The sequence below is a fragment of the Acidocella sp. genome, from assembly GCF_035535915.1.
Taxonomy (GTDB): Bacteria; Pseudomonadota; Alphaproteobacteria; order Acetobacterales; family Acetobacteraceae; genus Acidocella.
This window is the reverse complement of record NZ_DATLPB010000024.1, coordinates 1-114,469: the sequence shown is the minus strand read 5'-3', so window position 1 is coordinate 114,469 and position 114,469 is coordinate 1. Positions and strand designations below refer to the sequence as shown.

The following is a 114,469-nucleotide window of genomic DNA, read 5'->3' as shown; positions in this document are numbered from 1 at the left end:
GCCACGCCGGAAGAACGCGCCATCACTTTGTGCAATGCCGGTGGGCTGATCGCGGCGGCCGACGACATGCGCCGCTGGCTGGGCGCGGTGCGGCCGGACAATGCCAAAGGTGAGTTCTACCTCACCGACATCGTCGCCATCGCCCGCGCCGAGGGCGTGAAGGTGGCGGCCTATGACGCGCCTTATGAGGAATGCATGGGCGTGAATTCGCGCGCCGAGCTGGCGGACGCCGAGGCCGCGCTGCAACGGCGCCTGCGCCGTGCCGCGCTGGAGGCCGGCGTGGCCATGCTCGCCCCTGACACCGTGTTCTTCTCGGCTGACACCGAGTTGGGGCCTGATGTGAGCATCGGCCCTTACGTGGTGTTCGGGCCGGGCGTGAAAATCGCCGCGGGCGTGGAGATCAAGGCGTTCTCGCATCTTGAGGATTGCGTGGTCGGCGAGGGCGCGGTGCTCGGGCCCTATGCGCGGCTGCGGCCGGGCGCGGAGATCGGGCCGCAGGCGCATGTCGGCAATTTCGTGGAAATCAAGGCCGCGAAGCTGGGGGCGGGGGCCAAGGCCAACCATCTCACCTATATCGGCGATGCCGAGATCGGACCGGGCACGAATATCGGCGCCGGCACCATCACCTGCAATTACGATGGCAAGCACAAACACCGCACCATCATCGGCGCGAAAGCGTTCGTCGGGTCGAATACCGCCCTGGTGGCGCCGGTGAACGTGGGAGACGGCGCGCTGATCGCCGCCGGCTCGGTGATTACCGAGGATGTTCCGCCTGAAAACCTGGCTATCGGCCGGGCGCGGCAGACGAACAAGGAAAAGCGGAAGAATTAAGGAAGGGAGCGCTACTTTTTGTGAACAAAAAGTAGCAAAAAAACTTTGTTATGCTGGGCCATAGGCGTTGTCGCCGACGCAGCCCATGCCCTCCGGGGCTATTCCAACGGTGCTACGCACCGCCGGAACCTTCAGCCCCTCCGCCCAGCGTAAACAAAAGTTTTTGCGGCGCTTTTTTCAAAAAGCGCCTGCTTTCTTCCTTAACCGACGATGTCGATGCCGGCGAAGAAGAACGCGATTTCCTGCACCGCGGCTTCCGGGGCGTCGGAGCCGTGCACGGAGTTGGCTTCGATCGATTCAGCGAATTCGGCGCGGATGGTGCCGGCGGCGGCCTTCTTCGGGTCGGTGGCGCCCATGATGTCGCGGTTCTTCAGCACGGCGTTCTCGCCCTGCAGCACCTGCGCGACGACCGGGCCGGAGATCATGAACTCGACCAGGTCCTTGAAGAAGGGGCGGGCGGCGTGCACGGCGTAGAACGCCTCGGCCTGGGCCCGGCTCAACTGCACGCGGCGCGCGGCGACGATGGTCAGCCCGGCCTCTTCGAACTTGGCGTTGATCTTGCCTGTGAGGTTGCGGCGCGTGGCGTCGGGCTTGATGATGGAGAGGGTGCGTTCAATGGCCATGATTGTCTCGCTTTTTGTGAAATCAGTCGTGAAACTGCGCGGGCAATAGCGGGACGCGCCGGGGCGGGCAAGGGTGCGGCGGCGCAAAGAGAGGAAAGCAGCCGCTTTTTGAAAAAAGCGGCGCAAAAACTTTTGTTATGCTGGGCCGTGGGTGTTGGCGCTGACACAGCCCATGGCCCAGAGTCATAAAGTTTTTTTGCTACTTTTTGTTCACAAAAAATAGCCTTCCCCTTCGTTTTCCTTGCCCGTTTGCTCTAAGGATCGGCGCATGAGCGTTTTGATCCTCGATAATCTCTCCTACAGCATTGCCGGCCGTTCTTTGCTGAATCAGGCCAGTTTGATGGTCGATCCCGGCCGGCGGATCGGCCTGATCGGCCGCAACGGCGCGGGCAAGTCCACGTTGTTGAAGCTGATCGGCGGGGAATTGCAGCCCGATGGCGGCACGATCCGCTTAGGCAACCGGGTGCGGATGGGCTATGTGGCGCAGGAGGCGCCGGCCGGTTCGATCACGCCGCTGGAGGTGGTTCTGGCCGCGGACGCCGAGCGCACCGCTTTGCTGGCGGCGCTGGAAGACCCGGAGGTGGCGCCGGAGCGGCTGGCGGAAATCCATGACCGGCTGCTGACGATCGGCGCCGAGGCCGCGCCGTCCCGCGCCGCCGCGATCCTTTCCGGCCTGGGTTTCTCGAGCGAGTGGCAAAGCCGGCCGATGAGCAGCTTTTCCGGCGGCTGGCGTATGCGCGTGGCGCTTGCCGCCGTGCTGTTCTCGGAGCCCGACCTGCTGCTCCTCGACGAGCCGACCAACCATCTCGATCTCGAAGCGACGCTTTGGCTGGAAAATTATTTACAGAAATTTCCCGGCGCGGTGCTGCTCGTGAGCCATGACCGCCAGTTGCTCGACCGCGCGGTGGAGGCGATCGTGCATCTCGACGGCGGCCGGCTCACCCTCACCCCCGGCGGTTTCGCGGAGTTCGTCCGCATCAAGACGGAGCGGGCGTTGCAGCAAGGCCGGGCGGCGGAAAAAGCCGCGGAGCAGCGCGCGCATATGCAGAAATTCGTTGACCGTTTCCGCGCCAAGGCCTCCAAGGCTAGGCAGGCGCAGAGCCGGATCAAGGCGCTGGAGCGGATGCCGCAGATCGAGGCGGTGGTGGAGGACAAGGCGACGCATTTCTCCTTCCCCTCCGCCGAGCCCGTGGCGCCGCCGATGCTGAGCCTGGACGGCGTGGATATCGGCTATGACGGCAAGCCGATCCTCACCGGCGTGTCGCTGCGGCTGGACATGGAAGACCGCATCGCGCTGCTTGGCACCAACGGCAACGGCAAATCGACTCTGGCCAAGCTGCTGGCCGGTCGGTTGGCGGCGCTGCGCGGGCGGGAATTCCGCACCGGCAATCTGCGCGTCGGCTATTTTGCCCAGCACCAGGAAGATGATCTGGTGATGGACGACACGCCCTACGACCATCTCTCCCGCGCGCTGCCGAAAGCCACACCGCCGCAGGTGCGGGCGCAGGCGGCGCGGTTCGGGCTGGATGCGGACCGGGTGAACACCAAAGTGGGCGCCATGTCCGGCGGCGAGAAGGCGCGGCTCCTGCTGGCGCTGGCGACGCGCGACGCGCCGCATCTGCTGATCCTCGACGAGCCGACCAACCATCTGGACATCGACGCGCGCGACGCGCTCGTGAAGGCGCTGGCGGAATTCGAAGGCGCGGTGGTGCTGATCTCCCACGACCCGTATCTGGTCGATCTGGTGGCGGACCGGCTGCTGCTGGTGGCGGGCGGCAAAGTGACGGCGCTGGAAGGCGACCTCGCGGCCTATGCCTCGAGCGTGACGGAAGGCAGCGCCAGCAATGGCGGCGGCAGCCGTGACAATTCCCGCAAGGCCGAGCGCAGTGACAGCAACAATAACGGCAAGGCGGCACGCGCCGAGGCGCGGAGCAAAATGGCGCCGCTGCGCCAGGCGGTGAAGGCGGCGGAACAGAAGCTGGCGAAGCTGGCGGCCGAGGCCGCGCTGCTTGAGAAGCAGCTTGCCGATCCCGGCATGTACACCCAAGCCAAGACCAAGGACCTTGCTTACATCAACAAACGGCTCGCCGCGATCAAGCGCGAGACCGAGGCCGCGGAGCAGGACTGGCTGACGGCGGAAGCGGCACTGGAAGAAGCCGGTTGAAATACCTCTTTTCGGGCCTATTGGCTTCCGAAGAAGGCTTAAGATGCATTGAATTAATCGTTGCCGTTCGACTGGCTTGCCAACTGGACGATCGCTTTCATCGCTGGCGTCAGCGAGAAGTCCAAGCTGACCGCCGAGATATTGGCGGCGTTAAACTTGTCCCAATTAATTTTGGTATATATCGCTCGAGTAAATTTGTACGAGAACAGAAGCTGGCTCTGATCGTTGCCATAATCATCCGTGTAACCGAGATATTGTTCAAATTTGCAAGACTGTGCTGTTTGGTGGGCGCCGAAAAATCCGTCGGTCGCTGCGGCGGCGCTTTGAAAAGCCATCACCGTGATTAGAACTCCCGGATTATTTTCAAAATAGTCATCACTGAAACTGCTGTTCAAAATGCCCAGCGTTCGGAGCTTATCCACATCTTGCACTAAGCTATTTTTGTTGCTTGTTACTTTTACAAGGCAAATTTTCTTGTCGCCAATGACGGTTTGAGTGGCATCAATGACATTCAATGTTGCTTCGGTTGAGGCATCCGAATTGCTCATGTTCGTTTCTTGAGCTCTTGCAGGGGAAAGCCAGAGTGTGCTTCCCGCAATCATGAGCGCAAGGACTGGAAAAGAGGACTTCATCACTGGCAACCTTTAGGTGAAGACGTTAAAAATTATTGGTTGCCGTAAGTTAAGAGTTTCTAAAATTTTATCAATGCTTCGCTAAAGCACTGAAACGATGAATGTTCTGGCGATTTTTTAGGAATTTCAGGCGTTTAGGCGGAGTTTTCCGGATTTCAGCCAGACGCATATTGCTCTAATTTTGGGGTCTGGGGCCTTTCGGCCGCAGTGGGGTCCCAAGGGGCAAGGCCCCTTGGCCGGCACCGAATACCTAGCTCTGCGTGATGATCGAGCGGTGCCGCAATTCATCCCGCAACTGCTGCGATTCCAGCTCCACGCGGCGTTCGACGATGATGTTGCTGATCACCCGATCCGGCGGCAGCTGCTCGGCCTCGGTGGTACGGTTGCAAACCATCACCACCGAGGCGCCGTCGCTTTCGACCAGAGGCCGGCTCGCCTGGCCGATCGGCAATTGGGAGAGCAGCATCTGGAATGCCGGCGGGGTGACGGTGGCGAGGTTCACCGGGCCCGGATCGCCGGGGCGAGCATTGCCGAGCGAGGTGTTGAGCGCGGCGATATCGGCGCAGGAGTGCGCGGCGCTGGCACTGTGCACCAGCTTCTCGATGACGGCAGTCTGGGCGGGCCCGACCTGGCCGTCGGTGATTGGGGTGGGGAAGCGGGCGAACGCCTGGCGGACCGACAACATGTTCTGCTGTTCGGCGCCGACTTTATGGGTGTCGTGCAACTGCACGATATCGTAGCCGCCCGGCACGCGCACCGGGTTGCTGATGGCGCCGATCGGCATCGTCGTGACGAGCGAGGCCACGGCGGGGTCGAGTTGGCTGAGCTGTACGAAGCCGAGGTCACCGCCCTGCAGCGCCGACGGTGCCTGGCTGAACTGCGCGGCGACGATGGGGAAGGCGGCGCCGGCACGCAGCTGACTGATCACGGTGTTGGCGAAGTTGCGGGCGTTGGAATCGTTCGCCGGATTGGTCACCGGTACGAAGATTTCCGAGATATGGTACTGGGTGCTGCCAAGTTCGGCCTTCAACGCGGCTTTTTCCGCATCCATGTCGCCTTGGGTCGGTTCCAGGCCGGGCCCGAGAATCTGATGCAGCACGGTCTGCCAGCCGAGTTCGGTGCGCAGTTGCGCGACCAGCGTGCTGAACGGGATGCCGGCGGCGGTGAGGCGCGCGTGCAGCCCGCCGGGCGGCAGGCCGTTGGTCTGCTCGATATGCGCGATGGCCGCTTCGACATCCGTATCCGACACCGTCACGTTGCGTTGCTCGATCTCCTGCAGTTCCAGCGTCTGGTCGATCAACTGCGACGTGACTTGCGGCCGCAGCCGGGCCAGTACCTCGGCCGAGGGCGTAATGCCGATGGAGACCGCGAGCAGGGCGGCGCGGTTGGTGACGTCCTGATTGGTGATCACCTGGCCGTTGACCACAGCGGCGATGCTGGCGTCGTAGGGGCTCCCGGCGCCGGGTGACGTGCCCGGCATCGCCTTCTGGGCCATGGCCGGTGCGGCGCCGAACGCGGTGAGCGCCAGGGCGGCGCACAGGATCTGCATCTGCTTCATAAGGCGTTCATTCCGAAGGTTCCGAGGGTTTTGAAGGTGAACTGGACGATGGCGGTGGTGCCGCCATTCCCCCCCTGAGAGAAGTAGGAGGTGAAGTATTGGTAGTAGAGCAGATTGATGCCGAAGCAATCGTTCTGCCAGCCGAGATTGAAACTTGCATCATCGAACGTGCCGGTTTGCAGGTTGCGCGCGACACCGGTGCTGAACGACCACTTGCCGACATTCGTGGCGACGCTGGCGGTGATTTCGTGTCGCGGTATGAAATACGCGGGTGGCGGGGTCAGCGGCGGTCCACCATTGCCCGGCGTGTTGTAGAGCACATAAGGGTTGGTGTTTTCGTAGAAATACCCAATGGAGCCATTGAGCAGATGCGTGCCGGCATTGGCGGTGGCATCGATCATGCGCGCGCCCAGATCGTCATGGCTGAGGCGGGTACGGTAGGTCAGGTTGAAATATGGCGTAGGGGCGACGATGAAACGACCGACAATGTCGGAGACATTGTCGGTCAGGCCGGAGTCGGGGAGATAGTCGTTGTCCTTGTGGAAACGGTAGGATTGCCCGAGCAGCCCGTCCAGTGTCGCGCCGTTCGGCAGGTACCAGGCGGCGTGCATCGCGTAATCCACGCGCGAACCGCCTTCCAGCCGGTCGATGCCGGGATAGCGGTTGAGGGAGAACAGGTTGGCGTCGGAGAATTCGAGGTCGAGGCTGTCCTCGTTGGGGATGCGGTTATTTTGTGACGTGCCGATATTCGGCGACGCCACGAACTGCACTTCCGGCTCGATCAGTTGGTTGCCCCACCGCCCGGCCTGGCGGATCAGCGGCAAGCGCATGAAAACCGCGCCGTAAGGCTGGGCGCGGGCGGTCTCGGCGTTGTTGAGGTTGCTGAAATTCGGCTGCTCGAAGAGGTGGCTGGCGTCGTAGGCGGCGGTGACGAGCTCCACCCGCGCGGTGCCGACAACGCCGCCGGGGAGGCTGAACGGCACCGAATAGCCGGGGATGGCGGAGATGCGCCGCGTATCCGTGCCGACATTGCGGGTCACGTTGAACATGTCGGCATGCACCGAATATTGGCCGCCGAGTGCATCCTGGTCGGAAAGGAAATCATACTCGCCATGCGGCATCACCACCGGCAAGTTGCTGTTGTTGATGGAAGTGACCAGGCCTTGATACGTGTCGGCGTCCAGCCGCGCATAGGAGGAGGAGGTGAAGCCTTCCAGATACACGTTGCTGGTGAGGAAGGCATAGACCGGATAGAGGCTGTAGGCGTCAAGATAATTGGCGTTCGAGGCGCGCTGGATATTGAAGCCGGCGCGCCAATCCTGATTCAGATCGAATGTGCCGGTGGAGAACAGCGAGTAGCCGTAGGTGCTGCCCAAACGGCCGACCGAACCGGTGGCCGTCAGCTGGCCGAAATTGAAGGCCTGGCGGTAATCGAAGCGCAGAGCCGGCCCTTCTTTCGTGGCGAAGACCGGCTCCAGCGTGATGTCGGCGGAGGGACCGAGCGTGAAATAGTAAGGAATTTCCACGAACGTACCGAGGCGGGAGTTTACGCCGATATCCGGGATCAGCAGCCCGGTCTGGCGCCGCACCGAGGGGTCGGGCTCGGTCAGATAGGGGAAGTAGAAAACCGGGAAGCCGTTGAATTCCATCCGCGCGTCGTGGAACTCGATCATCTTGTGCTGAAGGTCGCGGGTGACGCCGCTGGCAACGAGCTGCCAGAGCGGCGGCGCGGTGGGATTGGTCTTGCACAAATCGCAGGCGGAATAGACGACTTTGGCCAGCTGGTCGATCTGGCCATTATAGCGCCGGGCGCCGTTGGCGATGAGCCGCGCATTCATCGCCAGCCGGGCGGAGACGCCTTGCATCACCGCATCCTTCATGCCCTGGCTCAGCGTCGCCTGGTCGGCGAACACGGTGTTGCCGTCGGGCTGCACGAGAATCACGTGGCCGGTGGCGACCGCGACATTGGTGGTGCGGTTCAGCACCACCTTGTCGGCATACAGGGTCTGGCCACTTTGCACCGCCCGCACATGGCCCGTGGCGGTGACGATGTTCCCGGAATGGTCGTAGGTGATCTTGTCGGCCGTGAAACTCACCGGCGCGCGGTTGTCCACATGGGCCGACGGTCCCAGGAGGGAGAGCTGGGCATGAGCCGGGCCGACGAGGCAGGTGGTGGTGGCGAGGCCAAGCAGGAAGGTCCTGGTGCGGTTCATAGGTCAGCCATCTTCCAGATGCAGCAACAAGGCAAGCGCCAGGCATAATCCGGCGGCGGCCGGCGCCCAGGCGGCAAGCACCACCGGGATCGCCCCGGACGTGCCGAACTGGTTGGCCACCTCGGACACCATGAACAGCGCGAAGCCGCAGCCGACGCCGCTGGCGAGCATGCGCGTGGCGCCGCCGCGCCGCGACGGGCGCATGGAAAACCCGGCGGCCACCAGCGCCATGGTCGCGCAGAGCAAAGGCAGGGCCGCCAAAGCCTGGAAGGCCAGCTCATGCTGGGTGGCCGAGAAGCCGGAGCGCTTCAGCAGCGCGATGAAGCCGGGCAGGGCCCAGAAGGACAACGCGTTGGGAGAGGCAAAACTCTCCTGCACGCGGCTCACGGTCAGGTCGGTGGGAAAGCGCAGCGCCGGCAAAGGCTGCGGCATCGCATCGGGCTTCAATATGTCGACATTGGCGAAGTCCCAGGTGCCGGCATTGAGGGTGGCGTGCGCGGCCTCGAGCCGCTGCAGCAGCATGGTCTGCTGGTTGAGCCGCAGCACGCTGACATGATCGGCGTTCAGCACGTTTTTGTGCAATGTCACGTTGTCGGCGTGGAGAATCGCGACGCCATTCGGCGTCAGGCCGGAATCGGCCTGGCGCACCCAGAGCTGACCGCCATTGAGCGAGAGCGGACCGCCGCCAGCCTGAAGATAGGCGTTGTAGAGGCTCTCGGCGCGGCCGAACATGACGGCGGAGAGCGGGCTGATCGCGCCGGTGCCGAAGACCCCGAGCAGTGTGGCCAGCAACACCGGCATGGCCAGGAACTGCCAGGCGGAAATGCCCGCGGCGCGCGCCACCACCAGTTCCGACGAGCGCGACAGCCGCCAGAAGGCGAAAATGCCGCCGAGCAGGACCGCGAAGGGCAGGATCTGCAGCATGATCCATGGCACGCGGAAAAATTCGATCTCGACGACGATGCTGAAACCCGCATGCGGCGCGGTCGCGGATTCGCGCAGCAATTCGAGGAAGTCGAACAGCGACACCAGCGCCGACAAGGCGGCGAGCATGGCCAGCACCGCGAAGGCGAACTGACGGCCGATATAGCAGGCGAGCGTGAGCGGGATGGTCATGAGCGCACGGTCTGACGCGAAAACAGGAGAATGGCCGCGACCAGGCCCGGCGCCACCGCGGTCGCCCAGATCAGCGGCAGCAAAGCGAGGTTGCGTGCCGCGAGGTTGTTCACGCCAAGCCCCAGCGCGACGAGCAAAGTCACGGCCAGGACGGCGGAGACCGGGCGCACGATCCCGCCATGGCGGCGGAACATCCCCCGCAGCGCGGCGAACAGGCCGATCAGCGTGAAGCTGATCACCGCCAGCGGCGCGGTCAGGCGCCGATGTGCCTCCACCACCCATTTGGCGCGGTCCGGTCCGGTGATGGTGCGGGGCGGGTGCAGCAATTGCCGGAGCGGGGCCTCGGCGGAATCCGTCAGTTCCGGCGTGTAGCCCTGGGACGCCTGGGCCAGGGAGACGGTGTAGGTGTGGAAATCGAGAACATCGAGGCGGCCGGTCCGCGGGTCCACCTCCTCGCGCGACCCGTGCTGGAGCAGCACTTCCGGCCCTTGCGGGGTGACCGCCAATTGCCCGCTCTGCGCCAGAATGGTGGCCGGATTCCGCGGATCGCGGCCGTCCTCGATCAGGATGCCGCGCAGGCTGTCATCCGGGTTGCGCGCCTGCACATAGACCGTGACATTGGCCGCCACCGGCGTGAACACGCCTGGCTGCAGCAGGAAGGCGGCGATCTGGTTGCGGATCTCGAATTCGTAAGCGCGGAAGGCGGTGAGCGAAGCCGGCACCAGCACGAGATTCAGCAGATAGCAGAACAGCATGGTTCCGGTGGCGATCAGCAGGGCCGGCCGGGCGAGGGTGACGTCCGACATGCCGGCGGCGCGCATCACCGTCAGCTCGCGGTCGCCGGCCAGCCGCGTATAGACGAACAGTACGACGATGAAGCACGTGATCGGCAGGATGGTGGCGACAAAACTGGGCACGAGCAGCATGGTCAGCCGCAGGAAAACGAACGGCGAAAGCCCATGGCTGACGATGATCTGGATGAAGCGCAGGGACTGGGTGAGCCAGATCAGGGCGACCAGCCCGGTGGTGACCAGGAGCAGCGCCACCAGGAGTTGGCTGAAAATATAGTGGTCGATCCGGCTAAGGCGGGGGCGGCGCTCCATATCCGCAGGTTCTGGCTGGGAGCCGCCGTAAACGCAAGGGCGCCGAGGTGGCGTTACCAGCGCCGGGCGTTGCTCCGGCTGAGGCTGTACAGCACCGCGATGACGACCGCGACCAGCACGATGGCTTCGCCGAGCGAGAGGTGGCCGAGCAGGCGGAAGATCACCGAATAGATCAGCCCATGGACGATCGAGGAGACGATGATATGCGTGAGCCACCCGCCGCTGAACGCGTGCGCGTAACCATAGCCGTAATGCGCGGAATAGGCCGGATGATAGCCTGCGCTGAAGCCGGAGTGGTAGCCATACCCATAACGGGAGAGATGGATGAGGGGGGACATGGCGATCCTTCTACCGCTTTGCGCCGGGCCGCTCCAGGCCTGCCGCCCGGCTCAGCGGGTTTCGGCGCGCAGCGGCCTTGGATATCGTGCCCAGCCGGGCACCACCCGGCTCATGGCGGCGGCGGAAATCACCGCGGCAAGCGTGAAAGGCAAGACGACATCAATGGCAAATAACAGGCCGGCATGCAGCAGGGCCGGACACATCGCCAAGGCGATGCCGGGCGGGTGGACGATTCGCAGCAGCGGAAGAAGGATCGCCGCGCTCAGTGCCGCCAGCATCGCCACGCCGGGACCGAAGCCGAGGACCAGGCTGGCCACGGTGCCGATCGCCGCGCCGGCCACCGAGCCGCACACGACGGCGAGCGGCTGGGCAATCGAGACCTCCGGCAGATAGGCCAGGATCGCCAACGTCGCGGCGAAGGGCGGGATCAGAAAAACCCCGCCGTCGGCGTGATCGAGCCTTGCCAGGGCGCCAAGCAATAGCGCCATCCATAAGCAGGCCAACATGTTGGGGCGAAGCGCAGTGCCCCAACACGCGACCATACGGGCCGGCAACGGGCCGCCGTGGCTCATGATCGGACCGCTACCTTAAGCGTTCTCAAGGGCCGCGTCGAACGCGTCCATGGCGCGGGTGGTATAGACCAAGGCCGCGCCTGCATTCACAGCGATGGCGGTCCCCAGCGCCTCGGCGATCTCTTCCTTGGAGGCGCCGAGCTTCCGGGCGGCTTCGGTATGAACCGCAATACAACCGTCGCAACGCAAGGAGATGGCCACCGCCAGCGCGATCAGCTCTCGGGTCTTGGCATCGAGATGGCCGGTCTTTACTCCGGCGCCGGAGAGGGCGGCATAGGCTTTAACCGTGTCGGGCGCCAATTTGGCGACGCCGCCGACACCGGCTACGACCTGTTGACGATAAATGTTCCAATCCATCATGTGCATGACCGACATCCTTGTGTTTGAAGCGTCCCCAACACTAGGCTTTCCGCCCCCTTCCGCGAATGCCGGCGCGGCGCGAAGACATGGCCGCGCGGATCAAAGCGGAACGCCGTGACAGCGGTCGCGCCACGGGATGGGGATATGTTGAGCGGTCTGGCGCCGTTGCTGCATGTCCGCCCGGAGCTCGAGGATTTCTGCCGTTTCGGCGGCGATTGGCGGTCGCCGCACGACCAGATGCATGGCGGGGCCCATTTCCATATCGTCACCCAGGGGCAATGCGTGCTGGAGCGCTCGCACCGCGACGTCCTGACGCTGCAAGCCGGCGATGTGCTGCTCTTGCCGCATGGAGACCGGCATGTGCTGCGCGCGCCGAACGCGGGGCCGGCCGGCGGCCCGCCGGTCAGCGTTACTTACAGCAATGCCATCCGCATCAAGACCAGCGTGGGCGTCGGCATCGGCGCCGAGCTGATCTGTGGAAGCCTGCATTTTGAGGTGGCGCCGGATAATCTGGTGATTGCCGCTCTGCCGGACGTGATCGTCCTGCGTGCCGGCCAGGAAGCGTTGGCCGAGCGGTTCGTTGCCCTTATGGCGTCGATTCGAGATGAGCTGGACGGCGCCCGGCCGGGGGCAGCCTCCATTGCCGCCGATCTGGCCCGCGCCATGTTCGTCATGATGCTGCGGCGCCATCTCGAGGACCATCCGCCGCCCGCGGGGCTCCTGGCGCTGCTGGCCCATGGAATGACGGCGCCGGCGGCGCTCGCCATGTTGCGCGATCCGGCGCGCGACTGGTCGCTCGACGCGCTGGCGGACATCGCCGCCGCGTCGCGCGCGACATTGGTGCGGGCCTTCCGCAAAACCGCCGGCGTGCCCCCACTGACCTTCCTGATGGGGCTGCGCCTCGGCCTGGCGCGCCAGCTTCTGCTCGCCGGCCATGAGTCCGTCGGCCAAATCGCCGACGCTGTCGGCTATCAATCAGAGGCCGCTTTCAGCCGCGCGTTCCTGCGCCAGTTCGGCGTGCGGCCGGGGCGGTTGCGCGGCCGGAAAGCAGCCGCTTTTTGAAAAAAGCGGCGCAAAAGCTTTTTGTTATGCTGGGCCATGGGCTGTGTCGCCGACAACGCCCATGGCCCAGAGTAAATAAAGTTTTTTTGCTACTTTTTGTTCACAAAAAGTAGTCTTTTGCTTTTTCCTTCCTCCTTGTCTTCCCGCCTGGCCAAGGCGGCGAGCACGGTGCGTTCGGACTGCTGGAGGTAAGCATCCAGCGCCGCGGCGGCCTCTTGCGGGCGGCCTTGCTCGAGCAAGGCGAGGATACCGGCATTCATGTCGACATAAGGCGCGTGCAGCAGTTCGGGGTTGTCGAGCAGGAAGAAGCTCAGGCGCAGCTCCGCCGCCACCTGGGCGTAGAATTCGCTGAGGCGCGTGCTGTCGGCCAGCGCCACGATCGCCGCGTGGAACAGCATGTTGGCGCTGCCGACCGCGTGCCAGTCCTGCTGCTCGCGGGCTGCCTTCGCGTGATCGACGGCTTCATGCATGCGGGCCGTTGCCGGGTGTTTCGGATATGATTGGGCCAGAGCGCGGTGTTCGATCATCCGCCGCACGCGGTAGATATCGATCACCGAAGAAATGGTCGGCGTCGTAACGAACACGCCGCGATTGGCCTTGTGTTCCAGCAAGCCTTCCTTGGTCAGCAGCCGGAAGGCTTCGCGCAGCGTGTTGCGCGAGACGCCGAGTTGCGTGCAAAGCGCCTGCTCCGAGAGGCGTTGTCCTGGCTTGAAGTCTCCGTCGATCAGGCAGTTTCTCAGCGTATCAGCCAATTTTTGGGGGAGCGGAAGCGCTGGGGCTTGGTGCATTTCTCTTCGTTTGTCCTGCCGGGTGCGGCCATTTTGACGGGGCCTGGGGGCGTTCCTTATCTGAAGCCCGCGCCAGCGGCTATCCCTGGTGACGGGCCGGGATGCAGGGCGGTGGGCGGGGTGGGCCGCCGGATTCGGCAGAAAAAGCGCTGAAAAAGCAGCGTGCGGCTAATAATTGACCAAATGTTGGTTATGAATTTGGCTTTATTGTAGGAAGAGTTGAATCTTATTGTTCAACAAGATTGACGGGGACGTATTTGTGCCGCAATTGGCGTCAGTCGTCGTGAATGTGGGGCGGCAGCCATAAAGCGGAGGGATTAGGTGGAGCAGGCAACAACCATTACGGCGACGGCGGGCATGATGCCCCGGGCGGCGCGGCGCAAGGATTTTCTCGCGGCAATCATGATCATGGCCATGGCCGCTGTCGGGCCTGGCTTCATCACGCAGACCGCGACGTTCACGGCCAAGCTCGGCGCGGCCTTCGCCTTCGCGATTTTGGCCTCGGTGGTCATCGATTTCGTCGTGCAGCTCAATATCTGGCGCGTCGTCACGATCACCAAGATGCGCGCCTCGGATATCGCCAATGCCGCGATCCCCGGTTCGGGCTACCTGCTCGCGGTACTGGTGATCGTTGGCGGCCTGTTCTTCAATATCGGCAACATTGCCGGCGCGGGGCTGGGCCTGAACGCGTTGCTGGGTACCGATCCGAAAATCGGCGGCGCCCTCGCGGCGCTGGTCGCCATCGGCATCTTCATCTCCAAGCGCGCCGGCATCGCCATGGACCGCGTGGTGCTGGGCGCGGGCATCGTCAAGCTGATCCTGGTCGTCTATGCCTGCATTGCGGCGGCGCCCCCGGTCGGCGCGGCGTTCCACCAGACCTTCGCGCCGAGTCATATCGATTTCGCAACCATCACCACCATCGTCGGCGGCACGGTCGGCGGCTATATCACCTATGCCGGCGCGCATCGCCTGTTGGATAAGGGCGCGGTCGGGCCGGAGAATCTGGCGGCGGCGAATCGCGCCGCTCTCACCGGCATTCTCGTCACCGGCGTGATGCGTTACATCCTCTTCCTTGCCGTTCTCGGCGTGGTTGCCGCCGGCACGGTGATCCACATTTCCGGCAAGGCGGCGAATCCTGCCGGCCAGGCCTTCCTCGCTTCGACCGGCGCCATCGGTTACCGCCTGTTCGGGGCGGTGTTCCTGGCCTCGGCCATGACCAGCATCATCGGCGCGGGTTACACCTCCGTCTCCTTCCTGACCGCGTTCAAGAAGGGCATGACCGAGCGCAACCGCAACATCGCAACGGTCGGCTTCATCGCCTTTTCATTGGTCTGCTTTATCCTTTTGAAGACCACGCCCGCGGCCATGCTGGTGTTCGTCGGCGGCCTTAACGGGCTGGTGTTGCCGATCGGCCTGTCGATCTTCCTGTATGCCGCTTACGCGTGCAAGCATCTCATGGGTGGGTACCGCTATCCGCGCTGGCTGCTGGTGGCGGGGGTGCTAGTCTGCCTGGTGACCTGGTATATGGCGTATAAATCCATCGGGCCGATTTTCGCGTTCTTGAGCATGTAAGGGAGACCAGGCGCATGGTTAACGTAGATCTGAACAGTGACCTTGGCGAAAGCTATGGCGCCTGGAAAATGGGTGATGATTCCACGCTGCTCGGCGTGGTTTCCAGCGCCAACATCGCCTGCGGCTTTCATGCGGGCGATCCGGCGGGGCTGCTGAAATCGGTGCGCGATGCCGCGGCGCGCGGCGTCGCGATCGGCGCGCATGTGTCCTATCCAGACCGCGTCGGCTTCGGCCGGCGCGACATGGATGTGACGAGCGAAGAACTGATCGGCGACGTGATCTATCAGATCGGCGCGCTGCAAGGCATCGCCCGGGCGGCGGGCACTGCCGTGCGCTATGTGAAGCCGCATGGCGCGCTGTACAACCATATCGCCAAGAATGAACGCCAGGGCCGCGCAGTGATCGAGGCGATCAAGCTGGTCGATCCCGATCTGGTGCTGATGGGGCTGGCCGGCACGCCGATTCTGCAGCTTGCCCGGGGGGAAGGGTTGAAGGTGGTGGCTGAGGTGTTCGCCGACCGTGGCTACACGCCGGAGGGGCTGCTTGTCTCCCGCCGGGAGCCCAATGCCGTGTTGCACGATGCGGATTTCGTGGCCGCGCGGATGCTCAACTTCGTGCGCACCGGCACGGTGGCGGCGGTCGACGGTACGGAAATCCGCATCGAAGCCGAATCGATCTGCGTGCATGGCGACAGCCCCGGCGCGGTGACGATGGCGCAAACCATCCGGCGCGTGTTCGAGAGCAATGGGGTCGCGGTGAAATCCTTCCTGCCGGCGGCCGCGTAAGCAAAGTTTTCTTTTCATGCGCTTTCTGCCTTTGAATTTGACGAGCTTTCTGGTCGAGTTGAACGATCTCGACGAGACGCTGGCGTTGCTGGCCGCCTTGCAGGCGAATCCCTTGCCCGGCATCCGGGAGATGGTGCCGGCGGCGCGGACTTTGATGATCGGCTTTGCCGCTGAAACGACCAGCGCCGAGGCGCTGGCGGCAAGCCTCTCGCAGCTGGATCTGGTGGCGCCGGTCCGCCAGGATGACAGGATCGTCGAGGTGCCGGTCGATTATCAGGGCGAGGATCTCGCGGAAGTTGCCGAACTCACCGGTCTGAGCGTCGAAGACGTGATCCGGCGCCATGCGGCGGGCGAATACAAGGTGGCGTTTTGCGGCTTTGCGCCCGGCTTCGGCTATCTCGTCGGCGGCGATCCGGCGCTGCACGTGCCGCGCCGCAAATCGCCGCGCTTGCGCATTCCCGCTGGCACTGTGGCTTTGGCGGGGCATTTCACCGGCGTCTATCCGCAAGCCAGCCCGGGCGGCTGGCAATTGATCGGCACCACGCCGGTGAAGATGTGGGACATCGCCCGCAATCCTCCGGCTTATTTCCAGCCGGGCTACCGCGTGCGGTTCATCGATCTCGCCACGGTCAAAACGCAGATTTCCGTCTCCGCGCCAACGGCAAGCACGGACGCGCCGCCCGCCACAGCGGCCGGGGACGATGAAGTTCAATTCTCCGTCACCGCCGCGCCGCTGCCGGCCTTGTTCCAGGATCTCGGGCGCTTCGGCCAGACCGGGCAGGGCGTGTCAGCTTCCGGCGCGCTGGATCGCGGCGCTTTCAAGGCGGCCAACCGGATGGCTGGCAATGACGAAAGCGAGCCCTGCCTGGAACTGATGGGCGGTGGCTTCTCCTTCCGCAGCAGCGGGCGCGCGGTGATCGGCGTTGCCGGCGCACCGTGCGGCATCACGATCCGCACCGCGCAAGGCAAAATTTTCACGGCGCAGACCGGCACGCCTTTGGCGCTGGAGGCCGGCGACGAGGTGAGCTTCGCCGCGCCGGCCAGCGGGGTGCGTTCCTATCTGGCGGTGCGCGGCGGCTTCAAGGTGGCGAAAATTCTCGGCAGCGCCGCCACCGATACGCTGGCGATGGTCGGTCCCGCGCCGGTGCAGGCGGGCAGCGCGCTCACCGTCAATGACGCCAAAACGGTTTCCGCCAGCGTCGCGCTCGAAGAAATCCCGGCCTTCGCGTTTCCCAAAGCGGGGGAAATCGTCACGCTCGACCTCATCCTGGGGCCGCGCCCGGACTGGTTTACGGCGCAGGCTGTGGAAACGCTGACCGGTACCGATTGGGTGGTGACGCCGCAATCCAACCGTGTCGGCATCCGGTTGGATGGCGACGGGGTTCTGGAACGCAGCCGCTCCGATGAGCTGCCCAGCGAAGGCACGGTGACCGGCGCGGTCGAGGTGCCGCCGAACGGCAAGCCCCTGCTGTTCCTGGCGGACCATCCGCTCACCGGCGGTTATCCGGTCATCGGCGCTGTCGCCGAGTATCATCTGGACCTGGCGGGGCAGATTCCGGTGGGCGCGAAAATCCGCTTCAGGTCCGTGGCGCCGTTCGCGGAAATCAGGCCAAGCAAAGGAAGAGCTACTTTTTGTGAACAAAAAGTAGCAAAAAAACTTTGTTAACTTTGGGCCGTGCTGGTTTCACTGCCACCGGCCCAGCGTAACCAAAAATTTTTTGCGCCGCTTTTTTTAAAAAGCGGCCACTTTCTTTCTATCAATTCCATCGAAACGCCTATGTCTTTAGGAATACCCATGAAGAAAATCCTGATCGCAAATCGCGGGGAAATTGCCGTCCGCATCATCCGGGCCTGCCGGGATTACGGCGTGCGGTCGGTCGCCGTTTATGCGGATCCGGACGCCGAGGCGCCGTTCGTGGCGCTCGCGGACGAGGCCTATGCCTTGTCCGGTGTGAAGCCGGCGGAGACCTATCTCGACATCGGCAAGCTGCTGGAGGTGGCGCGCCGCGCGCAGGTGGATGCGGTGCATCCCGGCTACGGTTTTCTCTCCGAGCGCGCGGAATTCGCCCGCGCCGTCGCCGATGCCGGGCTGATCTGGATCGGCCCGGATGCGGATGTAATCGACGCGCTGGGCGACAAGGTTTCGGCGCGGCGGATCGCGCAGTCGGTCGGGGCGCCGCTGGTGGCCGGCAGCAATGGGCCGGTGGCGTCCGGCGAGGAAGCGTTGGCCTTCGCCAAGCAGCATGGCCTGCCCATGGCCATCAAGGCGGCTTATGGCGGCGGCGGCAGGGGCATGAAGGTTGCCCGCGCGCTTGGCGAGGTCAAGGAACTTTACGAATCGGCGGTGCGCGAGGCGGTAACGGCGTTCGGGCGCGGCGAATGTTTCCTGGAGCGGTTCCTGGACCGGCCACGGCATATCGAGGCGCAAATCATCGCCGACAAGCATGGCAAGGTGGTGGTGCTGGGCACGCGCGATTGCTCGCTGCAGCGCCGCAACCAGAAGTTGGTGGAAGAGGCGCCGGCGCCCTTCATCACCGATGAGCAGCGCCGGATTATTGAAGAGTCCGCCAAGAAAATTTGCGCGGCGGCGGGATATTCGAGCGCCGGCACGGTGGAATTCCTGCTCGGGCAGGATGGCACGATCTCCTTCCTCGAGGTGAACACGCGGCTGCAGGTCGAGCATCCGGTTACCGAGGAAACCACGGGCGTGGATCTGGTCATCGAGCAGTTCCGCGTTGCCGAAGGCAAGGCGCTGTCGATTTCCGAAACGAATCTGAGCCGCGGTCACGCGTTCGAATTCCGCATCAATGCCGAGGATCCGGCCCAGGGCTTCCTGCCCACGCCCGGTCGGGTCGTGCTGTTCGAGCCGCCTTCGGGGCCCGGCGTGCGGCTGGATAGCGGCGTGGTCGCCGGGTCGGTCATTCCCGGCCAGTATGATTCGCTCATCGCCAAGCTGATCGTCACCGGCAGCACCCGTGAGGAGGCGCTGAAGCGCGCGCGCCGGGCCTTAAGCGAGTTCAGGATCGAAGGGCTGGCGACGGTGCTGCCCTTCCACAAGGCCGTGCTGGAGCATCCGGATTTCATCGGGGAGGGCGGCATTGCCGTTCACACGCGCTGGATCGAGACGGATTTCCGGGCTGATTTGGCGCCCGCGGCGCGGCCCGAGCCGGTGGAAACGCCGGAACTCGTGCGCCTGCCGATAGAAATCGACGGCAAGCGCCATCAGATCGGCCTGCCGCGCAGCTTTCTCGCGGGCATGTCGCACGCGCCGCAGCCTGACACGGCCCCGGCGGCGGGCGTTGATGACGCCGCCATCCGCGCGCCCATCGCAGGCAGCATCCAGGTTTGGAAAATCGAGGACAAGGCCGAGGTCCAGGCCGGCGACCTGCTGGCGGTGATGGAGGCGATGAAAATGGAAGTGCAGGTCACCGCCGCCCGCGCCGGCACCATCCGGCTGGTGGCCCAGCCGGGGGCGTTTGTGAATGCCGGCGATGCGATCGGGCATTATGAGTAAGGGAAAGTAAGCGGCCGCTTTTAAAAAAAAGCGGCGCAAAAATTTTTGTTATGCTGGGCCTGAGGCTGTGTCGGCGCCAACGCCCATGACCCAGCATAACAAAGTTTTTTTGCTACTTTTTGTTCACAAAAAGTAGCCTTACTAAACTATAGTTTCAGCCGCAGCCCGGCGAAAACGCCGACGGGCGCGGCGATGCTGTAGCTGCGTGGATTGTCGAAATTCGGGGCTTGCGCCACGAAGACGCCGCCGGTCGGTGAGAAAGTCCCGTAATTGTAGTAGGTCGTGTCGGTGACGTTATCGATTTCTCCGAAGAATTGCAGCTTCGGCGTCACCTGGTACGTGGTTGTCAAATTCAGCACGAAATAGCCGGGCAGGGGCTTGGTCTGGTTCGATTCGTCGCCGAACAAAAAGCTCGAGGTCTGCGCGTACGCGTTGAACCCGAGGGTCCATTTTGGCGTGACCTTGTAACCGGCGCCGAATTTAACGAGATTTTGTGGAATGCCGGGCAGATGGTCGCCGGGCATGATGGCGATGTTGCCGTTGGCGTCCGCCGCCGGACTGTTGGATTGTTCGATGAAGGGGCTTTGAAAGGTCGCCTCCGTCAGGGAGTAGGTAAGATAGGCGTTCCACCGGTCGGCATCGAGCCGGGTCTGGAAATCGGCGCCCTGCCGCAGCACGTTCCCGACATTGCTGAAAAAGCCCATGCCGATCGGATTGAACGGCGATTGCAGAAACTCGATGTCATCATTGGCGACAGAGTGATAGTAATCGACGTTGTAGCTGAAGATTGCATCGGCCGGGCCCGGGATGGCGCCGCGAAACCCCGCTTCGAAGGTCCGCACCACAATCTGCTTGAGGTCGGGGTCGCCGGAAATGAAATTCGCCAGATCGCAGGAATCCTCGGGGCTGGCGCAGGAAAGTTCCGCCGGTGTCGGCGCGGCGTTGGCTTCCGAATAGCTGCCATACAACGTCATGGCGGGCATCACATTGTAGGTCGCGCCGATGGTTGGGTTGGCATGCATGTAGTAATGCCCGCCATTCAGGCCGCCGGGGGGCGAATTCGGGTCCGGCGGGTTCTGGTCATGCAGGACGAGGTCGGCGATGTTGAGCCGGCCGCCCATGGTCAGCGCCAGCCTGTCCGTGAGGTTGAGCGTGTCGGTCAGATAGGCGCCGTAATAGGCGTTGCGGATGACGATGTCGGCCGGCACGGTGCCAGGCTCGTCCACCAGGAAACCGGGATTGGGAATGCCCGGCGGCGTGAAAAAGACGCGGTTATCGGTAATCCCGCCATCAAAGGCGCCGGCATCGTACTTGGTGAACCCGCCATCATAGCTCACCCCGCCGACAAGATTGTTGTGGAGGCCAAAAACCGGTGCGGTGTTAGTGAGCTGGACCGAGCCGCCATAGCCGTTGGTGTTGGTCGTGCTCAAATCGAGCTGGGCGTAGGGAAAGAAGCCGGCTTCATTGGGCGTTGGCAGAAAATTAGGAATCGGCGCCCCGCCGGTGGTTGTGCTCACGGGATTGCCGGGGCCGCCCTGGCATAGAAACGCCTCATTCGGGCCAGGGCCGCAGGGCAGATCGAACGGGCCGTTGCCGTTGGTCAGGCGCTCCAGCAGATATTGATAATAGGCCACGACCTGCAGTGAGGTGTCTGCTGTTAACTGGTCGTTAAAGGATGTGCCCAGCTTCAGATATTTGTCGGCGATCTGGTTGGGGCCGGTGAATTGCGCTGAGCGGTCGACACTGAGGATCTGCACCGGGACCGTGCCGGGGCCATCGAGCACCGAATTGGCCAGCGTCAGGTTGAGGTGCAGCGACGCATGGTCGTTGCGCCAGCCGAAATCTCCATAGAAATTCTGAATGTCGGACGATTGCAGGTCGCGCCACCCGCCTTCGTGGGTCTCGCCGAGATCGACATAGGCGGCGACGTCACCGGCCTGCTTGCCATATTCGAGATTGCCGGTGATCTTGTCGAAGGAGCCGCCGGAAACCTCCAGCTCGCCGCCGTGATAATTAAAGCCGTCCTTCATCTGGACATTGAGCGCGCCGCCCAACGCATTCAGCCCGAACACAGGGTTGCCGTCTTCCAGGGTGGTTGAGGCAATCGCCTCATCGGGCAGCAGGCTCCAGATCACGACATCGCCGAAGGGCTGATTGAAGCGGACGCCGTTGACATAGACGCTCAAGCCCTGCGGCGTCCCCTGAATCGGCGAGGCCTGGAAGCCATGGTACATGATCGACGGCTGGTAGGGATTCGCCTGGCTGTTGACGGCGTTCACGCCGGCCGCCGTCAGATTCAGGGTGTCGGTCAGAGAGGCGGTGCCGTTCACGCGCAAATCTTTCGACGTGAAAACCTGCACCGGATGCGGCCATTTCGCGATGTTGACCCCCGAACTCCGGATGGGCGACGTCGAGATCGTGACCTCGGGCGTCGTGTAGCTGCCTGCAGATGCCGGGGGCGCTGGTGTGGCCGTGCCAGTGGTCGTGCCCGTCGGGGTCGGTTGGCCGGCCGTTTGCCCCCAGGCGGGGAGCCCGGTGGCGCCCGCCGTCACGGTAACGGCCAGAATCAGGAGCCCGCGCCCATACCGGCCTGCATGTTCCCGCGTCATTTAATTCTCATCTCCCCTTACGTGAACATTCTTCGGTTCACCGGGGAAGTCATATCAGCTCATAGGCCTTTCGTATCGGGAGGTTTTCCCGAAATCGCCGGGAGTTTTTCCTGATCCGCCGGCGGGAGCCATTTCGCCCTTGCTCTCGGGCGCGACCCTGGGCAGTTTTTCCTGTTAGATGGGGCGTGGCCGCTTAGGAGGCTGCGCTTTCGGGAGGATAAAAAATGTCGCTTCGGGCGCGATTGATCCTGTCTATCATGGCCGTGATGCTGGCGGCGATCGCACTCAGCGCCGGATCCGTGGTTTTGAACGGCCGGCGCCAGGTTCGCACCGAGCTCAGCACCGCGTTGATCGTCTCTCAGGCTTCGGTCGCCAGCAATCTGGCTTTGATCGACGAGTCGGGTGGTGAGCCGGGGGGAGTGGATCGGCTGGTGCGGATCTTCAACGGCTCACGCAATGTCGAGGCGTTGCTTGCCGCGGCCGATGGCCGCATCCTGGCGCGGTCGGTTCCGTACCGGGCGAAGGCGCCGGCGCCGGCCTGGCTCGTCCGGCTCTTGAATCCCGCCCTGGCGCCGGTCTCTTTCCCGCTTCGGGGGCAGGGCCACCCGACTTTGGTGCTGCGCGCGACTGCCTTGAATGAAAGCTCTGAGGTCTGGGCGAACATCACCAATGACGGCCTCTTCGTGCTTCTGTTCCTGGTGCCGGCGATTTTCCTGATCTGGCGGACCGCCGGTTGGATCCTGTCCCCGTTGTCGGGGCTGGCGGCCGGCATGGCCGGGCTGCGCGCCGGGGAGAAAGAGGCGCTGGTCGCGGAGCAGGGGCCGCTTGAATTGCGCGCGCTGACCGCGACGTTCAACCGCCTTGTTGAGGAGCTCGCCGCGCGCGCGGCACAGGCTGCGCGTCTCGAAGCGCAAATGGCGCGCATCCAGGCCGAAGAACGCGCCGATCTTGCACGCGACCTCCATGATGATATCGGGCCGCTGCTTTTCCTGGCGAAAATTGATCTCGCGTCACTCGCACGCCATCCGTTCCTTGAGTCCCGAAAGGAGCTTCGCGAGACCGCGTCGGGCGTTATCGAACATCTCAGCCAGATCCAGGCGAGTCTGCGGGACATTCTGAACCGGCTTCAGCCGCGCCGCGACTCTGAGTTCTCGCTTGCCGAGGCCGCCGAGACATCGTTGGCGCATTGGCAGGCGCGTTACCCGGACATCGCCTTTCAGCTGGACGCCGTCCAGGCCCCGTCCCGGCTGTCGCCGCCCATTCTCGACGCCGCGTGCCGTGTCATCACCGAATCCATCAGCAACGCCGTCCAGCACGCCGAACTCTCCTATCTTTCGATCACGCTGACGGGGAGCGCCGCGGACGAAGTGGGGATCGTCGTAAGAAATGACGGTCTCATCCAGTCCCCCGCAAAGGAGCGCGGATTTGGCCTGCGCAACATGCGCGACCGGGTGGAGGCCTGCGGCGGGCGGTTTACGGCCTTTCATGATGCTGCGGCATCCGCCTGGACCGTGCACGCCGTGATGCCGCTTGGCGCGCCGGCCGGCAACCATCGGGCTGATGCGGCATGAAGATCCTCGTCGTCGACGATCACGCGGTGGTCCGTTCCGGATTCGCCCGGCTCTTCTCCGAGCGCCCTGAAGCCACGGTGCATTACGCGACCACCGGCCAGGAGGCGCTGCGGTTGGCGCGGGAGATGCGCCCCGAAATCATCATTCTGGACCTCGACATGCCTGATGTCAGCGGCTTCGCCTTGCTCAAAAGGCTTCGGCTCGAGGCCCAGGATGCCCGTATCCTGATCGTCACGATGTATGCCGACATCGCCTATGTCGACCGGGCCATCGAAATGGGCGCCACCGGCTACGTCACAAAAAGTGCCGCGCCGGAAGAGTTGCTGACGGCGGTCGACCATGCCGGCGCCGGGAAACGTTATATCGAAGCCTCGATCTGCCGGGCGATGGTCCAGCGCGCCCAGAACATGAAAGACCACGGCGCCGAACTGACGCCGCGCGACATCGACGTGATTCGTCTTCTCGCCGAGGGCAGAAGCGTCGGGGAGATCGCTGGGAGCATCGGCGTCAGTTACAAGACGATCGCCAATAACTGCTCGATGCTGAAGGCAAAGCTCGGCCTTGAGGATATCAAGGACCTCATTCGCTACGCGGTCGCATGGAAATTGAACGGCCGCGACCTCGGTTGAGGCAGGCGTGCCGGCTTGTTGAGCGCGCGGCGGCAATGGTAGGGCAGGAACACAAGATGCGGCCGCGCACGGTTTCGGTCGCCGGGTGTTGGGAAAGGAAGTTGATCATGCGCGTCGCGGTTCTTGATGATTGGCAGGGCGTTGCCGAATCGGCGGCCGATTGGTCCGCCTTGCGCGCCCGTGCGGAAGTGGTGTTTTTCCACGAGGCCTTCGCCAGCGAAGATGACGCCGCGGCGCAACTGGCGGATTTCGACATTCTGATGCCGATGCGCGAACGCACGCCGTTTCCGGAATCGCTGATCGCGCGGCTGCCGAAGCTCAAATTTTTCGCGATGACCGGCAAGCGTGCGGGCGCGATCGATTTCGCGGCGCTGGCCAAACGCCAGGTCGTGACCTCTTACAGCCTGGATGGCGGCAATGGCGAGGCCACCGCCGAGTTGACGCTGGGGCTGATGCTGGCGGCGGCGCGCGCCATTCCGGCGGCGGATGCCGCGATCCGGGCCGGCGGCTTCCAGGCCGGCGTGCCCGCGGGCACCCAGCTCGCGGGCAAGACGCTCGGGCTGATCGGGCTCGGCCGGCTCGGCAGCCTGATGGCGCGCTATGCGGCGGCTTTGAACATGAACGTGCTGGCGTGGAGCCCGAACCTGACCGCGGAACGCGCCGCTGCCGCCGGCGCGCGCTTCGTGCCGCGTGACGAATTGCTCGCGCAGGCCGATGTCGTAAGCCTGCATATCGTGCTCGCGCCGACCACCAAGGGCATGATCGGCGCGCGTGAACTAGGGCTGATGAAGACCGGCGCGATCCTGATCAACACCTCGCGCGCCCCCCTGGTCGACGAGGCGGCTTTGATCGCGGAACTGCGCGCGGGACGGCTGGTCGCAGCGCTCGACGTCTACGACCGTGAGCCGTTGCCGGCGGACCATCCGCTGCGGCATCTGCCGAACACGGTGCTGACGCCGCATCTGGGCTATGGCGCCATCGAGGCGTTCCGCTCGTTCTACAGCCAGGGCATCGAAAACGTGCTGGCGTTTCTGGATGGCGCGCCGATCCGGCTGCTGACGTAAGAAAAAAGAAGCCGCTTTTTGAAAAAAGCGGCACCAAAAACTTTTGTTTACGCTGGGCCTGAGGCTGTGTCGCTGCCAACGCCCATGGCCCAGCATAACAAAGTTTTTTTGCTACTTTTTGTTCACAAAAAGTAGCCTTCCTTTTTGTTTCCTTCCTGCCTTCACCCGGCGGCTTCGTCGTAAGCCCGGTGCGGCAGATCCGTCACCAGCATGCAGCCTGGCGCATGCGCCAGGAAGAAGGGCAGCTTCGCGTGCTGGAGCGCCGCCTGGCTGGTCACGCCGCAGGCCCAGAACAGCGGTACTTCGCCGGGTTCCACCGGCACCGCGTCGCCGTAATCGGGGCGGGAAAGATCGGAAATGCCGATCGCGGCCGGATCGCCCGCATGCACCGGCGCGCCATGCATCTGCACGAAACGGCCGGAGATTTTTGCCGCGCGGTCCGCGTTATCCGCGGAGAACGGCCGCATCGAGACCACCATCGGGCCACCGAACGGGCCAACGGCTTTCGTTTGGATCGAGGTGCGGTACATCGCCACATTGCGGCCGAGGCGGACATGGCGCATCTCCAGCCCTTCCTCCATCAGCGCGTGCTCGAAGGTAAAGGAGCAGCCGATGGCGAACGTCACCAGATCGTCGCGCCAGAGATGGGCCACGTCCGTCGGTTCATCGGTGAACACGCCGTCGCGGTAGACGCGGTAGCGCGGCAGGTCGTGGCGAATGTCGATGCCCTGGCCGAGCGCCGGCAAGGACGGATCGCCCGGCTCGCTCATTGCCAGCACCGGGCAGGCCTGGGCGTTCAGCGCGCAGAATTCGGCGAAGAGCTTGGCCTGCTCGGCCGGCAGGATGGCGATGTTGGCCTGCACGAAGCCGGGCGCCGCGCCGCTGGTTTGGCCGTCATGTTGCCCGGCCCGCGCGGCCAGGCGCACTGCGGCGGCTTCGGTGGGGGTCAATCTTTCAAGCATCGTCCAGCCCTTCGTTTCAGGCGGCCAGACTACACAGATCGGCTGATCCTGCAATGCGAAAGAAAGTGGGCGCTTTTTGAAAAAAAGCGCCGCAAAAACTTTTATCGACTCTGGGCCATGGGCATTGTCGCCGACACAGCCCATGCCCTCCGGGGCTATTCCAACGGTGCTACGCACCGCCGGAACCTTCAGCCCCTCCGCCCAGCATAACAAAGTTTTTTTGCTACTTTTTGTTCACAAAAAGTAGCGCTTACTTTCTTCACCTGCATCGGATAGGTTCGCGGAAATCCTCCCGGACGGGGGGAGAACGAACGGAGGTAACGGAAAGAATGTCTAACCCGCGCTGGAAGCGGCGTCCCGAAGGCTCGACCTGGGGCGATTTCGGTCCTGACGATCAGGTCGGCCGGCTCAATCTGCTCACCCCGCAGAAAATCCGCGAGGGCATTGCCGAGGTGAAGGAGGCGCGTGCTTTCTGCCTCAGCCTGCCGCTGGATTTTCCCGGCGACAACGCGCTGAACCCGCGCCGCTACCCGCCGCAACTGCGCCCGACCTATCGCAGCGGCCTGCCGAACATGAATTACCTGATGCAGCGCGGCGACCCGCAGCTGACCGACGTGATGAATGACGACGCGGTGCTGCTGCACCTGCAATATTCCACGCAATGGGACAGTCTGGCGCATGTCGGCCAGTTGTTCGACGCCGATGGCGATGGCGTGCCCGAGCAGGTCTATTACAATGGGTTCCGCGCGCACGAGCATGTGGTCGGCCCGGTGCGCTATGAAGGCCAGGAGGTCGTGCCGACCCATGTCGAGCAGACCGGGGCTTATCGCCTTGGCATCGAGACCATGGCGGCGACCTGCGTGCAGGGCCGTGGCGTGATGATCGACCTCGAGGCCCATCTCGGCCGCGATTTCACCCGAGTCGGCTACGACACGCTGATGCGCATCCTCGAAGCCGATAAGGTTGAGGTGACGACGGGCGACCTGGTGTGCCTGCGTACCGGCTATGACCGGGTGTTGCTGGGCATGAACAAGCACCCGACGCAGCAGGGGCTGGACAGTTGTGCGGCTTTGGATGGCCGCGACCGGAAGCTTCTCGATTGGATCACCGATACCGGCCTCGCCGCGCTGATTTCGGACAATGCCGCAGTCGAGGCGCTGCCGCCCGGCGAGAGCCATGACCATCAATGCTCGGCGTTGCCGCTGCATGCGCATTGCCTGTTCAAGCTCGGCGTGCCGCTGGGCGAAATGTGGCTGCTTTCCGACCTTGCCGACTGGCTGCGCGCGAATGGCCGTTATCGCTTTTTCCTGACCGCCCCGCCGCTGCGCCTGCCCGGCGCGATCGGCTCGCCCGTCACGCCGGTCGGCACCGTGTAGTACAAGCCACAAAACTCCGAGGAAACGTCAAAAAATGTCGAAACGCTGGACCCGCATGATCCCGATCATGATGGTGACTTACATGGTCGCTTTCATGGACCGCACGAACATCTCCTTCGCCATTCCCACCATGGCGAAGGAGCTGCATCTCACCGCCACGCAACTTGGCTTCGCCTCCGGCGTGCTGTTCCTGTTCTACGCCGCCTCGCAGCCGCTCGGCGGCATGATCGCCGACCGTGGCTACGGTAAGCCGATGGTGGCGACGCTGATGATCCTCTGGGGTCTTTCCGAAGTGGCGCAGGGGTTCATTCAAACCCCGGCGGAGCTCATCATCGTGCGCTGCCTGCTCGGCCTGTTTGAAGGCGGGCTGATGGTCACGTTCCTGCTGATCGTGTGCAACTGGTTCACGGTGCGCGAGCGCGGCCGCGCCAACGGGCTCTGGTTCCTCTCTTTTCCCGTGGCGGCGATGGTGAGCGGGCCGATTGCCGGCTATATCCTGCATCTTTCCTCCTGGCGGATTCTGTTCATCGCCGAAGGCATCTTGCCGATCATCTGGTCGCTGGTCTGGATCTGGGGCGTCGCCGCGACGCCGCGTGAGGCGAAATGGCTCACCGAGGGCGAGCGGCGCGACCTGCAGGCCAAACTCGAGGCGGACCGAAAGGAAAATGCACCGCATCTGGACGAGGCGGCGCCGCGTTTGTGGCAGCAGATGTTCCGCGTGCCGGTGCTGATCTACACGCTGGCGCTGTTCCTGTGGAATTTCAGCTTTGTCGGGTTCATCATCTGGCTGCCCAGCATCCTGCACCAGGATAAGAGCCTGAGCGCGGTCACGGTCGGCTGGCTGGCCTCCTTGCCCTTCCTGGTGGCGGTGTTCGTCATGCTGTTCCTGGCCTGGGGCTCGGACAAATTCCACAGCCGCCGCCTGTTCGCCGCGGTGCCGATCGGCTTGTCCGGCGTGGTCTTCGTCATCGCCGCGCATTCCTATGCCGGCAACAGCCTGGCCGCCAATCTCGGCCTGCTGATCGTCGCCGGTTCCTTGCTCTACGGGGCACAGCCGATGATCTATGCGATTCCCGGCGATCTGGTTCCCACCCGCGTGGTCGCTACGGTCATCGGCATCGCCAATGGCATCGGCGTGGTCGGGGATTTCCTCGGCCCTTACGTGCTCGGCTTCGTGCGCCAGGCCACGGGGGATTTTGCCTCGGGCCTGTTCCTGCTCGGCGCCGCGTTGGTGGTTTCCGGCCTGCTGCTGGTGCTGGTGCGCGACCGCGCCCAGACCGCCGCGCTGCCGGAGGCAAAGCTTGTGACGGCCAACTAGGAAGGCAGAAAGTGGCCGCTTTTTGAAAAAAGCGGCACCAAAAACTTCTTTTATGCTGGGCGGAGGGGCTGAAGGTTCCGGCGGTGCGTAGCACCGTTGGAATAGCCCCGGAGGGCGTGGGCGTTGTTACTGACAAAGCCCACGGCCCAGCCATTTCGGCTTCTTCGGCTTCCCCATTGACCGGACTAACGCGGTCCTGTATCTCACGAAGGCATAATGATGCGAATAATTCTTATTTGCATCTAAGGTGAGGTATGGGAAGGAGTGGCGGGAGATGGCAGGTAGTCGTCCTGGACGCGTTTGGTTCGGTGCTTCGGTGGCGGTCGCCGCCTCATGGTTCGCCTTCGGGCCGCGTCCCGCGGCGGCGGACTCGATCACGCTCTACAGCGCGCAGCACGAACAGGTCGTCGACATGCTGACGGCGCAATTCACCAAGGAAACCGGCATTGCCGTGCGCGTGCATGAGGGGGAAGGGCCGGAGCTTGCAAGCCAGTTGCTCGCCGAAGGTTCGCATTCGCCGGCCGACGTGTTTTTCACCGAGAATTCGCCCGAGCTCGTGCTGCTCGATGAGCACAAGCTGCTGGCGCCGGTCGCCCCCGCCACGCTCGCCCGCGTGCCGGCTTCCGACAGCGCGCCGGACGGGCACTGGATCGGCCTGCTCGCCCGTGAAAACGTGCTGGCCTACAATACGAATTTGATCAGCGCCGGGGCGCTGCCCGCCTCGCTGCTGGACCTCGCGCAGCCTGCCTGGAAGGGCAAAATCGCGATCGCGCCGGCGGATGCGGATTTCCTGCCGCTGGTGAGCGCGGTGGTCAGGCTGAAGGGCAAGGCGGCCGCGCTCGCCTGGCTGCAGGGGCTGAAGGCGAATGCCGCGATCTATGATGATGACGAGGGCGTGGTGGCCGCGGTGAATCGCGGCTCGGTGCCGGCCGGCGTGATCAATTCCTATTACTGGGAACGGCTCACGACCGAGCTTGGCCCCAACGGCACCCATAGCGCCGTGTATCATTTCGGCAATCACGATGTCGGCGCGCTGGTGAACGTCTCGGGCGCCGCCGTGCTGAAATCGTCCAAAAACCCCGAAGGCGCCCAGAAATTCCTGGCCTTCCTGGCGACCGGCGAGGCCCAGACCATGCTGGCGCAATCCAGCGTCGATTTCGAATATCCCCTGGTGCCGGGGATCGCGGCGAACTCCGCGCTGAAGCCGCTGGACCAGCTTTCGCCGCCCGCCATCGGCCCGGCCGCGCTCGGCGACGATCATGAGGCCGCCATGCTGCTGCGCGAGGCAGGATTGATCTGATGTCGCAGGCCGCCGCCCCCCATGGAGATCTGAAGCCATCGCGCCGCTTCCCCGCGATGCAAGGCCTCCTGGTCGCGGCGGCGTGCGTGGCCCCGCTGCTCGTCCTGCTGCCGATCGGCGCGACACTGGCCCAGGCGACGGCGGAAGGCATCGGACCCTTCCTGCGCGAACTGGCGCGGCCGCTCGTGGGGGCGCTGCTCGGCAACACCGCCGGGCTGATCGAATCGACCATGGCAAGCTGCGCGCTTCTCGGCGTCGGCGTCGCCTGGCTCGTCGAACGGACGGACCTGCCCGGGCGCCGGGTTTTCGCGGCCCTCGCGGCCTGCCCGCTCGCGGTGCCGCCGTTCGTGACGAGCTATGCCTGGCTCTCGATGAGCCCGCATTTCGAGGGTTTTGGCGGCGCGCTGCTGGTGGTCGCCTCGGCCTATTTCCCGCTGGTCTATCTGCCGGTCGCGGCCTCACTGCGCGGCATGGATCCGGCGTTGGAGGAAAGCGCGCGCACGCTCGGCCTCTCCCCCTTTGCCTGTTTTCGCCGCGTGGTGCTGCCGCAATTGCGCCCGGCCCTGATGGGCGGCCTGCTGCTGGTGGCGCTCAACACGCTCACCGAGTTCGGCGCCTTCGCGCTGCTGCGTTTCCGCACCTTCACCACGGAAATCTACGCGGCGTACCGGACCGGATTTTCCGGCCCCGAGACGGCCTCCCTCGGCCTCGTCCTGCTCGTGCTCTGCCTCGCCTGCCTCGCCGCGGATTTCATCCTGCGCGGGCGGCGGCATTATGCCCGCATCGGGCGCGGCACGAAGCGCGCAGCACTCCGCTACGAGCTGGGCCGTGCGAAGCCATTTTGTGTGGCGTTGCTCGTCGGCTTGAACGCGGCCACGCTCGGCGTGCCGCTCGGCATGATCCTGTATTGGCTGACGCAACGCGGCTCTGCGGCGATCACGCCGGCCGAGGTCGCGCCGGCCCGGATCATCGACGCCACGCTGAACTCGGTCGGGCTCGGAATCGCCGGGACGGCGCTGACCATGCTGCTCGCGCTGCCGCTGGCCACGCTCGCCACGCGCCATCGCGGCTGGCTCACGGCCGGCCTGGAGCGGGTCGGCTTTCTTGCCCAGGGCCTGCCGGGCATCGTCCTCGCGCTCGCCCTCGTGTCGGTGGTGATCGGGACCGTGCCGATCCTTTATCAAAGCTACGCGCTGCTGCTGGTGGCCTATGCGATCCTGTTCGTCCCGCTCGCGCTGGTCGGCATCCGGAGCGCCCTGGTGCAGGCGGAGCAGCGGCTGGAGGAGGCGGGGCGCAGCCTGGGCCTCACCCGGTTCGCGGTGCTGCGGCGGATCACCTGGCCGCTCGCCGCCCCCGGCCTCGGCGCCGCCGCGGCGCTCGTCTTCATCGCGATTGCCACCGAGCTCACCAGCACGCTGCTGCTCGCGCCGATAGGCACCGACACGCTGGCGACCGAACTCTGGGCCAACGGGTCGACCCTGGCCTTCGCGGCGGCGGCCCCCTATGCCGCGATCATGACGCTGATTTCGATGGCCGCCAGTTGGCTGTTCGTGCAGCGCTTCGGCGCCGCGCCGCTGCTGGCGCGGCAGGAAGGGTGAGATGGCAACGCTGCAGATCGAAAACCTGTGCAAATCCTTTCGCGATGTCCCCGTTCTCGAGGGGGTCGATCTCGACGTCGCCGCCGGCAGCCTCGTCGCCGTCCTTGGCGCGTCGGGCAGCGGCAAAACGACCTTGCTGCGCCTGATCGCGGGATTCGAGCGGCTGGATCGCGGCCGCATCGCGATCGGCGGCCAGGTTGTTGCGGCGCCCGGCCTGCATGTGGCGCCTGAGCGCCGTGGCGTCGGCTATGTGATGCAGGAAGGCGCGCTGTTCCCGCATCTGTCGGTCGCGGACAATATCCTGTTCGGCGTCGCGTCCAAGGCGCAGCGCAGCGCCGGGCGCGTGGCGGCCTTGCTCGACCTCGTCGGGTTGCCGCAGCGCTACGCGCAATTTCAGCCGCACCTTCTTTCCGGTGGCGAGCAGCAGCGCGTCGCCCTCGCGCGGGCCCTGGCGCCCGAGCCGAAGCTGGTTCTGCTCGACGAACCGTTTTCGGCGCTCGACGCCGCGCTGCGCGGCGACACGCGCCGCGCCGTGGCCGAGGCGCTGCGCGCGGTCGGCGCGACAGGAATTCTCGTCACGCACGACCAGAGCGAGGCGCTGTCGATGGGCAGCAAGGTCGCGGTGTTGCGGCGCGGCCGGCTCGTTCAGGTGGCGACGCCGATGGAGCTTTACCGCCGCCCGGTCGATGCCGAGCTCGCGCGCTTCATCGGCGAGGCGGTTCTGGTTCCCGGCACCGCCGCTGGCCATGTCGCGCGCTGCGGGCTCGGCGCGCTCCCCATCGGCGCCGGCCCGGGCGAGGGGCCGGTCGAAATCATGGTGCGGCCCGAGCAGATCCGGCTGTTGCCGCCGGACACCGAAGGCTGCGCGCGCGGCGAGGTGCTGGGCGTGACCTTCTACGGCCACGACGCGGTGGCGGAAATCGCGCTCGCCGGCGCGGCGGACACGACGATCTCCGCGCGGCTGTTCAGCAACGATTTGCCGGCACCGGGCGAGGCCATCGGTGTCGCCGTGCAAGGCGCGGTGGTTGCCTACCCGCTGCCGGGGGAATGCGCCGCGCCGGCTCCGGCGCAGGACGAAATTCCGGGAGTGGAAAATATTTTGCCACGCGAATGCGCCTGACATGCATTTGCGGATTGATAAGGAGACGCATGGGATGCGGTGTGGCTATGACGGGAAGGACGGCGTGAACATGTCCGTGTGCGCGCGATGACGTCGCGGCGCGGTTTTCTCGGGGGGGCCGGCGTCGCCGCGGGAGCGATCGCCGCGCTCGGCGCGCCTTCCATGGCGCACGCCAATGCGGAACCGTTTTTCGCGCCGCATCAGGGCGGGATCGCGACGCCGCACGCGCAACAGACCAACATCTATTTCGCGGTGTTCGATCTCGCGACCGACCGGCGTGACGATGTGATCGGCATGATGCGGGCCTGGACCGCGGCTGCGGCCCGGCTGCAGGCCGGCTTGCCGGTGGAGCGGCTCGACGACGACCCCGCGGTGCCGGCGCCCGATAGCGGCGATGCGGTCGGGCTCGATCCGGCACGGCTGACATTGACCTTCGGCTTCGGCCCGGACCTCTTCACCTATCAGGGCAAGGACCGTTACGGCCTGGCGGCGCGCCGCCCGGCCGCCCTGGTCGATTTGCCGATCTTCCCCGGCGACCAGCTCGAGGCGGAAAAGACCGGCGGCGCGATCATGGTTCAGGCCTGCGCCGACGACCCGCAAGTGGCCTTCCATGCCGTGCGCCAGCTCGCCCGAATCGCCGGCAACACCGTCTCGCTCAAATGGACCCAGACCGGCTATTGCGCGGCGCCCGTGAACGGGGGCACGCCGCGCAACCTGATGGGATTCAAGGACGGGACGATGAACCCGAAGGTCGCCGATCCGAAGGCGATGGCGGCCGTTGTGTGGGTCGGCCCCGAAGGGCCGGCCTGGATGCAGGGCGGCAGTTATATGGTGGCGCGGCGCATCCGTATCGCGCTGCAGCACTGGGACCAGGTGCGGCTCGGCTTCCAGGAGCAGGTGTTCGGCCGGCACAAATATTCCGGCGCGCCGCTCGGCCAGAAGGACGAGTTCGCGCCGCTCGACCTCGACGCCACCGATGCCGACGGCAACCCGGTCATTCCCGCCAATGCCCATGCGCGGCTCGGCGCGCCGGCCGTGAATGGTGGCGCCCAGATCCTGCGCCGCGCCTACTCCTATAGCGACGGCGCCAGCTTCGTCGCCGAGCGCTGGCCTCCCTGGAAGCAGGCCATGGAATATGATGCCGGGCTGCTGTTCATCTGTTACCAGAAAGATCCCCGCACCGGCTTCATCCGGATCTTCGAGCCGATGTCCAGGATCGATGCGCTCAACCAGTTTACGACGTCCGTCGGGAGCGGCATTTTCGCCTGCCCGCCGGGGGCGGCGAAGGGCGGGTATATCGGCCGGGCATTGTTCGAGGCGTGAGGCAAGAAAAGCGAAAGCAAGGGCTACTTTTTGTGAACAAAAAGTAGCAAAAAAACTTTGATTTATGCTGGGCCATGGGCGTTATCGCCGACAACGCCCATGGCCCAGTGTAAACAAAAGTTTTTGGTGCCGCTTTTTTCAAAAAGCGGCTTCTTCCTGCCAGGGCAACGCGCATGCACGAACATGAGACCCCCAATTTCGGACTGCGCAGGTTCGCGAGCCGGACGAGCCTTGTGGTGGCCGTGACGCTCGTCGCCTTGAAGCTCGCTGCCTGGGTGGTGACCGGGTCTGTGGTCCTCCTGACGTCGGCGGTCGATGCGCTGGTGGATACCGGGGCCAGTTTCGTGACCTATTTCGGTGTCCGCTACGCGGAGCGGCCGCCCGATCGCGATCATCGTTTCGGCCACGGGAAAGGCGAAGCGGTGGCGGGGTTCACCCAGGCGGTGTTTCTGGCGGGCGCGGCCTTGACCCTGGTTTTCCAGTCCGTCGATCGCCTCATTTCTCCTGAATTGATCACGTCCATCGATCTCGGCCTGTGGGTCATCGTCGTCAGCCTGATCGCGGCGGCCGGCCTGGTGGTGATGCAGACCTGGGTGGTCAGGCGCACCGGCTCCACGGCGATCGCCGCCGATCGCGCCCATTACCTCACGGATGTCGCGGTGAACGGCGCGGCGCTTTTCGCGTTGGGCGTGACGAAGCTGACCGGCTGGACGCGCGCGGACCCGGCGTTCGCGCTGGCGATTTCCGTCTACATGATCTGGAACGCCTATGGGATTTCGCAGCAGGTCTTGACCCAGCTGCTGGACCGGGAATTGCCGGTGCCGGACCGGCAACGCATCCGGGCCGCCGTGCTGGGCTGCGCCGGCGTGCGGGACGTTCACGATCTGCGGACGCGCTATGCCGGGGACCGGACCTTTGTGGAGTTCCACCTGGAAGTCGACGGCGACCTGACCGTGGATCGCGGGCACGAGATCGGCGATGTGGCGGAGCGCGCCGTGGCGGCGCTGCTGCCCGGCACCGTGGAGGTGACCGCTCATCTGGAGCCGGCCGGCATTGAAGATGACCGGCTCGACACCCGGGTCAGGCGGAGCGGCGAGAAACGCGGTTCGCCTGCGTGAGGCGGCTTGCTCCCGGAAGCGGCTTTGTTAAGCTGCCTTCATGATGCGGCCCGGCTTATTGCAGGATTTTATCGACCGTCACCGGCGCCTCTTCGTGCTGACCGGCGCGGGCTGCAGCACGAATTCGGGGCTGCCCGACTATCGCGATGCCGATGGCCAGTGGAAGCGCGCGCAGCCGATGACCTATCAGGCGTTCATGGGCGACCCGGTGGCGCGCCGGCGTTACTGGGCGCGCAGCATGGTCGGGTGGCGGCGCTTTGGCCGCGCCCAGCCGAACGGCGCCCATCGCGCGCTCGCCTGCCTGGAGGCGCGCGGGGGGAGCGAAATGTTGCTGACCCAGAATGTCGACCGGCTGCATCAGACCGCCGGCAGCGCCCGCGTGATCGACCTCCACGGAAGGCTCGACCAGGTCCGCTGCATGGGGTGCGAGCGGCTGATGCCGCGCGCCGCGCTCCAGGGCGAGCTCGAACGGCGCAATCCGTCATGGGCCGGCCTGGAGGCGGCCGACGCGCCGGACGGCGACGCCGATCTCGCAATGGCCGACTTCGCGTCCTTCATCGTCCCGCCTTGCCCGCATTGTGGCGAGGTGCTCAAGCCGGATGTGGTGTTCTACGGCGAGAACGTGCCGCGCGAACGGGTGGACGCCGCAACGCGGCATCTCGCGCAATCCGACGCAATGCTGATCGTGGGCTCGTCCCTCATGGTTTATTCCGGCTTCCGCTTCGTCCAGGCGGCCGCGCGCGCGGGAAAGCCGATCGCCGCGATCAATCTCGGGCGGACACGCGGCGATGAATTGCTTTCATTCAAGGTCGAGCAGGCTTGCGAAGATGCGCTGGCTTTTTTGCTCGGACAGAAGGAAGTAGGCGCTTTTTGAAAAAAGCGCCGCAAAAACTTTTACTATGCTGGGCTGTGGGCTGTGTCTGGGCCAATGCCCATGGCCCAGAGTCATAAAGTTTTTTTGCTACTTTTTGTTCACAAAAAGTAGCGCTTGCTTCCTTGCTGTTCGAGGAAGTTCGTTGCCTATTTATAACGTACGGCGCTAAATGGCGGAACATTCCAAACGGGAAGAAACGCCATGTGGATCTTGCGTTCGTGGCTCGCCGCCTTGTGCGTGGCGTTCGTCGTCGCCGTTCCGGCCGAGGCGCAGACCTGCCGATCCTTTCCGCCGCCGGGCGTGGCGCCGATGCCGCTTGAACTCACGCCTGTCACCTTGCAAGTTTTGCAGCCGAGCCTGATTCCGGTGCCGGGCACTGACGGTTTCATCCACCTCGCTTTCGCGGCCCAGGTGACCAATCTCGACCGTGGCACCGCCGCTTTTATGGGGATCCGCCCGGTGGATCCGCTGCATGATTTTGCCGAGGTCGGCGAGAGCCGTGTGGTGGACATGGACGGTAACGATGTCACCGGCATGGTGCGCCCGTTCGCGCCGTCATCGAACGGGATCGATCCTGTGCGCAGCCCCGATGCGCGGCAGCTTGCGGGCGGCGCGGCGGGCATCGCCTTCTTCGATGTGCGCGTGAGAACGATGCAGGCGGTTCCAGCCTTCCTCTCGGAGCAATTCGTCGTGCGCCTGCCGGGCGGCAAGCCGCCCGTCGAGGAGCGCACCGAGCCGATCCCGGTCGGCTGCTCATCTCCGGTGGTCATTTCCCCGCCGCTGGTCGGGCCGCGCTGGTGGGACGGCAATGGCTGCTGCCAGGTGATCAGCCCGCACCGCGGCGCGACCTTGCCGATCAACGGCCGCATCCGGGTGCCCGAGCAATTCGCCATCGACTTCATTCAGCTCACCGCCACGGGCGGATGCTGCACCGGCCCGGTCAAGGACCTTAAATCCTGGCCGTTTTTCGGCGCTCCGGTCCTCGCGGTCGCTAACGGCGTGGTCGTTGAAAAGGTCGACGGCATGCCGGAACAAATTCCGGGCGAGGTGAAGGGCATCACCGCGCAGAACGCGGCCGGCAACCATATCGTCGAGGATATCGGCCAGGGCCGCTACGTGCTCTACGCCCATCTTGGCACCAACAGCATTCCGCGCGGCATCGTCGTCGGCGCCGCGCTCACGCGAGGGGAGGAAATCGGCACGGTCGGCAACACCGGCAGCTCGACCGCGCCGCATCTGCATTTCCAGGTGATGGACAGCCTCTCCGTGCTGGATGCGACCGGCCTGCCCTTCGTCTTCGACCGCCAGCTCCTGGAAGGCACAGTCGGCGGAACAGCCAATCAGGCGGACAACGCCTATGAGAGCGGGGCCGAGGTCAGAATCGTGTCGATGCCACCGACCCAGCAGACCGACCGGATGCCGATCGAAGGGCAGGTCTTTGATTACGGCAGCAAGTAAGAAAGTAGCCGCTTTTTAAAAAAAGCGGCGCAAAAATTTTTGTTTATGCTGGGCCATGGGCGTTGTCCCCGACACAGCCCACAGCCCAAAGTTAACAAAGTTTTTTTGCTACTTTTTGTTCACAAAAAGTAGTGCTTCCTTTACTTAACTTTCTGCCTTGCGAACGAGGACGAATGACCCAGACAACAACGCCAGGTCCGGACGGCAAGTTACGTTGCCGCTGGTGCGTCGGAACGCCGGACTATCTACACTACCACGACACCGAGTGGGGGTTTCCGGTCGATAACGACCGGCGGCTGTTTGAAAAACTGTGTCTGGAAGGCTTCCAGGCAGGTTTGAGCTGGCGCACGATCCTGACCAAGCGCGAGAATTTCCGTGCGGCATTCAAGGGATTCGACTTCGATGAAGTGGCGCGCTTCGATGAAGCGGATGTCGCGCGCCTGCTGCAGGATAGCGGCATTGTGCGCCACCGCGGCAAGATCGAGGCCACAATCAATAACGCGCGGCGGGCGCGGGACCTGATTGCCGAGGCCGGCTCTCTGGCCGCCTTCGTTTGGAGCTTTGAGCCCAGCGCCGGAGAGCCGGCGAAACCGCAGACCGTCCCTCCGGCCGCCATCGCTCTGTCCAAGGCGCTCAAAAAACGTGGCTGGGCGTTTGTCGGCCCCACTACGATGTATGCCCTCATGCAGGCCATGGGGCTGGTCAACGACCATGCGGAGGATTGCATGATTCGCGAAGAGGTGGAGCGCGCGCGGACGGCGTTCCGTCGGCCGGAAGAAGGAAGGCAGCAAGTAGCCGCTTTTTGAAAAATGCGGCGCAAAAACTTTTGTTACGCTGGGCCTTAGCCTGTGTCAGCGCCAACGCCCATGGCCCAGCATAACAAAGTTTTTTTGCTACTTTTTGTTCACAAAAAGTAGCGCTTCCTTAGCTTAGCCAGGTACCCCCGCCCAGAACTCGCAATGATGCTCGGCGGCGAAGGTGCTGTCCGTCATTGTGGTCGAGGCGGGAAGTTTTTCGTCGAGATAGAGGCCGGGCTTGCCGGGGGCCGGTGTGAAGGCCGGCCAGTTGGGGGCGCCGAGGCCGTTGGGGTTGCCGGTGCGGGCGAAGTTGGTCCACGCGGCGATGAGGGCGTTAGAGAGCTGTTGCTGTTGCGCGTTCAAAGCGTGGGGTTGGCCCTTGGGGCCGCCGTGCCAGAGGGGGAACAGATATTGGATGTCGGCGGTGTGGTAGGCGAGGGGCACGAAGCCGGGCATGCGCGGAAAGAAGAAGGGCGCGGTGGTGTCGTCGAATTCGTAGCCGTAGACCGGCACTTGTGCGGCGAGCGAGCGGTTGAGTGCGAGCTGCGGGCACACGAGGCTGTCGGTGCCGGCCGCGTTCCAGGCGAGCTGCGGCGTGCGATAAAGCGCGAGCGGGTACTCCGCGAACACGCGCTTCGCCGTGGCGGGCGGGAAGCTGGTGGTGACGAAGTTACGGTATTGCGCGGCGGTGACCGGGTGGCGCGGCGGGCCGGAGAAATATTCCGCGATCGCGGCGAGGAAATTATATTCGTCATGCACGGTGCCGCTCATGATCGGCATGTGCGTGAAGTCGCCGTTGCGGAACGCTGCGAAGAGGCCGCCGGCGGGGACGATCCGGCCGTCCGCAATCAGGATGTCGATATACGGGCCCTGCGTGGATTCGGTGCCTTCAAGCTGCAGGATGCGGTTTGCGGGCAGCTGGCGCAGGCACGCGGCGACGGCGGGCGATGCGCCACGGCCGCAGCCGGCGGCTTTCGTGAAATCGGCGCCGGTCTTCTCGGCTGCGGGGAGCGGGGTGCCGTCGAGCACCACGCTCTCGAAAATCGCGCGCTGGAACAGGCCGGCGGCGAGCGGCGAGGCGACGTTGGCTTCGGTATCGATCGAGCCGGCGGACTGGCCGCCGAGGGTGACGTTGGCGGGGTCGCCGCCGAAGGCGGCGATGTTCTGCTTTACCCAGCGCAGCGCCAGCTGCTGGTCGAGCAGACCGTAATTGCCGAACGGATGGCCTTCGGCGTCGAGCGCGGGATCGGCGAGAAAGCCGAACAGGCCGAGGCGGTAATTGATCGAGACGACCACGGCGTGGCCCCGGGCGGCGAGGCGGCTGCCGTCATAGCCGGCGCTGGAGCCGTCCATATTGCCGCCGCCATGGATCCACACCAGCACGGGCAGCTTGGCGCCGGCCTTCTGCGTGGGGGTGAAGACGTTGAGGGTGAGGCAATCCTCGTTTGCGGTCGGCGGGCCGGCGAAGGCGCCGAGCGTGGTGATCTGCGCGCAGGCCGGGCCGAATGCGGTGGCCTGGCGTACGCCCGCCCAGGGCTTCGCCGCGACCGGCGGCTGCCAGCGCAGCTCGCCCACGGGCGGCAGCGCATAGGGAATGCCCCGGAACTCGCTGACGCCGCCGACGCGAAGGCCGGCGACCGCGCCGTCGGCCGTGGTCACTTCAGGCGGTGATTGCGCGAACGCCGCGCCCGCGGTGGCAAGCAAGGCAAACAATGCGCCGGCCACGGGCCGGAGACAGGAAGAACGATTCATTAACGACCCCACGAGGAAAATTAACGAGGCTATTGCCGGGACGGCGGCGCGCGGGGAAGCGATGCCGGCGGCGGGGCAGGGTTGCAGCCGGCGCCAGATCCGGGACGCGCGGTCGTTATGGTTTCAAAAAACGCGCTGAGCTGGCAGCGAGGCCCGCACCCAAGCCATCGGCTGTTCATCCCGAACCGTGATCGCGCGAACGCCGTACGAGATATTGATCCGGCGCCGGGATGGGCGGCTTAACTCTCTAACGAAACGTCTATAAAAATAACAGCCGTGAGCCCCGGACGGTTTTCCCGCAGCGCGATGCCGCCGCCGTGCAACGCGGCGATCGCCGCGGCGAGCGACAGGCCGAGCCCGTAGCCGGGGTGTCGGCGGGCCGCGTCGAGCCGGACGAAACGCTGAAAGACCCGCGTGCTTTGCTCGGGCGGGATGCCGGGTCCGTCATCGGCGATTTCGAGGCTGATCCGCTGGCCCGTCCGCGTCGCGCGGATGGTGGCGAAGCTGGCTCCCGCGGCATGCAGCATGACATTGTCGAGGAGGTTGGCGATCATCTGCTGGAGCAGATCCTTGTCGCCGCGCAGCGTGAGCCCGGCCTGGATGTCCGCCGTCAAAGCGATACCGGCTGTCGCGAAGGCGGGTTCGTAGGTCTCCGCCAGCGCCTCGAGAAGGTCTGATAAGGAAACCGGCGCGAAATGGCTGCGTCGTGTGCCGGCCTCCACTTCAGCGATGCGCAGCATGGCGGCGAAGATGTCCAGGGCCTGGTCGATCTGCGCCAGCGCCTCGTCGAACATCTGCGGCAGGCCGGGCCCGGTGAAGCGGCGGCGCGACAGCTCCAGATGCTCGCGCAGGCGGGCCAGTGGCGAGCGCAGGTCGTGCGCGATGTCGGCGGTGACCTGGCGGAGATTTTCCATGAGTTCCTGCAGGCGCTGCAACATGGCGTTCAGCCCTGCGGCGAGCCGGTCGAACTCGTCGCCGGCCGGGCCGACCGGCACCCGGCGGGACAGATCGCCATTCATGATCTCGCGCAGCGTGGTGGCGATGGCGTCGACGCGGCGCGATTCCGTGCGGGCGGCGAGGTAGCCGCTGAGCAGCCCGAGCGCCAGAATGGTGCCGAACACGGCAACGAAAGACCGCGCGATCAGCGCGTTCGTGGCCAGCAGCGGGTCCGCATTTTCGGCGATGAGCAAAGTGTCGCCGTCGGTAAAGCGGTGAGCGATGCCGCGCACCGCCTTAACCCGCGGCGGCAGCATCAGCCCCTCGCGGCGGCGAAAGGTGCGCGCGCCGGTCCAGCGCGCCAGAACGGCAGGCGGCGCGCTGAAATTGCCGGCCTGCAACGTGCCGTCCGGTCCGATATCGGCATAGAACAGGCCGCCCCCTTCGGCCATCGTGTCCCGCACGTTCTGCGCCAGGCCCTGCTGGTTGCGCTGAATGTCGGAGAGAATGTCGGTGAGTGCGCCGCCCACGGTGGCGTCGATCTGTTCGCGCCAGATCGACTCCGCCGCGTGATGGATGATGACGAACACCAAAGCGGCGCCGCCGAGCGAGAGGGCGAGGCTGCGCAACGCCAGGCGGAAGCCGGCGGTGCGCAGCAGCGGCCGGGCCGGGCCTTCAAGCCACATCGATCTTGTACCCCGCGCCGCGATAGGTGTGGATGAGCTCGGGCGCGAAACCATGGTCGATCTTGCCGCGCAGCCGGCTGATATGCGCCTCGACGATGGCGGTCTGCGGCACGAAGCGGAAGCCCCAGACATCTTCCAGCAGCATGATGCGGGTCACCACCTGGCCTTGGCGCAGCATGAGATATTCGAGCAGCTCATATTCCCGGGGTTTTAGTTCGATTTTGCGGCCCGCGCGCCAGACCGTGCGGCTCAGCCGGTCGAGTTCGAGATCGGCGATCCGCAGCCGCGTGGTTTGCGGCGGCAGCGCGTTGCGGCGGGCGAGCGCCACCACGCGCGCGGCGAGTTCTTCGAGCGCAAACGGCTTCACCAGATAATCGTCGCCGCCGGCGCGCAGGCCCTCGAGCCGGTCGCCCAAACTGTCCAGCGCCGTGAGGAACAAAGCCGGCGTATGGATGTTCGCGCCGCGCAGCGTCCGCAGCACGGCGAGCCCGTCCAGATGCGGCAGCATCCGGTCGATGATCAAGATGTCGAACCCGCCGGCGGCCGCCATCAGCAGCCCCTCCCGTCCATCCGGCGCGACCGTCACGTCATGCCCCTCCGGTGCCAGCCCGTCGCACAGATGGGTCGCCGCCTTGAGGTCATCTTCGATCAACAGGATGCGCATGGGTTCTGGTTAGCCCATCTCGGCGGTGCGGCCATAGAGCTAGTGATCCGCTCTATAATCATCCGGCTCTAGGGCGGCGTTCAGCACTGGCCAAGATTAAAATTCGGCAAAGTTGGCGAAGCGTTCCGGTCAACTTCATTCGGGCAAGCCGCCGGGCATGAGGTTGAATCTGCTAAGCGCCACACCGTGGCTTCTGGCATGCTGCGCGCTGGCCGCCTGCGCTTCCTACCGTCCCGCGCCGCTTGTCACGGCGCCGCCGCTGCAGGACCGGCCGGGCGCCTTGGCCCATGTGCTGCCGGATGGACGTGTCCTCTCCGTGGCCGGCCCGCTCTCTTTGGCGGATGTGGCGGCGCTGGCGGTGCTCAACGACCCGGACCTGGCCGCCGCGCGCGCCCGGCACGACGTCGCTGCTGCCGAATTGCTGAACGCGGGCCTGCCGCCGGACCCCTCCATCAGCGGCGGCTTCGCGGCCCTGCTCGGTGGCCCCGCCTCGATGTCCTCCCTCTCGGCCGGGTTCATGGAGGATGTCGGCGCGCTGGTCACCTATAAGGCGGCGCGGCAGGCGGCGCGGGCCGGATTGGCGCAAATCGATGCCGGCATTCTGTGGCAGGAATGGCAGGTCGTCGCGCAGGCGGAGCAGCTCGACGTGGCGCTGGCGACCGATCGGGCGACGATCGCCAGCCTGCGCCAGGACGCGGCCGCGCTCGAGCCAGTGGACGCGGCGGTCCGCCGGCAGATCGCGCAATCCAACCAGACCCTGGCGGATGGCGCGCTCGCCCAGGCGGCGTTGGCCACGGTGCAGGCATCGCTCGACACGGAAGCGCAGAAAATGGCCGGGGATCGTGACCAGCTCGACGCGCTGCTCGGGCTTGTGCCCGGCACGGATGTGCCGCTTGCCCCGCCCGTGCCGGCGCCGCTGGCCCCGGCGGTCATCGCGCCCGCCATCGCCACGCTCGCGCAGCGCCGGCCGGATCTGATCGCGCTGCGTTACGGCTACGCCCAGGCGGACGCAAGGCTGCGCGCGTCCATCCTCGGCCAGTTCCTGCCGATCAGCCTGGGGGCTTCCGGCGGGCGCGACACGTCAGGCGTCTACTCGGCCGGGCCGCAAGTCACGCTGACCTTGCCGCTGTTCAACCGCAACCGAGGCGTGACCGCCGTGGCGTCGGCCAGCCGGGCCGAGCTTGCCGCGCAATACCAGGCAAGCCTGGCGGGCGCGGTCGGCGGCGCGCGGGCGCTCAGCGCCAGCATCGCCCTGCTGCAAACCCAGGCCGGTGCAGCCGCCGTGGCGGCGACCCGCGCCGCGGCCGCCGCCACGGCGGCGCGCCGGTCGTTCGACGAAGGCCAGATCACCGCCCTGGCCTTCGCCGGCCTGCAAAGTGCCGCCGGCGACCGCGCGCGGACGGAAATCAGCCTGCGCGGTCAGCTACAGACCGAGGAAATCTCGCTTGCCACATTGCTCGGGCTCGGCCTGCCGCCGCTCGGCCCGGCGCCCAAGGATTCCGCCTCATGAAGAAGTTGCTCGCTGCCGGCGCCCTGTTGCTGGCCGGCCTCCTCGCATTTTTCGCGCTGCGGCCCGGCCCCGCGCCGGCGGACGACAGCCCCGCCCCGGTGGCCGAAATCGACACCATCCAGCTCGTGCGGCGCACCGTGCCGGTGCATGTTCGGGCCTTCGGCAGCATCGTCGCCGGGCCGGCGGCGGCAACCATCACGCTCGCCGCGCCGGGGATCGTGGTTTCGGTGCAGGTCCGGCCCGGCCAGGCGGTGGCGGCGGGGCAGATTCTGGCGCACATCGCGCCGGACCCGCAATCGGTGGCGGATCTGCGCAAGGCCGAGGATGCCATGCAGGCCGCGCAGGCGGCGCGCGCGCATGTGGCGGCGCTGCTCGCCACGCACCTGGCGACCGCCGCCGATCTCGCGGCTTCCGTGCAGGCGGACAACGACGCCGCTTCCGGCTTGGCCGCCTTGCGTGCGCTGGGGACGGGCGTGAGCCGGACAGTGACGGCGCCCTTCGCCGGCATCGTCACAACCGTGACGGCCATGCCGGGCGGCGCCAGCCCGGCCGGGGCGCCCTTGTTCGGGCTGGCGGCGCCGAACGGCCTGGTGGCGGTGGCGGGCCTGCCGGAAGCGGCGGCGCGGCAGATTCAGCCCGGCGATGCGGCCATGCTCACGGCGCTCAATACCGGGACCAGACTGCGCGCCATCGTCACGCAGCGCGCCGCCATGCTCGACCCGCAAACCGGCCTCGTGGACGTCACGCTGGCGCCGCAAGGTGCCGTGCCGCTGGGCGAGCCCGTGGCGCTGACGATCACCGCCGGCAGCGTCACCGGCGATCCGGTGCCGCGCGACGCGGTGCTGGAGGACGCGCAGGGCGATTATGTCTTTCAGCTCGACGCGCGCGGCATCGCGCACCGCGAACCGGTGCGGGTGCTGGAAGCCGATGGGGCGACGAGCGTGCTCGCCCCCGATCTCGACGCCGCGTTGCCGCTCGTCACCACCGGCGCCTACCAGCTTGAGGACGGCATGGAAGCCTCCGTGCAGGGGCATAAGCCTTGAGCGTCACCGCCTGGCTGGACCGGCACCGCCGCTCGGTTCTCACCCTCGCCACGGCGCTGGCGCTGGCCGGCATTGCCGCCGCCTTGTCGCTGCCGATCGGGCTGTACCCGGAGACCTCCTTTCCGCGCGTGCGCATCAACATCGACGCCGGCAGCCAGCCGGCGGCGCAGATGGTGCTGCAGACGACGCGGCCGATCGAGCAGGCGGTGCGCGCCGTGCCCGGCGTGGTGGATGTGCTCTCCACCACCTCGCGCGGTTCGGCGCAGGTCACGGTCGATTTCGCCTGGGGCACGGACATGACGAGCGCGACGCTCGGCGTGAACGCGGCGATCGCGCAGATCCTCCCCGATCTGCCGCGCGGCGCGAATTACACCGTTCTGCGCATGACGCCGACTGTCTTCCCCTTCATGGCCTACGCGTTGACCTCACCCAGCGTGAGCCAGGTGGCGCTGCAGAATTTCGCGACCTACCGGCTGGTGCCGCTGCTCTCCGGCGTGCCGGGCATTGCGCGCGTGCAGGTGCAGGGCGGAGATACCGGCGAGGTGGAGGTGGATGCCGATCCGCGGCGCCTGGCGGCCTTTCATCTGACGCTCGACGATCTCGTCAACGCGCTCGCCGCTGCCGACACGCTGCAATCGGTGGGCAGGGTGGAGGATCATGAGCAGCTTTATCTGCTGATGGCCGCCAACGCGCTGCGCGGCCTGGGCGATGTGCGGCAGACCGTGATCCGCGCCGGCCCCACCGGCGTGGTGCGCCTGGACGATGTCGCCACAATCCGCATGGGCGTGGTGCCGCAATTCCTCAACGTGGACGCCAACGGCAAGCGCGCCGTGACATTGCTGCTCTATCAGCAGCCGGGCAGCGACATGGTGACGATCGCACGCCAGGTGGGCCAGGCGCTGGCAGGTTTCGCGCCGCAATTCCCGCCCGGCGTGGCCTTGAGCAAATGGTACGACCAAAGCACGCTGGTGCTCGCCGCCGCCGGTTCGGTGCGCGACGCGATCCTCGCCGGCATCGTGCTCGCCGCGATCGTGTTGCTGCTGTTCCTGCGCAACTGGCGCATCACGCTGCTCGCCGTCACCATCGTTCCCGCCTCGCTCGCCGCCGCCATGCTGGTGCTTTCCCTGCTCGGCATGAGCTTCAACATCATGACGCTGGGCGGGCTCGCCGCCTCGGTCGGGCTCGTTATCGACGACGTGATCGTGATGATCGAACATATCGCGCGCCGGAGTGAAGGCGGCGAGCAGCAGGAGGGGCGGCTTTGGGTGCTGAACGCGGGCGCCGAATTTTTCCGCCCGCTCACCGGCTCTTCCGCCGCGACGCTGATCGTGTTCGCGCCTCTTGGCTTTCTCTCAGGCGTCACTGGCGTGTTTTTCAAGGCGCTGTCGCTCACCATGGCCGCGACGCTGATCGCCTCCTGGGCGCTCACCGCACTCGCCGTGCCGCTGCTGGCTGGCAGCATCATCGATTTCAAAAGCTGGCAAGACCCCGGTGCGCGCCGCGACGATGCGCTCTCGCGCCTGCATGGGCGGTTGTTGGCCGGGCTGTTCCGCCGGCCCTTCCTGCTCGGCATCGCCGCCGCCGTGCTGATCGCCGTCGGCCTGTTCTCCTATCGCAATGTCCAGACCGGCTTCATCCCCAATCTCGATGAAGGCGGCTTCGTGATCGACTACCTCACCGCACCCGGCACATCGCTCACGGAAACCGAGCACGAGGTGCGCGAGATCGAAGCCATATTGCAGCGAGATCCCGCGGTCGCCAGCTATTCGGTGCGCGCCGGCGCCGGGTTCGGCGGCGACATCGCCGAATCCAACAAGGGGGATTTCCTCATCCGCCTGGTGCCGTTGGCGCGGCGGGAAGGCGTCGATACCGTGATGGGCCGCATCAGCGATGCGATCGCGGCGCATGTGCCCGGCGTGACCATCGATCCGCACCAGTTGATCGGCGATGAGATCGGCGACCTCACTGGCGTGCCGCAGCCGATCGAGATCAAGCTCGCCGCTTCCGATCCGACCGCGCTGGGGCCGGCGGCGCTGCGCGTCGCCGCGGCGATCCGCGCGATCAAGGGGGTCGATTCGGTGGATAACGGAATCATCCCGGCGGGCGATGCCATCGATATCAGGCTGGACCCGGTGCGCGCGGCCGCTCTGGGGTTGGATCCGGCGCGCGTTGCGGCGATGCTGCAGACCGAGATGGCCGGCACCGTGGCGACGCAGTTTGCCACGGCGGAGCAGCTGATCGGCGTGCGCGTGCGGCTTGCGGGCGCGGCGCGGCTTAACAGCGACGATCTGAAGATGCTGCCGATCGCCACGCCCTCCGGCGCGCTGGTGCCGCTCGGGGCCATCGCCAGCTTCAGCACGATCTCTGGCCAGCCGGAGATCACGCGGGAGAATTTGCAGCAGATTGTGGACGTGACGGCGCGGCTCACCGGGCGCGGGCTTGGCGCCGGCATTGCCGACGTGAAGGCGGCGCTGGCCAGGCCCGGCGTGTTGGGGCCGGGCGTGACCTACACGCTGGGCGGGCTGTACCAGCAGCAGCAGATCGCCTTTGCCGGGCTGGCGCGGGTTTTCGCCGCGGCCCTGCTCGCGGAGTTCGTGCTGCTGCTCGTGTTGTATGAGCGTTTCGCCTGGGCGCTCGCGATCATGAGTACCTCGCTGCTCTCCACCACCGCTGTGTTCACCGGGCTCTATGTCACCGGCCTTGAGCTCAACATCACGGCGCTGATGGGCATGGTGATGATCGTCGGCATCGCGACCGAGATGGCGATTTTCTATGTCTCGGAGTTCCAGCATTTGTCGACGCACATGGCGCGGCGCGAGGCCTTGCTCACCGCCAGCGCCAACCGGCTGCGGCCGATCGCCATGACCACGCTGGCGGCGATCCTCACTTTGCTGCCGCTGGCGCTCGATCTCGGCCAGGGGGCGGGGATGCAGCAGCCGCTCGCGGTGGCGATCATCGCCGGACTGCTGGTGCAGTTTCCGCTCGTGCTCCTGGCCCTGCCGGTGCTGCTCTCCTGGCTCGTAACACCGGGCGAGAGAACGCGCGTGACGATGCAAGGCTGATTGTTTCGGCAGGCATACTAACATTCAACCAAATGAAAGTGGAATGACGATGACATTGAGGACTGGAATGTTGCGCGCGGGATGCGCCGTTTGGCTGCTCGGCGCGGGTGCTGCGGTTGCGGCGCCGCCGGCCGCCCAGATCCCCCATTATACCCTGCAGGCGAGCATTCCGCTCGGCGGTCCGGACAAATGGGATTACGTCGCGTTCGACCCGGTCGATCAGCGCGTCTATGTCGCCCATGGCACGGGTGTGACAGTGATCGACGCCAGGCAGGACAAGGTGATCGGCACGCTCGGGGGCATCGACGGCGCCCATGGCACCGTGCCGATGCCGCAGCTTGGCAAGATCTTCGCTGATTCCGGCAAGACCGGCACCGTGATCGTGTATGACGACAAGAGTTTGGCACCGCTCGCGACCATTCCGGCGGTCGGCGATGCCGATGGCATGACATATGATGCGGCATCCGGCCGGGTGGTCGTGCTGGGCGGGGATTCCGCCTCGGCCGGCTTCATCGACCCGATGACCGACCGGTTGACGGCGACGCTGCCGCTCGGCGGTTCGCCCGAGGGCGCGGCGGTGGACGGCGCCGGCAAGATGTATGTCAATATTTCGGACCGCAACGAAATCGCGGTCGTCGATACCAGGACGCCGCGTGTCCTCGCCGACTGGAAGCTGACCGGCTGCAACGATCCGCATGGGTTGACGATGGATCCCTCGCACAAGAAGCTCTTCGTCTCCTGCCCGGCGGGCCATATGGCGGTGGTGTCGATCGCCAGCGGGCGGCAGATCGGGCTGGTGCGCATCGGTCGCGGCACCGATACGGCGGGTTTCGATCCGGTGCGTGACATCGCCCTGAGTTCGGATGGCGACGGCACGCTCGGCATCGTCGCCGATCGCGGCGTGGCGCTTGGCGATGTGCCGACGGAGAAGGGCGCGCGCACCATGGCCGTCGACCCGGCGACGGGCCGCGTGTTCATGGTCACCGCGACGGTCGAGCATGCAACCTGGCCGGCCGCGAGCGGGGCGCCGCATTTCGTGTTCGTGCCCGGTTCCGTACGCTTGCTCGTCTACAAGCCGTAAGCGGCCGTGGGGGCGTCGCGCCTGGCCGGATATGCCGAACCAGGCGCGGCGGCTCGTATCCGCTTAGAACGCAATAACCGTTCGCACGCCGGCGACCAGCTCGTTATGCAGGTTTTCCGCCGGATTGTCGGGATTGGGGATGCCGGCGCCGGGATTGACGATATACTGCACGTCCGGCTGGACTTGCAGCCACGGCGTAATCTGCGCCTGGTAGGTCAGTTCGATCAGTTCTTCGGTCCCGCGCGGCGGCATTCCCGCGGCGCGGTCCAGTGACGCGGCGCGGCTGCTCACCTGGCCCAGCCCGAAATCGATGCCGGCCTGGTCGTTGTCGCGGCCGGGCAGGGGGGCCGTTACCGTCACGCCGCCGTTGAAGGCGAAATTGATCAGATTCTGGTTGGTGGGCGCGCCCATGATCCTGGCGAAGACGTTGAGGGTGCGCGAGGTATCGGCGGCCGATTGCCACACCGTCTGATCCACCACGCCATAGAGGCTGTAATTGCCTTTATGCATGATCGGGTTGCCGTTGCTGTCCGGGGCCGAGAGCGGCAGCCCGTCGGTGCCGAGCAATTGATCCGGGAAGAAGCCGGTGTCGTACCAGCCGCCGAGCTTGTAGGTGCCGGGCAGCCCGCGCAGTTTGGTCGCATATTGCACTTCGGCGATGAACAGCGCGCCAGTGTTCAGGTTGAACCGCGTGCCGCTGACGTCCAATTTCTGGGCGTCATCTTCGAACGCGCCGCCGCCGGGATTGTCGTCGAACACGCCGGCCAGGACCGTCACGTTGTTGGCGGGCGTGCCGCGCAGGCGCACGCCCAGCGAGGACAGCGGATAGGCTGGGCCGCCGCCATAGAGATCGCTGGAGGGGAGCAGCGGCCAGCCGGCCGCCGTGTTCACGAACAGGCTGGAACCGGTGCTGATCAGGAATTCGTTGTCGATGCTCTGTTGGCCGATTTTGACATCGAATGAATTTTTGAAAAATTGCTGGTCGTACCAGAGTTCCCAGAGCCGGGTGGTGTTCTCGGCCTCGTTGCCGTTGGCGGTCTGCAGATCGTCCAGGTAAGCTGGGCTCAGCGGTTGCCCGTGAATCTGCAGCGCGCTGGCATGGAAAGCGCCGCCCTGCAGCCCGACCGCCTTGCCCAGATCCACATCCAGAGTGGCGGTGGTGACACCCTGCATCGTGCTGCCCTGCTTGACGCCGCCGGTGAGGTTGCCGAGCAGGTTTTCGCTGTCCGTCAGCCCGAGCGTGATGCCGTAATTGCCCAAGATCGTCCGCAGGCCGCCGACATCGCCGAGTAGATTGCTGCGCGTCCAGAGATTGGTCGGCGCTGAGGAGCTTTGCGGTGCCGTTTGCGCGGTTGCGGGCAATCCGCCGGAAAATGCTGAGACGATGGTTGCAGCGGGCAACAGGTTTCTACGAAGGGCCATCCAAAAAACCTTTAATCGGCGAGACGATGACGAGTCCATTTGGGACATCGTATGATTCACAATATCACTGATTTGTATATGATATAACGTATTATATATTTGTGATGTCCGATCTCGCCGTAAGCCTCAACCGCCCGTTGGCGGTGACTCCGCGTTAGGAAATCGCGTTTCGTCAGGCCGCGGCCGGATGCCGGGTTGCGGAGCGGCTGCAGGAGTGCGAATATTGGCGCGATGCGCCTGCGCCCTTTATTTGCCTGAACTGATCGATGCTTTGTAGGTCAGATTCCCCACCCGGCGCGGGAGCGCGGTCGCACGCACGGCCTCGGCGCCGCGGCGCCTGGCCCGACCCGGCGATGCCCGGTCGAGCGGTGCCATGTCCCTGACATTCCAGATCGCCCTCGGCCTCTCCATGGTGTTTGCCTCTGGGCTGATCCGCGGCTTCACCGGATTTGGCTTAAGCATCGCGGCGGTGCCGCTGCTGAGCCTGATCATGCCGCCCGCCCAGGCAATACCGATCGTGCTGTTGCTGCAATTGTTGATCAGCCTCAGCGGGCTGCGCGGGGCGCTGCAGATCTGCCACTGGCCGGACGTGCGCACGCTGGCGATCGGCGCGGTCATCGCCACCCCGCTCGGGGCCTGGGCGCTGGCGCGGCTGCCGGCGGCGCCCGTGCGCATCGCCATCGCCGTCATCGTGTTCGGCGCGGTGCTTGTGCTGGCAGGTGGCTTTCGCTTGAAATCGGGCGCCGGCCGGCACGTTTTGCCCTTCGGTCTGCTGTCGGGCCTGTTCAACGGGCTGGCCGGTCTGCCGGGCCCCCCGGTGATCGCCTATTTCCTGATGAGCCCGGCGGGTACGGCCGTGGCCCGGGCCTCGATGATCGTGTATTTTCTCGCCACTTCGGTGATCGCGCTGGCGCCGATGACGGCCCTTGGTCTGATCGGCCCGCGCAGCGTCGCGGGGGCGCTGATCGGGTTCCCGGTGGCCATGGCCGGATCGGCGCTCGGCGGCCGGATGTTCCAATCCAGCCCGGATGCGCATTACCGCTTCGTCGCGCTATGCCTGCTCGGGGTCGCCGCGGGCCTGGCCGCGATACGCGCGCTCGGCGCATTGTAAGAGCATTGCGGCCCGCCGGGTTGCCGGGAACTGGCTGAGCGATACTTGCCAGGCCGATGGCAGGCCTCTTTCATTTCAATGTCTCTTGAGATATTGAATCGTCATGGATGAACCGCAAGCCCTGACCGCGCTCTCCGCCTTGTCACAGGAAACGCGCCTGCGGATCGTGCGCCTGCTGGTCATGGCCGGGCCGGGGGGAATGCCGGCCGGGTCGATCGGCGATGAACTCGGGGCCAGTTCGTCCCGCCTGTCGTTTCATCTCACACATCTGGAACATGCGGGCCTGATTCAGTCCCGGCGGGAAGGGCGCTCGATCCGCTACAGCGCCGCCTATGAGGCATTGTCGGGTCTGATCGCCTTCCTGATGCGCGATTGCTGCCAGGGACGACCGGAAACCTGCCCACCGGCCGCGCTCGGCAACATCTGACGGTTTGAGGAGTTCGCAATGCCAGTCACCATCTATCACAACCCCGCCTGCGGCACCCCCGCAACGTCCTGGCGATGATCCGCAACAGCGGCGAAGAGCCGCGGATCATCGAGTATCTGAAGACGCCGCCCAGCCGCGTCGAACTGGTCGACCTGATTGCCCGCATGGGCGTGCCGGTGCGCGCGCTCCTCAGGGAGAAGGGCACGCCCTATCATGAGCTGGGTCTGGACAATCCGGCGCTGACCGACGCGGCGCTGATCGATGCGATGATGGCGCATCCGATCCTCATCAACCGCCCCATCGTGGTGACCGACCGGGGTGTGAAGCTATGCCGCCCCTCCGAAACGGTGCTGGACCTGCTGGCCAACCCGCAGAGTGGCGAGGGGGCGTGAGGGCGGCGCGCGGCTGGTGCGAGCGCGCATGAGCGACGCAGGATCGCGGAGCCGGCTCGTCGTCGTCTCCACGCTCGGCATCACCCAGACGCTCGCCTGGGGGTCGACCTATTACCTGCCGGCGGTGTTTGCCGATCCGGTCGCGGCGACCCTGCACATTTCGCGCACCTGGTTTTTCGGCATCTTCTCCGCCGCGCTGCTGCTCTCCGGCCTGCTCGGGCCGCTCGCCGGGCGGATGATCGACCGGCATGGCGGGCGGGATGTGCTGGCCGCGACCAATCTCATCTTCGCCGCCGGGCTGGTTCTGCTCGCCTTGGCCGCCAACCTCGCCGGGCTCGCTTTGGGCTGGGCGGTGATCGGCATCGGCATGGGGTTCGGGCTTTACGAGGCGGCGTTCGCCACGGCGGCCGGAATTTATGGCGCGGAGGCGCGGCGCGCGATCATCGGCATCACCCTGTTTGCGGGGTTCGCGAGCACGGTGGGCTGGCCGCTGAGCGCGGCGCTGATCCACGCGTTCGGCTGGCGCGGCGCGTGCCTCGGCTGGGCTCTGCTGCATCTCGGGCTTGGGCTGCCCGCCAACCGGCTGCTGGTGCCGCGGGCCAAGGCAGCCCCGCCGCCGGCCGCGGCGGCAGACGACACGGGCAAGGTGCCGTGGACGATGGTCGTGCTGGCCAGCGTGTTCGGGGCCACCTGGTTCGTGTCGACGGCGCTCGCCGCCCATCTGCCGCGCCTGCTCCAGGCGCTGGGCCTGGCGCCGGCGGAAGCGGTGTTTGCGGCGTCGCTGGTGGGCCCGGCGCAGGTGGCGGCACGGCTGGTGGAGTTCAGCCTGTTGCGGAACGCCTCGCCGATGCTCTCGGCGCGGCTCGCCACAATGCTGCACCCCACGGGCGCGGTGTGCCTCGCGCTCCTCGGGCCAATGGCGGCCATCCCGTTCGTGCTGCTGCACGGCGCGGGCAACGGGCTGCTGACGATCGCCCGCGGCACGCTGCCGCTCGCATTGTTCGGGGCGGCGGGATACGGGCTCAGGACCGGGCTCCTCGCCGCGCCCGCGCGGGTCTTGCAGGGGGCGGCGCCGCTGGTGTTCGGCCTCATCCTGGACCGCGATGGTCCGTGGTCCGCGCTGCTGCTCTCCGGCGGGCTGACGGCCGCCTCGTTTGTCGCCTTGTTGCTTCTTCGCCCGGCGGCTCGGCACGCTGCGGCCCAGGAAACCTGAAGACTGGCGCGGCAACGTGCGCGCCGGCACCGCGAACTTGCCCTGAGTCCCGATGCCCCGCATAGTCGCGTGTGCAAAATTAACGACATGACGTTTGCGCTGACTGAGGTGTAGCGGCGCGCCAATACGCGCGGGGGGATCATGGTTGCGATGCTGGCGGGAATTGGGGCGATTCTGGTTGCAGTGCTGCTCGCCGTGTGGACATGGCGCATCTCGGTGCGTGTGGAGCGGTTGCGCCGGCAGGCGGAAGATGCCGTGGCGGCAGCGGCGCGGCAGGGGCGCGACATGGTCGCCCAGAACGGGCTCGAGCAGAATCTCGATATGCTGCGGATGTCGCTGGAGGGGTTGGGGGAGCCGCGGCTCGAGGACGGCGCCTTATGGTTCGGCACGCACCGGGTGAATGGGGATTGCACGCTGGTCGATGCGGTGAAGACAAAATTCGGCGGCGCCGCGACGATTTTCCTGGGCGATCAGCGGATCGCGACGAATGTGCAGAACGCCGACGGGTCGCGCGCCCTCGGCACCAGGCTGGCGCCGGGGCCGGCCTATGAGCGTGTGCTGCGCCAGGGGCTGAGCTATCGCGGCCAGACGGAGATTTTCGGCGAGGCCTATCTGGCGCTCTACGAGCCGATCAGCGCTGACGGGGTGGTGATCGGCCTGCTATTCGCCGGGATCCGCAAGGCCTCAGCCATGGTGGAGGCCGAGCCGGCGCGCGCGCGCCGGGCGCGCGGGCTGGCGGCCATCGGCGCCGCGGTCGAGGCGCTGCGACGGATCATCCAGGAGCAGGCCGACGCCGCGGCGCAGGCGACCGCACAGCGCCAGGTCGCCGATGATGCCAGGCGGCGTCTCGATGCCGAACGCCAGAAGGCGACACGCCAGCAGAAGCTGGCCGTCGCAGCGCTCACCACGGGGCTGGAGCATCTGGCGTCCGGAGATCTCGCCTATCGGCTGACCGAGGCGCTGGCTGCCGATTACGAGAGGCTGCGAGCGGATTTCAACACCACGATCTCGACCCTGCAGGACACCATGCAAGCGATCTCTGCCGTGGCGCAGGGGGTCAGGTCAGGCGCTGACGAGATCACCCAGGCCTCGGATGATCTGTCGCGGCGCACCGAGCAGCAGGCGGCGAGCCTGGAAGAGACGGCGGCGGCGCTCGATGAGATCACCGCGACGGTGCGCCGCACCGCGGACAACACCAATGAAGCCCGCAACACCGTCGCGGCCGCGGAAGCGGACGCTGAACGGTCCGGCGCCGTGGTGCGAGACACGGTGGCCGCGATGAACGGCATCGAGACCTCGTCCCGGCAGATCGGCAACATCATTGGGCTGATCGACGAGATCGCCTTCCAGACCAATCTGCTGGCGCTCAATGCCGGGGTGGAGGCCGCGCGCGCCGGCGATGCAGGGCGCGGTTTCGCCGTGGTCGCGGCCGAGGTGCGGGCGCTGGCACAGCGTTGCGCCGATGCCGCGAAAGAGATCAAGGCGCTGATCTCCACCTCCGGCCAGCAGGTCGATGCCGGCGTGAGGCTGGTGGGCGAGACCGGCCGGGCGCTGGAACGGATCGTCGCGCAGGTGGCGCGGCTGAACGGCCTGGTGGCCGACATCGCCGCCTCGGCGCAGGAACAGGCGACCGGGCTGAACGAGGTCAACATCGCGGTCAACCAGATGGACCAGGTGACACAGCAGAACGCGGCAATGGTCGAGCAATCGAGTGCTGCCAGCCATAGTTTGGAAGGCGAGGCTGAGAAATTGGCCCGCCTGATCCGTCAGTTCCGCATCGATGAGAGCGCCGTGGCGCCGGTGCTCGAACGGACCGCGCTCCCAGTCGAGATCGCCCGATAATTTTTATCCTTTACACGAAATTTTCATCTGTTCATTGGCAACGACAAGCGAAACCTTCTTGATCACGCTCTCACCGAACAACGCGTAAGGCGATGATGTGTCCGTAAAGGTCGCCGGCACGTTGTCCAACGTGCAGTCTCCGACTTTCAGCTTTTTGATGTCGACGGAATATGTTTGGATCGCTGAGCCGTCGGAGAGGGTTGCCAATTGGTAAGATTTAGGAATGGTGATGCCCATTGATTTCGCGGAAGAGATCGGCAGGTTGAGCATTGTCGCCCCCGTGTCCACGAGGAATGTCACGGGTTTGTTATTGACGGAACCATCAACAAAGTAAACGCCGAGATGCGGGTCGGCGGAGACGACGAGGGATTTGGTGGGGGCCGGCGAGCAAGCGAGAAGCGCGAGCGGCAGGAATAATGAAACATATTTCGGGAAAATCATTTGTGGAGTTCCAGTAATTCAAAGGTTACGTCAGCAGGATTTGGCCCGCAGCGCGGAGGCCGCTCATGCATCGTGACGCTCGTCGAGGGGCACATCCCTGTGATGTTGGGGTACCAAGGGGCGCGCGGCAACATGCCGATGAGCCACGCGCCGTGCACACGCGGCATCGCGGCCGGCCTCGGCGAGGCTGTGCACGACGTCTTGCTCCCTTTGACCAATGAATTTGGCAGGAAGCATATGTTCGGGGCACCTCGGCGAAAATAGACAGACGTGGCGCGCCCATCGAAAGAGTCACCCAAAATGGCAATCCGCATGGCCGGTAGTAGAGCGATTTAAGCGGCCAGATCTATGGCATCTGCGTATTGCGGCATAAGCCTGTGGCCAGCCGCCATAAGCCTTAAGGCCACCCGCCATAAGCCTTTGTGCAGAAGCCATGGCCGGAAGGTCTTTGGCCGATGCGTTCATCTCGGCATATTCCGTTGCTCCAGGGCGCGAAAAGGCCGGGCTCGGCGTCGGATGGACATCGCCGCGAAATTCCATGGCAAAGTGGCGGACCATAGCCGGTACGCCGTTCATCTCCATATCCCCCGGGAAAGCGGCGACGGCCGGGAAATGCGCCGCGCATCCCCCCGGCGGCTCAAGTGGGTCGCGCGCATAACTGCCATCACCGCGGATCGGCGTTGTTTATCAATCGATTGATGTTATCGCTACGCGCGGCGTGAGATGATCCCTCGATGATACATAGCGCTGTGAGTAAATTGGACCGAGACAGATAAAGAGAGACTTTGATGCACAAACGAGATGCAGCCCGCGCCTTCGCCGCGGCGGCGTTCATGCTGCTTGCCCCCGCCGCCCTGGCGCAGCAGACGACCCTGGCGCCGCGCGACGTGCCCGCGAAGACGATTCCGGTGCCCGGCGATGTCAGCCCGCAGCTACAGGCCGTTATCGCGCATCCGCTGCGCAGCGGCTGGAACACGCCGCCGACGACCCCCCAAGGGTGGCAGCAGATGGCGAACTCCGAGGCCGAAGCGGCCGTGGCCGTGGTTGAGCCGATGGCGAAGCGGCTGCACGTCAAGATCACGCAGGGCACGATCGACGGCGTGCACGTCTATCGCGTCACGCCGGAAACCATCCCGGCGCGTGACGCCAAGCGCCTGCTGATCCATGTCCATGGCGGCTGCTACGTGCTCAACCCCGGCGAGGCCGCGCTGCCGGAGGCCGTGCTGATGGCCGGTTTCAGCCACATCCCGGTTATTTCCGTCGACTACCGGATGCCGCCCACCGCCTATTTTCCGGCCGCGCTCGATGATGCAATGACGGTCTACAAGGCCGCGCTGAAGATGGAAAAGCCGCAGGATATCGGCGTGTTTGGCGGTTCCGCCGGCGGCGCGCTCACCTTGGAGATGATGCTGCGCGCGAAGCAGGAGCATCTGCCGATGCCGGGCGCCATCGACGTGAACACCCCGATGGCGGATGCCGTGGATTGGGGCGATTCCTCCCGCACCAATGCCCTGGTCGACAATGTTCTGGTGTCGCCGAGCGGCTTCTGTGAATCCGCGGCCCTGTTCTACGCTCACGGACATGACATGGCCGACCCGATGATCTCGCCGCTCAATGGCGATTTCCACGGGTTTCCGCCGACCATCCTGCTCACCGGCACGCGGGATCTGCTGCTGAGCAACACGGTCCGCACCGAGCAGAAACTGCTTCAGTCCGGGGTGCCGGCCAACCTCCTGGTGTTCGAGGGCATGTCCCATTTCCAGTTCACCATCAATGACCAGATCCCCGAAGACCGCCAGGCCTTCACGGAACTGGCTGCTTTCCTCAACCGGCATCTGGGGCACTGACAGCGCGCGACAGCATGTCGTGCCGTGCATCCCCAGAACCGCATTGGTGATGTGAGCATCCCAAACCCCGGCCCGTGAGGGCCGGGGTTTTTGCATGGATCATGAACGTGGCGCCACGCTACATAACATTGCGTTAGTAAAGGACAAGCTCCGGGAGCCGGGATCTCCCGGATGGTCATCACTCATCGAAGCCAATGGCACGGCGGCCCCCGCCTCGTGCGCGAACCGCCGGGCGGCCCGCAGAGCCGCTTCGACTTTCACGAAAAGCGTGGCCGAATCAGTAACAGACCACCCTGGTCGTCCAGGGATAGATCTCATACGAATACGGATAGTACGGATAGTTGGGAAAGTTCGGATAGCGGGCCGTGACGGCGGTGTTGATCGTGGCGCCCCTTGCATTCATGCATTGGGCGTAAGCGACATTGTATTGCTGTTGGGGCGTGTAGCCGGCGGCAACGAGCGCGGTGCCGCCCCCCGCCGTGTAGTTGGTCGCCGACACGTGAGGCGCAGCTTGCAGCCTGAAGCTGTATTGAGCATGATTGCGGCACACCACATCAGCCGACTGAAACTCTTGCGACGACATGTTGGCGCCGGGAACGGCGGCGACTGTCGGGCCTGTCGGCAGCTCGGCGCAAGCGGCGAGGGGAAGCGAAACGGCCAACGCCGGAGCCAGCCGGGCGGCCTGACGCTTTAGACGCGTAAGCAGCAATGGATTGTGGGTCATCGGACTCTCTCCCTGGACGAAGGTAAAATGCTTACCACACCAAGGCTTCCTTCCGTTCGGCGAGACCGTTTAGGTTGGAACGGAACGTAGAAGAAATGATATCTGCATTTCCGAGGTGGCGCAATCAAAACTGCGATCATCGGCTTGGCGCCGGGAATATCGCGCCTCCACCCCGACCGTCTCTTGCGCTAGGTCAAGGTAAGAATGGTCGGGTCGGATCATAGAGACATGAACTGTATCGGCGAGGCCGCAGAACCGTGGATACGACGCCAGCAAATCCTGCAACGGAGCAGACAGGCGATACCGGCTTGGCACGCTTCACCAAAAAGCTGCTGATAACCGTCCTCGTGCTGGCGTTGGCTTTGGCGGCCTGGCGGCTGGTTGATCTCGGTATTCTATTTTTCGGGGCGGCGCTGATCGCGATCGGGTTGCGCCGGGCCGCTGAATCAGTGGGGCGTCGTGCGAGGATTGGCACGGCGGCCGGGCTCGTTCTGGTCGTGCTGTTGTTCGTGGCGGCGCTGATAGCGTCTCTTACATTTTTTGGCGCTGTCGCCGCCGGACAGTTTGACGAGCTTGTCCGGCAAGTTCCGCGCGGCCTGCACATTGCGCTCACTTGGCTGGAGGCGCAGCCTTATGGTCCCTATGTCTTGACGCAGGCGCGCGGGATCGCGCCCGCTGAACTCACCAGCACGGCCGGTCGGGCGGTGGCGCTCGGGATGCAGGCCGTTGCGCGTACTTTCGGTTATGCCGTTCTGACCTTTCTGGTCGCCATCTATCTCGCGGCCCAGCCGCGTCTCTACCGCCGCCTGTGCCTGCGGCTGGTGCCGCCGGCCCACCTCGCCGTTGCGGGCCGGGTGTTGGACCGGACCGGCGAGGTGTTGCTGCACTGGCTGCTCGGGCAGTTCGTGGTGATGCTCACGATTGGCACGCTCTCGGGCCTCGGTCTTTGGGCGCTGGGCATCGAGGCGCCGTTCGCGCTCGGACTGGTCGGCGGGCTGCTGACGTTCATCCCCTATTTCGGCGCCGTGTTAGCCGTGGTTCCCGCCACGCTCGTCGCCCTTACCCAAGGGCCGTTCTACGCTCTTGGGGTCATCGCCATGTATGCTGGCGTGCATTTCATTGAAGGCAATTTCATCACCCCCATGGTACAGGCCGAGGCGACATCCCTGCCGCCGGTGCTCTCCTTGCTGTCCACAGTCGCGTTCAGCATGCTTTTCGGTTTGTCCGCCGTCTTGCTGACCGCGCCGCTCACCTTGTTCCTACTGGTGGTGGTGGAACTGCTCTACGTCAACGGCATCCTGGGGAAGGCCGCGGAAAACATGAAGCGGCCAGCCGATGCAAACTAATGTCCAGGAGCCGGAGGCGCCAGGATGGCCCGAACGAGCTGCCGCAGGATCGCCGCCGTTGACACCGTGGCTGCTGCAGATGCGCCGCCTCGTCGGACTGTTCGCCGCATGGAGCATCGGTGCCTCGGTCGGAGGCCGCAGATCAAAAGCCAAGCCATGATTTCAGCCCCGTGGTTTGGATTTGGCGTTTCAATCGGCATCGGGCTTCTCATTGGCCTTGAGCGCGAACGTTCCAAGGGGATCGGCCCAGGTCGCCGCCCGGCAGGAATACGGACTTTCACCCTGGCATCGCTGTTGGGTGCGGTTGCGATGCGTCTCGGCGGCGAAGCTTTTCTCGCACTCGCAGAAGCTGGGGTGATGAGTCTCACAGCTTTGTCGTACGCTCGGAATCGCGGCGATGACCCTGGTCTCACGACCGAGATCGGCCTGCTTGTCACGCCGCTGCTCGGCGGCCTGGCGATGTCGGATACAAGCCTCGCTGCAGGGCTTGGCGCCGCGGTTGCCGTCATTTTCGCCGCGAAGGTGCCACTGCATGGTTTTGTCACACAGATCCTGACCGGCGCTGAGGTCACAGACGGTCTTGTCTTCGCGGTCGCGACACTGATCATCTGGCCGCAACTGCCCGATCGCTATTTGGGCCCCCTTCAGGCGTTCAATCCTCACAGCATCTGGTTTCTGGTCATCCTGATCATGGCGATCGGCGCATGCGGGCATGCCGCAACACGGGTGCTTGGCGTTCGCTTCGGGTTGCCGATCGCCGGCCTTGCGTCAGGTTTCGTGTCCAGCACGGCAACGATCGGGTCGATGGCCGGGCGCGCGGCGCGGGATCCGGCGAGCATGAGGGCGGCCGTTGCCGCGGCGGCTTTCTCGACCGTCGCGACCTTCATCCAACTGGCTGTCCTGCTCGCGGCCATCTCCCGTTCAACTCTCTTGCTGATGGCGCCGGCACTGGCGGCAGGCGCCATCGGGGCAGCGCTCTATGGACTCGGCTTTGCGCTGCGCGCGGTCACCCCGGACGCGATCTCCGGCGCCGAACCTGGGCGGGCTTTTAGCGTGGGAACCGCCCTTGGGCTCGCCGCGATGATGGCCGTCATGTTGTTTGTCTCGGCGGCGTTGAGATACAGGCTTGGGGAGGCCGGCGTGATGGTCGGAACGATCGTCGCAGGCTTTGTCGATACACATTCGCCCGCGATCTCGATCGCCTCCCTGGTCACCTCGGCGAAAATGACACCGCAAGATGCCGTCCTGCCGATCCTTGCCGCGATGACGAGCAACGCCGCGGCAAAAATAGCCCTGGCGATCGGCGCCGGGTCCCGCGCCTTTGCATTGCGCATCGCGCCGGGAATCGTGGCGCCGATTGCTGTCGCATGGGCCATTGCAGTCCTAACGGCGTTCGGATGATTTTCCCGCTGAGGAGAGGAGATGAGCATGCTGAAATGCGCATTGTGTGTGTCCGATCATCCGCGTGCTCGGGCTGCCTTGGCGGGTCTCGCCGACTTCATGATCGTATTCGCGGCGGGTTTTTTGCTGGGCGCCGTGCGCGTATTCTGGGTCATGCCGCGCACCGGCGCGCTGACAGCCGTGGCGCTCGAATTGCCTGTCATGCTCGTGGTCTCGTGGGTCGCTGCGGCGGCGCTGATCCGGTGGTTTCGTGTGACGCCCAAGGCAACCGACCGCCTGATGATGGGAGGTGTCGGTTTCCTCTTGCTGCTGGTTGTGGAGACCGCGCTTGGCTTGTTTGGGTTCGGCAGAACCTTTCAGGATCAACTTGCAGCCTGGCGCAGTGCTTCCGGCCTCTTGGGGCTCGCCGGGCAAGTGGCCTTCGCCCTGTTCCCGATGCTGATCGGGCGCGTAGGACGCGCTTGACGGTTGGTCTGCGCGAAACCTTGCAGAACAGAGGACGTCGCACGCTCGGACGCTTTCCAGGGCTATTGCGCGTGTTTGGTGTGCTCGGTGTCGGCCAGGCTATGGTAGAGCTCATTTTCTTGCGCAAAGTGCAGCCGTAATATGGCATCGAGCCCGTAGAGCACGCGCCGAAAATCGTTTGCCTCGGCCGGGCTGGGCCCTTCGGCGGGCAGGTCGGCGGTCATGCGTGTCAGCAGGCCGCCGAGCTGCTGCACCTCGCGGTGGGTTCGGTGCATGGCGGCGATCGGGTCGCCGCCGCCCAGCGCGCGCTCGATGGTCGGATATAGCTGCGTGTCATCCTCCGTTTCGTGCCGCAGCAACCGTTCCCGGACGAGTTGTTCAACCTCGGCCAGGGCGGCGGCTGCCTGCCGGGGCGGCGCCGTTGCGAGCTCGTCGGCAACCGCCCGCAGGCGCGCGATTGGCCCGACGAGGCGTTCGTGCTCCGCGTCGAGCCGCGCCACCTCCGCGACCGGGAGCGCGACCCGTGGTCGCCCCGGGATGCGTACATGCAGCACGCGTAGAGCGTTCGTGATCGCGGCGACGTCGATCACCTCCTGCAGCAGCGCCCCGGCCACGGGCGGCAGGAAGCCCAGCGCGGCGGCCACCATGGCCAGGAAGGACAGGCCCATGCCGACCGCCACGGTTTCGAGGGCGATGCGCCGCGCCCCGCGCGCGACGGCGAGCGCCTCGGCCAGCCGGTCCAGCCGGTCGACGAGCAGCACCACGTCGGCGGCTTCCGATGAGGCGCCGGATCCACGCGCGCCCATGGCGATGCCGACATCGGCCGCCGCGAGGGCGGGCGCGTCGTTCACCCCGTCCCCCACCATCGCGCAGGTCTCCCCCGGAACCGTGCGCGCCGCGGCAATGGCGGAGAGCTTGTCCTGTGGCTGCTGTTCCGCCCGGACCTCGTCCACGCCGAGTACCGCGCCGATGGCCTCGGCAACGTCGCGCCGGTCGCCGGTGAGCATGACGATGCGGGTGATGCCGGCCTGGCGCAGCAGACGCAGCGCCCTGGATGCGTCAGGGCGGATCTCGTCGGCGAGAAGGATGGCGCCGAGCATCGCGCCGTCCGCCGCCACGAAGGCACCCGTTGCGCCCTCATAGCCCATACGGCGCAGGAAGCGCCCGCTCCATTCGGTGGGCGCGGCCCGCGCGGCCACGTAGGCGTGACTTCCGACCGAGACGCGGCGCCCGCCGATCGTGCCGCTCACACCCGCGCCGGGTTCTTCCTCCACAGCCGTCGGCAAGTCCAGAACGAGGCCGCGTGTCCGGGCGGCGGCGACCACGGCTTGGGCGATGGTGTGCAGTGAGGCTTGGTCCAGGCTGGCCGCGAGGCGCAGAACTTCGTCGCCCGTCGTGCCCGGCGTCGGCTGGATGGCGGCAACCCGGGCACGTCCGGCGGTGAGCGTGCCGGTCTTGTCGAGGAACAGCGTGCGCACCCGTGCCAGCGCTTCCAGCGCGCCGCCACCCTTCACCAGCACGCCGCGCCCGGCACAGCGCGACAGGCCGGCGACGATGGCCACCGGCACGCCCAGGATCAGCGGGCATGGCGTGGCAACCACCATGACGGCGAGGCCACGCACGGGATCACCGCTCCAGGCCCAGGCGCCCCCGGCGAGGGCGAGCGTGAGCGGGGTAAACAGGAAGGCGGCCCGGTCCGCGAGCCGGGCGGACGGCGCCTTCGCCTCCTGCGCCTGTCGAACGAGCCGGACGATGCCGGCAAATGTGCTGTCCGCAGCATCCGCCGTGGCGACCATGTCGAAGGGCGCGCCCGCGTTCACCGCACCGCTGCGCACCGCCGCGCCTGCCTCGTGCGTGACCGGAATGGGCTCGCCGGTCAGCGCTGACTCGTCCAGGACCGCGGCCTTGTCCCGCACGATCCCGTCCACGGGCACGGCGTCCCCGGCCCGTACCAGCAGGCGGTCTCCGGCGGCGACAGAGTCGAGGGGAACGGCGATGATCCGGCCGTCCTCATAGCGGCTGGCGGTGCGCGGGACACGCGCGAGCAGGGCCGACATCTCGCGCCGCGCCCGCGCTGCGGCGAAATCCTCAAGCGCGCGGCCGCCCGAGAGCATGACGGCGATCACACCGGCGGTGACATATTCGCCGAGTGCAAGGGCGCCCCCGATCGAAAGCAGCGCAATGATGTCGAGACCCACCTCTCGCCGCCACAGGCTGGCCGCGCTGGCGAGCAGGACGGCCGCGAGTACCGGGACAGCCCCGGCCAGCATCAGTCCTGTGGCCCAGTCCTCCCGGCCGAGCCAGCGCGCGCATAAACCTGCGCCCAGGCCACCGGCGGCCAGGGCCAGCAAGGAAAGGTTCGGGATTTGTTTGCGATCAGCCACTTGCGCCTACGTGCTCGTCTGTATCCTCCGGCATCCGTCTCTCCCCGTTCGTTTCCTGTATCGTTTGATATGGGAATGGTCGGCATCGTCGCTCGGCCGCACGGTCTTTCGCGAAGACCGAGCGATGATTCGGGGCGTTTTTCATTGATATAGGTCAAGGGCGGGACGTCGCAGCTTGAGCCGCCGCCAACGCCACGGGTCACGTCAAGGCCCGTCGCAGCCGACCGGCCTGTTTATGTTTTGATTTTCACGGAATGCCGTGGCGCGCCCGAGGGGATTCGAACGTCCGACCCTTGGGGAGAATTTGTTCGTGGCCGGCGCTCAGATCGACGGCACGGTGACGCCGATCATGTCGCCTTCGCGCACGATGGCTGCGAGCCGGTCCGCGCTCCAGTCTTCGGTGCCGAGGGGACGGCGCGGCAACACCATCCAGCGGTAGTCGGCTGTCGAATCGACGATATGGATCGAAACGCCGTCCGGCAGCGTCGTGTTCCATTCCGCGAGCACGCCGCGCGGATCGCGCACGGCGCGGGCGCGATAGCCCGCCGACTTGAACCAGAAGGGCGGGTAGCCGAGCACCGCGCGGGGATAGCAGCTGCACAGCGTGCAGACGACAAGATGATGCACAGTTTCGGTGTTTTCGAGCACGCCGAGGGGCGGTGCGCCGCGCATCGAAGCCCCCATTTCCTCGGCCGCCGCGCTGCCGTTCGCCAGCAGGCGCGCGCGGTATTCCGGATCGGTCCAGGCGCGGGCGATGATGGCGGCGCCGATCCTGGGGCTTGCGGCATCGGTGATGGCGATGCGCTCGGCGATCTCGGCCGTGGAGACGATGCCCTTGGCCTCCAGAAGGTCGCGGATGGCGACGAGGAGCGCTTCCGCGGGCGCGTGGAGCAGTTCCGTTTCCGACAGGCTCATGCTTCCTCCAGCCAGGATTCGTAAAGCTCGACGAGGATCTCGTCGCCGGCCGTGGCGTCGCCCCAGAGCGAGGCCGGGTCGAAGGCAACGTGGTAGAGCGTGAGGCTCGGCGCCGGTCGCGCGAAAGCGAGATCCTCGGGGTTCGCGAAGCGGCCGAGGACATCGCGGATCGTGCCAATACGGCCGCGCAGATAATGCGGCGTGCGGATATGCACGGGCCCGCGCGCCTCCGGCCAGTCGTCACGCACGCGCACAATTTGGCCGGGGGCGAGGGCGCTCATGGGCACATCCTGCTATTGGCGAGGGCCGCTTTGAGCTCGGCGGCGGTGATCACGCCCTTGCGCAGCAGGTTATCGGCGATCGAGCGAATCCAGCGCTGGTAATAGCTGCGCGCGTGGTACTCGGCCTCCGGGATCGCCTCGATGCCACGGCGCAGCTCGTCGACACTCATCACGCGCTTCAGCCCGAGGATCTGGCGGAGCGCATCCACCTCGCGGTCGAACTCGGTGAGTTCGTGCGGCTCGGTATCGACCGCCTCGCACATATATTTCGCGATCCCGCCCAGATCGTGATGGGCGCGGGCTGGATTGGGGTCCGTCTCAGCTGCATCGGCCATAGCAGGAGCTTAGCCGAAGCGCCGGTGGATGGGAACCGAGCGGCGTGCCAGGGGCGCGGGACCGCGTTGCCGCTCCGGGGCGTGCTCGCTGATACCGGCGCCGACGGGCACGGCCTGGCGGGTCCGGTCGAACGGTCGCGGACCGTGCCGTACCGCTGGCGCGTCTGAACGATCCGCAGGGCGGTGAAGGGCGCCTGTGTCCAATCTTTACTGGCCAAGCCTGAGACGTTATGGCAGCATCGCTACCAAATATAAAAAATGAAACGAGGAAACATGAAGAAGGTAAGCTTCAAGAAGATCAGCTTCGTCGCGTCAGCGTTATTGCTGGCATTTGCAGCGGGTGCGCCCTCCATGGCGGCGGCCGCGTTGCCGCCGAAATTCGGACCGTCGCTGATTGCCGTAAAGTCCTTCGATCACTTCGCACTGGTCGGCATCGGCGTGTCGCATGAAGGGCGCGTCTTTGCGAGCGCCCCCGCGGCGAAGAGCGGTAACAAGCTGGTGGAGGTCAATGTCCATACCGGCGCGGTCACGCCGTATCCGAACCAGAGCTGGAATGTGGCGGGCAACGATCCCGAACATGAGTGGGCCGTCCCGCAGGCCATGTGGGTCGATAAGGCCGATCATCTCTGGGTCCTGGATTCAGGGCGCGCGGTGCTCAGCGTCGGTCAGCCGATTCCGCCGAAACTCGTCGAGTTCGATCTGAGCGACAACCAGGTGATTCGCAGCTACGGGTTCCAGGGCGTGGTCGCACCGTCGGACTCATTGAACGATGTTCGCATCGATTTGGTGCATGGCTACGCTTATCTCACCAACATCGCCAATAAGGGTGGCCTGGTGGTCTTGAACCTGCAGACCGGGGCATCGCGCCAGGTGCTGGTGGGGGATCGTTCGACCTATGCCGATCCGCACCAGCATCTGATGATCCGGGGCCAGCCGGCCGAGGGGAGGGACGGCAAGCCGGTCGCCATCCATGCCGATGGCATTGCGCTTTCGCCCGACGCAGCCTGGGTCTATTACCGGCCGCTGACCGACCATAATTATTGGCGTGTCCCGACTGCGGCATTGATTGATGCCAGCCTGACCCCAGCCGAACTGGCGCAGAAGGTGCAGTATCTCGGCGCGGCCGAACTGACCGGCGGGTTGATCATGGACCAGCATGGGACGCTCTATGGCGGTGATCTTGAGCATGCCAGCGTCGTTGCGCTCAGGCTCGATCCGGCAACGGGTAAGCTGACATCAAAGCTCTTCGTGCGCGACAAAGGACGCCTCTCTTGGGCGGACGGTTTCGCGATCAGCGGCGGCTATCTCTATATCGCGGACTCGCACTTATGGGAGATCGTGTTCAAGAACCATTTGCCGCGGTCCGGACCGTGGACGATCTTCAAAGTCAAGCTGCCCGATTACGTCGCCGCGAAATCTCCGTAGCTGCTCGCCAGGGCCACGGTGGCCGCGACCTGAAAGTCTCCGAGACCGCTCGGCCGGGACTTCAGATGGTGATGCGATGCTCGGGCCTCGGGCATCGCCGTCACCCACATCGCCGGCGTTTCGTCCTGGGCAGCAAAACTGACGCCGGTATAGGCGGATGGCGGCGTGTGCAGCCGAATACATGGCAAATCCACAAGGTTATCCCCAACTCTGTGGATTTTCTTTTGTCGGAACGAATGACGGTGACAGCCTCGCACCGGCGGGCCGCATAACAGCCATCTCCTGCAATCAGAGTTATTTATCAATCGATAGGCGCTATTGTAACCAGCAGCTCACGTACTGTTACACGGTAGGGTGAGTGGACCAAGACAGACAGAGAGACTTTGATGCACAAACGAGATTCGGCCCGCGCATTCGCGGCGGCGGCTTTCATGCTGCTTGCCCCCGCCGCGATGGCCCAGACGACGCTGGCGCCACGCGACGTGCCCGCGAAAACCATCCCCGTTCCTGGCGATGTTAGCCCGCAGCTGCAGGCCGTGATCGCCAGGCCGCTGAGCAGCGGCTGGAACACGCCGCCGACCACGCCCCAGGGCTGGAAGCAGCTTTCGGACACGCTCGCGGCCGGCGTCGCCGCCCAGGTCGGGCCAATGGCACAGCGGCTGCACGTCAAGATCGAGCCGGCCACGATCGACGGCGTGAAGGTCTATCGCCTCACGCCAGAGACCATCCCGGCACGCAACGCCAAGCGCCTGCTGATTCACGTGCATGGCGGTTGCTACGTGCTGAGCGGGGGCGAGGCCGCCTTGCCCGAGGCGTTGCTGATGGCGGGCATAAGCCATATCCGGGTCATCTCCGTCGACTACCGGATGCCGCCCACGGCCTATTTCCCCGCGGCGCTCGACGACGCGATGACGGTCTACAAGGCCGAGCTGAAGACAACGAATCCGAAAGATCTCGGCGTGTTCGGCCGGTCCGCCGGTGGCGCGCTCACGCTGGAGATGATGCTGCGGATTAAGCAGGAGCATCTGCCGATGCCGGCTGCCATCGCCGTGAACACCCCGATGGCGGATATGGTGGATGAGGGCGATTCCTCGCGGACCAACGCGCTGGTCGACAACGTCCTGGTGGCGCCTGACGAGCAATGCGATGCCGCAGCCCGTTTCTACGCCCACGGGCATGACATGGCGGACCCGATGATCTCGCCCTTGCTTGGAGACTTCCACGGGTTCCCGCCGACCATCATGGCCACGGGCACGCGCGACCTGATGCTGAGCAACACGGTCCGCACGCATCAGAAACTGCTGCAATCCGGCGTGCCGGCCAGCTTGCTGGTGTTCGAGGGCATGTCCCATGCCCAGTTCTCCATTGACGACCGCATTCCTGAAGACCGGCAGGCCTTCACGGAAGAAGGCGCGTTCATGGACCAGCATCTCGGTCACTGACGATGAGGCGCAGGCTCGTCCTCCGGGCCAGCCTGCAGCCTGGATTATCGGCAACCAGAGCGCCTCTGGCGTAACGGACGGCCCCTTCAGACGCATGTGATGCGCTCAGGCAAGACGCATCCCATCGATCAGAACCCAGCCCGTCCAGGGCTGGGTTCTTTGCATTTGGAGCCCATGGACCCATGGCGCGCCGATGCCCGCGATGCTGCTCGGCCTGCCCGCCATGCAGACGACATCAATGTCCAGGGTAGGCCCGCGGAGGCGGCAGGGCCGGCAGAAAATGTCCCGCAACCGGGCAACTGCCCGCCAGCCTCAAACAAGCGTGGCGAATCCGCCTTTCTGGGTTGCGTGTCGGTCGTGCAACGATATGATCGGATCATGGATGCAGCAAGTGATGGTTCCCCGCATTGGCGCTTAGAGGCTGCGGAGGGGCTGAACCGGCTTACCCTCTCCGGTGATTGGACCGCGCAGCGCGGTAGCCTGCCTCGCTTTCCCGTGAACGGGCTGCAGGCGGCGCGGCCGGCGGCGCCGCTCGTGTTCGATACGGCGCCGCTTGGCCGTTGGAACAGCGCGCTCGTCACCTTCCTGTGGGAGGTGCGGCAGGCGGCGGAGGGCGCCGGCATCGCCTTCGACGGTGCGAACCTGCCGCCTTCCGCCAACAAGCTGCTCGGCCTCCTGCCCCCCGCACGGGTTGCCCAGAAGCCGCGGCGCCGCCGCTGGTTCAATCCGCTTGCCGCCCTGGGCAGCTGGACGCTCGACAGCCTCACCGAGGTTGGAATCCTCACCGAACTCACCGCCACCACCACCTGGAACGGCGCGCGGGCGGTGCTGGGGCGAAGCCGCATGCGCCCGGTGGATCTGCTCACCAATATACGCGATGCCGGTCCCGACTCGCTGCTCATCGTCAGCATCGTCAACTTCCTGCTCGGCGCCATCCTCGCCTTCGTCGGCGCCGTTCAGCTCGAGAAATTCGCGGCCGGTGTTTATGTCGCCGATCTCGTCGGCATTGCCATGGTGCGGGAAATGGCTGCCGTGATGACGGCCATCATCATGGCCGGGCGCACGGGCGGCGCCTATGCGGCGCGCATCGCCACCATGCTCGGCAATGAGGAGATCGACGCGCTGACGGTGACCGGCATTCCGATCTCAAGCTACCTCATTCTGCCCTCCGTGCTCGCCCTCGTCATCACCATGCCGCTTCTCTATCTCTATGCTTGTCTTGTCAGCATGCTTGGCGGGTGCGTCGTCGCGGTCGCCATGCTGCATGTGACGCTCGCGGGCTATGTGACTCAGACGCTGGGCGCGGTGCCCTTCAACCAGTTCATATTCGGCTTCATCAAGGCGATTGTCTTTGCCGTCTTCATCGGGTTGATCAGCTGCCGCATCGGCCTCAAGGCCGGGCGGAGCGCGGCCGATGTCGGCATCGCCGCGACCCGCGCCGTGGTGGCTGGCGTGGTCGGCGTGATTGCGATCGATTCACTCTTTGCGGTGATCGCCAATGCCATCGGCATTTGACATGGCGGTGGCAGCGCCGGCGTCACATCCAGCGCCGCTTCTCACACTCGATGGCGTCACCCTCGCCTATGGGCCGAAAATCATCCAGAAAAACGTCTCCATGGACGTACGGCGGGGGAGCGTCTTCGCCGTCATGGGCGGATCGGGGTGTGGCAAAAGCACCGTTCTGCGCAGCATGATCGGCCTTTTGCGGCCCGTCGCCGGACAATACCACCTGGAAAGCGAAGATTACTGGGCCGCGAATGACACACGGCGCGCGATGATGGCGCTGCGCTTTGGCGTTCTGTTCCAGAGCGGCGCGCTCTGGAGTTCCATGACGGTCGGCGAGAATGTCGCCTTGCCGATGCAGATGAATACGCGGTTGGATGCGACCTCCATCCGCGCGCAGGTGGAACTCAAGCTCGGTCTCGTGGGCATGCTGCAGGCGATCGACCAGTACCCCTCGGAGCTTTCCGGCGGCATGCGCAAGCGCGCGGGGCTGGCGCGCGCGCTGGCGCTCGACCCGGATATCCTGTTCTTCGACGAACCTTCCGCCGGGCTCGATCCCATCACCTCGGCGCGGCTCGACGAGCTCATCCTCAATCTGCGCGACGGGCTGGGGGCCACCATCATCATCGTCAGCCACGAATTGCCGAGCCTCTTCGCCATTGCCGATGACGGCATTTACCTCGATAACGTCACCAAAACCCCGATCGCCCATGGCTCACCGCGCTCTATGCGGGACCATTGCGACGACCCGCAGGTACGCGCCTTCATGCAACGCCTCCCCTCCAACACCGCCTGACCGGAGACACAGGACATGGGAAACAGGCAAACCGTCGTTGGCGCCTTCGTCTTGGGCGGGATTATCCTGGCGCTCGGCGCCATCATCCTGTTCGGCCAGATCAACCCGTTCAGCAGGGTCGTGCGCGCGGTCGTGGTGCTCCAGGGTTCGGCCTCCGGCCTTTCCATCGGTGCGCCGGTGACGTTCCGCGGCGTGCCGGTGGGCTCGGTGAGCGATATTGAACTCACCTTCGACCGGCGTACCTTCACCGCCTATATCCCGGTGACGCTGGTGCTGGACCCGCGGCGCGTGCACAGCACCGACAAGAGGGAAATCATCGGCGTGAACGAATTCGTTCGCCGCGGCTTGCGGGCGGAGGTGAATATTCAAAGCCTGGTGACCGGGCAGGCAGCCATCGAACTCAGTTTCGACCCGAGCACGCCGGCCGTGCTGCACCCGGGGCTTTCGAAATATCCCGAAATCCCCGTCCGCCAATCCATCATGCAAAGGACGCAGCAGACGCTGGAGCAGCTGCCGCTGCAGGAAATGGCCAATAATATCAACAGGTCGCTTGAGAGCATTCGCATCCTGGCCGACAAGCTGGACGAGGACACGCCGGCCTTGATCGCGAGCGCACAGCAGACCTCCAACCAGTCACGCGTGCTGGTGGACACGGCGACCAAAACGCTCGAGACGCTGCAGACCCAGCTGACGACCACGCTCTCCGCCTTTAACACGATGGCAAACGCCGCCACCACGCAGTTGAATGGGCGCGGTGCCGACCTCCACAAGCTGCTGCTCAGCACCAATACCGCCGTTGTCCAGACGCAGCAGATGGTGACCGAACTGCGCAACTTCACCGCGGCCCGGTCCGACCAGCGCGCCGATATCGACGCGACCCTCCGTGACCTTGCCGCCGCCGCAGCCTCCATGCGCGGCTTCGCGAGCGAGATTGAACGCGAGCCACAACTTCTGTTGATGGGACGCCAACCGTGAGACAAACGCCCAGCCTCCGCCGCGGGCCGCGGTACCTCGCCCTCGCATTCGGCATGACCGCTTGCCTCGCCGCCTGCGCCGCGCCGCCGCTCAAGGTCTATACGCTCGATGCGCCCGCCGTTCCGGTGGATACCGGCCCCGCGCAGACGCCGGCGAGCCTGGAGGTGTGGCGCATCGTGCTGCCCGATTACCTCGACACGCAGGACATCGTGCTGCGCGAGGGCAGCCAGATTAACCGCAGCTTCCATGCCCGCTGGGCGAGCCGGCTTTCGATTGGCGCCACCGACCTCATCACCGCCCGCCTCGCTGCCGCACGGCCTGACCTCTTCATCACTGACCAGCCGCTGGTGAGCCCGGCGCGCTACCGTCTGTTCATCAATATCAGCCGGCTGGATGTGAGCGGGGACGGCACGGCTTCGCTCGCCGCGGATTGGACGATCGTGCCCCGCGATGAACGGCGCCTGGAGCTGCATGACCGCACCGCCTTTGCCCTCACCGGTCCGGTGAAGACAGACCTGGATATTGTGGCGCTGACCAATGAAGTTCTGGATAGGCTGGCAGCGCGGATCGAACGGGACGTGAGCATTGAGCTGCCACAGCGCGGCTAAGAGATGACGACGATAACCGTTGAACGCTTTGTTGTTCGTCGAAATTTTTCTTGTTGCCATCACTCTCTTTGTGAATTTCTGGCGTAGAAAATGGTCGCTTGAAAAGCAGGCGCCTTTTTATATGTCTTTGCCATTCCGACGACATGCCGTCGCAGATGGATTTCGGGTTCATGGCGCTGTTCAACACCGTGTAGAGTCCGGAAGGGCTTAGTCAGAGAAAAACCATCGTTAAAATCGATTGGTTTGTACGATCCGCTTTATGTGTCATGGATATTTTTATTATGCGCCTTTGACATTCCCATTGTAGGAATGATTACCGCCCAACAGGGCTCGGACCTGCGAGCATTTCTGTTGGGATCATTGCCATGCCTCATCTTTCCCGTCGATCCTTGCTGGCTGCCGGCGCCGCTATGGGCGCCCTGCCGCTTCTTCCAGTTCGCGCGACAGCGCAGCTTGCCGCAGCGCCCGGTACGCGCCGGCTCACGGCGGGAACGCGAATCCTTGACGTGAACGGCCGCGCCGCGAAAGTCTACGGCCTGACGAACGAGACGGGACAGCCTGGCTTGACGCTCGCACCCGGCGAGCGCTTTCACGTCACGCTCGCCAATCAGATCTCGGACCGCACGATCATTCACTGGCATGGCCAACTTCCGCCGTGGAGGCAGGATGGTTTTCCGTGGTCGCAGGTCCCCAGAGTCCTTCCGGGCTCAACGCTGACATATGACTTTGCCCCCATCGCCGGCACCTACTGGATGCACTCGCATGAAGGGTTGCAGGAGCAGCGCCTGATGACGGCGCCCTTGATCGTCCACACCGCGGAGGCCATGCGTGAAGACCGTCAGGAAGTCGTCCTGATGCTTCACGATTTCAGCTTCACCGCGCCGGAGGAATTGCTGGCTCACCTGACGGGACAACCCGTGTCCGCGGCCTACGCGATGGAGCATCTCACCGAGAATGTCAGCGCGCCTGCACCCTCTTCCGACAATATGGCGGGTATGATGCCGGGCTCGATGCAAGGTATGCCGGGCATGATGATGCAAGGCTCCATGCAGGGCATGGGCTCGATGCAGATGGGCGGGATGAGTGCCGGCGGAATGGCCGGGATGTCGGGCCGCGCGGGGATGGATTTAAACGATATCGACTACGACGCCTTCCTTGCCAATGATCGCACCCTTGCCGATCCCGAGTTGGTGCGGGTGGAGCGCCGCGGGCGCCTGCGGCTGCGGGTGATCAACGGCGCGTCATCCAGCCAATTCTGGCTCAATCTGGGGGCATTGACCGGCCGTGTGGTGGCGGTGGACGGCCATGAAGTCCATCCGGTCAGCGGCTCGGTGTTCCCCATCTCGATGGCCCAGCGGCTGGACATACTGCTTGATCTGCCCGGCCCCGGTGCTTTCCCGATCCTGGCCCAGTTGGAAGGTTCGAACCGTCGCACGGGAATCGTGCTGGCGACCCAAGGCGCGCAGGTCATGCGCCTTGCGGAGACGGGCCTCGATCAGGCGCGGCCTGTCGATAATTCCCTCGAGACTCGGCTTTCGGCGACCCAACCTCTCATGGCGCGTAAGCCTGACATCGTTCACCAGATTGTCCTGGCGGGGAGCATGACCCCTTACAAATGGTCGCTGAACGGCCAGTATTGGCCGAACATCGCGCCGCTGATGTTGACCAAGGGTCAACGCGTCGAGATCGAACTCGTCAACCAATCGATGATGGCGCACCCCATTCATCTCCACGGTCATACCTTCCAGGTGATTGCCGTGAATGGCCAGCCCATCAATGGTGCCGTTCGAGATACGGTGATTGTTACCCCGAATATGGGCAGCGTGCGGTTCGCCTTTGACGCCGATAACCCGGGAAGGTGGGCGTTCCATTGCCACAACCTGTATCACATGATGACCGGTATGATGACGGAATTCCGCTATCAGGACATTGCGGTCTGATCATAACGGCTCGTTTGAAGCTGCGACCCCCGGTACCGTCAAGGCCGCCGAAGATTCGCGCCCTCCGTTGATCCGGAGGGCCGATGTGCTGCGCTGCCGTGTAGGGCGCAGCGATGGCCTGGCGACGGAGACACACCTGTTCCGAGGCCCTGCAAGCGTTAGAAGCTGACGCTGAACGGCATGGAGAGGGTGCGCGAACAGCCCCGGAATCTTAACGAGAAAAGGCCTGACATGACGAACCGCATCGGCAATCGAAGCGCGCTGATGCGCATTGCGTTGGGGATCGCGGGCGTCATGGGCGTGATCCTCCCCGCCTGCGCCCTCAATGCCCCTTCGCCCATCGAGATCAACGCTGGCCCTTTCGGACCGTTGCAATTGAGCGGAGGGCTGGATGGTACGGTTATGCCCTCTCCGGCACAGGTGACGCCGGATTGCTTGGGACCAACAAGGCAACGGGGATGGAACTCGCCAACGGCATTATCGAGCTGCAAAAGCCTGACGGGTTGGTCCAATTCGACGTTCAATTAGGTTCAACCGGGACCTTTGTACTGGGCACCGCGCCCAGCCAGACCTCAGTACAGACATATGCAACCGGCCCTCTCTATCTCGGTTCCATCACGCTCGCACCCACGCCAAATTTCAAAATCTCCATCGGCCAGCTCGATACGCTCGAGGGTTACACGGCAGGCTTGGACTGGAATAACAGCAACGTGTTCTACGACGAGATTTTCGCCGTCCAAAATGGGCCGAGCAGAAGTGTGGAAGCCACTTATACGTTTGGGCCGATCTCCACCACTGTGAACTTTGGTGATGGCTTTGACACCGGAGTCTGGAACTATCTTCAAGCGTCGACGACTTACACGATCAATAACGACAATGCCGTGACGATCTACGGCGCGACAAATGTCGGACGAACCGGGCTTAACGCCCATTTCTATGGATCGGCCAGTCTGCCGTTCAGTCAAACTGCCATCGGCAGTATTCCGGGGGCGGTGAATCTGGCCAACTCCACCGTTCTTGGCGGCTTCTATAACGATTCGGTCGGAAACCTCAATCTGGTCCCGGAAATCCAATACGTGTACACGCGGCCGGATCAATCGCTTGTCACCCCTGGCTCCGCCGCCATGACCAAGTTCTCTGGCAATTTTGGTGCTGTCTTGTTCGCCGATTATCACTTTGGCACGTCGCCATACTCATTGGGCGCTTGGGTGGCGTATTTCTCCAGTCATGGACCTGATACGTGGTTCCTCAACGCAGGCTCACAAGGCGTCGGGATCTCGATTGCCCCAACATGGCAGCGCCAGCATTTGTTCGTGCGCGGTGACCTTGGTGTGATGCACCTGACCCGTATCGGCACACCCGGCTCAGCTGGTTACGGCGAGTCAGCCGCGTGCCGTAACCAGGCAACTTCGCTGCTGGAGGCTGGTGTTCTTTTTTGAAGCTTCTGCTCCGTTTCCGGAGCAGAAGCTTCATTGATTATGAGCTAATAATCAAATTCAAGGCTCGCCAAAAATGTCCGCGGCGCGCCGAGATAGGCGGTGTTGGCCCCGGGGCTGCCGACGATGGTGCCGTCAGCGATCGAGACGTAATAGAACGTGTCCGTGACGTTCAGCACCTGGAAGCGCGCTGTCATGTGATGTTTCAGGAAGGTCGTGGTATAGCGCGCGCCGAGGTCCAGCGTGGTGTAAGCGGGGGCGAAGGAATTGTTGGTGTTGGTGGCCGCCCGCGCGCCCTCGTAATGCACCGCGCCGGTGAGGGCGAAGCCGTCCAGGAGGGCGGGGTGATAATCGACCGCGATATCGGTTTTGACATGCGGCACGCCGACCACGAGCTTGTCATCGGTTGAGGCCACGCCGGTATTCATCAGCTGCGCGTCGATATAGGTCACGCCGCCGAACACGCTGAGCGCCGGGGTCACATCGCCCTGGGCGAACGTCTCGATGCCGTAATTGCGCTGTTCGCCGATCACTTGGAACACATTGTCAGCGAGGGTATTGGCGTAGGGGCGGGTCATGCGGAACCCGTCCACGGTCAGCAGCAGCGACGGCGTGAGGGCGTATTTCGCGCCGATCTCGACTTCGGTGTCGTGATAGGGGGCGAGATAGGCGTTGGCGTTGGCCGCGGTGCTCGGCGCCTCGTCGCTCTGCTCGATGGCCTGGGCCCAGGTCGCATAAGCGGTGAGCACCGGCGTGGGTGTGTAGATCACGCTGACCGTCGGGCTGAGCGCGCCATTGACGGTATTCGCGCTGGTCTGTTTGCCGGTCGACGACCAGCTCTTGGAGCTGAGGAAGGAGGTATTCAGAACCGCCTGAACCGCCCATTGATCGTTCAGATGCATCTCGTCGGCGGCGATGATCGACTGCTCGCTCAGCGCGGCGGATTCGTACTGTCCGCCGGTTTGTCCGGCGGTAAGGGACTGGGCGACGGGAACGAGCACCGGATCGGCGAGACTGGCCGTGCCAAGCTCATAGGCAAAGCTGGCATTGCGCGGTGAGTATTCCCCGAGCAGGAAGCCGTTGGTGCCGAAGCTGAGATCGTTCTCCATGCCAAAAAGAGACACGCGGCCGTTCAGATAGGCTTCATTGCTGCCGATCTTGAAATCCGACACGGCGGTGAAATTCTTCGTCACCGTGTAGTCGCCGGAATTGTTCGTGAAGGTGTTGGTGATGCCATAGAGATTGCGCACGGCATTCTGATAGAGCCCACCGGCCTCGAAGCTCCAGTTCTGGTTGATCTGATGGGTTATTTTCACGAGGCCGGTATCGGTGACGAGATCAGGTCCGGCGCCGGGCTGCGCCAGTCCGGACTTGGCCGGGTTCATGGCCGGCGGCAGGATCGTGTTCTTGCCGCTTCCTGTGCTGGCGCCATCATAGACGACGCTGCCGGGAAGTCCCGTGGCATCGGTGGCGTAATGGCTGTAATAGGTCTCGATGGTGGTGTTGTCGGTGGGATGAAAGTCGAACAAGACGCTGCCAAGCGTGCGATCGATGTTGCTTCCCGGCGCGTAGCTTTCGCCGTTGCCCTGCACGACATTCAAGCGATAGCCGATCTTGCCGTCCGCCGTGGTGCCGGCGAAATCGCCTTGTTCGGTAAAGATGCCGCTCGACTGGAAGCCCTCGATGATGCGCACCAACGGTTGCTGCGTGGGCTGCGCCAGCATGTAATTGAACACGCCGGACGGAGAGGAGGGGCCGTAGAGCGCGCCGCCAAGGCCGTTGAGAACCTCGATGCCGGAAAGATTTTCCGTGGGAATGGCGGTTGTGCCGACGATGTTCAACCCGTCGAGCCGGGTGTTCTGCGCGATACTGCTTTGAAACCCGAGCGCTTGCGGGCGGGAAACCTCGTAGCCCTGCTGGTCGCGGATCTCCACGGAAGGCAGATAGCTAAGCGCATCGTTAACCGTGCGCACTTGGGTGTTAACCAGAAGGTCCTGCGGTATGATGGTCACCGATTGCGGCGTCTTCAGGATTGGCCTGATGCCGAGCGGTCCCATGCTGGCCGTCGCGCGATGATAGTTCGCTCTGGTGGCGTAGCCGCCCCGCGCGGTGCTTGCCCCTGATGCAGTCACGTTAATCGGCGGCAGGTTGATGACACTCTGTTGCGCATGCGCCGTCGGCGCGAACAGGAACAGGACTCCCAGAGAGGCGCCGCCCAGAAGGTCGCGGCAAACGTTACGAACCTCACAAAATTCTGAGGAATTATCGATCAATTTATCAATCCTATAGAAGGGCGCCCATGCGGCCCTGCTGTTGCTCATGACGATATGTTTCTACAAACATATCGAAACATGGTTTGCCTAGAGCGCGAGGACCCGATGGCGCAGGTGGCAGGGTTGCGTGAGAAGAATGTCGTCCTCTCGGCCGGCCTCGGATAGGGGGGACTCAACAAGCGGAGACGGCACCGCGCAGTGCGGTGTCTCGTCAAAGCCTCATGGAAGAAACGTCATCTCTCGCGGCTTGGTGCCATTCTTTTGCACGCCCGCACGTTAGTGATGTTGTGGCTGCCTTAAAGCGTGGCACCGAGGCCACGGTTGGCGCCGCTGCGGCCAGGCTTGTTCCGGCCGCCAGGCGGCGGTGCGACATGGTGGTGCGCGACTGACGGCGGCCGGCCCGTGACCTGCTACGCGACGGATTTGATCCCGGGTCGCCCCCGCTGCGTCTGTGGGGCGCGGGGATCAGGAGGGACGGGGATTTCGCGGATGGCGCAGCGGCAGCATTCGTCGCAGCACGCCATCCTTGAGGCCGTAATGATGGAACAGCGCCGCGGCGGCATGCGCGGCCGCGAGGCAGATCATTGCCCAAGCTCCCCACACGTGTACCGTGTTGAACACGGGGCGCCACGCGGCGCTGACTCCGAACGGCGAAGCGATCGAGAATAACCCGAAGAAGTTTGCGTCATGTCCGCGACCCCAGATCTTTCCGAACCCGGCGGAGACGACGAGGATCAGCAGCCCATAGAGCAGATAATGCGTGATGTTGGCGACGAGCACCATCAGCCGGGGGCCGACATGCGGCAGCCGCCGGCCGAAACCGACCCGCCATATCAGCCTCACCACGAGTATAGCCGCAAGAGACATGCCAAGCGACACGTGCACGAACTGCATGAAGTGGACCGAAGCGCTATGGCTCGGGAGGAAACCCCAGATTTCGGCAAGGGAAAACTGCGTCACAACCAGGAGCGCTGTCAGCCAATGCAGCGAGATGTCACCGTAGCCATAACGGTCGTCGGACCGAGTGGCAGAATCGTCGCCGGCGATCCGTGCAATTCTACGAGTGCTTTGATCCATGGCCGTTCCATCCTTTTGATAGCCTGGAAGTGTCCTTAGACTATTCTTGCCCGGCGTGTGAATACGCAAGCCCTCTGGTTATGGCCGATCTTTTTGAACGGGTTTCAAAAATTAATTCTTCATTCGTTATGAATTGAGGTGTCTGTCGATAAGACCATAAGCTGCAGACATGACAAAACGGATTTTAAACGTGACATAACTTTTTTTTAAGAAGATAGGCGTGTCTTTTGGGATTTGTGTTGTTCATGAGAGGCATTCGCAACTCAATGCAAACGCCATGAAATCATCAAAATTGTGTAACTCATCTTCACAATAAACTCGAGTAGTAGCCCTTGGCACTTCGTTTTGATCTGCAAAAGGGCTAACTGAATGATTCGATTTAGTAACGTAAAATTAAAAGTTGTCTTGCAGAGTTTTTGTGCTGCTCGTGCTTTGCATGTCGGCCTCGCCGCAAGCGTCGGCCTCGCTGCTCTCACCCCTGCCGCGCGGGCGCAGAGCGTGGCGCCGCAGAGCCAACCCGCGGTCGGCGCAACCGGTTCCGGAGGGTTCACCACCCCGTCCAATCTCGATCTCGGCGCCGTGCTGTCGACCGGCACGGGCAGCGCCGCCGACCTCGCCACCACGCCCGGCACCGCCCCGTACAATGCGCCGTCGCTGACGCCGCTGAATTCGACGCAGCCGACCTCGGTGGTCAGCCAGCACACCATTCAGAACCTGCTGACCAGCACTTCGAGCTATGCAGACATCGCGCGCCTCACGCCGTCGGTGAGCGTTAAAAGCCCGAACGGGCCTGGCCTGAGCGAAACCAACCTGGTCATCCGCGGCCTCCAGAACGGTCAGTACAACGTTACCTTCGACGGTATTCCCATCGGCGACTCCAACTCCTTCACCCAGCACACCACCTCGTTCTTCACCAATGACGAGATCGGCCAGCTGATCGTCGATCGCGGTCCAGGCACGGCGGAGACGGTCGGTTACGCCACGTTCGGCGGCACTGTGTCGATTCGCACGATCAACCCGGCGGCGACGACGACGCTGACGCCCTATGGCTCCTATGGCAGCTATGACACCGGCGTCGAAGGTCTACGCATTGATACCGGCGCGATCCAGGCGGCCAACGGCACGTCGGCGGTGTTCAACATTGAGAATGACAATTCCAATGGTGCGTTGAGCTTCACCCATCAGGACCGCACCAACTTTTTCGGCAAGGTGGTCGTGCCGGTCGGCAACAGCACCGCCGTTACCTTCTTTGCCGATTACAACAAGATTTATCAGAATCCTGTCTATGGCGCGACGCTCGGCGAGATGGCGGAATTCGGCCATAATTATAATCTGAACAACAATCCGAATTCGCAGAATTTCTGGCGCTACAACTACGACAAAATTACCACCGACATGGAATATATCGATGTCGCCTCGCATCTTGCCGATGGGTGGGAATATGACGGCAAGGTCTATACCTATGCTTATTACCACGCAGATAATAACGGCGACACCGTCAACAATCCGGGCAGCACGTATCTGGTGATGCTCACCCCGCATGGCACGACCACTGCGGGCGTACCGGGCGAAACCTTCTTCATGAACTATCGCTCGGTCGGCACCATCCAGCGCCTGCAGAAGGATTTCAATTGGGGTGATATCAAGCTCGGCGCCTGGTTCGATGAACAGACCGACACGCGCTTCACCGCCGAGAACGATCTGTCCAACGGCAACGCGCCGAACTACGACGTTAGCGCCGACGCTTTTGGTTCGCCCTCTCTGGCGGCGGCGAACAACAATCATGGCCAGATCGACCATCTGCAGGACAACCACCTCTACACGTTCCAGCCTTACATGCAGCTCGACTGGCAGCCGATCCAGAATCTGACGCTGACCGGCGGCGTGAAATACGCCTTCTTCCGCCGCCAGCTGAACGCGCAGGTGAACCAGGGAACCGAACAGCAGATCGGCTTTCAGCATAACTGGGGCAAGTTCCTGCCCTCGTTCGAGGCGAAGTATAATTTCTCGCCGAACTTTTCAACCTATGCGCAGGTCGCCGAAGGCCTGCTCGCACCGAACCTGAACACCTTCTATGTCGACGAGCCGGGCAAGTCCTCCTATGCGCCGGAGGAGACTTGGAACTACCAGACCGGTCTTGCCTATCAGAGCCAGCATCTGGCCCTAGGCGCCGACGTGTATCTGATTCACTTCATGAACTATCTCGCGAGTACCGGTTCCGGCATCAACCAAGTGTACTACAACGCCGGCGGTGCCATCTATAAGGGCGTCGAAGGCGAGGCCACCTATACGTTCGATAGTGGCGTCAGCCTGTTCGCCAATGGCGGGTTGAACAAGGCGAACTACACCGCCACCAATAACTATGTCGCCCAAGCACCGCAATTCACCGGCAATGCCGGCATCATCTACGACAAGAACGGCGTCTATGCCTCGATCATCGATCAGTTGACGGGCGGCGAGTATGACAGCAACGGCGTGCTGAACGGCGGCGCGAAGCCGAGCAATAAGCGTGCCCCCGGCGCCTGGTACGATCCGTATAGTGTGGTGAACCTGTCGGCAGGCTACACGTTCAATCATGTCAATCCGCACATCAAGCAGATCACGGTGAAGCTGAACCTCGACAATATCACCAACCAGCAGCAGATCATCTACAGCCCCAGCACCGTCGGGCCCAAGGGCGCCACGCAGGACCTGTATTATGTTCTCCCCGGCATTGCGGCTTTCGTGTCGGTGTCGATGCCGATCGGTTTCTAGCGAGAGGCGGGCAGGGCGGTGTGCTTGCCCTGCCCGTGATGGGCAGCGACACCACGTACAGGGCGTGGTGCGTTGTCCTTGCGATGTGACACGTCCTGCCGATGGCTGCCCACATACCGTACAGGCTAGAGGAGTGTGGCGATCTTGTTGGTGCCGTGCGGAAGAAAACGCCAGGCGATCTCGAAAACCAGGGCAATGACGATGATCGTCTCCATGGAAGAGCCGGTACGACATAGCGGTAATCCCCAGCTTCCGCGCAGCGGCCATGCCAGCCTCAGCCCCCGCGGTGTCAGCATGTCCGCTGCAAGGTGGGACAGGTAACCAACGGCCAGGGCGGACACCGCTCCTTGCCGGTATCCCGCGTGCGACAGCAGCGCCACCAAGCCCGCCACCGCGACGGCTGAGTGCGTGAAGCCGCGGTGGCCGAGGGCCGCGGCGATGGCTGTCGAGATCGGACGAGATCGCCGGCCGACCCAGGAGTTGGGGTGGTCTATGTCCGGCAGGAGTGACCCGGCCGCGGTCAGGGCAAGATAGATCGGGTCAACGGGGGAGAGGTGCAGCCAAGGTGCCGCGGCAATCCACGCCGCGACGCCGACAACCACATGAGATTTAGCCATCATGTTGCGGGGCTACTACGCGTACCGCTTCGGCTGAGCAAGTGGGCCACATCTGGGAGCAGCCTCCCGTAACGGCAGATTCCGCTGCGGCAAGCCCGCCAAGTGCCAGGGGTGAGGTAGCCGGACGCGAAGGCGACACCGCATCATCGAGGGCTCCGTTGGGTGTAATTGACCCGCTGGAGGGGTGTTCGCTCCCCGGCTCGTGACGATCGGTCGTACCCTCGAAACGTCACGTTAATTAGATCAAAAATGCACCTTGTACCGAAAGCATGGCCAGATATACAACGAAGACGTGCAGCCTTTTTTCTATCCGATCGTATTACAGTTAGAGGTTTGTCTTGGTTAGTTTATCACGGCTGCCGTCCCGATTGCTGCCCCAGCAGATCACCGGAGCGTTGGATCAGTCAGAGCTGACGAGACGGCACTTTGCCTTGTATTTTCTGATTGTGCTCGGCCACATTTTTGATGGCTTTGACATTAACATGATCGGTTTGGTGCTACCGGGTATCGCGCACCAATTCAAACTGGCGCCTGTTGCAATCGGCTACCTCGCCTCAAGCGTGTTCATTGGAATGCTTGTGGGATCGGTCGTCATCGGGACGTTGGCAGACCTCATTGGCCGTAAGCGATGCCTGATTTTCTCTGTGATATTCTACGGAATGACCAGTCTATTGGCGGCATTTACTTGGAGCTATAAATCGCTGCTGATCATTCGTATGATTGAGGGCTTCGGTCTCGGGGCCGAAGTTCCGCTGGTGTTTACCTACCTGTCGGAATTTATGCCGGAGCGGCGGCGGGGGCTTCTTCTAGCCTCCAGCGTTTTTTTCTGGCAGGGCGCTAGCTTTGTCGCTGCCCTCGTGGCCATTTACATTGTCCCACATTTCACGTGGCGGGGTATGTTCGTCGCTGGGGCCATACCGGCGTTCATTCTGGCGCTTGTGTTTCTCCGCTTGCCCGAATCTGTTCGGTTCCTGATCGCGCGTGGTCGCTTGGCAGAAGCAGAGGATATTGCGCGACGCCTGAGCACTGTGGCTCCGGAGACCATCACCGCAATGGAGATGCCCAAGGCGGCTACGAATGCCAGGCTCAGGGATCTACTGCGGGGCGGCTATCTGAAAGCTACGCTCAGCGTTTGGATCATGCAATTTTGCGGCGGTGCCGTGTTCGTGGGCCTCGCTGTCTGGCTGCCCTCCGTGTTTGTTCGTATGGGCTTTCCGGTCGTGCGCAGCTTTCTGTTCACAGCTGCGATTACAGGCGCTGGCGCGCTCGGGAATATCGGCGCTGGCTTGCTGCTGGATCGGATCGGGCGCCGTCCGACCTTGGCGATCTTCTTTCTGCTCGGCGGTTTGCTCATGTTGGCCTGGGGGCTCGCACATAGCGGCACGACAATCGTAATGCTGGGAGCGATTACTGCCTTTTTTGGAGCCGGTGGCGCCGGGGGACCACTCTTTACATATACGAGCGAGATCTATCCCACCCGCTTTCGTGGTGCTGGCACAGGTTGGGCTGCAGGCTGGCAACGTATCGGAGGCATCGTGGCCCCTGTTCTGCTTGGCAGCCTGCTTACAGCGCGTGCCGGCGCCTATCTTTTCTTTGCGGCTATGGCCACGGCGCTTTTGGTCGGAAGCTTGGCGATGATAATCCTTGGCACCGAAACCCGCGGCAAATCGCTTGAGCAAATTAGTGCTGAGCTAGGCAAATAGGATTAAGATGATGCCCTACTATACGTCCCGTGGCTTAAAGCTGCATTTTGAAGCTCTCGGTGACGGCCCGCCAGTGCTGCTCGTCCATGGTTTTACGAATTACGGCCTGGTCTGGACGCCGCAGGCCGTCGCTCTGGCGTATTCAGGCTTCCAGGTATTGATGCCGGATCTCGCTGGACACGGCCTGTCCGACGTGGCGGAGCAAGAGACCACGGTATCCGAACTGGCAACCGATATGGTGGCGCTGCTTGATACATTGGAGATTGACCGTATTCCGGTCTGCGGTCTGTCACTCGGTGGCATGATTGCGCAGCAAATTGCCGTCGATCATCCTGATCGGATTTCCGCGATGCTGGTCGCTAATTCCCGCGCCGAAAACACCGGAATGCGCCCAGCCGTTGAGGGGTGGATCGCGGAATTTGAGGGGCAAGGCGGCCCTCTTGCCCGTCTTGAAAAGACCTATCCTATTCTGGTGAATGAAAGCTTCCGCTCTAGCCCTGCAGGAGAAGCGGCGCTGGAGTTGTGGCGTCTCGTGCTGTCGCGCGTCACAGGTCGTTCACTTGCCAACGTTGCACGAGGGATGGCAAAATTTGATGTTGCGGGAACGCTTCCGAAACTGCGGATACCAACTCTGGTTGTCAGCGGCACCGAAGACAAACTGATTCCGTCCGACTTGTCCCGACGTACGGCGGAATTGGTGCCGGGTGCGACGTTCGAAGTGATCCCGGGAGCCGGACATATTTCCAGCATGGACAGTACGGTGGCGTTCAATCATCTTCTGCTCCGTTTCCTTTCCGAAGCTAAGGAGAAGGGCAGATTCGTCAGTTAAGCGGATCAGGGTAGCTGTTCGCCACTCTCCGGCGTAACAGGCCGCACCTTCCGAAGCATTTGATGCGATCGCTCAGGCAATGAGCATCCGGTCAATCAGAACCCAGCCCGTTCAGGGCTGGGTTTTTTGCATTTTGAGCCCTGAAAAAATGAACACAGCTACGGAAACGCGCGGTGTGCTGCTGACGCGCTATGCCGGCGGGATCGGGCGCGGGTCAGGTTTCCGGTGCGGACCCCGGTGAACTCACGGGTGCGGTGCGCCGAGCACGATGCCGTTCACGGTCGCGCCGTACATCGAGAATTTGGTGTCATGGAATTCCCGCCGCGTCTCAGCAGTCGAGCCGGTGAAGCGGGGATCCTGCGGACGCTCATGGCTGTCGATGTATTGCGCGACATCCCACGCCTGCTGCACCGAGAGCATGCCGACACCGCCGAGCGGCATGTTCGCCTTGGCGAACGCGGCGAGGACGTTCAGGTTGCTCATGCCGGCGCCCCAATTGTAGGATTCCTTGCCCCAGAGCGCAGGGAACACCGTTTCGCCGCGCGTGTACTGCCCCGCGCCGTCAGCGCCGTGGCACAGAGCGCATTGGGTCTTGAAGACGGCTGCGCCGCGCGCATAGTCGGGCGGTGCGGGAGGTGCCGGCAGTTTCGGATAGCCGCGGCCCGCCAACGCCGCACCGGTGGGCGCGCCGGTCGCGAGCCAGTAGGAATAGGCTTCGACAGCGACGATGATCGGGCTGTCCGCCGGCAGCATTTTGCCGTTCTCGCTGAAGCGGAAGCAGTCCTGCAGGCGCATCACGTAGTCGTTGACCTCCTGGTTCTTGGCCCGATAGGCGGGATAGGCGGTATAGGCCGCCCACAAAGGGCCCGAATTCGCCAACGTGCCGCCGCCGAGATGGCAGTTGCTGCAGTTGAGTTTGTTGCCGATCGCGCTGCTCGCGTAGATGGTGGTGTGACGGAAGATGTTCTCGCCGTGCTTCACCGCGTCGCCGAACGCCCCACCTGGCATGGCGGTCATGGGCGGCGGGGTAAAGGGGAGCTTCTGTGCATCCGGCTTTTCCTGGGCGCGGCCGGAAGAGGCCAACGCACAGAACACGCCGAGTGCAGCGAAAATTGCGAGGTACGAAAGCGGCCGCACCGCCGTCACTCCGAGGCGCCGGGCTTCGGCAGGCGCGGCGGGTTCGGTGAAAGCGCCGCGTAATAGGCGGCGACCGCGTCGATCTGCGCGGCGGTCAGCTTGCCGCCGACATGGCCCATCAGCCCGAGCGGCCCACCCTTGCGGCGGCCCGTCTGCCAGTCGGCAAGTTGGGCCGCGATATAGGCTTGCGGCTGGCCGGCGAGGCGCGGGAATGTCTCTCCCACGCCAAGCCCGAACGGCCCATGGCATGACCCGCAGGGTGGCACGCCGGCTGGGGTGTGGTTCCAGTCGCCGTCCAAGGCGAGCGCGGCGCCCGGCCCGTGCGGCAGCGGCGCGGGCTCCGGCTTTTGCGGAACCGGAAGCGCGGCGTAATAGGCGGAGATCGACAGGATTTGCGCCGTGGTGAGATGCGCGGCAATGCCGCCCATGATCGGGTTGGCGCGCATGCCGGTCCGGAAGTTAGCAAGCTGCGCCTCGAGATAGGGCGCCGGCAGACCGGCGAGGGCCGGGAAGCCGGCGCTCATATTGCCCATGCCGTCAGCGCCGTGGCAGCTTGAGCAGCTTGCGACATCGGGCGGTGCCGCGAAGGCGGGCGCACCAAATATGGCCAGCCAAACCACGGCCGCCGCCGCGATCTTTCCGGTCGTTGAACAGGCTGGGGAATTCACCGTTTGCCTCCGTCGACGCGTCGGACCTTTTTATAGGGCCGATCGTTTCCGGATGCCAACGGAAAGCGCGGCCTCTGCGGCCGGGAGGCTTGCGACTGGCTGGCCGGCCAGTCGCGCCGAGAGACTTCGTCGCTTTGAAGAAGGTTCTAATGGGCCTGCGCCGGCAGAGCGAAAATCGCGACGGCATCACCCAGGGGGTAGGTCATTTGAAAATTCCCGCCCGCCGCCACGGCGATATATTCCCGGCCATTCACCCGGTACGCCACCGGCGGCGCATTCACCCCGGCACCGAGGAAAAAATGCCATAGTTTTTGGCCGGTCTTGGCGTTGAACGCGTCAAACCAGCCATTGCCTTCGCCCATGAATGCCAGATTGCCCGCCGTCACCAGCGCGCCGCCCATGGTGGGCTGCGGCACGGTCTGGTTCCAGACGATCTTGCCGGTATTCACGTCGATCGCCGTAAGCGTGCCGTTCTGCAGGCCGTGCGGAACGTTTTTGAAGGTGCTGCCGAGCCGGATCTGACCGGGAATATCGCCGGCCGCGTTGTCGGTGGTAAAGGTCATCAACTGGTTCATGCCCATCACGTACACGTCATGGGTGAGCGGCGAGTAGGCGGGCGGCGACCATTCGGCGCCGCCATTGGCGCCGGGCAGGCTCTGCACGCCTTCCTTGGTCGGCTGTGCGAACATGTTCTTCTGCAGGTCGAACGGTTCGGAGCGGCGGATCAGTTTTCCGGTTTCGCGGTTGACGATGTAGAAGAAAGCGGTTTTGCCGGCCTCGCCGGCGGCCGGCACCATCTTGCCGTTCTCCATCGCGTTGAACAGCACGACATTGCTGACGGCGTCATAGTCCCACACATCGTGCTTCACTTCCTGGTAGTACCAGGCGAGCGAGCCGTCCTTGAGATGCAAGGCGACGATGGAATCGGTATAGAGATTATCCCCGGCGCGCTTGGAACCGTCGAGATCGGGGTTCGGGTTGCCGGTGGAGAAGATCACCAGGCCGAGCTTGGGATCGATTGCCGGGGTCGTCCACACCGTGCCGCCGCCGGTTTTCCAGGAATCGCCCTGCCAGCTTGTCTGGCTGTCGGTCGTGTTCCAGCGCCAGGTCTGCTGGCCGCTCTTGGCATCGTAGGAGGCGATGAAGCCGCGCAGCGGCCATTCGCCGCCGGCGCTGCCGATGATCACCTGGTTGCCGTAAACCTGGGGGGCCATCGTCTCCGAATAACCGGCCTGCGCATCGGCAACGTTGGTCTTCCAGACTTGCTGGCCGGTCCTGGCGTCCAGGTCGATCAGGTTATTGTCGAGCGTGAGAAAATACACCTGGCCGCCCGACACGGTGACACCGCGATTCACCGGGCCGCAGCAGATCTGCGTGAGCCCGTTGGTGTAGGTGTATGTCCAGATCGTCTCGCCGGTCGCGGCATTCATGGCGATGACAGCCTGTTTGCCGTTGACCGTCGGCGTGGTGATGAACATGGTGCCGTTCACCACGATCGGGGTGGTCTCGAAGCTCGCCGTGTAGCCTGTCTGCGCGATGGCGACCGGCACGAGGCGGCTGACATTCCGGTCGTTGATCGCGGTCAGCGGCGAGAAACGCTGGTTGGCATAACCCTGGCCGGTCGCCAGCCAGTTGGCGCCGGTTTTCGCCGCGTTCGCGGTCATGTCGTCGGTGACGTCGACCGTCCCGGTGATCGCCGCGGTCGCCGGGCCGGCCTTGGCGCCGCCGGTCTCGGCGCCGAGCGATGCCGGCGGCTCCGCCGCCTGCGCGATGCCCAGGTTCGCGATGCCCAGGCTCATGGCCAGCGCCGTGCCCGCCAGAAAGGCCAGCCCGGCTGTGCGCGTCGTCTGCGATTTTAATTTTTGCATGGTTCCCTCGATGATATTTCTTTTTGTTCGACTCAGGCGTGCAACCCGTCCGGCGCGGTTATTTGCTCCCCGGATAGGGCAGAAGCTGCAAACAGCTCAGCCCGGCGGGGCTGAGCGGGTCCTTGCCGGCGGGGTAATGGTTGAAGGACAGCAGATAGGCGAAAATGTCGTTATATTGCGTCGCCGTCAGGCTGCCCGGCGCATCGGCGGGCATCTGTGCCGTGATGAAGGCCTGCAGCTGCGTGGGCGTGATTTTGGTGAAGGTCAGATACGACACGAATTTAGGCCCCGCGAGCGCCGGCCCGGAATTGCCCGACAAATCCGCATTATGGCACGAGGCGCAATGCGCGTTGTAATCCGCCATGCCCGCGCTAGCCTCCGCCGGCGTGTAGATGCCGCCTGACGGGCACGCGGCCCGGGCGGGGGAGAGGGCGGCACCGAAGCACACGGACAGCGCGACGGCGGCGCTGAAATAACGGCGTAGTTTCATCTGGTTACCCTGCTTTCTGGACGTTTTTATATCGTTGGCATGTGGGAAACGCGCTGGCTTCCGTAACGGTCGCGCATCTGTCCCGAAAAGACAATCCCTCGGGACGCTGATGGGGGGAAGCTGATCGTGCCGGGGTTGGGCAACGCGATCAACGCCGCAACCGCCGCGTTCGGCGGGGCGATCGATTGCGCGGCGGATGCGTATTTCGCCGACCGAGCCGCCAGCGGGCGTGTTCTCAGTGTATTGCAGGAGCGTCATCATGAGTGACCATGAGATAGAGGTCGTGGTCCAAGGCACCACGGCACGGTGCTGTGCCGACGTCGCCGACCATGTGCGAGCTGGATATCGACGGCCGGCCGAACAAACGTATCCTGGAGTCCCGCCAGCGCGCTGGCCAAGCGGCCTCGGCCCGTGCGGGCCAGACAACCCGAATGCCGGGGCTTACTGGATCTGCACCACCCCAGTGTCGGTGAGCGTCAGAGGGTTGGTCGACGCGAACGGCACCGGGACGACGAAATGCACGGTGGTGGATACGGAATAGGCTGCGGTGATTCGTTCCGTATTCCCCGTCGGGCAGCCCGTCGCGGCGGTGGTGGCGGTATAGGTCACCGTCGTGGCAGCGTTACTGATGCAGCTATAGCTGAGGCTGTAGCTGTTCAGCGTGAGGGGATGCGGTGCGCTGCTCATCAGCGCCACCACCCCCTCCGGATCGCCTGACGTGGCTGCGGCCGGCGGCGTGGTCAAGGCGTAGTAATACAGCGCCTGCAGGGCGGTGTTGAGCTGTGCCTTGGCGGAAATATATTCCACCATGTCCGCGCTACCGCCGAACAGCGGCAGCAGAAAGAAGGTTGAGAGCAGGGCGAACTCAACTGCCACACCGGCCCTGCGGCCGCGACGTCGGAAGAATGGCTTCAGCATGTGGGCGACCCCATGGCGAAGGCGACGGTTTTGATCGTCAGGGGGATGTTGACGAACGAGGCAAAGCCGATCGGCTTCCAGTTGTAGGACGCGGTGAGGGCAATATAAGTTCCAGGCAAGCTGCTGGTCCCGTTATCGACCCAGGGACCGGAAACCGCAGAGACCGAACCGTTGCTGTATGTGCTGAAGGCCAGGGTGGCGCCATTCGCCGGGATCGCCGGCGCGGCGTCGGTATTGAAATAGCCTTTAATCGTGGGCAGCGTTGGGCACGCCCCGCCGGCGGCGCTCACCGCTGCGGTGCGCGCCGCCTGCTCCACCGCGTGCTGGAGCGCGCCGATGGTGAACCCGAGCAGCCCCAGATTGACGATGCCGAGCAGAAACGCCGTCAGCGCCAGGCCGCAAAGCGCGAATTCAACGGTCGCATTGGCCTGTCGCGACGCGGCGAAGCGCCGCGTCAGGTGCCGCCCGGCACTCTTTTCTGGAAAACCGGGCCGCTTCATTGGGTGAGCAGGACCTGGGTTGTGGTTTTGCTGGAGAGGCCGATTTGCGATCCGCCTGCCGAACCCGCGGAGATTGCGAGGCTGCCGCTGCCGCTGAGATTGATGCTTTGCGCGACCAGAGCAAGCGTGCCCGAAGCGCCGGATGCGGTCGAGGCCTGGATGGAGGTGCTGGTTCCGCCAGAAATCGTAAGGCTGGCGAGCGGCGTGTAGATGATCCCGGTGAGATAGTCGGTTGCGCCGGCCGTAATCGCATCGCCGTTCGGGCTCACCTGGTAGATCAGCACGCCGCAAATACCCTGGCCCTGCGTGCCATCCCAGGGAAATGGGTTCGCGGGGATGCCGGTGGTGGTGGAATTCGTGGCATTGACCGTGCCTGCCGTCACCGCGCCCGTGGCGTCCGGCGTTACCGCTGTGTTGTTCAGCATGTGGTTGGATAGCGGGTAGGCAGGCCCTGTGGTGCCGGCGGAGGAGAATGGCAATACGCAGTTGGTGGGGGCCGTGGCGCTGTTGGGCACCGGCGCGGAGAGGTTCAGCTTGCCGCCGCCGGTCCATTGGAACGATGAGCCGTTCTCGAACACGAAGGTGGCGCCGTTAGCGGTGAGCGCCCCGCTCCCGGTATCGGTAAAATCGCCATTGCGGAAATAATAGATGCCAGGGCCGAAGGTGACCTGGGCGCTGCCGGAGATGTTCAGGCCGCCGTCGAAATAAAACGTGCCGCCTGCGAAGGTTGTCGTCCCCTCTTGGAGATACATGGCGCCATCGCCGCTGGAGGCACCCGCGGTTCCGCCACCGGTATTGGCGCTGGTCAGGAAGGTGCCCTGGCCGATGCTGAGGGCGGTGTTGGAGCCGTCACTCTGCATGCCGCCATTGAGGTAGAAGATGCCGCCAGGCAAGGATGACGACGTGCCCGTGCTCAGCGGGAGTACGCTCTCGGTTGGATCTTCGAACGAAAGGGCGAAGCCGCTAACGGAGGTGACACCCTGTTTCGTGCTTGTCTTGCCGGTGGCATACACCGTGACCGGCACCAGGGAAGTCTGGTTGGTGGCGAGATAATCATCGATTTTTCCGCCACCGGTCAAGCCGCTGGTGAAATCGATGCCGTTCGCAACGGCGTAGACATTGTCGGTGGCCTGGCTATGGTCGCCGGCGGTGAGCTCCAGGCTGTCACCCCCGCCATAAGATATGCCGTTGGGATAGTTGCAAGGCGCGAGAATGATCGCCTGGGTATTCGAAGCACTGGTCAGGCCGCAGGGCGAGTTCGTGGTTGAATTGAACGTGCTCGACAACGCAGGCGCCGTTGGCATGCTTGGCCATTCAGGCAGTCCCGCATTCCGGAGGTTCGCATAAGGGTCGCTTTCAGCGCTGGAGCTATAGGCGACACTTGCGGTTCCGGCAGGGGGGGAGACGCTTGAGCCGCCGGCGCCATCGCCGCAAACATCGGGCGCGCCGCTTGCCATGCTGATGCTCGGCGCGACGATTTTGCCGGACGGGTTGAGCGCGATAGATCCGGTCACACTCTTTCCGGAACCAGAACAGGCAGTCGTTGAATCCGAGACGATGCCGCAACCGGTTGCGGTGATGGTGGCACCGCCGCTGGCGGAAATATCGGTGCCGCTGGTTCCCAAAGCCACCAGGCAGCCGCCGGCGGTGGAGGTGGTCTTGGAAATATAGGATGCAGTGGCGCTCGCATATTGCGAGCCTGACAGAAACCCATAGACGGGCGAGAAAAACCCGGGGCGCGGGGATTTGGCCGTCGCGGTATAGGTCGTCGTTGTGGCGGTGACATTGCCGGTGGTGCTGGGGCTGCCGATATTGGTGTTCAAGGTCAGAGCGGTTCCCGCCGCACCCGCGACAAAGCCGAACTGCGAATTGGTCGCGTTATCGGCGGCGGCCTGCGCGTAAGGCAGCGCGGCGGATGCCTTGGTGGCGTCACTCGTCTGGTCCAGCCGCGCATCATTCATCGCCGCGGCTAGGGCCGCGGCATCGGCGGCCGATTGCAGCGCCGTCTGGTTCTGATACCAGTAGCCGACATCGACCGACAAGGCTGTAATGCCAAGCAGCATCGGCGCGGAGAGGGTGATAATAACCGCCACACCAGCCCGACGCGCGCGCAAAAAGCGCACCGCCCTCATCAGAGCAGAACGACCGTAGCGAATCACGTGTGCCGACATTGTAACCAGCTCCACCCAGTTAGGCCAGGGAATTGTCGTAATCTCAGTATATGTGTGGACAAATTCTAACAAGGGTAGCCCTGACGTGGCTACTCAGCCCCGAATTCAGGACGATGTGGCGCGACAACGACTTTGGCGGTGTCCACGGCGAAGCCATCAAGCACACGCCACCCGGTGCTCGGCCCGCTCGCCTGCGAATATTCGGTGTTTTCAGTCGACGGCCGGACAGATCTCAGCATGCCGGTCTACAATCCGGCGACGCCCGCGGATGCGGAGAAGATCAGAGCGCAGGTCGAAGCGACGCCAAGACGCGAGGAGACATGAGCCGAAGCTCACTTCTCGGCGAGGGGAGGCCCTTTTTAAGTCGCCATTTTGGCGCGATCGGATTTGTCGGCGTTTTGCGGGTGGGCCAGGTTCGGGCTCCAGACAAGTACGTTCATGTCTGGCGCCCGAACCGGCCTACGATTTGAGAGCTGCAAAGAGATGGGCCTGGAACCGGGTGGCCTCAGGTCAGTCGCCGGGTTGTGCCAGCATGCTGGCCGGCTTGGCTTCCGCAGCCCGCACCTTGGCGGCGCGGCGGTCACTGCCGAGCATCATCGCCACCCCGGCGACAATGAACAGAAACACGCTGAGCAGGAAAAACCCGGCAAAGCCGCTGCCCGTCTCACTTCGCACATAGCCCACCGCGAACGGGCCAAGAAAGCCGCCGAGATTGCCCATATTGATGAAGCCCATCGCCGCGCCGGAAATTTCCGAACGCAGGATCGCGCTCGGCACCGCCCAGAACGGTCCATACGGGCAATAGACGCCAACCGCGGCGACAATCAGGAAGAACAGCTGCAGCCCCGGCGTATGCACCATCTGCCCGGCGATCAGTCCGCAGGCGCCGATGATCACAGGGATGGCGATGAAAGGCTGGCGCTTCATCGCGCGGTCCGACCAGGCGGCGTTGACCACCATGCCGACCAGCGCGCAGGCGAAGGGAATTGCGCTGATCAGCCCGACTTCCAGCGAACCGCCGCCATGGCTGAAGCTCTTCACCACCGCCGGCACCCACATGGTGAAGCCATAGAACCCCGCCATCCAGAAGAAGCAGGCCATTGCCAACGCCAGCACCGTGCGGTCGGAAATCGCTGCCAGGAACCCGGCGGACGGACCCTTGGCCGCGTTCTCGATGGCGAGACGCTGCTCGATATAGGCCCGCTCCTCCGGCGAAATCCATTTTGCTTGGCTCGGCTTGTCGGCGATGAAGAACCACCACACGAACACCCAGATCAGTGGCGGCAGGCCTTGGATGATAAACACGGTGCGCCAGGTGAGGAAGCTGAGTAGCCAGCCGGTGAGCGGCGCCATCAGCACGGCGGAAATCGGCAGGCAGGTGATCCACAAGCCATTGGCGCGAGCCCGCTCGTGCTGAGGGAACCAAGTGGCGAGCAGCACCAGGATCGACGGCCAGACGCCCCCTTCGAACACGCCGAGCAGGAAGCGGGCGATGTAGAGCTGGGTACGGTTTTCAACGAAGCCGGTGAGCACGGCCGTGATGCCCCACAGAACCATGAGGATCGCGATTACCTTGCGCGCGCTCCAACGGCTGGCGAGGTAGCCGCCTGCCACCTGTAGGAGCATATAGCCGACAAAAAAGATCCCGGCGGCAAAGCCTGAGTCGGCGGCGGTGAGGCCGAAGCTTTTGTCAATATACGGCAAGATCATCGCCACATTGATGCGATCGACGTAAGCCAGAATGTACATCACCACCGCCATGGGAATGATGTAGCGCCACCGCTGTGCCGGTATTCCTTTGGTCATGCGTCAATTTCCTCGCTTGAAGTCGTTGAGGACCGAATACTGAAATGGCCTCTCGACCGCAACCGGCGTCATGCCTGGGAATTTTCTGCCGTCTCGTTGCACGCCATGCAGACTTCGTTAGTGATGCCCGGTCATGAGCGGCAGCTTCCCTGGCCATCTCCGTGATCAGGACCGACCCATGCACGCCTTCATGCAAGCGATGGGGCTGGTCAACGACCATGCAGAGGATTGCGGAGCCGCCCTCGCTGTCGGCTGGGAAAGTCCAAAGATGCCCGCATGAGGCGGCGACAAGTCCCTTGACTCGTCTCTTGGGCGGAGCGAGAACAAAAAGAGAACTTTTGTCCCTGCGAGAGTCGTCTGGCCGTGCTGCCATCGCCCAATCTTGCCGTCCTGCGTGAGGCTGTCCGCCGCCTGGAAGCCGGCAGGCGCAAGCATGCGGGTTTGCTTCCTTTCAGCGTGGCGGCGCTGGACGAAAAACTGGCCGGCGGTTTGGCGCTGGGGGCGGTGCATGATGTGGCGGGAGGGGAGGGAGCGGCGGACGATGCTGCTGCCACGCTTTTTGTGGCCGGGATCTTGGCCCGGCTCTCCGGCCCCGTGCTGTGGTGCCTGGCGCGGCCAGATTTTTTTGCGCCAGGCCCGGCCCAGGCGGGGCTGGCGCCGGACCGGGTCATCTATGCCGAAGTGCGGGAGGAAGCAGCGCGCCTGGCCAGCTGCGAGGAAGGGTTGCGCCATGCCAGCCTCGCCGGGGTGGTGGTGGAGCTTTCGCGCCTGTCCATGGTGCAATCGCGGCGCCTGCAATTGGCGGCGGAGGAAGGCGGAGGCCTGGGCATTGTGCTGCGCCGTTGGCGGCGGGCAGGGGATGCGGCTGGGTTCAGCCAGCCAAACGCCGCAGCCACGCGCTGGCGGATCAGTGCCGCGCCGTCGGTGTCGTTGCCGGTGCCAGGCATAGGCCTGCCTCGCTGGCGCGTGGAGTTGCTGCGCTGCCGGGGCGGTGGAACCGCGGACGTCATCCTGGAGGCATGTGATGAGCAGGGTCATCTCGGTCTTCCTGCCGGATTGGCCGATCGAGCGTTTGGCGCCCGGCGACGCCGGGCCTGATCAGAAGCTGGTCCTGGCCGGACATGACGGGCGGCGGCGCATCGTCACCGCCGTGAATGCGGCGGTGCGGCGTGCAGGCGTGCAGCCCGGCATGGCGATGGCCCAGGCGCAAATCCTGGCGCCGGGGCTGGCTGTGCGCCCGGCCGATCCGGCCGGCGATGAGGAAGGCTTGGCCAAGCTGGCGCTCTGGGCGCTGCGCTACACCCCCCTGGCCGCGCCCGATCAGCCGGACGGGCTGGTGCTGGATGTGACCGGTGCTGCGCATCTCTGGGGGGGCGAGGAGGCATTGGTTGCGGACCTGTGCACCAGGCTGGCGCGGCGCGGCATCACCGCCCGGGCCGCGCTGGCCGACAATAGAGGTGCGGCGCACGCTTTGGCCCGCTTCGCCGCCAATCCCACATGGCTAACCCGGCCAGGGAACAGCGGGCCCGTTCTGCTTTCCTTGCCCGTGGCTGCGCTGCGTCTGCCGCAGAAAATTATGGATGGTCTGCACAAGCTCGGCCTGCGTCGCATTGGTGACCTGGCCGATGCCCCGCGTGCCCCGCTCACCCGCCGCTTTGGGCCGGAATTGCAGCTCCGACTGGACCAGGCCTTTGGCCGTGTGGCGGAGCCGGTGGCGGCCGTCGCGCCGCCGAACGTGCCGGAAGCCGCGCGGGATTTTCCCGAACCGCTCACCGCGCCGGAGGCTCTGGCCAACCATACGGGCCAGCTTGTGGAGGCATTGTGTGCCACCCTTGCCACCCAGGCCGCAGGCGCACGGCGGCTGGATCTATTCTTCCATCGCGTCGATCATGCGGTGTTGGCTTTGCGCCTGGGGCTGGCGGCGCCAAGGCAGGATGCGCCGCGCCTGGCCCGGCTCCTGCGCGAGCGGCTGGAAGAGATCGATCCAGGCTTTGGCATTGAGCGCCTGGTGCTGCGGGCAAGCTGGACGGAACCCTTCACCTTGCACCAGACCGCCGCCTTGGAGCAGCATGCCGCGCCGGATTTGGCGCCGCTCATCGACACGCTCGCCAGCCGCGTCGGCGCGCATAATCTCTACCGCATGGCGCCGGTGGAGAGTGATGTGCCGGAGCGCAGCCTGCGGCGCATCCCGCCTCTGGCCCCGCTCGCCGGCAAGGCCTGGCCGTCCTGGCCGCGCCCGGCCCGGCTGCTGTCGCCCCCCGAACCCATTGCCACAATGGCCCTGCTGCCGGACCACCCGCCGATTAGCTTCATCTGGCGCGGTGTGCGCCGCCGCGTGGCGCGGGCCGATGGGCCGGAGCGCATTTTCGGCGAATGGTGGAAGCGCGATGCTGAGCTTTTCGCCGTGCGCGATTATTTCCAGGTGGAAGACGAGACTGGCGCGCGATTCTGGATTTTCCGCGCCGGCGACGGAGAGAATACGGCCACCGGCAGCCAGGCCTGGTTTCTGCACGGGTTTTTCGCATGAATTATGCCGAACTGCAGGTGACCACGCATTTCTCCTTCCTGCGTGGCGCCAGCGCGCCGGAGGAACTCTTCGAAGAAGCCGCACGGCTGGGGATCTCCGCTCTGGGCATCGTGGATCACGGCTCGCTGGCGGGCATCGTGCAGGCGCATGTGGCGGCAAAGGCGCATGGCGTGCGGCTGGTGGTGGGCGCGCGCGTGGATGTTGCGGAAGGGGCCGTGCTGCTTCTGTACCCGACGGATCGCGCTGCCTACGCCAGACTCTGCCGCCTGCTCTCCGTGGGCAAGGCGCGCGGCGGCAAGGGGCAATGCGTGCTGGGCTGGGCCGATATGGCCACCCATGCCGAGGGCATGCTCGCCGTGCTGGTGCCGGATGAAGCGGATGACGCCTGCCGCCATAATCTCGAGCAGATAGCAGCATTCTTTCCCGGCCGCGCCTATCTTGCCCTCACGCTGCGCCGCCGCCCTGGCGACGCGTTGCGCCTGCACCGGATTTCCACATCGGCAGTGGAGGCTGGTGTGCCCACGATCGTCACCAATGACGTTCTCTTCCACGCTTCGGAGCGGCGCATCCTGCAGGATGTCGTGACCTGCATCCGCGAAGGCTGCACCATCGACGAGGCCGGATTCCGCCGCGAGCGCCATGCCGACCGTTACCTGAAACCGCCCATGGAAATGCGGCGCCTGTTTGCCCGTTATCCGGAGGCGCTGGCCCGTACGCAAGAGATCCTGGAGCGCTGCCGTTTCTCGCTCGACGAGCTCTGTTACCAGTACCCGGAGGAGAGCCCCAACCCGCAGCAAAGGTTGGAGGAACTCACTTGGGAGGGCGCGGCGGCACGTTTCCCCGACGGCGTGCCGGCGGATGTGACCGCCATGCTGCGCCACGAACTCGGCCTGATAGGGCGCATGGGCTACGCGGCCTATTTTCTCACCGTTCATTCCATCGTTCGCTACGCGCGCAGTCAGGGTATTCTTTGCCAGGGGCGCGGCTCGGCGGCCAACAGCGCCGTCTGCTACGTGCTCGGCATCACCGCCATCGATCCTGTGCGCTCCAACCTGCTTTTCGAGCGCTTCATCTCTGAAGAGCGCCGCGAGCCGCCGGATATCGATGTGGATTTCGAGCATGAGCGGCGCGAGACGGTGTTGCAATGGGTGTTCGACCATTACGGCCGTGACCGCGCCGCGCTCTGCGCCGTGGTCACGCGCTACCGCGCGCGCGGCGCGCTGCGCGATGCCGGCAAGGCGCTGGGGCTGACGGAGGATGTGGTCGCCGCGCTGAACAGCCAGGTTTCGCATTGGTCGCGCACCGCCGTGGACGAAGCCCAGGCAGCCGAACTTGGCTTCAACGCGGGAGATCGCCGGTTGCGCCTGGCGCTGGAACTGGCCCGTCAACTCATCGGCACCCCCCGCCATCTCTCCCAGCATCCCGGCGGCTTCGTGCTGACACGCGACAGGCTGGACGAGCTGGTGCCGATCGAGCCCGCCGCCATGGAGAACCGGCAGGTGATCGAATGGGACAAGGATGATATCAACGCGCTTGGCTTCATGAAAGTGGATTGCCTGGCACTGGGCATGCTCTCCTGCCTCAAGCGCAGCCTGGACATGCTGGCGGAATCCAAGGGGCTGCGTCTCGGCCTTGCCGATATTCCCACAGAGGATCAGGCGACTTACGAAATGATCCGGCACGCCGACACGATCGGCGTGTTCCAGATCGAGAGCCGGGCACAGATGTCCATGCTGCCGCGTCTGAAACCGAAAACCTTCTACGATCTGGTCATCGAGGTCGCCATCGTCCGCCCGGGGCCGATCCAGGGTGACATGGTGCATCCTTATCTGCGGCGGCGCGAAGGCAAGGAGAAGGTGGAATATCCCTCCCCGGCGCTGGAGAAGGTGCTGAAGAAGACGCTGGGCGTGCCGCTGTTCCAGGAGCAGGCCATGCAGGTGGCGATGGTGGCCGGCGGGTTCTCGGCCAACGAGGCGGATGCACTGCGCCGCGCCATGGCGACCTTCAAGAATACAGGCACGATCGGCAACTTCCGCGACAAGCTGGTCGGCGGCATGATCGCCAACGGTTATGCGCAAGAATTCGCCGAGCGCACCTTCGCCCAGCTTGAAGGCTTTGGCAGTTACGGCTTCCCCGAATCCCATGCCGCCAGCTTCGCCCTGTTGGCCTATGCCTCGTCCTGGCTGAAATGCCACCATCCAGAAATCTTCTGCGCCGCCTTGCTGAATTCCCAGCCGATGGGTTTCTACGCCCCGGCGCAAATTGTCCGCGACGCGCGCGATCATGGCGTGGAGGTACGGCCGGTCTGCCTCAATGCCTCGCGCTGGGATTGCACGCTGGAGAAGGCAGGAGAGCGCTTCGCCGTGCGGCTTGGCCTGCGCATGGTCAAGGGCCTCGCCAATGCCCATGCCGCCGCGCTGCTCGCGGCCCGAGGCGAGACGCCGTTCAGCTCGCCGGAAAACGCCTGGCGCCGGGCAGGCATGCCGGTGGAAGCCTTGCTGCATCTGGCCGAAGCCGATGCGTTCGGCCCGTCCCTCGGCTTGCAGAGGCGCCAGGCGCTTTGGGCCTTGCGGGGGCTGAACGACGTGCCCTTGCCGCTGTTCGCCCAGGCGCAAACCAATGAGCCGGGCATGCCCTTGCCTCCGCTCTCCGCTGGGGGCGAGGTGTTGGCGGATTACGCCAGTGCGGGGCTCTCCCTTCGCGCCCATCCCGTGTCCTTCCTGCGCGGCAAATTGTGCCGGGAGGGCATTGCCAGCTGCGGGGATGTGCACCGCGCCAAGGATGGTGCCTTCCTGGAAGTGGCCGGCCTCATCCTGGTCCGCCAGCGCCCTGGCTCCGCTGAGGGCGTGCTGTTCGTCACACTGGAAGACGAGACCGGCATCGCCAATCTCGTCGTCTGGCCGGATGTGTTCGAGGCGCATCGCCGCACCATCATCACCTCGCGGCTGCTTGCCGCACGCGGGCGTGTGCAGCGCGAAGGCGAGGTGGTGCATCTGGTTGTCCGCACATTGCGTGATCTCTCCGTGGCGCTGGATGCAGTGGGTGAGATGGACGCGCCGGAACTGCGGGTACATAGCCGGGATTTCCGGTAGACGCTTCCCACCGGGCGCCCAACACCTCTTCGAAGCCGACCGATGTTATGACTTCGGTGCGGACGCCATTGAAGGGCTTGTTCTCAATTTGGCTCGTCATGGTCTTGTCCTCAGGTTTGCTGAACATTGATGGTGGTCTGCAGGAAGATGCGCGGGAAGTCGGCTTTAGGGAGCTCCGCCGCGATCGGGGCTGCAGCATTTGATGGCGAAGGCGGCGCGACCTCGTGACCCCGCCTTCGCTTTTTGGATCGATCGTGAACCGTTTATTTTGCAGCGGCCTCGATCGCTTTTGCCAAGCCGTCCGGGTCGGTCAGGAACGGCGTGTGGCCCGTCTGGAGGGTGTACTCGCTGCGCACCGGGGTGTTGGCAATCATCTTGGCCTGGAAAGCCGGGCTGATAACCTGGTCCATCGCAGTGTGTACATAGACCTTGTTCACACGGCCGAAGCGGTCAGCGGTCACGTGCACCGGCGTCGCCAGGGGGGGCAGGGGCTCGTCGAGGATCAGGTTGGGGATCGCCGCTCGCAGAGCCTCGGGAGCGCCATTAGCGAACAGGTCCGCGCGAGCCGAGTAATCGACGACGGCAATGCCCTTGTCCTTCTCGATTTGCAGGTGCGGGCCGATCTTGGCGTCGGGGTCCTGCTGGGCCATCGACACCAGCGAGTCACCGTCCTTCGGCAGGTAAGCCGCGACAAAGACCAGGGGCTTGATCTTCTCCGGCACCTCTTCGGCGGCGTCGGCGATGACGATGCCCCCGAAGCTGTGGCCCACCACGACCATCTTCCGTTCCTGACCGATGCCGAGGGCGTGGCTAAGGCGATCGTGAACGCCGCGCTTTAACCGGTTCACGATGGATGCATGAAGCGAGCCATCCATCCACGCCGGATGGATGCGCGCGTGAGCATCCCGTCAATCAGAACCCAGCCCGGCCAGGGCTGGGTTCTTTGCATTTTGAGCCCATGCACCATGAGCACCGCACCCGAACCGCTGTGCGCGCTGCTGCGGCGTTACGCCGGCGCGCGCGAGGAACCGCTCGACCGCCCAAAGCGAACGCCATTACGCCTTGCCGCCCTACAAGCGCGCTCCTACTAATCGTGCGATCTCAGCCGGAGCTTGCTCAGGAATGGCGAAGACCGAGCTGACATTGATCTCGCAAAGCACATAGGTGTCTTCACCCGATGGTGTCCGCGGACCATAGAGAAAATCGGCATCCCAGATAATCGGCAGCGCTCCAACGCTAATGCCGAGTAGCTCCGTCATTTGGGGAGTCCATTCGGTCTCCATGTTCTTTCGCAACGCCTGAAAAGGCGCGGCCGAAGCAGGGTGCATGATGCGTGGACCAGGCTGCGCTGCCTCGGCGTCCGGCCCTTCCGGAGGTGGTGGGATCAGTGCCTTGATGAACTGATGGCCGAAGCCGATGACGCGGTCGCCGCCCATGTAACAGCGGATCATGCCGTCGGGCAGGCGGCTCTGGAAGGGTTGGTCGACGATGCAGCCACCCGGCGTAAAATAGACCTCACACCGTGCCATGAACTCGGATAGCGACAGGTCCTGAGGTACGCTGCCGCGTTCCGCATGGAGTACCCGCACCATGGTGGTATCATCGTGAGCAGCGTTGGTTTTTTCCACCTTCCAGACACCCTGGCCGGCATTGCCGCGATTTTGCTTCAAGACGCGCGGACCGGCGACTCGCAACTGGTCCGGGAATTCCTCTCGGAAGGCTCGGACGGTGCGGTAGATGTGCGTATCGGTGCCCCATCCAAGATGCCTCGTCCGATGCAGGACTTCTTTCGTACCCATTTTGAGTATGACATCCGGATGCGCGCTGACCCACGGTCCGCGCGCCGCGACGTCGCGCAGCAGCGTGTCGAGCACCGCACGTGTCTTGCCATCCTGTAACGGATTGACCAAACCAGCACACCGTCCACGGCCAGGAGTTGCTCGCGGACCTCGTCGGCGAATGCCTCGTCGAACACCGCCGGCTCGGCATGAATGCCCAGCGCCGCGAGTTCCTCGAACACGCGATGGTAACGATTGTTCTTGGGCGTCGCCATACGCCGGGCCTCGCGGTCGCCGCGCCAGACGACAGCCACTTTAGGCTTTGGGATCGTCATCGTCTCTTGCCCTCTTTCGATTTCATATCTTGGTCTTTCGTCATCGCGCTGCGTGCGCATCAGACGCCCCGCCCCACGAAATAGAGCGCGGTACTGGCCGCCGAGCAGATCGCGAGCGTTGGCATTACGCCAAGCTTAAGGCGGAGCAGAGACATGCCCGCGACGATGGCGAGGGCAAACGCCCAGGGATTGAGGCTGCCGAATACGGGCGCGTCGAACGACATCCCGAGCTCCCGCACGGGCATCGTCGTACGGAACAGGACGTGCAGTGCAAACCATACAGCCAGGTTGGCCACCACGCCGACTACCGCCGCGGTAACCGCCGACAAGGCCCCCGATAGCTTGCGGTTCCCCTGGAGCCGCTCGAGGAGAGGCGCGCCCAAAAAGACGAATGTGAAGCAAGGCAAAAAGGTAACCCAGAGTGTGAGTATCGATGCGGCGACGCCGCCAGGGATGCCTGAAAGGCTATCGGGCGCCCGGTAGCCGGCGAGAAACCCGACGAACTGTAAGACAAGAATCAGTGGGCCGGGTGTCGTCTCGGCAAGGCCCAGCCCGCTCAGCATCTCCGGCGCGCTCAGCCAGTGATAGTTTCTGACGGCCTCCTGGGCGACATAGGCCAGAACCGCGTAAGCCCCACCGAACGTCACGACGGCCATCTTCGAGAAGAACCACGCGATATCGGCGTAGACGCCACCGACCGGTAGCAGCAATCCCACAGGCATCAGCCACAATGCAGCAGACGCCAGCCCGGCAATCCGTGCACCGCGTGCGAAGCGTTCGGCACGGCCCGGATCAGCAGCGAGCACAGCATCAAGCAGCGCGGGCGGTCCATCCTTTGCCTTGCCGTGCGTCCCGCCCGCAAAGTAGCCCGGCGCCGACAGGCCGATCAGGCCAGCCGCGAGGACGACGATTGGAAACGGGACGTTGAACAGAAACAATGCGGCGAATGAGATGCCGGCGAGCGTCCAGGCAACGCCGCCTTTCAGCGCGCGGCGCCCGATGCGTAACACGGCCTCGACGACCAGCACGAGAACGGCGCTCTTGAGGCCGTAGAATAGGGCAACGATCACCGGCACCGCGCCAAACGTTGCATAGATCATCGACAGCACCAGCATGACGATGGCCCCGGGGATGACGAACCATAGACCAGCGCTGAAACCGCCGATCGGTCCATGCATGAGCCAGCCGAGATAAATCGCAAGCTGCTGTGCTTCGGGGCCGGGCAACAAGTGGCAGAAGTTCAAGGCTTGCAGGAAGCGTCGGTCACTGACCCATCGGCGAACGTCAACGACCTCCCTGTGCAGCAGCGCAATCTGGCCGGCAGGCCCGCCGAAAGACAAGCAACCGATCTTTATCCAGACGCGGGTGGCCTCGCCAAGAGTGGGCAGCGGAGGCACAGATGGGACTGCATTGGCTTCGTCCGTCTGTAGGTCATGGTCTAATGTGTGTGCTCTGTAGTCCATCAGATATTCGGCCATATCATCTGCGTTTCTTACAGAAATACTGATAAAGGTTGTCAAAAACAGGGGTGCCCTGTGCGATCCGCTGCGCGTCGTCCTGGTTGGCCATCGCGATGCCGGCGATGAGATGAGCGATGCCGGTCGCTTCCTCGCGGCCGAACTTGCCGTCTTTCAGGTCAATGTCATGGATAATCTCGCCTATCGCCTGGAGTGCAGGATCCGACAGGCCGGCTCGCGACAACAGAACTTCAAAGCTGCAGCGATCCCCTTCATGCGTGAACTCGCCCTCGAACATGTCGAAACGCAGTTCGCCGTCCTTGGGGACGTAATCTTTGCCCGCTTCGAAGCGGATGACCGCATTCGGATCGATAAAGCGGCGGATAAGCCAGGTGCAAGCAATGCGATCGATGTGCACCCCCTTACGCGTGACCCAGATGCGATCTCTTAGGTTCGGGATCGCTTGTTGCGCGGTTTGCCCATGGCCTTTGCTCATCTCGTGATCCTTCGCGATCCTGGCCTCAAGCGTCGCGATCAGGCTCTCCGCCGTGAGGCGGCCGGTGGCGCCAAAAAAGTCGATCATGACAATGTCCGCGAGCCGTTTTCGCAAGCGCCGGACCTGCGTGCGCGCGTCGGAGCCGTCTTCCTGGGCACTCGCCGTGTCGAGCTTGGCAGCGATAACACGCGCTTCCTTGGTGACGGCCTCGTAATCCAGGTCCCGCGCCGTGTCGAAGAGCGCCCGTGCCTGGTCGTCTGACAAGCCGTCGATCAGCCGGGCCTCGCACACCATCGCTTCACCGCCCCCCGCAACGATCTCCTTGAGAAGCCACGCAAAATCCTCTTGCGTCTCGGCCGACGCCGGTAGCGCGTAAACGGTGCTCTTTACGGCGACGGCGCCGATCCCTTGCAACCGCCGCCAGATCTTCACCCGGAAATAAGCCGGTTTGGTCGGCAACTGATGGATGAGGAGCAGCCATTGCGCCGGCGGCGATTCTTCGAGGATCATAGTCATAATGTATCAAAATTTTATCTATTTGCAACGGTTGTATCATAGAAAATGACCTTGTATTGTGCCTAAGGCGGGGAGGGGGACGCTGAAACTTTTTCCTTCAGCCTGTCTGTCAGTAGGAGGAACTGTCCATGAAATGGGTTGTCCGCGAGCGTCTGGTCATCGATCGGAGCGCGGCATGGTGAATCCCATGGCTAACCGCTCGTCACGAAATGAGCGCGTGCTGGGACGAGACGCGGCATTCCTGTTCGTCGTTGTTATGGGCCTGACTGCCACGCCCACTTATGCTGCCAAGGCAGATGCGCCTTTGGTCCTCGAACGGACAATTCCCCTCCCAAATGTCGCGGGCCGCATCGATCACATGGCTGTCGACGTCAGCACTCAGCGGTTGTTCGTCGCCGAGGTCGGCGATGGGAGCGTCGACGTCGTAGATCTTAAATCCGGCAAGATCGAGGGGCGAATCAGCGGACTGAAAGAGCCGCAGGGGATTGCCTATGTCCCTGATCACGACTTGATCGTCGTCGCAGACGGGGGAGACGGTTCGGTGCGCTTTTTCCGAGGGTCCGATCTATTGCCACTTTCACGCATCGACCTTGGTAACGACGCCGACAACATCCGGATGGAGCCTGGGACGAACTATCTGTTCGTTGGATATGGTGACGGTGGACTGGCCATCATCGATGCAGTCCGTCAAGCGAAGCTTGACGATATTAAGTTGCCTGGCCACCCGGAGAGCTTTCAGATCGACCCGAGCTCGCGTCATGCATTCGTAAACGTGCCGGAGGCCCACCAGATCGCGCTTGTCGACCTCAACTCGCTCGCGCAGATCTCAACTTGGCATTTCTATTGGCCGGAGGCGAATTTTCCGATGGCGTTGGCTGGCCCAACCGGCCCTCTCGCCGTGGTCTTCCGCTTTCCTGCTACGATCCTCTTCCTCGATCCGGCGACCGGTACGGTCATCCAGAAGCTCGGCACTTGCGGTGATGCTGATGATCTCTTCTTCGACAACAAGCGCCATCGAGTCTACGTCAGTTGCGGTGATGGTTCGATCGATGTTTTCGCAAAGGGTGCACAGGGATTTCGTTCGATCGGGCGCGTGCAAACCTCCGATGGGGCGCGAACCTCGCTCTTTGTGCCGGCACTCGGCCGTTTCTTCGTCGCGGCCCGCGCGGGCTGGTTCAGGCCACAGGCCGCGATTCTGGTATTCCGACCATCCCCGTGACTGGGGGGGTGCCTGTGCCTTCTTTACCAGCAGGCAGCGTCTCGGCGTCATTTTCTGCGAGGACGCGGACGATCCCACCGGGCGACCTGCGACGAAACGAGGCCATCGGTGGGAACCGATCAGCAGCTCGTTTCCGCCGATAGGTGTGCCGGCCAATTCCAGTTGCGTCCTGATGGCGCCATAGGCTTCATCCGCCGGCTGTTCGAACGGTGCCACATCCAGCACGGACAGCACCGTTTCGAGCTGCTGCGCCAGCCAAGTGGCGCCGCGCTTGGCGTCGTCGTCTTGGCATATGTCTTTGCGTCACACGAACCGCTTCGCCCCCGCGACGCAAAGGACGATGGCGACAGTGGCGACGGCCATGACAGGCGGTACGGTCTCATGCAGCACCAGGGCGGAGGCGGCGAGGCCGAGTGCCGGTTGCAGAAGTTGGAGTTGTCCCACGGCCGCGATGCCGCCCAAAGCCAGCCCCCGGTACCAGAACACGAACCCGACGAGCATGCTGAAGACTGCGACATAGGCGAGCCCTGCCCAGGCACCGCCCGGCACATGCGCCAGCGTGGCGGGGGCGTTCAGCCAGCACAGGGTGAGCATCACCGGCAGGGCGAGCACCAGTGCCCATGAGATTACCTGCCAGCCCCCCAGCTTCCGCGAGAGTTTTGCGCCCTCCGCATAGCCCAGCCCGCACACGAGGATCGCGGCCAGCATCAACCCCACGCCTTCCTGGGACAGATCCGCGCCATGGCGCAACGCCACGCCGATGACGCAGGCGCTGCCCAGTCCGGCGAAGACCCAGAACCCACGGCGCGGCCGTTCCCCGCCACGCAGCAAGCCGAACATCGCCGTGGCCAGGGGCAGGAGCCCCAGGAAAATCTGCGACTGCGCGGCGTTGATGTGCCGCAGGGCCAGGGCACTGAGTAGCGGGAAACCCAGCACCACGCCAAACGCCACGACAGCGAGGGACACAAAATCATCTCGCACCGGTCGCGGCTGGCGGAAGGTGATGAGCAAGACAAGCGCCAGCAGCCCCGCCAGCGCGGCCCGCGCCACGGTGAGGAAGAGCGGATCGAACCCGGCCAGCGCCGCGCGCGTGGCGGGCATGGAGCCGCTGAAAATGACCACGCCCAGCGCGCCGCACACCCAGCCGTCGATCGTCTTCTCCATCCCCACGCCCTTTCATACCCGCACGATGCTTGTGACGGACGGGGCTGGTGCTTCCAGGCACAGACAAGTACAATTTCCCCGAACTGTACTTGGCATTGGAGGGGTACGGATGGCACCGCCGGATGGCACGCTGGTCGCACAGCTCACGCAGGAGATACGCGGGCGCATCGCCGCGCGGACACAAGCGCCAGGGACGAGGCTGCCTTCGATCCGCGCCCAAGCCACAGCACGCGGCATCTCCAAGACCACCGTGGTGGAAGCTTATGACCGGCTGGCGGCAGAAGGCGTCATCGAATCCCGGCGCGGCTCCGGCTTCTACGTGGCCGGACACCCGCCGCCGCTCAGCTTGGCGGAATCGGGGCCGAAGCTGGACCGCGACGTGGACCCGCTCTGGGTCTCCCGGCAATCGCTAGAGACGCCGGACGATGCGCTGAAACCCGGCTGCGGCTGGCTGCCGTCCTCATGGATGCCGGAGGCCAGCCTGCGCCGTGCTCTACGCACTCTGGCGCGCGGGGATTCCGGCGCCCTGACTGACTATGGCAGCCCGCGCGGGCTGCTGCCGCTGCGCGAACATTTAGCGCGGAGGCTCGGTGGCTTCGGCGTGCCGGCCGCGCCCGGACAAATTCTGCTCGTCGATTCCGGCACTCAGGCGGTCGATCTGCTCTGCCGTTTCCTGCTGGAGCCCGGCGATACCGTGCTGGTGGACGACCCCTGCTACTTCAACTTCCGCGCTCTGCTGCGCGCGCACCGGGCGCGGGTGGTCAGCGTGCCCTACATGCCCACGGGGCCGGACATCGCCGCTTTCGCTCAGGTGTTGGAGGAGCAGAAACCGCGCCTCTACATCACCAACTGCGCCGTGCATAACCCGACCGGCGCATCGCTCTCGCCCGTCACGGCACACCGGCTGCTGAAGCTGGCCGAGCAGCACGACCTTACCATCATCGAGGACGACATCTTCGCGGATTTCGAGGCTAAGCCCTCGCCGCGCCTCGCCGCCTTCGACGGTCTGGGGCGCGTGGTGCAGATCGGCAGCTTCTCTAAGACGATCTCGGCATCCCTCCGGTGCGGCTACATCGCCGCGCGGGCGGATTGGATCGAGGGGCTGACAGATTTGAAGATCGCCTCATCCTACTCCAGCGGGCGGTTTTCGGCCGAGTTGCTGCTGGCGGTGCTGCAGGATGGAAATTACCGCAAGCACGTCGAAACCTTGCGCGCGAAGTTGGCGGGCGCGATGAGCCAGGCGAGCACCCGCCTCCGCGCGGTTGGGCTCACGCCTTGGGTGACGCCGCGCGCCGGCATGTATCTATGGTGCGAACTGCCCGAGGCGCTGGATGCGGCGGAGATCGCGCGCCACGCCCTGAAGGAAGGCATCGTGCTGGCGCCGGGCAATGTGTTCAGCCCGGCGCAGACAGCCGGAGGATTCCTGCGCTTCAACGTCGCGCAGTCCACCGATCCGAGAATCTTCCAGATGCTCGACCGCGCCATCAATTTCATCGGGCGGGCTTCCTCACATGTCTAGCAGCACCAGCATCATCGCTCTGGCGCGGCAATATGGCCGCTACGGTTACCGGCGGATCATGGCGCTGCTGCGGGACGCGGGTTGGCTGGTGAACAAGAAGCGCGTTGAGCGTATCTGGCGAGACCGCCTATATCACGCCCGGCAGTCCCTGGGAAAACGGCTACATCGAAAGCTTCATTGCCCGCCTGCGGGGGGAGTTCCTCAACGGCGAGATGTTCTGGCTACCGGCCGCCAGCTCCAGAGGTTTTTCTGGGGCCGCCACCGCCAGCCGCGCTGAAGGGCGCGGCGCCGGCCACAGAAAAACCACACCAACCACCGTGCAATTAACTACATTGGGGCTGGATCACCATTCGGGGGCTTGCCACCGTGTGTCTTGGAGCGCGGGGCGCGCCCCAGCTTGGCCAACTGGGGGAATGTGGTGGGATGCCAAAAAGAAACGGCCATTCGCCCGCAGGGTGAATGGCCGAAAACCGTTGGTTTGTAAGAAATTTCGTGGCGCGCCCGAAGAGATTCGAACTCCTGACCCTCAGATTCGTAGTTCGTGGCGAAGGATAAACCAACGTCCCCTTGTATCCCGTAGGCGCTCGTTTGCTCTCGGTCACCCAAGCTCGGTGCTGGACTGCCGGTCGCCTTGTCCGTCTGCCCCCTCTTTCCCCCCGGTGGCCCGGGGGGAAAGAGGGGGGATGCCCGCCGAGCTAGGCTTTCAGCACGCGCTCTCCTTGATGGTCGTCTCGACGGGCAGGCTGAATAGCGGCCGCAGACTCGTGCCAACGATGTTGCCGATGAAGGCGCAGACGAGCCATAGCCAGCCATGCAGGCTGCCTGACACGATCCCGCTGAAATACGCGCCGATATTGCAGCCGAAGGAGAGGCGCGCGCCATAGCCGAGCAGCAGGCCCCCCAGCACGGCGGCGACGAGCGAACGCGCCGGCACGCGCCAGACCGGAGCGAAGCGGCCCGCCAGCACGGACGCCGCGAACGCGCCGAGCATGATGCCGATATCCATCACCGTCGTGACGTCGAAGGAGAGCGGGGCGGCCAGCGCCTTGGCTTGGCTGTGCCAATAAGGCCAGCTGGCGACATCGACGCCGAACGCCGCAGCCCCTTTGGCGCCCCACAGCGCGAAGGCCGAGGTGATGCCCCACGGCCGGCCGGCGAGTGCCAGGGTGGCAAAGTTGAGAATGGCGAGGGCGATCGCACCAGCCCACATCGGCCAGGGGCCGATCAGCCAGCGCGGCCCGGTGCTGTGCGCGGCCGGCGCTTCGGCGGCCAGCTGGCCGTGCCGGCGTTTCTCGAGCACGACGGTGAGCCCGGCGATCGCGGCGAAGGCCGCGAGATTGAGGGCGATCGCAGGACCGACGCCGAAGCCCTGAATGAGCGAGTATGGCTTGAAGGCCGGCTGTGCGGCCCACCACGGCAGCTGCGCCGTGCCGATCAGCGAGCCGATCACGAAGGAAAACAGCGTGACGATCATGCGCGTGCTGCCGCCGCCCACGGCGAAGAGCGTGCCCGAAGCGCAACCGCCGCCGAGCTGCATGCCGATGCCGAAGAGGAACGAGCCGAAGGCGACCGAAATGCCGATCGGGAACACGTAGCCGGTGACCGCATGACCGAATAGCTTGCCGGATGCCAAGGCCGGGAAGAACAGGACTACACCGAGCGCCAGCATCAGCATCTGCGCGCGCAGGCCGGTGCCCCGGCGGTTTGCGATGAAGACGCGCCAGGTGGACGTGAAGCCAAACGAGGCGTGGTAGAGCACGGCACCGAGCAGCGTGCCAACGGCCCACAGGGCCGCCTGCCGGCTGCTGACGGTATGGTCGAGATAAATGAGCCCGGCGACGAAGGCGAGCAGCGCCAGACTCAGCGCACGAGCGGGCGCACCGGCGAACAGGGGGCGAGCGCCGAGGGATCGGTCGGACATAGTAAGACAAACTCCGGGAAAGCAGGCAGACGGGTCTTGCGGCCTTGCAGGCGCGCGTGTTCCGGAGGCTTCTATGGGCAGGGACAAAGGAATGGCAATATTGAAAGTTGCCGGAAATATATTCATCTAAACAAAGCGTCGTGCGGTGGGGAAACATTCTCCGCGGCGCCGCCGGCGGGGAAAATACTGTTGTCTCGTGGTCAGACTCGGGGGATCGGGTTGGCTGCCTGCCCGTCCCCCTGCACTGCGCCGAGCCGCGCGTCGCGTGTGGAAGCAGCTTGTTTCCTTGGTGGAGGGGTGCTGCTGCGGCAAGACGGGCATGAGGTCCTCGCGGCGTGTCTGGGACCGCGGGGTACCGCCATAGTTGGTCCTGCGCCGAATCCCGCCGGACAACCGACGCCGAAATTGGCCAATGGTGGGAATGTGGTGGGACGCCAAAAAGCAACGGCCATTCGCCCTCGGGGGGAATGGCCGGAAACCGTTGGTTTGTAAGGAATTTCGTGGCGCGCCCGAAGAGATTCGAACTCCTGACCCTCAGATTCGTAGTCTGATGCTCTATCCAGCTGAGCTACGGGCGCGTCGTGGGCGGGGATGTAACCGAACCGTCGCGGTCAGGCAACCCCGCCCGGTAAATTAAGTGGCCGCGAGTTCCGCGAGCACAGCATCCCCCATTTGTGTGGTGGAAATCTGCGCGCGGCCGGGCTCGGCGATGTCCGGGGTGCGGCCGGCCTTGGCCAGCACGCGCTCCACGGCGGCCTCAATCGAAGCGGCTGCCGCCTCCATGTCGAAGGAATAGCGCAGCAGCAGCGCCAGGCTGAGGATCTGCGCCAGCGGGTTGGCGACACCCTTGCCGGCGATGTCCGGGGCGGAGCCGTGGATCGGTTCGTAGAACGCCGGGCGGCTTCCGTCGGCCTTCAGGGCGCCCAGCGTGGCCGAGGGCAGCATGCCGAGCGAGCCGGTGAGCATCGCCGTGAGGTCAGAGAGGATGTCACCGAACAGATTGCCGGTGACGATCACGTCGAACTGCTTGGGGTTCTTGGCGAGCTGCATGGCGCAATTGTCGGCATACATGTGTGTGAGCTGCACATCCGGATATTCGGCCTTTTGCAGCCCCGTCATCACCTGGCGCCAGAGCAGGCCGCTCTCCATCACGTTAGCCTTCTCCACGCTGCACACGCGCTTCTGGCGCTTGCGCGCGAGGTCGAAGGCGACGCGGCCGACGCGCTGGATCTCGGCGGTGGTGTAAACCTCGGTGTTCACGCCACGCTGGGACCCATCAGGGAGGGTCTCGATGCCGCGGGGTTCGCCGAAATAGATGCCGCCGATCAGCTCGCGCACGATCATGATGTCCAGCCCGCGCACCAGTTCAGGCTTCAGCGAGGAGGCTTCAGCCAGGGCGTCGAACACTTTTGCCGGACGCAGATTGGCGAACACGGCGAGGTCCTTGCGCAGGCGCAGCAGCCCGGCCTCGGGGCGGATCTCGAACGGCACGGAGTCCCATTTCGGGCCGCCCACCGAGCCGAACAGCACGGCGTCGGCGGCGATGGCCTTGGCGACGGTGGCGTCGGTCACCGGCACGCCATGCGCGTCGATCGCCGCACCGCCGACCAGATCCTCAATCACTTCGAATCTTGCTTCGCTTCTGGCCTGCACCCAGTCCAGCACGCGCTTGGCCTGCGCCATCACCTCCGGGCCGATGCCGTCGCCGGGCAGGAGCAGCAGGGTCTTGGTGGTCGTCATGGATTCAAACTCCGTGGATAGACGGCCGCCAGGACTCTTCCTGGGCGCGGCGCGTTTCGAAACTGTCGATCGAAGGGGCATGGGCCATGGTGAGGCCGATATCGTCGAGCCCGTTGAGCAGGCAGTGCTTTCTGAACGGCTCGACCTGGAACGGGATCTGGCTGCCGTCCGGGCGCAGCACGATTTGCTTCTCCAGATCCACGGTGAGGCGGGCATTGGTGCCGAGCTTGGCGTCCTCCATCAACTGCTCGCAGATTTCCTTGGGCAGTACGACGGGCAGGACGCCGTTCTTGAAGCAGTTGTTGAAGAAGATGTCGGCGAAGCTCGGGGCGATGACGCAGCGTATGCCGAAATCCAGCAGCGCCCAGGGGGCGTGCTCGCGGGAGGAGCCGCAGCCGAAATTCTCGCCGGCCACGAGGATTTCCGCCTTGCGGTATTGCGGCTGGTTCAGCACGAAATCGGGCTTCTCCGCACCGTTCGAATCATAGCGCATGTCGGAGAACAGATTGACGCCCAGGCCGCTGCGCTTGATGGTTTTCAAAAAGCGCGCGGGGATGATCTTGTCGGTGTCGACATTCTCGATATTGAGCGGCGCGGCGATCGCGGTGAGTTCGGTGAATTTCTGCATCAGACCAGCTCCCTGACATCGGTGAGCGCGCCGGTGACGGCGGCGGCGGCGGCCATGGCGGGGGAGAGCAGGTGCGTGCGCCCGCCCGGCCCCTGGCGGCCCTCGAAATTGCGGTTGGAGGTACTGGCACAGCGCTGGCCGGGCGTCAGCTTGTCCGGGTTCATGCCCAGGCACATCGAGCAGCCCGCCTCGCGCCATTCAAAGCCGGCCTCGCGGAAAATCCGGTCCAGCCCTTCCTTCTCAGCCTGCTGCTTCACCAGGCCGGAGCCCGGCACCACCATGGCACGGACGGTCTCGGCCACGCGGCGGCCTTCCACCACTTTCGCGGCGGCGCGCAGATCCTCGATGCGCGAATTGGTGCAGGAGCCGATGAACACCACGTCGATCTTCGTGCCGGCCAGCTTCTGGCCGGGCGCGAGGTCCATGTATTTGAGCATTTGCGTCATCTGGGCGCGGCGGGACTCGTTGGGCTCGGCTGCCGGGTCCGGCACCAGGCCGGTGATCGGCACCACCGCCTCGGGCGAGGTGCCCCAGCTCACCTGCGGGATGATCTCGGCGGCGTTCAGTACCACCACCTTGTCGTAATGCGCGCCCTCATCGCTCGGCAGGGTCTTCCAGTACGCGACCGCGCGGTCGAAATCCGCGCCTTTCGGGGCGTAGGGGCGGCCCTTCACGTAAGCGAAGGTGGTCTCGTCCGGCGCCACCAGCCCGGCGCGGGCGCCGGCCTCGATGCTCATGTTGCAGATCGTCATGCGGCCCGCCATGTCGAGCGCGCGGATCGCCTCGCCGGCATACTCGATGACATGGCCATTGCCGCCGGCGGTGCCGATCTTGGCGATGATGGCGAGGATGATGTCCTTGGCGACGCAGCCGGCGGGCAGGGTGCCATCCACGCGGATCAGCATGTTCTTCGCCGGCTTCTGCAACAGGGTCTGGGTGGCGAGCACATGCTCGACCTCCGAGGTGCCGATGCCGAACGCGAGCGCGCCCAGGGCGCCGTGCGTGCTGGTGTGGCTGTCGCCGCAGACGATGGTCATGCCCGGCAGGGAAATGCCTTGTTCCGGCCCGATGACATGCACGATGCCCTGGCGCGTATCGGTCACGGGGATATAGGGCACGCCGAAGGCCGCGACGTTTTCCTCCAGCGTGTCCACCTGCAGCCGGCTTTCCGGCTCGGCGATGCCCTGGCTGCGGTCTTCGGTCGGCACGTTATGGTCGGCAACGGCGATGGTCGCATCCACGCGGCGCACCTTGCGGCCGGCGAGACGAAGGCCTTCGAAAGCCTGGGGGCTGGTGACCTCGTGCACCAGATGGCGGTCGATATAAAGGACGCAGGTGCCGTCTTCCATGCGCTCTACCACATGCGCATCCCAGATCTTGTCGAACAACGTTCGTGCCATCGCTTCTGTGCCTCCTCATGTAAAGGAAGGCCAGGGGGACGCTGTCCCCCTGGACCCCCTGCCAAAGGCTGAGCCTTTGGAATCCATCCGTTGGCTTTGATCAGGGAGGGGC

General features: G+C 64.4%; 94 protein-coding genes, 1 tRNA gene and 3 pseudogenes (1 of these 98 cut by a window edge). 53 read left to right on the top strand and 45 right to left on the bottom strand.

From position 1 onward, the window contains the following. A protein-coding gene (gene glmU / locus VNC39_RS03395) for a bifunctional UDP-N-acetylglucosamine diphosphorylase/glucosamine-1-phosphate N-acetyltransferase GlmU (RefSeq protein WP_325396170.1) crosses the window boundary here: on the top strand, positions 1 to 831 show its 3' portion. 456 nt of this gene lie to the left of the window's left edge; 831 of the gene's 1,287 nt are visible here — the last part of the coding sequence; the start codon falls outside the window, past its left edge; its stop codon occupies positions 829 to 831. 200 nt (positions 832 to 1,031) lie between these two features. Here the strand turns inward: glmU and ndk are convergent, their stop codons facing one another. Further along, positions 1,032 to 1,454 (bottom strand): nucleoside-diphosphate kinase, encoded by a 423-nt coding sequence (ndk, locus tag VNC39_RS03390; RefSeq protein ID WP_325396168.1) that lies wholly within the window; start codon positions 1,452 to 1,454, stop codon positions 1,032 to 1,034. Between the two features lie 268 nt (positions 1,455 to 1,722). Here ndk and VNC39_RS03385 point away from each other — a divergent pair, with 268 nt between their 5' ends. Beyond that, complete coding sequence (locus VNC39_RS03385) at positions 1,723 to 3,618, top strand: ABC-F family ATP-binding cassette domain-containing protein (protein ID WP_325396166.1); 1,896 nt, start codon at positions 1,723 to 1,725, stop codon at positions 3,616 to 3,618. Between the two features lie 53 nt (positions 3,619 to 3,671). On the opposite strand, the gene VNC39_RS03380 is transcribed toward VNC39_RS03385, so the two are convergent. The 8 genes from VNC39_RS03380 to VNC39_RS03345 all read right to left on the bottom strand — a co-directional run bounded on the left by VNC39_RS03380 (position 3,672) and on the right by VNC39_RS03345 (position 11,511). Further along, on the bottom strand, positions 3,672 to 4,250 hold the full coding sequence (locus VNC39_RS03380; protein ID WP_325396164.1) for a hypothetical protein: 579 nt from the start codon (positions 4,248 to 4,250) through the stop codon (positions 3,672 to 3,674). A gap of 250 nt (positions 4,251 to 4,500) precedes the next feature. Next, entirely contained in the window at positions 4,501 to 5,808 is a 1,308-nt protein-coding gene (locus tag VNC39_RS03375; RefSeq protein WP_325396162.1) for a peptidylprolyl isomerase, read from the bottom strand. Continuing rightward, the gene (locus VNC39_RS03370; RefSeq protein ID WP_325396160.1) at positions 5,805 to 8,021 is read right to left on the bottom strand and encodes an LPS-assembly protein LptD; all 2,217 of its coding nucleotides are present in this window, start codon (positions 8,019 to 8,021) and stop codon (positions 5,805 to 5,807) included. Before VNC39_RS03370 ends, VNC39_RS03375 begins: the two co-directional genes overlap by 4 nt. Positions 8,022 to 8,024: 3 nt before the next feature. Beyond that, positions 8,025 to 9,137, bottom strand: coding sequence for an LPS export ABC transporter permease LptG (gene lptG, locus VNC39_RS03365; RefSeq protein WP_325396158.1), 1,113 nt, complete (start codon positions 9,135 to 9,137; stop codon positions 8,025 to 8,027). Next, positions 9,134 to 10,240 (bottom strand): LPS export ABC transporter permease LptF, encoded by a 1,107-nt coding sequence (gene lptF / locus VNC39_RS03360; RefSeq protein WP_325396156.1) that lies wholly within the window; start codon positions 10,238 to 10,240, stop codon positions 9,134 to 9,136. Before lptF ends, lptG begins: the two co-directional genes overlap by 4 nt. A gap of 53 nt (positions 10,241 to 10,293) precedes the next feature. After that, entirely contained in the window at positions 10,294 to 10,578 is a 285-nt protein-coding gene (locus VNC39_RS03355; protein ID WP_325396154.1) for a hypothetical protein, read from the bottom strand. A gap of 51 nt (positions 10,579 to 10,629) precedes the next feature. Further along, on the bottom strand, positions 10,630 to 11,121 hold the full coding sequence (locus VNC39_RS03350) for an HPP family protein (protein WP_422652897.1): 492 nt from the start codon (positions 11,119 to 11,121) through the stop codon (positions 10,630 to 10,632). A gap of 45 nt (positions 11,122 to 11,166) precedes the next feature. Next, positions 11,167 to 11,511: a carboxymuconolactone decarboxylase family protein gene (locus VNC39_RS03345; RefSeq protein ID WP_325396210.1), complete on the bottom strand. Its 345-nt coding sequence runs from the start codon at positions 11,509 to 11,511 to the stop codon at positions 11,167 to 11,169. A gap of 144 nt (positions 11,512 to 11,655) precedes the next feature. Between VNC39_RS03345 and VNC39_RS03340 the strand changes: the two genes are divergently transcribed. After that, the gene (locus VNC39_RS03340) at positions 11,656 to 12,573 is read left to right on the top strand and encodes an AraC family transcriptional regulator (RefSeq protein ID WP_325396151.1); all 918 of its coding nucleotides are present in this window, start codon (positions 11,656 to 11,658) and stop codon (positions 12,571 to 12,573) included. 89 nt (positions 12,574 to 12,662) lie between these two features. On the opposite strand, the gene VNC39_RS03335 is transcribed toward VNC39_RS03340, so the two are convergent. Next, positions 12,663 to 13,361 carry a GntR family transcriptional regulator gene (locus VNC39_RS03335; protein ID WP_325396149.1) on the bottom strand — a complete coding sequence of 233 codons (699 nt, stop codon included), beginning with the start codon at positions 13,359 to 13,361 and terminating at the stop codon, positions 12,663 to 12,665. A gap of 321 nt (positions 13,362 to 13,682) precedes the next feature. Between VNC39_RS03335 and VNC39_RS03330 the strand changes: the two genes are divergently transcribed. Genes VNC39_RS03330 through VNC39_RS03320 form a run of 3 tightly spaced genes read left to right on the top strand, consistent with a single transcriptional unit; the run spans position 13,683 to position 17,384 of the window. Continuing rightward, positions 13,683 to 14,933, top strand: coding sequence for an NRAMP family divalent metal transporter (locus VNC39_RS03330; protein WP_325396147.1), 1,251 nt, complete (start codon positions 13,683 to 13,685; stop codon positions 14,931 to 14,933). Between the two features lie 14 nt (positions 14,934 to 14,947). Next, positions 14,948 to 15,718, top strand: a complete 771-nt coding sequence (locus VNC39_RS03325) for a LamB/YcsF family protein (protein WP_325396145.1) — start codon at positions 14,948 to 14,950, stop codon at positions 15,716 to 15,718. Between the two features lie 16 nt (positions 15,719 to 15,734). Beyond that, positions 15,735 to 17,384, top strand: a complete 1,650-nt coding sequence (locus VNC39_RS03320; RefSeq protein WP_325396143.1) for an urea amidolyase family protein — start codon at positions 15,735 to 15,737, stop codon at positions 17,382 to 17,384. Here the strand turns inward: VNC39_RS03320 and VNC39_RS03315 are convergent. Continuing rightward, entirely contained in the window at positions 17,381 to 17,515 is a 135-nt protein-coding gene (locus VNC39_RS03315; protein WP_325396141.1) for a hypothetical protein, read from the bottom strand. The two genes, VNC39_RS03320 and VNC39_RS03315, sit on opposite strands and share 4 nt — an antisense overlap. Here VNC39_RS03315 and VNC39_RS03310 point away from each other — a divergent pair. Continuing rightward, positions 17,514 to 19,232, top strand: a complete 1,719-nt coding sequence (locus tag VNC39_RS03310) for an acetyl/propionyl/methylcrotonyl-CoA carboxylase subunit alpha (protein ID WP_325396139.1) — start codon at positions 17,514 to 17,516, stop codon at positions 19,230 to 19,232. The genes VNC39_RS03315 and VNC39_RS03310 overlap by 2 nt on opposite strands. 146 nt (positions 19,233 to 19,378) lie before the next feature. On the opposite strand, the gene VNC39_RS03305 is transcribed toward VNC39_RS03310, so the two are convergent. After that, positions 19,379 to 21,841: a TonB-dependent receptor gene (locus VNC39_RS03305; RefSeq protein ID WP_325396137.1), complete on the bottom strand. Its 2,463-nt coding sequence runs from the start codon at positions 21,839 to 21,841 to the stop codon at positions 19,379 to 19,381. 224 nt (positions 21,842 to 22,065) lie between these two features. Between VNC39_RS03305 and VNC39_RS03300 the strand changes: the two genes are divergently transcribed. The 3 genes from VNC39_RS03300 (at position 22,066) to VNC39_RS03290 (ending at position 25,105) form a co-directional block, all read left to right on the top strand. Further along, the gene (locus VNC39_RS03300; RefSeq protein ID WP_325396135.1) at positions 22,066 to 23,412 is read left to right on the top strand and encodes a sensor histidine kinase; all 1,347 of its coding nucleotides are present in this window, start codon (positions 22,066 to 22,068) and stop codon (positions 23,410 to 23,412) included. Continuing rightward, positions 23,409 to 24,041 (top strand): response regulator transcription factor, encoded by a 633-nt coding sequence (locus tag VNC39_RS03295; RefSeq protein WP_325396133.1) that lies wholly within the window; start codon positions 23,409 to 23,411, stop codon positions 24,039 to 24,041. The genes VNC39_RS03300 and VNC39_RS03295 overlap by 4 nt, the downstream gene beginning before the upstream one ends. A gap of 107 nt (positions 24,042 to 24,148) precedes the next feature. After that, on the top strand, positions 24,149 to 25,105 hold the full coding sequence (locus VNC39_RS03290; protein ID WP_325396131.1) for a D-2-hydroxyacid dehydrogenase family protein: 957 nt from the start codon (positions 24,149 to 24,151) through the stop codon (positions 25,103 to 25,105). Between the two features lie 161 nt (positions 25,106 to 25,266). Here VNC39_RS03290 and VNC39_RS03285 read toward each other — a convergent pair whose 3' ends face one another. Further along, entirely contained in the window at positions 25,267 to 26,067 is an 801-nt protein-coding gene (locus VNC39_RS03285) for a putative hydro-lyase (protein WP_325396129.1), read from the bottom strand. 329 nt (positions 26,068 to 26,396) lie between these two features. On the opposite strand from VNC39_RS03285, the gene VNC39_RS03280 reads away from it, so the two are divergent. The 10 genes from VNC39_RS03280 (at position 26,397) to VNC39_RS03235 (ending at position 38,358) form a co-directional block, all read left to right on the top strand. Then, a complete protein-coding gene (locus VNC39_RS03280; RefSeq protein ID WP_325396127.1) occupies positions 26,397 to 27,443 on the top strand; it encodes a cyclase family protein in 1,047 nt (348 codons plus the stop codon). 34 nt (positions 27,444 to 27,477) lie between these two features. Further along, the gene (locus tag VNC39_RS03275) at positions 27,478 to 28,761 is read left to right on the top strand and encodes an MFS transporter (RefSeq protein WP_325396125.1); all 1,284 of its coding nucleotides are present in this window, start codon (positions 27,478 to 27,480) and stop codon (positions 28,759 to 28,761) included. Positions 28,762 to 29,035: 274 nt separating this feature from the next. After that, positions 29,036 to 30,061, top strand: a complete 1,026-nt coding sequence (locus tag VNC39_RS03270) for an extracellular solute-binding protein (protein WP_325396123.1) — start codon at positions 29,036 to 29,038, stop codon at positions 30,059 to 30,061. Continuing rightward, entirely contained in the window at positions 30,061 to 31,659 is a 1,599-nt protein-coding gene (locus VNC39_RS03265) for an ABC transporter permease (protein WP_325396121.1), read from the top strand. Before VNC39_RS03270 ends, VNC39_RS03265 begins: the two co-directional genes overlap by 1 nt. 1 nt (position 31,660) lies before the next feature. Then, positions 31,661 to 32,779, top strand: a complete 1,119-nt coding sequence (locus VNC39_RS03260; RefSeq protein ID WP_325396119.1) for an ABC transporter ATP-binding protein — start codon at positions 31,661 to 31,663, stop codon at positions 32,777 to 32,779. 87 nt (positions 32,780 to 32,866) lie between these two features. After that, positions 32,867 to 34,102 carry a Dyp-type peroxidase gene (locus tag VNC39_RS03255; RefSeq protein ID WP_325396117.1) on the top strand — a complete coding sequence of 412 codons (1,236 nt, stop codon included), beginning with the start codon at positions 32,867 to 32,869 and terminating at the stop codon, positions 34,100 to 34,102. 173 nt (positions 34,103 to 34,275) lie between these two features. Next, complete coding sequence (locus VNC39_RS03250; RefSeq protein ID WP_325396115.1) at positions 34,276 to 35,220, top strand: cation diffusion facilitator family transporter; 945 nt, start codon at positions 34,276 to 34,278, stop codon at positions 35,218 to 35,220. A gap of 40 nt (positions 35,221 to 35,260) precedes the next feature. Continuing rightward, the gene (locus tag VNC39_RS03245) at positions 35,261 to 36,094 is read left to right on the top strand and encodes an NAD-dependent protein deacetylase (protein ID WP_325396113.1); all 834 of its coding nucleotides are present in this window, start codon (positions 35,261 to 35,263) and stop codon (positions 36,092 to 36,094) included. A 201-nt stretch (positions 36,095 to 36,295) separates the two neighbouring features. Continuing rightward, positions 36,296 to 37,552, top strand: a complete 1,257-nt coding sequence (locus VNC39_RS03240) for a M23 family metallopeptidase (protein ID WP_325396111.1) — start codon at positions 36,296 to 36,298, stop codon at positions 37,550 to 37,552. A 173-nt stretch (positions 37,553 to 37,725) separates the two neighbouring features. Continuing rightward, positions 37,726 to 38,358 (top strand): DNA-3-methyladenine glycosylase I, encoded by a 633-nt coding sequence (locus VNC39_RS03235; RefSeq protein ID WP_325396109.1) that lies wholly within the window; start codon positions 37,726 to 37,728, stop codon positions 38,356 to 38,358. Positions 38,359 to 38,481: 123 nt separating this feature from the next. Here VNC39_RS03235 and VNC39_RS03230 read toward each other — a convergent pair whose 3' ends face one another. The 3 genes from VNC39_RS03230 to VNC39_RS03220 form a co-directional block, all read right to left on the bottom strand. After that, entirely contained in the window at positions 38,482 to 40,101 is a 1,620-nt protein-coding gene (locus tag VNC39_RS03230) for a carboxylesterase/lipase family protein (protein WP_325396107.1), read from the bottom strand. Positions 40,102 to 40,340: 239 nt separating this feature from the next. Next, on the bottom strand, positions 40,341 to 41,723 hold the full coding sequence (locus VNC39_RS03225; RefSeq protein ID WP_325396105.1) for a sensor histidine kinase: 1,383 nt from the start codon (positions 41,721 to 41,723) through the stop codon (positions 40,341 to 40,343). Then, positions 41,713 to 42,387 (bottom strand): response regulator transcription factor, encoded by a 675-nt coding sequence (locus VNC39_RS03220; protein ID WP_325396103.1) that lies wholly within the window; start codon positions 42,385 to 42,387, stop codon positions 41,713 to 41,715. The genes VNC39_RS03225 and VNC39_RS03220 overlap by 11 nt, the downstream gene beginning before the upstream one ends. A gap of 157 nt (positions 42,388 to 42,544) precedes the next feature. Here VNC39_RS03220 and VNC39_RS03215 point away from each other — a divergent pair, with 157 nt between their 5' ends. The 4 genes from VNC39_RS03215 to VNC39_RS03200 are packed head-to-tail and all read left to right on the top strand — an operon-like array spanning position 42,545 to position 49,083. Beyond that, positions 42,545 to 43,897 (top strand): TolC family protein, encoded by a 1,353-nt coding sequence (locus tag VNC39_RS03215; RefSeq protein ID WP_325396101.1) that lies wholly within the window; start codon positions 42,545 to 42,547, stop codon positions 43,895 to 43,897. Then, positions 43,894 to 44,940, top strand: a complete 1,047-nt coding sequence (locus VNC39_RS03210; RefSeq protein ID WP_325396099.1) for an efflux RND transporter periplasmic adaptor subunit — start codon at positions 43,894 to 43,896, stop codon at positions 44,938 to 44,940. Before VNC39_RS03215 ends, VNC39_RS03210 begins: the two co-directional genes overlap by 4 nt. Then, positions 44,937 to 48,002 (top strand): efflux RND transporter permease subunit, encoded by a 3,066-nt coding sequence (locus VNC39_RS03205; protein ID WP_325396097.1) that lies wholly within the window; start codon positions 44,937 to 44,939, stop codon positions 48,000 to 48,002. Before VNC39_RS03210 ends, VNC39_RS03205 begins: the two co-directional genes overlap by 4 nt. Before the next feature lie 43 nt (positions 48,003 to 48,045). Beyond that, positions 48,046 to 49,083, top strand: a complete 1,038-nt coding sequence (locus tag VNC39_RS03200; protein WP_325396095.1) for a YncE family protein — start codon at positions 48,046 to 48,048, stop codon at positions 49,081 to 49,083. A gap of 63 nt (positions 49,084 to 49,146) precedes the next feature. Here VNC39_RS03200 and VNC39_RS03195 read toward each other — a convergent pair whose 3' ends face one another. Next, on the bottom strand, positions 49,147 to 50,505 hold the full coding sequence (locus VNC39_RS03195; protein WP_325396093.1) for a carbohydrate porin: 1,359 nt from the start codon (positions 50,503 to 50,505) through the stop codon (positions 49,147 to 49,149). A 373-nt stretch (positions 50,506 to 50,878) separates the two neighbouring features. Between VNC39_RS03195 and VNC39_RS03190 the strand changes: the two genes are divergently transcribed. From VNC39_RS03190 to VNC39_RS03170, 5 genes and pseudogenes are all read left to right on the top strand, one after another. Further along, positions 50,879 to 51,616 (top strand): sulfite exporter TauE/SafE family protein, encoded by a 738-nt coding sequence (locus tag VNC39_RS03190; protein ID WP_325396091.1) that lies wholly within the window; start codon positions 50,879 to 50,881, stop codon positions 51,614 to 51,616. Positions 51,617 to 51,719: 103 nt separating this feature from the next. Next, complete coding sequence (locus VNC39_RS03185) at positions 51,720 to 52,043, top strand: ArsR/SmtB family transcription factor (protein WP_325396089.1); 324 nt, start codon at positions 51,720 to 51,722, stop codon at positions 52,041 to 52,043. Positions 52,044 to 52,061: 18 nt separating this feature from the next. Then, a pseudogene (gene arsC / locus VNC39_RS03180) lies at positions 52,062 to 52,435 on the top strand (arsenate reductase (glutaredoxin)). Positions 52,436 to 52,463: 28 nt separating this feature from the next. Beyond that, positions 52,464 to 53,648 (top strand): MFS transporter, encoded by a 1,185-nt coding sequence (locus VNC39_RS03175; RefSeq protein WP_325396087.1) that lies wholly within the window; start codon positions 52,464 to 52,466, stop codon positions 53,646 to 53,648. 141 nt (positions 53,649 to 53,789) lie between these two features. Further along, a complete protein-coding gene (locus tag VNC39_RS03170; protein ID WP_325396085.1) occupies positions 53,790 to 55,490 on the top strand; it encodes a methyl-accepting chemotaxis protein in 1,701 nt (566 codons plus the stop codon). Positions 55,491 to 55,493: 3 nt separating this feature from the next. On the opposite strand, the gene VNC39_RS03165 is transcribed toward VNC39_RS03170, so the two are convergent. Continuing rightward, entirely contained in the window at positions 55,494 to 55,931 is a 438-nt protein-coding gene (locus VNC39_RS03165) for a retropepsin-like aspartic protease family protein (RefSeq protein WP_325396083.1), read from the bottom strand. 788 nt (positions 55,932 to 56,719) lie between these two features. On the opposite strand from VNC39_RS03165, the gene VNC39_RS03160 reads away from it, so the two are divergent. Next, positions 56,720 to 57,778 (top strand): alpha/beta hydrolase, encoded by a 1,059-nt coding sequence (locus tag VNC39_RS03160; protein ID WP_325396081.1) that lies wholly within the window; start codon positions 56,720 to 56,722, stop codon positions 57,776 to 57,778. 277 nt (positions 57,779 to 58,055) lie between these two features. Here VNC39_RS03160 and VNC39_RS03155 read toward each other — a convergent pair whose 3' ends face one another. Then, positions 58,056 to 58,502, bottom strand: a complete 447-nt coding sequence (locus tag VNC39_RS03155; protein WP_325396079.1) for a hypothetical protein — start codon at positions 58,500 to 58,502, stop codon at positions 58,056 to 58,058. Positions 58,503 to 58,759: 257 nt separating this feature from the next. On the opposite strand from VNC39_RS03155, the gene VNC39_RS03150 reads away from it, so the two are divergent. The 3 genes from VNC39_RS03150 to VNC39_RS03140 are packed head-to-tail and all read left to right on the top strand — an operon-like array spanning position 58,760 to position 61,714. Next, a complete protein-coding gene (locus tag VNC39_RS03150; RefSeq protein ID WP_325396077.1) occupies positions 58,760 to 59,848 on the top strand; it encodes an AI-2E family transporter in 1,089 nt (362 codons plus the stop codon). A gap of 24 nt (positions 59,849 to 59,872) precedes the next feature. Then, positions 59,873 to 61,249, top strand: coding sequence for an MgtC/SapB family protein (locus VNC39_RS03145; RefSeq protein ID WP_325396075.1), 1,377 nt, complete (start codon positions 59,873 to 59,875; stop codon positions 61,247 to 61,249). Between the two features lie 21 nt (positions 61,250 to 61,270). Continuing rightward, positions 61,271 to 61,714 (top strand): hypothetical protein, encoded by a 444-nt coding sequence (locus VNC39_RS03140; RefSeq protein ID WP_325396073.1) that lies wholly within the window; start codon positions 61,271 to 61,273, stop codon positions 61,712 to 61,714. A 62-nt stretch (positions 61,715 to 61,776) separates the two neighbouring features. Here VNC39_RS03140 and VNC39_RS03135 read toward each other — a convergent pair whose 3' ends face one another. The 4 genes from VNC39_RS03135 to VNC39_RS03120 form a co-directional block, all read right to left on the bottom strand. After that, positions 61,777 to 64,098 (bottom strand): heavy metal translocating P-type ATPase, encoded by a 2,322-nt coding sequence (locus VNC39_RS03135; protein WP_325396071.1) that lies wholly within the window; start codon positions 64,096 to 64,098, stop codon positions 61,777 to 61,779. A gap of 321 nt (positions 64,099 to 64,419) precedes the next feature. Continuing rightward, the gene (locus tag VNC39_RS03130; protein ID WP_325396069.1) at positions 64,420 to 65,013 is read right to left on the bottom strand and encodes a nitrile hydratase subunit alpha; all 594 of its coding nucleotides are present in this window, start codon (positions 65,011 to 65,013) and stop codon (positions 64,420 to 64,422) included. Then, complete coding sequence (locus tag VNC39_RS03125) at positions 65,010 to 65,294, bottom strand: SH3-like domain-containing protein (RefSeq protein ID WP_325396067.1); 285 nt, start codon at positions 65,292 to 65,294, stop codon at positions 65,010 to 65,012. Before VNC39_RS03125 ends, VNC39_RS03130 begins: the two co-directional genes overlap by 4 nt. Beyond that, on the bottom strand, positions 65,291 to 65,629 hold the full coding sequence (locus VNC39_RS03120) for a nitrile hydratase (protein WP_325396065.1): 339 nt from the start codon (positions 65,627 to 65,629) through the stop codon (positions 65,291 to 65,293). Before VNC39_RS03120 ends, VNC39_RS03125 begins: the two co-directional genes overlap by 4 nt. 273 nt (positions 65,630 to 65,902) lie before the next feature. Between VNC39_RS03120 and VNC39_RS03115 the strand changes: the two genes are divergently transcribed. Beyond that, positions 65,903 to 67,054 carry an L-dopachrome tautomerase-related protein gene (locus VNC39_RS03115; RefSeq protein ID WP_325396063.1) on the top strand — a complete coding sequence of 384 codons (1,152 nt, stop codon included), beginning with the start codon at positions 65,903 to 65,905 and terminating at the stop codon, positions 67,052 to 67,054. Here the strand turns inward: VNC39_RS03115 and VNC39_RS03110 are convergent. Then, a complete protein-coding gene (locus tag VNC39_RS03110) occupies positions 67,030 to 67,248 on the bottom strand; it encodes a hypothetical protein (RefSeq protein ID WP_325396061.1) in 219 nt (72 codons plus the stop codon). The two genes, VNC39_RS03115 and VNC39_RS03110, sit on opposite strands and share 25 nt — an antisense overlap. 192 nt (positions 67,249 to 67,440) lie before the next feature. On the opposite strand from VNC39_RS03110, the gene VNC39_RS03105 reads away from it, so the two are divergent. The 7 genes from VNC39_RS03105 (at position 67,441) to VNC39_RS03075 (ending at position 75,757) form a co-directional block, all read left to right on the top strand. Continuing rightward, positions 67,441 to 68,496: an alpha/beta hydrolase gene (locus tag VNC39_RS03105; RefSeq protein WP_325396059.1), complete on the top strand. Its 1,056-nt coding sequence runs from the start codon at positions 67,441 to 67,443 to the stop codon at positions 68,494 to 68,496. A gap of 378 nt (positions 68,497 to 68,874) precedes the next feature. Continuing rightward, positions 68,875 to 70,011, top strand: a complete 1,137-nt coding sequence (locus tag VNC39_RS03100) for an ABC transporter permease (protein WP_325396058.1) — start codon at positions 68,875 to 68,877, stop codon at positions 70,009 to 70,011. A gap of 1 nt (position 70,012) precedes the next feature. Then, positions 70,013 to 70,795 carry an ABC transporter ATP-binding protein gene (locus tag VNC39_RS03095; protein WP_408840116.1) on the top strand — a complete coding sequence of 261 codons (783 nt, stop codon included), beginning with the start codon at positions 70,013 to 70,015 and terminating at the stop codon, positions 70,793 to 70,795. A gap of 15 nt (positions 70,796 to 70,810) precedes the next feature. Further along, entirely contained in the window at positions 70,811 to 71,770 is a 960-nt protein-coding gene (locus tag VNC39_RS03090; RefSeq protein ID WP_325396055.1) for an MlaD family protein, read from the top strand. Next, positions 71,767 to 72,378 (top strand): PqiC family protein, encoded by a 612-nt coding sequence (locus VNC39_RS03085; RefSeq protein WP_325396053.1) that lies wholly within the window; start codon positions 71,767 to 71,769, stop codon positions 72,376 to 72,378. The genes VNC39_RS03090 and VNC39_RS03085 overlap by 4 nt, the downstream gene beginning before the upstream one ends. A 365-nt stretch (positions 72,379 to 72,743) precedes the next feature. Next, on the top strand, positions 72,744 to 74,318 hold the full coding sequence (locus tag VNC39_RS03080) for a multicopper oxidase family protein (protein ID WP_325396051.1): 1,575 nt from the start codon (positions 72,744 to 72,746) through the stop codon (positions 74,316 to 74,318). A gap of 458 nt (positions 74,319 to 74,776) precedes the next feature. Next, positions 74,777 to 75,757 carry a hypothetical protein gene (locus VNC39_RS03075; RefSeq protein WP_325396049.1) on the top strand — a complete coding sequence of 327 codons (981 nt, stop codon included), beginning with the start codon at positions 74,777 to 74,779 and terminating at the stop codon, positions 75,755 to 75,757. A 44-nt stretch (positions 75,758 to 75,801) separates the two neighbouring features. On the opposite strand, the gene VNC39_RS03070 is transcribed toward VNC39_RS03075, so the two are convergent. Together VNC39_RS03070 and VNC39_RS03065 are read right to left on the bottom strand one after the other, a co-directional pair. After that, a complete protein-coding gene (locus tag VNC39_RS03070; protein WP_325396047.1) occupies positions 75,802 to 78,027 on the bottom strand; it encodes a TonB-dependent receptor in 2,226 nt (741 codons plus the stop codon). A 465-nt stretch (positions 78,028 to 78,492) separates the two neighbouring features. Then, entirely contained in the window at positions 78,493 to 79,104 is a 612-nt protein-coding gene (locus VNC39_RS03065; protein WP_325396045.1) for a cytochrome b, read from the bottom strand. 405 nt (positions 79,105 to 79,509) lie between these two features. On the opposite strand from VNC39_RS03065, the gene VNC39_RS03060 reads away from it, so the two are divergent. Continuing rightward, the gene (locus VNC39_RS03060) at positions 79,510 to 81,858 is read left to right on the top strand and encodes a TonB-dependent receptor (RefSeq protein ID WP_325396043.1); all 2,349 of its coding nucleotides are present in this window, start codon (positions 79,510 to 79,512) and stop codon (positions 81,856 to 81,858) included. Between the two features lie 125 nt (positions 81,859 to 81,983). Here the strand turns inward: VNC39_RS03060 and VNC39_RS03055 are convergent, their stop codons facing one another. Then, positions 81,984 to 82,478, bottom strand: coding sequence for a metal-dependent hydrolase (locus tag VNC39_RS03055; protein ID WP_325396041.1), 495 nt, complete (start codon positions 82,476 to 82,478; stop codon positions 81,984 to 81,986). A 365-nt stretch (positions 82,479 to 82,843) separates the two neighbouring features. Between VNC39_RS03055 and VNC39_RS03050 the strand changes: the two genes are divergently transcribed. Together VNC39_RS03050 and VNC39_RS03045 are read left to right on the top strand one after the other, a co-directional pair. Then, entirely contained in the window at positions 82,844 to 84,178 is a 1,335-nt protein-coding gene (locus tag VNC39_RS03050; RefSeq protein ID WP_325396039.1) for an MFS transporter, read from the top strand. Between the two features lie 7 nt (positions 84,179 to 84,185). After that, positions 84,186 to 85,007 carry an alpha/beta fold hydrolase gene (locus VNC39_RS03045; protein ID WP_325396037.1) on the top strand — a complete coding sequence of 274 codons (822 nt, stop codon included), beginning with the start codon at positions 84,186 to 84,188 and terminating at the stop codon, positions 85,005 to 85,007. Positions 85,008 to 85,250: 243 nt separating this feature from the next. Here VNC39_RS03045 and VNC39_RS03040 read toward each other — a convergent pair whose 3' ends face one another. The 4 genes from VNC39_RS03040 to VNC39_RS03025 all read right to left on the bottom strand — a co-directional run bounded on the left by VNC39_RS03040 (position 85,251) and on the right by VNC39_RS03025 (position 89,170). After that, positions 85,251 to 86,144, bottom strand: a complete 894-nt coding sequence (locus VNC39_RS03040) for a c-type cytochrome (RefSeq protein WP_325396035.1) — start codon at positions 86,142 to 86,144, stop codon at positions 85,251 to 85,253. Positions 86,145 to 86,149: 5 nt separating this feature from the next. Continuing rightward, complete coding sequence (locus VNC39_RS03035; protein WP_325396033.1) at positions 86,150 to 86,812, bottom strand: c-type cytochrome; 663 nt, start codon at positions 86,810 to 86,812, stop codon at positions 86,150 to 86,152. A 146-nt stretch (positions 86,813 to 86,958) separates the two neighbouring features. Next, entirely contained in the window at positions 86,959 to 88,680 is a 1,722-nt protein-coding gene (locus tag VNC39_RS03030) for a pyrroloquinoline quinone-dependent dehydrogenase (RefSeq protein WP_325396031.1), read from the bottom strand. Positions 88,681 to 88,738: 58 nt separating this feature from the next. Further along, a complete protein-coding gene (locus VNC39_RS03025; protein ID WP_325396029.1) occupies positions 88,739 to 89,170 on the bottom strand; it encodes a c-type cytochrome in 432 nt (143 codons plus the stop codon). 126 nt (positions 89,171 to 89,296) lie between these two features. Between VNC39_RS03025 and VNC39_RS03020 the strand changes: the two genes are divergently transcribed. Further along, entirely contained in the window at positions 89,297 to 89,437 is a 141-nt protein-coding gene (locus VNC39_RS03020) for a hypothetical protein (RefSeq protein WP_325396027.1), read from the top strand. A 174-nt stretch (positions 89,438 to 89,611) separates the two neighbouring features. Here VNC39_RS03020 and VNC39_RS03015 read toward each other — a convergent pair whose 3' ends face one another. Genes VNC39_RS03015 through VNC39_RS03005 form a run of 3 tightly spaced genes read right to left on the bottom strand, consistent with a single transcriptional unit; the run spans position 89,612 to position 92,681 of the window. Then, positions 89,612 to 90,046 carry a hypothetical protein gene (locus VNC39_RS03015; protein ID WP_325396025.1) on the bottom strand — a complete coding sequence of 145 codons (435 nt, stop codon included), beginning with the start codon at positions 90,044 to 90,046 and terminating at the stop codon, positions 89,612 to 89,614. 35 nt (positions 90,047 to 90,081) lie between these two features. Then, on the bottom strand, positions 90,082 to 90,588 hold the full coding sequence (locus VNC39_RS03010) for a TadE/TadG family type IV pilus assembly protein (RefSeq protein ID WP_325396024.1): 507 nt from the start codon (positions 90,586 to 90,588) through the stop codon (positions 90,082 to 90,084). Next, on the bottom strand, positions 90,585 to 92,681 hold the full coding sequence (locus tag VNC39_RS03005; RefSeq protein WP_325396022.1) for a pilus assembly protein TadG-related protein: 2,097 nt from the start codon (positions 92,679 to 92,681) through the stop codon (positions 90,585 to 90,587). The genes VNC39_RS03010 and VNC39_RS03005 overlap by 4 nt, the downstream gene beginning before the upstream one ends. 216 nt (positions 92,682 to 92,897) lie before the next feature. Here VNC39_RS03005 and VNC39_RS03000 point away from each other — a divergent pair, with 216 nt between their 5' ends. Further along, on the top strand, positions 92,898 to 93,083 hold the full coding sequence (locus tag VNC39_RS03000) for a hypothetical protein (RefSeq protein ID WP_325396020.1): 186 nt from the start codon (positions 92,898 to 92,900) through the stop codon (positions 93,081 to 93,083). 186 nt (positions 93,084 to 93,269) lie between these two features. On the opposite strand, the gene VNC39_RS02995 is transcribed toward VNC39_RS03000, so the two are convergent. Further along, positions 93,270 to 94,565 (bottom strand): MFS transporter, encoded by a 1,296-nt coding sequence (locus tag VNC39_RS02995; protein ID WP_325396018.1) that lies wholly within the window; start codon positions 94,563 to 94,565, stop codon positions 93,270 to 93,272. A gap of 363 nt (positions 94,566 to 94,928) precedes the next feature. On the opposite strand from VNC39_RS02995, the gene VNC39_RS02990 reads away from it, so the two are divergent. From VNC39_RS02990 to VNC39_RS02980, 3 genes are read left to right on the top strand one after another with little or no spacing between them, the layout of a single operon-like run. After that, positions 94,929 to 95,663, top strand: coding sequence for an ImuA family protein (locus VNC39_RS02990; protein WP_325396016.1), 735 nt, complete (start codon positions 94,929 to 94,931; stop codon positions 95,661 to 95,663). Beyond that, positions 95,590 to 97,092 (top strand): Y-family DNA polymerase, encoded by a 1,503-nt coding sequence (locus tag VNC39_RS02985; protein ID WP_325396014.1) that lies wholly within the window; start codon positions 95,590 to 95,592, stop codon positions 97,090 to 97,092. The genes VNC39_RS02990 and VNC39_RS02985 overlap by 74 nt, the downstream gene beginning before the upstream one ends. Beyond that, positions 97,089 to 100,184, top strand: coding sequence for an error-prone DNA polymerase (locus VNC39_RS02980; RefSeq protein WP_325396012.1), 3,096 nt, complete (start codon positions 97,089 to 97,091; stop codon positions 100,182 to 100,184). The genes VNC39_RS02985 and VNC39_RS02980 overlap by 4 nt, the downstream gene beginning before the upstream one ends. A gap of 263 nt (positions 100,185 to 100,447) precedes the next feature. On the opposite strand, the gene VNC39_RS02975 is transcribed toward VNC39_RS02980, so the two are convergent. From VNC39_RS02975 to VNC39_RS02960, 4 genes are all read right to left on the bottom strand, one after another. Continuing rightward, a complete protein-coding gene (locus VNC39_RS02975; RefSeq protein WP_325396010.1) occupies positions 100,448 to 101,059 on the bottom strand; it encodes an alpha/beta fold hydrolase in 612 nt (203 codons plus the stop codon). A gap of 195 nt (positions 101,060 to 101,254) precedes the next feature. Next, positions 101,255 to 102,094 (bottom strand): Cj0069 family protein, encoded by an 840-nt coding sequence (locus VNC39_RS02970; RefSeq protein ID WP_325396008.1) that lies wholly within the window; start codon positions 102,092 to 102,094, stop codon positions 101,255 to 101,257. Positions 102,095 to 102,356: 262 nt separating this feature from the next. Continuing rightward, on the bottom strand, positions 102,357 to 103,775 hold the full coding sequence (gene chrA / locus VNC39_RS02965) for a chromate efflux transporter (protein ID WP_325396006.1): 1,419 nt from the start codon (positions 103,773 to 103,775) through the stop codon (positions 102,357 to 102,359). A 1-nt stretch (position 103,776) separates the two neighbouring features. Continuing rightward, positions 103,777 to 104,760, bottom strand: coding sequence for a chromate resistance protein ChrB domain-containing protein (locus VNC39_RS02960; protein ID WP_325396004.1), 984 nt, complete (start codon positions 104,758 to 104,760; stop codon positions 103,777 to 103,779). Between the two features lie 181 nt (positions 104,761 to 104,941). Here VNC39_RS02960 and VNC39_RS02955 point away from each other — a divergent pair, with 181 nt between their 5' ends. Beyond that, positions 104,942 to 105,985 carry a WD40 repeat domain-containing protein gene (locus tag VNC39_RS02955; protein ID WP_325396002.1) on the top strand — a complete coding sequence of 348 codons (1,044 nt, stop codon included), beginning with the start codon at positions 104,942 to 104,944 and terminating at the stop codon, positions 105,983 to 105,985. Positions 105,986 to 106,288: 303 nt separating this feature from the next. On the opposite strand, the gene VNC39_RS02950 is transcribed toward VNC39_RS02955, so the two are convergent. After that, positions 106,289 to 107,149: a DMT family transporter gene (locus VNC39_RS02950; RefSeq protein WP_325396000.1), complete on the bottom strand. Its 861-nt coding sequence runs from the start codon at positions 107,147 to 107,149 to the stop codon at positions 106,289 to 106,291. Positions 107,150 to 107,258: 109 nt separating this feature from the next. Between VNC39_RS02950 and VNC39_RS02945 the strand changes: the two genes are divergently transcribed. The 3 genes and pseudogenes from VNC39_RS02945 to VNC39_RS17405 form a co-directional block, all read left to right on the top strand. Beyond that, positions 107,259 to 108,668 carry a PLP-dependent aminotransferase family protein gene (locus tag VNC39_RS02945; RefSeq protein WP_325395998.1) on the top strand — a complete coding sequence of 470 codons (1,410 nt, stop codon included), beginning with the start codon at positions 107,259 to 107,261 and terminating at the stop codon, positions 108,666 to 108,668. A 7-nt stretch (positions 108,669 to 108,675) separates the two neighbouring features. After that, a pseudogene (locus VNC39_RS17410) lies at positions 108,676 to 108,789 on the top strand (IS3 family transposase); the annotation flags it as partial. Continuing rightward, positions 108,773 to 108,841: pseudogene (locus VNC39_RS17405) on the top strand (hypothetical protein); the annotation flags it as partial. The pseudogenes VNC39_RS17410 and VNC39_RS17405, both read left to right, overlap by 17 nt. A 530-nt stretch (positions 108,842 to 109,371) precedes the next feature. Here VNC39_RS17405 and VNC39_RS02935 read toward each other — a convergent pair. The 5 genes from VNC39_RS02935 to leuC form a co-directional block, all read right to left on the bottom strand. Next, positions 109,372 to 110,589, bottom strand: a complete 1,218-nt coding sequence (locus VNC39_RS02935; RefSeq protein WP_325395996.1) for a YeeE/YedE family protein — start codon at positions 110,587 to 110,589, stop codon at positions 109,372 to 109,374. A gap of 501 nt (positions 110,590 to 111,090) precedes the next feature. Then, positions 111,091 to 111,167 (bottom strand) — tRNA-Arg (locus VNC39_RS02930). 55 nt (positions 111,168 to 111,222) lie between these two features. Continuing rightward, the gene (leuB, locus tag VNC39_RS02925; RefSeq protein WP_325395994.1) at positions 111,223 to 112,329 is read right to left on the bottom strand and encodes a 3-isopropylmalate dehydrogenase; all 1,107 of its coding nucleotides are present in this window, start codon (positions 112,327 to 112,329) and stop codon (positions 111,223 to 111,225) included. Between the two features lie 4 nt (positions 112,330 to 112,333). Continuing rightward, positions 112,334 to 112,957, bottom strand: a complete 624-nt coding sequence (leuD, locus tag VNC39_RS02920) for a 3-isopropylmalate dehydratase small subunit (protein WP_325395992.1) — start codon at positions 112,955 to 112,957, stop codon at positions 112,334 to 112,336. Next, entirely contained in the window at positions 112,957 to 114,357 is a 1,401-nt protein-coding gene (leuC, locus tag VNC39_RS02915) for a 3-isopropylmalate dehydratase large subunit (RefSeq protein WP_325395990.1), read from the bottom strand. The genes leuD and leuC overlap by 1 nt, the downstream gene beginning before the upstream one ends. Positions 114,358 to 114,469: the final 112 nt, after the last annotated feature.

What these genes read in the sequence shown, in the direction of transcription:
- ndk (WP_325396168.1), bottom strand. Translation starts at nt 1,454, where the DNA reads ATGGCCATTGAACGCACCCTCTCCATCATCAAGCCCGACGCCACGCGC.
- VNC39_RS03385 (WP_325396166.1), top strand. Translation starts at nt 1,723, where the DNA reads ATGAGCGTTTTGATCCTCGATAATCTCTCCTACAGCATTGCCGGCCGT.
- VNC39_RS03380 (WP_325396164.1), bottom strand. Translation starts at nt 4,250, where the DNA reads ATGAAGTCCTCTTTTCCAGTCCTTGCGCTCATGATTGCGGGAAGCACA.
- VNC39_RS03375 (WP_325396162.1), bottom strand. Translation starts at nt 5,808, where the DNA reads ATGAAGCAGATGCAGATCCTGTGCGCCGCCCTGGCGCTCACCGCGTTC.
- VNC39_RS03370 (WP_325396160.1), bottom strand. Translation starts at nt 8,021, where the DNA reads ATGAACCGCACCAGGACCTTCCTGCTTGGCCTCGCCACCACCACCTGC.
- lptG (WP_325396158.1), bottom strand. Translation starts at nt 9,137, where the DNA reads ATGACCATCCCGCTCACGCTCGCCTGCTATATCGGCCGTCAGTTCGCC.
- lptF (WP_325396156.1), bottom strand. Translation starts at nt 10,240, where the DNA reads ATGGAGCGCCGCCCCCGCCTTAGCCGGATCGACCACTATATTTTCAGC.
- VNC39_RS03355 (WP_325396154.1), bottom strand. Translation starts at nt 10,578, where the DNA reads ATGTCCCCCCTCATCCATCTCTCCCGTTATGGGTATGGCTACCACTCC.
- VNC39_RS03350 (WP_422652897.1), bottom strand. Translation starts at nt 11,121, where the DNA reads ATGGTCGCGTGTTGGGGCACTGCGCTTCGCCCCAACATGTTGGCCTGC.
- VNC39_RS03345 (WP_325396210.1), bottom strand. Translation starts at nt 11,511, where the DNA reads ATGATGGATTGGAACATTTATCGTCAACAGGTCGTAGCCGGTGTCGGC.
- VNC39_RS03340 (WP_325396151.1), top strand. Translation starts at nt 11,656, where the DNA reads ATGTTGAGCGGTCTGGCGCCGTTGCTGCATGTCCGCCCGGAGCTCGAG.
- VNC39_RS03335 (WP_325396149.1), bottom strand. Translation starts at nt 13,361, where the DNA reads ATGCACCAAGCCCCAGCGCTTCCGCTCCCCCAAAAATTGGCTGATACG.
- VNC39_RS03325 (WP_325396145.1), top strand. Translation starts at nt 14,948, where the DNA reads ATGGTTAACGTAGATCTGAACAGTGACCTTGGCGAAAGCTATGGCGCC.
- VNC39_RS03320 (WP_325396143.1), top strand. Translation starts at nt 15,735, where the DNA reads ATGCGCTTTCTGCCTTTGAATTTGACGAGCTTTCTGGTCGAGTTGAAC.
- VNC39_RS03310 (WP_325396139.1), top strand. Translation starts at nt 17,514, where the DNA reads ATGAAGAAAATCCTGATCGCAAATCGCGGGGAAATTGCCGTCCGCATC.
- VNC39_RS03315 (WP_325396141.1), bottom strand. Translation starts at nt 17,515, where the DNA reads ATGGGTATTCCTAAAGACATAGGCGTTTCGATGGAATTGATAGAAAGA.
- VNC39_RS03305 (WP_325396137.1), bottom strand. Translation starts at nt 21,841, where the DNA reads ATGACGCGGGAACATGCAGGCCGGTATGGGCGCGGGCTCCTGATTCTG.
- VNC39_RS03300 (WP_325396135.1), top strand. Translation starts at nt 22,066, where the DNA reads ATGTCGCTTCGGGCGCGATTGATCCTGTCTATCATGGCCGTGATGCTG.
- VNC39_RS03295 (WP_325396133.1), top strand. Translation starts at nt 23,409, where the DNA reads ATGAAGATCCTCGTCGTCGACGATCACGCGGTGGTCCGTTCCGGATTC.
- VNC39_RS03290 (WP_325396131.1), top strand. Translation starts at nt 24,149, where the DNA reads ATGCGCGTCGCGGTTCTTGATGATTGGCAGGGCGTTGCCGAATCGGCG.
- VNC39_RS03285 (WP_325396129.1), bottom strand. Translation starts at nt 26,067, where the DNA reads ATGCTTGAAAGATTGACCCCCACCGAAGCCGCCGCAGTGCGCCTGGCC.
- VNC39_RS03280 (WP_325396127.1), top strand. Translation starts at nt 26,397, where the DNA reads ATGTCTAACCCGCGCTGGAAGCGGCGTCCCGAAGGCTCGACCTGGGGC.
- VNC39_RS03275 (WP_325396125.1), top strand. Translation starts at nt 27,478, where the DNA reads ATGTCGAAACGCTGGACCCGCATGATCCCGATCATGATGGTGACTTAC.
- VNC39_RS03270 (WP_325396123.1), top strand. Translation starts at nt 29,036, where the DNA reads ATGGCAGGTAGTCGTCCTGGACGCGTTTGGTTCGGTGCTTCGGTGGCG.
- VNC39_RS03265 (WP_325396121.1), top strand. Translation starts at nt 30,061, where the DNA reads ATGTCGCAGGCCGCCGCCCCCCATGGAGATCTGAAGCCATCGCGCCGC.
- VNC39_RS03260 (WP_325396119.1), top strand. Translation starts at nt 31,661, where the DNA reads ATGGCAACGCTGCAGATCGAAAACCTGTGCAAATCCTTTCGCGATGTC.
- VNC39_RS03255 (WP_325396117.1), top strand. Translation starts at nt 32,867, where the DNA reads ATGACGTCGCGGCGCGGTTTTCTCGGGGGGGCCGGCGTCGCCGCGGGA.
- VNC39_RS03250 (WP_325396115.1), top strand. Translation starts at nt 34,276, where the DNA reads ATGCACGAACATGAGACCCCCAATTTCGGACTGCGCAGGTTCGCGAGC.
- VNC39_RS03245 (WP_325396113.1), top strand. Translation starts at nt 35,261, where the DNA reads ATGATGCGGCCCGGCTTATTGCAGGATTTTATCGACCGTCACCGGCGC.
- VNC39_RS03240 (WP_325396111.1), top strand. Translation starts at nt 36,296, where the DNA reads ATGTGGATCTTGCGTTCGTGGCTCGCCGCCTTGTGCGTGGCGTTCGTC.
- VNC39_RS03235 (WP_325396109.1), top strand. Translation starts at nt 37,726, where the DNA reads ATGACCCAGACAACAACGCCAGGTCCGGACGGCAAGTTACGTTGCCGC.
- VNC39_RS03230 (WP_325396107.1), bottom strand. Translation starts at nt 40,101, where the DNA reads ATGAATCGTTCTTCCTGTCTCCGGCCCGTGGCCGGCGCATTGTTTGCC.
- VNC39_RS03225 (WP_325396105.1), bottom strand. Translation starts at nt 41,723, where the DNA reads ATGTGGCTTGAAGGCCCGGCCCGGCCGCTGCTGCGCACCGCCGGCTTC.
- VNC39_RS03220 (WP_325396103.1), bottom strand. Translation starts at nt 42,387, where the DNA reads ATGCGCATCCTGTTGATCGAAGATGACCTCAAGGCGGCGACCCATCTG.
- VNC39_RS03215 (WP_325396101.1), top strand. Translation starts at nt 42,545, where the DNA reads ATGAGGTTGAATCTGCTAAGCGCCACACCGTGGCTTCTGGCATGCTGC.
- VNC39_RS03210 (WP_325396099.1), top strand. Translation starts at nt 43,894, where the DNA reads ATGAAGAAGTTGCTCGCTGCCGGCGCCCTGTTGCTGGCCGGCCTCCTC.
- VNC39_RS03200 (WP_325396095.1), top strand. Translation starts at nt 48,046, where the DNA reads ATGACGATGACATTGAGGACTGGAATGTTGCGCGCGGGATGCGCCGTT.
- VNC39_RS03195 (WP_325396093.1), bottom strand. Translation starts at nt 50,505, where the DNA reads ATGGCCCTTCGTAGAAACCTGTTGCCCGCTGCAACCATCGTCTCAGCA.
- VNC39_RS03190 (WP_325396091.1), top strand. Translation starts at nt 50,879, where the DNA reads ATGTCCCTGACATTCCAGATCGCCCTCGGCCTCTCCATGGTGTTTGCC.
- VNC39_RS03185 (WP_325396089.1), top strand. Translation starts at nt 51,720, where the DNA reads ATGGATGAACCGCAAGCCCTGACCGCGCTCTCCGCCTTGTCACAGGAA.
- VNC39_RS03175 (WP_325396087.1), top strand. Translation starts at nt 52,464, where the DNA reads ATGAGCGACGCAGGATCGCGGAGCCGGCTCGTCGTCGTCTCCACGCTC.
- VNC39_RS03170 (WP_325396085.1), top strand. Translation starts at nt 53,790, where the DNA reads ATGGTTGCGATGCTGGCGGGAATTGGGGCGATTCTGGTTGCAGTGCTG.
- VNC39_RS03165 (WP_325396083.1), bottom strand. Translation starts at nt 55,931, where the DNA reads ATGATTTTCCCGAAATATGTTTCATTATTCCTGCCGCTCGCGCTTCTC.
- VNC39_RS03160 (WP_325396081.1), top strand. Translation starts at nt 56,720, where the DNA reads ATGCACAAACGAGATGCAGCCCGCGCCTTCGCCGCGGCGGCGTTCATG.
- VNC39_RS03155 (WP_325396079.1), bottom strand. Translation starts at nt 58,502, where the DNA reads ATGACCCACAATCCATTGCTGCTTACGCGTCTAAAGCGTCAGGCCGCC.
- VNC39_RS03145 (WP_325396075.1), top strand. Translation starts at nt 59,873, where the DNA reads ATGGCCCGAACGAGCTGCCGCAGGATCGCCGCCGTTGACACCGTGGCT.
- VNC39_RS03140 (WP_325396073.1), top strand. Translation starts at nt 61,271, where the DNA reads ATGAGCATGCTGAAATGCGCATTGTGTGTGTCCGATCATCCGCGTGCT.
- VNC39_RS03130 (WP_325396069.1), bottom strand. Translation starts at nt 65,013, where the DNA reads ATGAGCCTGTCGGAAACGGAACTGCTCCACGCGCCCGCGGAAGCGCTC.
- VNC39_RS03125 (WP_325396067.1), bottom strand. Translation starts at nt 65,294, where the DNA reads ATGAGCGCCCTCGCCCCCGGCCAAATTGTGCGCGTGCGTGACGACTGG.
- VNC39_RS03120 (WP_325396065.1), bottom strand. Translation starts at nt 65,629, where the DNA reads ATGGCCGATGCAGCTGAGACGGACCCCAATCCAGCCCGCGCCCATCAC.
- VNC39_RS03115 (WP_325396063.1), top strand. Translation starts at nt 65,903, where the DNA reads ATGAAGAAGGTAAGCTTCAAGAAGATCAGCTTCGTCGCGTCAGCGTTA.
- VNC39_RS03105 (WP_325396059.1), top strand. Translation starts at nt 67,441, where the DNA reads ATGCACAAACGAGATTCGGCCCGCGCATTCGCGGCGGCGGCTTTCATG.
- VNC39_RS03100 (WP_325396058.1), top strand. Translation starts at nt 68,875, where the DNA reads ATGGATGCAGCAAGTGATGGTTCCCCGCATTGGCGCTTAGAGGCTGCG.
- VNC39_RS03095 (WP_408840116.1), top strand. Translation starts at nt 70,013, where the DNA reads ATGGCGGTGGCAGCGCCGGCGTCACATCCAGCGCCGCTTCTCACACTC.
- VNC39_RS03090 (WP_325396055.1), top strand. Translation starts at nt 70,811, where the DNA reads ATGGGAAACAGGCAAACCGTCGTTGGCGCCTTCGTCTTGGGCGGGATT.
- VNC39_RS03080 (WP_325396051.1), top strand. Translation starts at nt 72,744, where the DNA reads ATGCCTCATCTTTCCCGTCGATCCTTGCTGGCTGCCGGCGCCGCTATG.
- VNC39_RS03075 (WP_325396049.1), top strand. Translation starts at nt 74,777, where the DNA reads ATGGAACTCGCCAACGGCATTATCGAGCTGCAAAAGCCTGACGGGTTG.
- VNC39_RS03065 (WP_325396045.1), bottom strand. Translation starts at nt 79,104, where the DNA reads ATGGATCAAAGCACTCGTAGAATTGCACGGATCGCCGGCGACGATTCT.
- VNC39_RS03055 (WP_325396041.1), bottom strand. Translation starts at nt 82,478, where the DNA reads ATGATGGCTAAATCTCATGTGGTTGTCGGCGTCGCGGCGTGGATTGCC.
- VNC39_RS03045 (WP_325396037.1), top strand. Translation starts at nt 84,186, where the DNA reads ATGATGCCCTACTATACGTCCCGTGGCTTAAAGCTGCATTTTGAAGCT.
- VNC39_RS03030 (WP_325396031.1), bottom strand. Translation starts at nt 88,680, where the DNA reads ATGCAAAAATTAAAATCGCAGACGACGCGCACAGCCGGGCTGGCCTTT.
- VNC39_RS03025 (WP_325396029.1), bottom strand. Translation starts at nt 89,170, where the DNA reads ATGAAACTACGCCGTTATTTCAGCGCCGCCGTCGCGCTGTCCGTGTGC.
- VNC39_RS03010 (WP_325396024.1), bottom strand. Translation starts at nt 90,588, where the DNA reads ATGAAGCGGCCCGGTTTTCCAGAAAAGAGTGCCGGGCGGCACCTGACG.
- VNC39_RS02995 (WP_325396018.1), bottom strand. Translation starts at nt 94,565, where the DNA reads ATGACCAAAGGAATACCGGCACAGCGGTGGCGCTACATCATTCCCATG.
- VNC39_RS02985 (WP_325396014.1), top strand. Translation starts at nt 95,590, where the DNA reads ATGAGCAGGGTCATCTCGGTCTTCCTGCCGGATTGGCCGATCGAGCGT.
- VNC39_RS02980 (WP_325396012.1), top strand. Translation starts at nt 97,089, where the DNA reads ATGAATTATGCCGAACTGCAGGTGACCACGCATTTCTCCTTCCTGCGT.
- VNC39_RS02975 (WP_325396010.1), bottom strand. Translation starts at nt 101,059, where the DNA reads ATGGATGGCTCGCTTCATGCATCCATCGTGAACCGGTTAAAGCGCGGC.
- chrA (WP_325396006.1), bottom strand. Translation starts at nt 103,775, where the DNA reads ATGGCCGAATATCTGATGGACTACAGAGCACACACATTAGACCATGAC.
- VNC39_RS02960 (WP_325396004.1), bottom strand. Translation starts at nt 104,760, where the DNA reads ATGATCCTCGAAGAATCGCCGCCGGCGCAATGGCTGCTCCTCATCCAT.
- VNC39_RS02955 (WP_325396002.1), top strand. Translation starts at nt 104,942, where the DNA reads ATGGTGAATCCCATGGCTAACCGCTCGTCACGAAATGAGCGCGTGCTG.
- VNC39_RS02950 (WP_325396000.1), bottom strand. Translation starts at nt 107,149, where the DNA reads ATGGAGAAGACGATCGACGGCTGGGTGTGCGGCGCGCTGGGCGTGGTC.
- VNC39_RS02945 (WP_325395998.1), top strand. Translation starts at nt 107,259, where the DNA reads ATGGCACCGCCGGATGGCACGCTGGTCGCACAGCTCACGCAGGAGATA.
- VNC39_RS02935 (WP_325395996.1), bottom strand. Translation starts at nt 110,589, where the DNA reads ATGTCCGACCGATCCCTCGGCGCTCGCCCCCTGTTCGCCGGTGCGCCC.
- leuB (WP_325395994.1), bottom strand. Translation starts at nt 112,329, where the DNA reads ATGACGACCACCAAGACCCTGCTGCTCCTGCCCGGCGACGGCATCGGC.
- leuD (WP_325395992.1), bottom strand. Translation starts at nt 112,957, where the DNA reads ATGCAGAAATTCACCGAACTCACCGCGATCGCCGCGCCGCTCAATATC.
- leuC (WP_325395990.1), bottom strand. Translation starts at nt 114,357, where the DNA reads ATGGCACGAACGTTGTTCGACAAGATCTGGGATGCGCATGTGGTAGAG.